Annotated in this window: 114 protein-coding genes, 1 other RNA gene, 1 pseudogene, 2 riboswitches and 1 other annotated feature (1 of these 119 running past the window's edge); of the genes and pseudogenes, 23 read left to right on the forward strand and 93 right to left on the reverse strand. The window is 62.6% G+C overall.

The window, feature by feature from the left end; translation table 11 throughout:
• Positions 1-94: 94 nt before the first annotated feature.
• The 6 genes and pseudogenes from fdhD to J3481_RS03465 all read right to left on the reverse strand — a co-directional run bounded on the left by fdhD (position 95) and on the right by J3481_RS03465 (position 8703).
• Positions 95-922, reverse strand: coding sequence for a formate dehydrogenase accessory sulfurtransferase FdhD (fdhD, locus tag J3481_RS03435; protein ID WP_206830843.1), 828 nt, complete (start codon positions 920-922; stop codon positions 95-97).
• Positions 919-1428: a DUF1641 domain-containing protein gene (locus J3481_RS03440; RefSeq protein WP_206830844.1), complete on the reverse strand. Its 510-nt coding sequence runs from the start codon at positions 1426-1428 to the stop codon at positions 919-921. Before J3481_RS03440 ends, fdhD begins: the two co-directional genes overlap by 4 nt.
• A 4-nt stretch (positions 1429-1432) precedes the next feature.
• Entirely contained in the window at positions 1433-4393 is a 2961-nt protein-coding gene (gene fdhF / locus J3481_RS03445; RefSeq protein ID WP_206830845.1) for a formate dehydrogenase subunit alpha, read from the reverse strand.
• A 67-nt stretch (positions 4394-4460) separates the two neighbouring features.
• A pseudogene (locus tag J3481_RS03450) lies at positions 4461-6749 on the reverse strand (thioredoxin domain-containing protein).
• Between the two features lie 77 nt (positions 6750-6826).
• Positions 6827-7768 (reverse strand): EamA family transporter, encoded by a 942-nt coding sequence (locus J3481_RS03460; protein WP_328702043.1) that lies wholly within the window; start codon positions 7766-7768, stop codon positions 6827-6829.
• A 137-nt stretch (positions 7769-7905) separates the two neighbouring features.
• Positions 7906-8703 carry a Nif3-like dinuclear metal center hexameric protein gene (locus J3481_RS03465; RefSeq protein ID WP_206830848.1) on the reverse strand — a complete coding sequence of 266 codons (798 nt, stop codon included), beginning with the start codon at positions 8701-8703 and terminating at the stop codon, positions 7906-7908.
• 72 nt (positions 8704-8775) lie between these two features.
• Positions 8776-8874, forward strand: a riboswitch (TPP riboswitch).
• A gap of 43 nt (positions 8875-8917) precedes the next feature.
• Here J3481_RS03465 and tenA point away from each other — a divergent pair.
• The 4 genes from tenA to thiE are packed head-to-tail and all read left to right on the forward strand — an operon-like array spanning position 8918 to position 11972.
• Positions 8918-9616 (forward strand): thiaminase II, encoded by a 699-nt coding sequence (gene tenA / locus J3481_RS03470; protein ID WP_206830849.1) that lies wholly within the window; start codon positions 8918-8920, stop codon positions 9614-9616.
• The gene (gene thiD / locus J3481_RS03475; RefSeq protein WP_206830850.1) at positions 9600-10493 is read left to right on the forward strand and encodes a bifunctional hydroxymethylpyrimidine kinase/phosphomethylpyrimidine kinase; all 894 of its coding nucleotides are present in this window, start codon (positions 9600-9602) and stop codon (positions 10491-10493) included. Before tenA ends, thiD begins: the two co-directional genes overlap by 17 nt.
• 38 nt (positions 10494-10531) lie before the next feature.
• Positions 10532-11335: a hydroxyethylthiazole kinase gene (gene thiM, locus J3481_RS03480; protein ID WP_062308681.1), complete on the forward strand. Its 804-nt coding sequence runs from the start codon at positions 10532-10534 to the stop codon at positions 11333-11335.
• A 7-nt stretch (positions 11336-11342) separates the two neighbouring features.
• Positions 11343-11972: a thiamine phosphate synthase gene (thiE, locus tag J3481_RS03485; RefSeq protein WP_062308683.1), complete on the forward strand. Its 630-nt coding sequence runs from the start codon at positions 11343-11345 to the stop codon at positions 11970-11972.
• Positions 11973-12013: 41 nt separating this feature from the next.
• Here thiE and J3481_RS03490 read toward each other — a convergent pair whose 3' ends face one another.
• The 10 genes from J3481_RS03490 to J3481_RS03535 all read right to left on the reverse strand — a co-directional run bounded on the left by J3481_RS03490 (position 12014) and on the right by J3481_RS03535 (position 25810).
• On the reverse strand, positions 12014-13120 hold the full coding sequence (locus J3481_RS03490; protein ID WP_083516037.1) for a GerAB/ArcD/ProY family transporter: 1107 nt from the start codon (positions 13118-13120) through the stop codon (positions 12014-12016).
• 185 nt (positions 13121-13305) lie between these two features.
• Positions 13306-14439, reverse strand: coding sequence for a Ger(x)C family spore germination protein (locus J3481_RS03495; protein WP_062308686.1), 1134 nt, complete (start codon positions 14437-14439; stop codon positions 13306-13308).
• Between the two features lie 9 nt (positions 14440-14448).
• Entirely contained in the window at positions 14449-15921 is a 1473-nt protein-coding gene (locus tag J3481_RS03500; RefSeq protein WP_062308688.1) for a spore germination protein, read from the reverse strand.
• A gap of 69 nt (positions 15922-15990) precedes the next feature.
• Positions 15991-17394, reverse strand: coding sequence for an FMN-binding glutamate synthase family protein (locus J3481_RS03505; RefSeq protein ID WP_236011099.1), 1404 nt, complete (start codon positions 17392-17394; stop codon positions 15991-15993).
• A 109-nt stretch (positions 17395-17503) separates the two neighbouring features.
• Positions 17504-19285: a thiol reductant ABC exporter subunit CydC gene (cydC, locus tag J3481_RS03510; protein ID WP_236011100.1), complete on the reverse strand. Its 1782-nt coding sequence runs from the start codon at positions 19283-19285 to the stop codon at positions 17504-17506.
• On the reverse strand, positions 19285-21033 hold the full coding sequence (gene cydD / locus J3481_RS03515; RefSeq protein ID WP_236011101.1) for a thiol reductant ABC exporter subunit CydD: 1749 nt from the start codon (positions 21031-21033) through the stop codon (positions 19285-19287). The genes cydC and cydD overlap by 1 nt, the downstream gene beginning before the upstream one ends.
• Positions 21034-21051: 18 nt before the next feature.
• Positions 21052-22065: a cytochrome d ubiquinol oxidase subunit II gene (cydB, locus tag J3481_RS03520; RefSeq protein WP_062308693.1), complete on the reverse strand. Its 1014-nt coding sequence runs from the start codon at positions 22063-22065 to the stop codon at positions 21052-21054.
• A 33-nt stretch (positions 22066-22098) separates the two neighbouring features.
• Positions 22099-23484 carry a cytochrome ubiquinol oxidase subunit I gene (locus J3481_RS03525; RefSeq protein ID WP_062308695.1) on the reverse strand — a complete coding sequence of 462 codons (1386 nt, stop codon included), beginning with the start codon at positions 23482-23484 and terminating at the stop codon, positions 22099-22101.
• A gap of 230 nt (positions 23485-23714) precedes the next feature.
• Complete coding sequence (locus J3481_RS03530; protein ID WP_206830851.1) at positions 23715-25334, reverse strand: MDR family MFS transporter; 1620 nt, start codon at positions 25332-25334, stop codon at positions 23715-23717.
• On the reverse strand, positions 25331-25810 hold the full coding sequence (locus tag J3481_RS03535; RefSeq protein ID WP_206830852.1) for a MarR family winged helix-turn-helix transcriptional regulator: 480 nt from the start codon (positions 25808-25810) through the stop codon (positions 25331-25333). The genes J3481_RS03530 and J3481_RS03535 overlap by 4 nt, the downstream gene beginning before the upstream one ends.
• Positions 25811-26019: 209 nt before the next feature.
• On the opposite strand from J3481_RS03535, the gene J3481_RS03540 reads away from it, so the two are divergent.
• Positions 26020-26697, forward strand: coding sequence for a TIGR00266 family protein (locus tag J3481_RS03540; protein WP_206830853.1), 678 nt, complete (start codon positions 26020-26022; stop codon positions 26695-26697).
• On the opposite strand, the gene J3481_RS03545 is transcribed toward J3481_RS03540, so the two are convergent.
• Genes J3481_RS03545 through J3481_RS03555 form a run of 3 tightly spaced genes read right to left on the reverse strand, consistent with a single transcriptional unit; the run spans position 26666 to position 29432 of the window.
• Positions 26666-27439 carry an ABC transporter ATP-binding protein gene (locus J3481_RS03545; protein WP_206830854.1) on the reverse strand — a complete coding sequence of 258 codons (774 nt, stop codon included), beginning with the start codon at positions 27437-27439 and terminating at the stop codon, positions 26666-26668. The two genes, J3481_RS03540 and J3481_RS03545, sit on opposite strands and share 32 nt — an antisense overlap.
• Positions 27436-28452: a FecCD family ABC transporter permease gene (locus tag J3481_RS03550; protein WP_206830855.1), complete on the reverse strand. Its 1017-nt coding sequence runs from the start codon at positions 28450-28452 to the stop codon at positions 27436-27438. The genes J3481_RS03545 and J3481_RS03550 overlap by 4 nt, the downstream gene beginning before the upstream one ends.
• Positions 28449-29432, reverse strand: coding sequence for an ABC transporter substrate-binding protein (locus J3481_RS03555; RefSeq protein ID WP_206830856.1), 984 nt, complete (start codon positions 29430-29432; stop codon positions 28449-28451). Before J3481_RS03555 ends, J3481_RS03550 begins: the two co-directional genes overlap by 4 nt.
• Before the next feature lie 93 nt (positions 29433-29525).
• A riboswitch (cobalamin riboswitch) is annotated at positions 29526-29728 on the reverse strand.
• A 104-nt stretch (positions 29729-29832) separates the two neighbouring features.
• Between J3481_RS03555 and J3481_RS03560 the strand changes: the two genes are divergently transcribed.
• Complete coding sequence (locus tag J3481_RS03560; RefSeq protein ID WP_206830857.1) at positions 29833-30354, forward strand: hypothetical protein; 522 nt, start codon at positions 29833-29835, stop codon at positions 30352-30354.
• A gap of 56 nt (positions 30355-30410) precedes the next feature.
• Here the strand turns inward: J3481_RS03560 and J3481_RS03565 are convergent, their stop codons facing one another.
• Both J3481_RS03565 and cobT read right to left on the reverse strand, forming a co-directional pair.
• Positions 30411-30992 (reverse strand): cob(I)yrinic acid a,c-diamide adenosyltransferase, encoded by a 582-nt coding sequence (locus J3481_RS03565; RefSeq protein ID WP_206830858.1) that lies wholly within the window; start codon positions 30990-30992, stop codon positions 30411-30413.
• On the reverse strand, positions 30989-32071 hold the full coding sequence (cobT, locus tag J3481_RS03570; RefSeq protein WP_206830859.1) for a nicotinate-nucleotide--dimethylbenzimidazole phosphoribosyltransferase: 1083 nt from the start codon (positions 32069-32071) through the stop codon (positions 30989-30991). The genes J3481_RS03565 and cobT overlap by 4 nt, the downstream gene beginning before the upstream one ends.
• A 129-nt stretch (positions 32072-32200) precedes the next feature.
• Here cobT and J3481_RS03575 point away from each other — a divergent pair, with 129 nt between their 5' ends.
• The 4 genes from J3481_RS03575 to J3481_RS03590 all read left to right on the forward strand — a co-directional run bounded on the left by J3481_RS03575 (position 32201) and on the right by J3481_RS03590 (position 34624).
• Positions 32201-32584: a winged helix-turn-helix transcriptional regulator gene (locus tag J3481_RS03575; protein ID WP_394295636.1), complete on the forward strand. Its 384-nt coding sequence runs from the start codon at positions 32201-32203 to the stop codon at positions 32582-32584.
• A 126-nt stretch (positions 32585-32710) separates the two neighbouring features.
• Positions 32711-33178 (forward strand): 6-carboxytetrahydropterin synthase QueD, encoded by a 468-nt coding sequence (gene queD, locus J3481_RS03580; protein WP_206830860.1) that lies wholly within the window; start codon positions 32711-32713, stop codon positions 33176-33178.
• Complete coding sequence (locus tag J3481_RS03585) at positions 33175-33939, forward strand: 7-carboxy-7-deazaguanine synthase QueE (protein ID WP_407929315.1); 765 nt, start codon at positions 33175-33177, stop codon at positions 33937-33939. Before queD ends, J3481_RS03585 begins: the two co-directional genes overlap by 4 nt.
• 16 nt (positions 33940-33955) lie before the next feature.
• Positions 33956-34624 (forward strand): haloacid dehalogenase type II, encoded by a 669-nt coding sequence (locus tag J3481_RS03590; RefSeq protein ID WP_206830862.1) that lies wholly within the window; start codon positions 33956-33958, stop codon positions 34622-34624.
• Between the two features lie 52 nt (positions 34625-34676).
• On the opposite strand, the gene J3481_RS03595 is transcribed toward J3481_RS03590, so the two are convergent.
• Positions 34677-34877, reverse strand: coding sequence for an alpha/beta-type small acid-soluble spore protein (locus J3481_RS03595; RefSeq protein WP_008337062.1), 201 nt, complete (start codon positions 34875-34877; stop codon positions 34677-34679).
• 178 nt (positions 34878-35055) lie between these two features.
• On the opposite strand from J3481_RS03595, the gene J3481_RS03600 reads away from it, so the two are divergent.
• Complete coding sequence (locus tag J3481_RS03600) at positions 35056-36528, forward strand: Ppx/GppA phosphatase family protein (RefSeq protein WP_206830863.1); 1473 nt, start codon at positions 35056-35058, stop codon at positions 36526-36528.
• Positions 36529-36576: 48 nt separating this feature from the next.
• On the opposite strand, the gene lgt is transcribed toward J3481_RS03600, so the two are convergent.
• The 3 genes from lgt to metA all read right to left on the reverse strand — a co-directional run bounded on the left by lgt (position 36577) and on the right by metA (position 38863).
• Positions 36577-37398, reverse strand: coding sequence for a prolipoprotein diacylglyceryl transferase (gene lgt, locus J3481_RS03605; protein ID WP_206830864.1), 822 nt, complete (start codon positions 37396-37398; stop codon positions 36577-36579).
• A gap of 90 nt (positions 37399-37488) precedes the next feature.
• A complete protein-coding gene (locus J3481_RS03610; protein ID WP_206830865.1) occupies positions 37489-37791 on the reverse strand; it encodes an aspartyl-phosphate phosphatase Spo0E family protein in 303 nt (100 codons plus the stop codon).
• Between the two features lie 142 nt (positions 37792-37933).
• Positions 37934-38863 (reverse strand): homoserine O-acetyltransferase MetA, encoded by a 930-nt coding sequence (gene metA, locus J3481_RS03615; protein ID WP_206830866.1) that lies wholly within the window; start codon positions 38861-38863, stop codon positions 37934-37936.
• A gap of 166 nt (positions 38864-39029) precedes the next feature.
• On the opposite strand from metA, the gene J3481_RS03620 reads away from it, so the two are divergent.
• Positions 39030-39437 carry a hypothetical protein gene (locus J3481_RS03620; protein ID WP_206830867.1) on the forward strand — a complete coding sequence of 136 codons (408 nt, stop codon included), beginning with the start codon at positions 39030-39032 and terminating at the stop codon, positions 39435-39437.
• Here the strand turns inward: J3481_RS03620 and J3481_RS03625 are convergent.
• The 4 genes from J3481_RS03625 to J3481_RS03640 all read right to left on the reverse strand — a co-directional run bounded on the left by J3481_RS03625 (position 39434) and on the right by J3481_RS03640 (position 42437).
• Positions 39434-40546: an inorganic phosphate transporter gene (locus J3481_RS03625; RefSeq protein WP_206830868.1), complete on the reverse strand. Its 1113-nt coding sequence runs from the start codon at positions 40544-40546 to the stop codon at positions 39434-39436. The two genes, J3481_RS03620 and J3481_RS03625, sit on opposite strands and share 4 nt — an antisense overlap.
• Before the next feature lie 135 nt (positions 40547-40681).
• Positions 40682-41080: an aspartate 1-decarboxylase gene (gene panD / locus J3481_RS03630; protein WP_206830869.1), complete on the reverse strand. Its 399-nt coding sequence runs from the start codon at positions 41078-41080 to the stop codon at positions 40682-40684.
• A 94-nt stretch (positions 41081-41174) separates the two neighbouring features.
• Entirely contained in the window at positions 41175-42140 is a 966-nt protein-coding gene (locus tag J3481_RS03635) for an SGNH/GDSL hydrolase family protein (RefSeq protein ID WP_206882431.1), read from the reverse strand.
• Positions 42141-42218: 78 nt separating this feature from the next.
• Positions 42219-42437: a heavy-metal-associated domain-containing protein gene (locus J3481_RS03640; RefSeq protein WP_206830871.1), complete on the reverse strand. Its 219-nt coding sequence runs from the start codon at positions 42435-42437 to the stop codon at positions 42219-42221.
• A 117-nt stretch (positions 42438-42554) separates the two neighbouring features.
• On the opposite strand from J3481_RS03640, the gene J3481_RS03645 reads away from it, so the two are divergent.
• From J3481_RS03645 to J3481_RS03660, 4 genes are all read left to right on the forward strand, one after another.
• On the forward strand, positions 42555-44222 hold the full coding sequence (locus J3481_RS03645) for a spore germination protein (protein ID WP_206830872.1): 1668 nt from the start codon (positions 42555-42557) through the stop codon (positions 44220-44222).
• A complete protein-coding gene (locus J3481_RS03650; RefSeq protein ID WP_206830873.1) occupies positions 44219-45370 on the forward strand; it encodes a Ger(x)C family spore germination protein in 1152 nt (383 codons plus the stop codon). The genes J3481_RS03645 and J3481_RS03650 overlap by 4 nt, the downstream gene beginning before the upstream one ends.
• A 21-nt stretch (positions 45371-45391) precedes the next feature.
• Positions 45392-46567 carry a GerAB/ArcD/ProY family transporter gene (locus J3481_RS03655; RefSeq protein ID WP_206830874.1) on the forward strand — a complete coding sequence of 392 codons (1176 nt, stop codon included), beginning with the start codon at positions 45392-45394 and terminating at the stop codon, positions 46565-46567.
• Positions 46568-46646: 79 nt separating this feature from the next.
• The gene (locus J3481_RS03660) at positions 46647-47072 is read left to right on the forward strand and encodes a DUF1284 domain-containing protein (RefSeq protein WP_206830875.1); all 426 of its coding nucleotides are present in this window, start codon (positions 46647-46649) and stop codon (positions 47070-47072) included.
• On the opposite strand, the gene J3481_RS03665 is transcribed toward J3481_RS03660, so the two are convergent.
• From J3481_RS03665 to J3481_RS03680, 4 genes are all read right to left on the reverse strand, one after another.
• Positions 47069-48556: a PAS domain-containing sensor histidine kinase gene (locus J3481_RS03665; protein WP_206830876.1), complete on the reverse strand. Its 1488-nt coding sequence runs from the start codon at positions 48554-48556 to the stop codon at positions 47069-47071. The two genes, J3481_RS03660 and J3481_RS03665, sit on opposite strands and share 4 nt — an antisense overlap.
• A 302-nt stretch (positions 48557-48858) precedes the next feature.
• Complete coding sequence (locus tag J3481_RS03670) at positions 48859-49881, reverse strand: NADH:flavin oxidoreductase/NADH oxidase (protein ID WP_206830877.1); 1023 nt, start codon at positions 49879-49881, stop codon at positions 48859-48861.
• A 57-nt stretch (positions 49882-49938) separates the two neighbouring features.
• On the reverse strand, positions 49939-51330 hold the full coding sequence (locus J3481_RS03675; RefSeq protein WP_206830878.1) for a sensor histidine kinase: 1392 nt from the start codon (positions 51328-51330) through the stop codon (positions 49939-49941).
• Complete coding sequence (locus tag J3481_RS03680) at positions 51331-52005, reverse strand: response regulator transcription factor (RefSeq protein ID WP_206830879.1); 675 nt, start codon at positions 52003-52005, stop codon at positions 51331-51333. It abuts the gene before it with no gap.
• Between the two features lie 153 nt (positions 52006-52158).
• Here J3481_RS03680 and J3481_RS03685 point away from each other — a divergent pair, with 153 nt between their 5' ends.
• Positions 52159-52608: a DUF2231 domain-containing protein gene (locus J3481_RS03685; RefSeq protein WP_236011102.1), complete on the forward strand. Its 450-nt coding sequence runs from the start codon at positions 52159-52161 to the stop codon at positions 52606-52608.
• 40 nt (positions 52609-52648) lie between these two features.
• Here J3481_RS03685 and J3481_RS03690 read toward each other — a convergent pair whose 3' ends face one another.
• The 7 genes from J3481_RS03690 to J3481_RS03720 form a co-directional block, all read right to left on the reverse strand.
• Positions 52649-54115: a sodium:solute symporter family protein gene (locus tag J3481_RS03690; protein ID WP_206830940.1), complete on the reverse strand. Its 1467-nt coding sequence runs from the start codon at positions 54113-54115 to the stop codon at positions 52649-52651.
• Positions 54116-54120: 5 nt separating this feature from the next.
• A complete protein-coding gene (locus J3481_RS03695) occupies positions 54121-54312 on the reverse strand; it encodes a DUF3311 domain-containing protein (RefSeq protein ID WP_328702045.1) in 192 nt (63 codons plus the stop codon).
• A 124-nt stretch (positions 54313-54436) separates the two neighbouring features.
• Complete coding sequence (locus tag J3481_RS03700) at positions 54437-55294, reverse strand: GNAT family N-acetyltransferase (protein WP_206830881.1); 858 nt, start codon at positions 55292-55294, stop codon at positions 54437-54439.
• A gap of 92 nt (positions 55295-55386) precedes the next feature.
• Positions 55387-55784, reverse strand: an RNA gene (gene rnpB, locus J3481_RS03705) — RNase P RNA component class A.
• A gap of 233 nt (positions 55785-56017) precedes the next feature.
• Positions 56018-56731: an AzlC family ABC transporter permease gene (locus tag J3481_RS03710; RefSeq protein ID WP_206830882.1), complete on the reverse strand. Its 714-nt coding sequence runs from the start codon at positions 56729-56731 to the stop codon at positions 56018-56020.
• Positions 56732-56748: 17 nt separating this feature from the next.
• Positions 56749-57123, reverse strand: a complete 375-nt coding sequence (locus tag J3481_RS03715; protein ID WP_328702046.1) for an AzlD domain-containing protein — start codon at positions 57121-57123, stop codon at positions 56749-56751.
• Positions 57086-59149 carry a helix-turn-helix domain-containing protein gene (locus J3481_RS03720; protein WP_206830883.1) on the reverse strand — a complete coding sequence of 688 codons (2064 nt, stop codon included), beginning with the start codon at positions 59147-59149 and terminating at the stop codon, positions 57086-57088. Before J3481_RS03720 ends, J3481_RS03715 begins: the two co-directional genes overlap by 38 nt.
• Positions 59150-59655: 506 nt before the next feature.
• Between J3481_RS03720 and J3481_RS03725 the strand changes: the two genes are divergently transcribed.
• A complete protein-coding gene (locus J3481_RS03725; RefSeq protein WP_206830884.1) occupies positions 59656-60429 on the forward strand; it encodes an arginase family protein in 774 nt (257 codons plus the stop codon).
• Between the two features lie 5 nt (positions 60430-60434).
• Here the strand turns inward: J3481_RS03725 and J3481_RS03730 are convergent, their stop codons facing one another.
• From J3481_RS03730 to rpsU, 16 genes are all read right to left on the reverse strand, one after another.
• Positions 60435-61544, reverse strand: coding sequence for a Nif3-like dinuclear metal center hexameric protein (locus tag J3481_RS03730; protein ID WP_206830885.1), 1110 nt, complete (start codon positions 61542-61544; stop codon positions 60435-60437).
• Entirely contained in the window at positions 61541-62305 is a 765-nt protein-coding gene (locus J3481_RS03735; protein WP_206830886.1) for a tRNA (adenine(22)-N(1))-methyltransferase, read from the reverse strand. Before J3481_RS03735 ends, J3481_RS03730 begins: the two co-directional genes overlap by 4 nt.
• 28 nt (positions 62306-62333) lie before the next feature.
• Complete coding sequence (locus J3481_RS03740; RefSeq protein ID WP_206830887.1) at positions 62334-62933, reverse strand: YdcF family protein; 600 nt, start codon at positions 62931-62933, stop codon at positions 62334-62336.
• Between the two features lie 163 nt (positions 62934-63096).
• The gene (rpoD, locus tag J3481_RS03745; RefSeq protein WP_206830888.1) at positions 63097-64203 is read right to left on the reverse strand and encodes an RNA polymerase sigma factor RpoD; all 1107 of its coding nucleotides are present in this window, start codon (positions 64201-64203) and stop codon (positions 63097-63099) included.
• A 36-nt stretch (positions 64204-64239) separates the two neighbouring features.
• On the reverse strand, positions 64240-66045 hold the full coding sequence (gene dnaG / locus J3481_RS03750) for a DNA primase (protein ID WP_206830889.1): 1806 nt from the start codon (positions 66043-66045) through the stop codon (positions 64240-64242).
• A gap of 262 nt (positions 66046-66307) precedes the next feature.
• The gene (gene recO, locus J3481_RS03755; RefSeq protein WP_206830890.1) at positions 66308-67120 is read right to left on the reverse strand and encodes a DNA repair protein RecO; all 813 of its coding nucleotides are present in this window, start codon (positions 67118-67120) and stop codon (positions 66308-66310) included.
• A 2-nt stretch (positions 67121-67122) separates the two neighbouring features.
• Complete coding sequence (locus J3481_RS03760) at positions 67123-67287, reverse strand: YqzL family protein (RefSeq protein ID WP_206830891.1); 165 nt, start codon at positions 67285-67287, stop codon at positions 67123-67125.
• Between the two features lie 93 nt (positions 67288-67380).
• Entirely contained in the window at positions 67381-68277 is an 897-nt protein-coding gene (gene era / locus J3481_RS03765) for a GTPase Era (protein ID WP_206830892.1), read from the reverse strand.
• Complete coding sequence (locus tag J3481_RS03770; RefSeq protein WP_206830893.1) at positions 68274-68813, reverse strand: diacylglycerol kinase; 540 nt, start codon at positions 68811-68813, stop codon at positions 68274-68276. Before J3481_RS03770 ends, era begins: the two co-directional genes overlap by 4 nt.
• Before the next feature lie 18 nt (positions 68814-68831).
• Positions 68832-69305: an rRNA maturation RNase YbeY gene (gene ybeY, locus J3481_RS03775; protein WP_206830894.1), complete on the reverse strand. Its 474-nt coding sequence runs from the start codon at positions 69303-69305 to the stop codon at positions 68832-68834.
• Positions 69302-71425: an HD family phosphohydrolase gene (locus tag J3481_RS03780; protein ID WP_206830895.1), complete on the reverse strand. Its 2124-nt coding sequence runs from the start codon at positions 71423-71425 to the stop codon at positions 69302-69304. The genes ybeY and J3481_RS03780 overlap by 4 nt, the downstream gene beginning before the upstream one ends.
• Positions 71426-71458: 33 nt before the next feature.
• A complete protein-coding gene (locus J3481_RS03785) occupies positions 71459-72430 on the reverse strand; it encodes a PhoH family protein (RefSeq protein WP_206830896.1) in 972 nt (323 codons plus the stop codon).
• A 19-nt stretch (positions 72431-72449) separates the two neighbouring features.
• Entirely contained in the window at positions 72450-73664 is a 1215-nt protein-coding gene (locus J3481_RS03790; RefSeq protein ID WP_206830897.1) for a sporulation protein YqfD, read from the reverse strand.
• Positions 73661-73945: a YabP/YqfC family sporulation protein gene (locus tag J3481_RS03795; RefSeq protein WP_206830898.1), complete on the reverse strand. Its 285-nt coding sequence runs from the start codon at positions 73943-73945 to the stop codon at positions 73661-73663. Before J3481_RS03795 ends, J3481_RS03790 begins: the two co-directional genes overlap by 4 nt.
• A 133-nt stretch (positions 73946-74078) precedes the next feature.
• Positions 74079-74522 (reverse strand): GatB/YqeY domain-containing protein, encoded by a 444-nt coding sequence (locus J3481_RS03800; RefSeq protein ID WP_206830899.1) that lies wholly within the window; start codon positions 74520-74522, stop codon positions 74079-74081.
• A 21-nt stretch (positions 74523-74543) separates the two neighbouring features.
• Positions 74544-74726: a 30S ribosomal protein S21 gene (gene rpsU / locus J3481_RS03805; protein ID WP_008337132.1), complete on the reverse strand. Its 183-nt coding sequence runs from the start codon at positions 74724-74726 to the stop codon at positions 74544-74546.
• Positions 74727-74846: 120 nt separating this feature from the next.
• On the opposite strand from rpsU, the gene J3481_RS03810 reads away from it, so the two are divergent.
• On the forward strand, positions 74847-75782 hold the full coding sequence (locus J3481_RS03810; protein WP_206830900.1) for a Na/Pi cotransporter family protein: 936 nt from the start codon (positions 74847-74849) through the stop codon (positions 75780-75782).
• A gap of 5 nt (positions 75783-75787) precedes the next feature.
• Here the strand turns inward: J3481_RS03810 and deoC are convergent, their stop codons facing one another.
• From deoC to J3481_RS03870, 12 genes are all read right to left on the reverse strand, one after another.
• On the reverse strand, positions 75788-77068 hold the full coding sequence (deoC, locus tag J3481_RS03815) for a deoxyribose-phosphate aldolase (protein WP_328702047.1): 1281 nt from the start codon (positions 77066-77068) through the stop codon (positions 75788-75790).
• Positions 77065-78474 carry a tRNA (N(6)-L-threonylcarbamoyladenosine(37)-C(2))-methylthiotransferase MtaB gene (gene mtaB / locus J3481_RS03820; RefSeq protein ID WP_206830902.1) on the reverse strand — a complete coding sequence of 470 codons (1410 nt, stop codon included), beginning with the start codon at positions 78472-78474 and terminating at the stop codon, positions 77065-77067. The genes deoC and mtaB overlap by 4 nt, the downstream gene beginning before the upstream one ends.
• Positions 78475-78478: 4 nt before the next feature.
• A complete protein-coding gene (locus tag J3481_RS03825) occupies positions 78479-79231 on the reverse strand; it encodes an RsmE family RNA methyltransferase (RefSeq protein ID WP_206830903.1) in 753 nt (250 codons plus the stop codon).
• Positions 79231-80181, reverse strand: coding sequence for a 50S ribosomal protein L11 methyltransferase (gene prmA / locus J3481_RS03830; RefSeq protein ID WP_206830904.1), 951 nt, complete (start codon positions 80179-80181; stop codon positions 79231-79233). The genes J3481_RS03825 and prmA overlap by 1 nt, the downstream gene beginning before the upstream one ends.
• A 43-nt stretch (positions 80182-80224) precedes the next feature.
• Positions 80225-81364 (reverse strand): molecular chaperone DnaJ, encoded by a 1140-nt coding sequence (gene dnaJ / locus J3481_RS03835; protein ID WP_206830905.1) that lies wholly within the window; start codon positions 81362-81364, stop codon positions 80225-80227.
• Between the two features lie 113 nt (positions 81365-81477).
• Positions 81478-83325, reverse strand: coding sequence for a molecular chaperone DnaK (gene dnaK, locus J3481_RS03840; protein WP_206830906.1), 1848 nt, complete (start codon positions 83323-83325; stop codon positions 81478-81480).
• Between the two features lie 64 nt (positions 83326-83389).
• Positions 83390-84025, reverse strand: a complete 636-nt coding sequence (gene grpE / locus J3481_RS03845) for a nucleotide exchange factor GrpE (RefSeq protein WP_206830907.1) — start codon at positions 84023-84025, stop codon at positions 83390-83392.
• Between the two features lie 15 nt (positions 84026-84040).
• Positions 84041-85075, reverse strand: a complete 1035-nt coding sequence (gene hrcA / locus J3481_RS03850; RefSeq protein ID WP_206830908.1) for a heat-inducible transcriptional repressor HrcA — start codon at positions 85073-85075, stop codon at positions 84041-84043.
• An 80-nt stretch (positions 85076-85155) separates the two neighbouring features.
• Positions 85156-86328 (reverse strand): radical SAM family heme chaperone HemW, encoded by a 1173-nt coding sequence (gene hemW / locus J3481_RS03855; protein WP_236011104.1) that lies wholly within the window; start codon positions 86326-86328, stop codon positions 85156-85158.
• Positions 86328-88142 (reverse strand): translation elongation factor 4, encoded by a 1815-nt coding sequence (gene lepA / locus J3481_RS03860; RefSeq protein WP_206830910.1) that lies wholly within the window; start codon positions 88140-88142, stop codon positions 86328-86330. Before lepA ends, hemW begins: the two co-directional genes overlap by 1 nt.
• Positions 88143-88312: 170 nt before the next feature.
• Positions 88313-88960 carry a cation transporter gene (locus J3481_RS03865; protein ID WP_206830911.1) on the reverse strand — a complete coding sequence of 216 codons (648 nt, stop codon included), beginning with the start codon at positions 88958-88960 and terminating at the stop codon, positions 88313-88315.
• Between the two features lie 12 nt (positions 88961-88972).
• A complete protein-coding gene (locus J3481_RS03870) occupies positions 88973-89404 on the reverse strand; it encodes a hypothetical protein (RefSeq protein WP_206830912.1) in 432 nt (143 codons plus the stop codon).
• Positions 89405-89594: 190 nt separating this feature from the next.
• On the opposite strand from J3481_RS03870, the gene J3481_RS03875 reads away from it, so the two are divergent.
• Entirely contained in the window at positions 89595-90248 is a 654-nt protein-coding gene (locus J3481_RS03875; RefSeq protein WP_206830913.1) for a lytic transglycosylase domain-containing protein, read from the forward strand.
• Between the two features lie 3 nt (positions 90249-90251).
• Here the strand turns inward: J3481_RS03875 and gpr are convergent, their stop codons facing one another.
• Complete coding sequence (gpr, locus tag J3481_RS03880; RefSeq protein WP_206830914.1) at positions 90252-91283, reverse strand: GPR endopeptidase; 1032 nt, start codon at positions 91281-91283, stop codon at positions 90252-90254.
• A 130-nt stretch (positions 91284-91413) separates the two neighbouring features.
• Here gpr and rpsT point away from each other — a divergent pair, with 130 nt between their 5' ends.
• On the forward strand, positions 91414-91701 hold the full coding sequence (rpsT, locus tag J3481_RS03885) for a 30S ribosomal protein S20 (RefSeq protein WP_008337166.1): 288 nt from the start codon (positions 91414-91416) through the stop codon (positions 91699-91701).
• Positions 91702-91717: 16 nt separating this feature from the next.
• Here the strand turns inward: rpsT and J3481_RS03890 are convergent, their stop codons facing one another.
• The 5 genes from J3481_RS03890 to J3481_RS03910 all read right to left on the reverse strand — a co-directional run bounded on the left by J3481_RS03890 (position 91718) and on the right by J3481_RS03910 (position 96872).
• Positions 91718-92020 (reverse strand): small, acid-soluble spore protein, alpha/beta type, encoded by a 303-nt coding sequence (locus J3481_RS03890; RefSeq protein WP_206830915.1) that lies wholly within the window; start codon positions 92018-92020, stop codon positions 91718-91720.
• 18 nt (positions 92021-92038) lie between these two features.
• Positions 92039-93058: a DNA polymerase III subunit delta gene (holA, locus tag J3481_RS03895; RefSeq protein ID WP_277093552.1), complete on the reverse strand. Its 1020-nt coding sequence runs from the start codon at positions 93056-93058 to the stop codon at positions 92039-92041.
• A 52-nt stretch (positions 93059-93110) separates the two neighbouring features.
• Entirely contained in the window at positions 93111-94292 is a 1182-nt protein-coding gene (locus J3481_RS03900; protein ID WP_236011105.1) for an NAD(P)/FAD-dependent oxidoreductase, read from the reverse strand.
• Positions 94293-94407: 115 nt separating this feature from the next.
• Positions 94408-95928 carry a ComEC/Rec2 family competence protein gene (locus J3481_RS14930; protein ID WP_206830916.1) on the reverse strand — a complete coding sequence of 507 codons (1521 nt, stop codon included), beginning with the start codon at positions 95926-95928 and terminating at the stop codon, positions 94408-94410.
• Positions 95925-96872 (reverse strand): ComEA family DNA-binding protein, encoded by a 948-nt coding sequence (locus J3481_RS03910; RefSeq protein WP_206830917.1) that lies wholly within the window; start codon positions 96870-96872, stop codon positions 95925-95927. The genes J3481_RS14930 and J3481_RS03910 overlap by 4 nt, the downstream gene beginning before the upstream one ends.
• 226 nt (positions 96873-97098) lie before the next feature.
• Here J3481_RS03910 and mntR point away from each other — a divergent pair, with 226 nt between their 5' ends.
• Positions 97099-97515, forward strand: coding sequence for a transcriptional regulator MntR (mntR, locus tag J3481_RS03915; RefSeq protein WP_206830943.1), 417 nt, complete (start codon positions 97099-97101; stop codon positions 97513-97515).
• A gap of 17 nt (positions 97516-97532) precedes the next feature.
• Here mntR and J3481_RS03920 read toward each other — a convergent pair whose 3' ends face one another.
• Genes J3481_RS03920 through J3481_RS03950 form a run of 7 tightly spaced genes read right to left on the reverse strand, consistent with a single transcriptional unit; the run spans position 97533 to position 102483 of the window.
• Positions 97533-98264, reverse strand: a complete 732-nt coding sequence (locus tag J3481_RS03920) for a class I SAM-dependent DNA methyltransferase (protein WP_236011106.1) — start codon at positions 98262-98264, stop codon at positions 97533-97535.
• 2 nt (positions 98265-98266) lie between these two features.
• Positions 98267-98620, reverse strand: a complete 354-nt coding sequence (rsfS, locus tag J3481_RS03925; RefSeq protein ID WP_206830918.1) for a ribosome silencing factor — start codon at positions 98618-98620, stop codon at positions 98267-98269.
• Positions 98621-98649: 29 nt separating this feature from the next.
• Complete coding sequence (gene yqeK / locus J3481_RS03930) at positions 98650-99237, reverse strand: bis(5'-nucleosyl)-tetraphosphatase (symmetrical) YqeK (RefSeq protein WP_206830919.1); 588 nt, start codon at positions 99235-99237, stop codon at positions 98650-98652.
• Entirely contained in the window at positions 99183-99902 is a 720-nt protein-coding gene (nadD, locus tag J3481_RS03935) for a nicotinate (nicotinamide) nucleotide adenylyltransferase (protein ID WP_206830920.1), read from the reverse strand. The genes yqeK and nadD overlap by 55 nt, the downstream gene beginning before the upstream one ends.
• The gene (gene aroE, locus J3481_RS03940; RefSeq protein WP_206830921.1) at positions 99895-100746 is read right to left on the reverse strand and encodes a shikimate dehydrogenase; all 852 of its coding nucleotides are present in this window, start codon (positions 100744-100746) and stop codon (positions 99895-99897) included. The genes nadD and aroE overlap by 8 nt, the downstream gene beginning before the upstream one ends.
• The gene (gene yqeH / locus J3481_RS03945; protein ID WP_206830922.1) at positions 100743-101933 is read right to left on the reverse strand and encodes a ribosome biogenesis GTPase YqeH; all 1191 of its coding nucleotides are present in this window, start codon (positions 101931-101933) and stop codon (positions 100743-100745) included. The genes aroE and yqeH overlap by 4 nt, the downstream gene beginning before the upstream one ends.
• Positions 101926-102483 carry a YqeG family HAD IIIA-type phosphatase gene (locus J3481_RS03950; protein WP_206830923.1) on the reverse strand — a complete coding sequence of 186 codons (558 nt, stop codon included), beginning with the start codon at positions 102481-102483 and terminating at the stop codon, positions 101926-101928. The genes yqeH and J3481_RS03950 overlap by 8 nt, the downstream gene beginning before the upstream one ends.
• A gap of 146 nt (positions 102484-102629) precedes the next feature.
• On the opposite strand from J3481_RS03950, the gene J3481_RS03955 reads away from it, so the two are divergent.
• Positions 102630-103124: a hypothetical protein gene (locus J3481_RS03955; RefSeq protein ID WP_206830924.1), complete on the forward strand. Its 495-nt coding sequence runs from the start codon at positions 102630-102632 to the stop codon at positions 103122-103124.
• Positions 103125-103151: 27 nt separating this feature from the next.
• On the opposite strand, the gene sigK is transcribed toward J3481_RS03955, so the two are convergent.
• The 12 genes from sigK to J3481_RS04015 all read right to left on the reverse strand — a co-directional run.
• Positions 103152-103871, reverse strand: coding sequence for an RNA polymerase sporulation sigma factor SigK (gene sigK, locus J3481_RS03960; RefSeq protein WP_206830925.1), 720 nt, complete (start codon positions 103869-103871; stop codon positions 103152-103154).
• Positions 103872-104059: 188 nt separating this feature from the next.
• Positions 104060-105049, reverse strand: coding sequence for a hypothetical protein (locus J3481_RS03965; RefSeq protein ID WP_206830926.1), 990 nt, complete (start codon positions 105047-105049; stop codon positions 104060-104062).
• Positions 105050-105130: 81 nt separating this feature from the next.
• Positions 105131-106216 carry an endolytic transglycosylase MltG gene (mltG, locus tag J3481_RS03970; RefSeq protein WP_206830927.1) on the reverse strand — a complete coding sequence of 362 codons (1086 nt, stop codon included), beginning with the start codon at positions 106214-106216 and terminating at the stop codon, positions 105131-105133.
• Positions 106217-106234: 18 nt separating this feature from the next.
• Complete coding sequence (gene ruvX / locus J3481_RS03975) at positions 106235-106672, reverse strand: Holliday junction resolvase RuvX (RefSeq protein ID WP_206830928.1); 438 nt, start codon at positions 106670-106672, stop codon at positions 106235-106237.
• The gene (locus tag J3481_RS03980; protein WP_407929316.1) at positions 106662-106937 is read right to left on the reverse strand and encodes an IreB family regulatory phosphoprotein; all 276 of its coding nucleotides are present in this window, start codon (positions 106935-106937) and stop codon (positions 106662-106664) included. Before J3481_RS03980 ends, ruvX begins: the two co-directional genes overlap by 11 nt.
• Positions 106938-106996: 59 nt before the next feature.
• On the reverse strand, positions 106997-109636 hold the full coding sequence (gene alaS, locus J3481_RS03985; protein ID WP_206830929.1) for an alanine--tRNA ligase: 2640 nt from the start codon (positions 109634-109636) through the stop codon (positions 106997-106999).
• Between the two features lie 69 nt (positions 109637-109705).
• Positions 109706-109915: a binding site (T-box leader), on the reverse strand.
• 36 nt (positions 109916-109951) lie between these two features.
• On the reverse strand, positions 109952-111016 hold the full coding sequence (locus J3481_RS03990; RefSeq protein ID WP_206830930.1) for an AI-2E family transporter: 1065 nt from the start codon (positions 111014-111016) through the stop codon (positions 109952-109954).
• Between the two features lie 255 nt (positions 111017-111271).
• Positions 111272-111463 carry a hypothetical protein gene (locus J3481_RS03995; RefSeq protein ID WP_008341386.1) on the reverse strand — a complete coding sequence of 64 codons (192 nt, stop codon included), beginning with the start codon at positions 111461-111463 and terminating at the stop codon, positions 111272-111274.
• A gap of 228 nt (positions 111464-111691) precedes the next feature.
• Entirely contained in the window at positions 111692-112837 is a 1146-nt protein-coding gene (locus J3481_RS04000; RefSeq protein ID WP_206830931.1) for a cysteine desulfurase family protein, read from the reverse strand.
• A 17-nt stretch (positions 112838-112854) separates the two neighbouring features.
• Positions 112855-113265 (reverse strand): cysteine metabolism transcriptional regulator CymR, encoded by a 411-nt coding sequence (cymR, locus tag J3481_RS04005; RefSeq protein WP_012811313.1) that lies wholly within the window; start codon positions 113263-113265, stop codon positions 112855-112857.
• Complete coding sequence (locus J3481_RS04010; RefSeq protein ID WP_206830932.1) at positions 113198-114541, reverse strand: replication-associated recombination protein A; 1344 nt, start codon at positions 114539-114541, stop codon at positions 113198-113200. The genes cymR and J3481_RS04010 overlap by 68 nt, the downstream gene beginning before the upstream one ends.
• Positions 114542-114649: 108 nt before the next feature.
• On the reverse strand, positions 114650-115343 hold the 3' portion of the coding sequence (locus J3481_RS04015) for a class I adenylate-forming enzyme family protein (protein WP_206830933.1). The gene runs 890 nt beyond the window's last position; 694 of the gene's 1584 nt are visible here — the last part of the coding sequence; the start codon falls outside the window, past its right edge — the gene reads right to left on this strand; the stop codon is at positions 114650-114652.

Consider the following 115343-nt stretch of genomic DNA (forward strand, 5'->3'; position numbering starts at 1 on the left):
TATGGAAGGACGAGTCCTTGAGCACCCATGCGGAGCCGGGCGGATGCTCAGCCCCACGCCTGACACATGAGTCAAGGTGTAGTTCGGTTGACGTTTACGCCTCTTCCACTGCCACGTCCGACATGCGCCAGGGATGGCTGTATACGTTGAAGGCGCGGCCACGCACGAAACCGATGGCCGTGATGTTCAACTCCTCCGCGAGATCGATGGCGAGCAGCGTCGGCGCTCCGCGGGCGATCACGACGCCCACGCCGATCTTGGCGACCTTGAGCAATACCTCGGACGAGATCCGCCCGCTAAACGCCACGGCGGTGCCGGACAAGCTCTCGCCCGCCCGAAGGCAGTGGCCGTAGATTTTGTCGAGCGCGTTGTGGCGGCCGATATCGGCCCTTGCCAGGACGAGTTCTCCTTCACGCACCAGCGCCGCCACGTGCACGCCGCCCGTCTCCTCGAACAGCCCGGACGACGCATCGAGGAGATCCATCGCCCGAAACACGTCGTGCGCGGAGAGGGACACCGGATCCTCGACAGGCCGCGCGGTCAGCGCGTCGCTCTGAAAGTAGAAGCTCTGCCGCCCCTTTCCGCAGCACGAGCCGATGTAGCGCTTGTTGTAGAGCGCAGAAGGGAGCACGGCGCCGGACTTCGTCCGGACGCGAGCCGTACCCGTCCACAGGCTCACCTGCATCGACTCGATCTCGTCCACGGCGCGGATGACGCCTTCCGAAGCGAGAAACCCGTACACCAGATCCTCGACATAGGTCGGGGTGCATACGAGCGTCGCGAACTCCTCGCCGTTGACGTACAACGTGAGCGCGAATTCCGTCGCGATCACGTCTTCCTCCTGGCGATACGCTCCAGACCGATATCGGAGCACAGGTCGCCTGCGCGTTTCCGCCCCTCCAAAGCGCGACACGCCATTCACACCTCAGGCCCCCTGTCCTTATGCGCCGATTCGCCCGGCTCGGCGAGCCCGCTGCCCATGCCCTTCAGGAACGCAAACAGCATGGCGAGCGAACGGCCGACATCCGGATCGCGCAGCGCTCTAAGGAGATCATACACCCCCAGCCGCGAATTTGCCTCGCTTTGTTCGGTTGCGCGCTCCAGGCCGCTCGCCACCGCGTGAAACACGCGCTCCATATCCTCCGGCGGCACGACGCTCAAAAACTGCACAATGCCAATCAGGTTCTTGAGCCCGTCCGTCACCCCTTTGCGCGAGATGGCGTGGACGACCACGCGGAGGACGTCGTCCCCCTGCTCGACCAGCGCCCGCACGATGGGAATGAGCCCCTTCTCCTCGCACGCCTGGAGCAATCTGAGCCCGTCCACGATGCCGTCCGCGCTCTGAATCACCGCCTCCTCCACGCGCGCTTGCGCCTCCCGCCGTTCGTCGCGCGGCTGGTGGACGATCTGTTGAATGGGTTGCGCCATGATCTCACCCCCTCGCCTTTTCCTTCGCCGCCTCGGTCACCGGCACATAACCTCGCCGCGACCACTTCCGTTCGACGCGCACACCGGGCTGCGGATTCGGCCTGTGCATGCGGAAGTTGAACCTCGTCATGGGGCTCTCGCCGCGCGGCCGAATCACTTCCATCCGCACCTGCAGCTCCTTGTAGGCCGGCGTGTGCGTCGTCTCGTCCGACTCGCTCGACGTCAGGATGTTGATGGCCTCTTCGTCGTTCGAGGTGTTCATCGGCAAATACATTTGTTTGCCCTTCACGCGATCCGTCACCACCACCGGCAGCTTCAGCTCGCCGTAGGGCGAAATGAGGCGAACCAGCGCCCCCGTCTCGATGCCCCGCTCCTTGGCGAGCTCCGGCGACACCTCGAGATACGTCGTCGGAACCTTCTCCTTGAGGCCGTGCACCCGGTAGGTCAGGTTTCCCTCGTGGAAGTGTTCCAGCATGCGGCCGTTGTTCAGGTGGAGATCGTACTCCGGCGCAAACGCGGTGGGTTCAATCCACTTTGCAGGAACCAGTCGAGCCTTTCCGTTCGGGAACGGGAAGCCATTCGTGTACAAAAGCGGCGTGTCCGTCCCATCGGGATGCACTGGCCACTGCAGGCTGCGGTAGCCCTCGAGCCGGTCCCAGCGCACCCCCTGCATCAGCGCCGCCAAGCTCGCCATTTCCTCGAGGATCTCGGACGGATGCGCGTACGTCCAGTTGGCGCCCAGGCGGTTGGCGAGATCGCGCAGAATGATCCAGTCTGGACGGGAGTCCCCGAGCGGTTCGAACACCTGGTACAGGCGCTGGATTCGGCGCTCCGTGTTCGTGAATGTGCCCTCCTTCTCGAGGCTCGGGCTCGCGGCCAGCACCACGTCCGCGTACTCGGCCGTCTTGCTGAAGAACACGTCGATCACGACGAGCAGGTCGAGCTTTGCGAACGCCTCTCGGACGTAGTGCGAGTTCGAATCCACGAGAGCCATCTCCTCGCCCTGAATGATGAGGGCCCGCAGTTTGCCCTCGTGGATGGCATCGACCATCTCGTGGTTGTCGAGCCCCTTGGTCGTCGGAAGTTTCACGCCCCAGGCGGTCTCGTATTTCGCGCGCACGGCCGGATCGTCGACGCGCTCATAACCCGGCATGTACACCGGGCTGCAGCCCATGTCGCCCGCGCCTTGGACGTTGTTGTGGCCTCGGAGCGGATAGGCCCCCGTGCCCGGCCGCCCGACGTTTCCTGTCACAAGCAGGAGGTTGCAAATGGCAGTGCTGGTCTCGCTGCCTCCCTTGTGCTGCGTGACACCCATGGCCCAACAGATGCAGGTCGACTTGGCCTCATGGATCATCCGGGCGATCTGGATCACGGTATCGCGAGGCACGCCCGTCACGCGCTCGGCGTACTGAAGCGTGTACGGTTCGAGGGATTGGACGAAATCTTCAAAACCGTCGACGGATTGGCGCACGAAGTCGGCGTCGTGCCAGCCCTGATCGATGATGTACTTCGTGACCGCCGAGATGAGCACCAGGTCGGTTCCAGGATTCGGCCGGACAAACAGATCGGCGCGGTGCGCCAAATCGTGCTCGCGCAGGTCGATCACGATGTGCTTCTGTCCGTACTTCTTCTTGGCCCGCCGCATGCGGGTCGAGAAGACGGGATGCGACTCCGCCGGGTTCGCGCCGACGATGATGAGCAGATCGGCGATGGCGAGATCGTGGAGCGATCCGGTGTCGCCGCCGTAGCCCATCGTCCGGCGAAGCCCCTCGGTCGCTGGGGATTGACAGTAGCGCGAGCAGTTGTCGACGTTGTTCGTGTGGAGGACGGCGCGGGCGAGCTTTTGCACCAGGTAGTTTTCTTCGTTGGTGCACTTCGAGGACGAGATCAGCGCAATGGCGTCGTCTCCGTACTGCCGGCGGATGTCGGTCAGGCGCTTCGCCACGAAGTCGAGCGCTTCGTCCCAAGACACCTCGTGGAACGCGTCTCCCTTGCGGAGCAGAGGTTTGGTCAGGCGGTCCGGGCTGTTCACGAACTCCCAGCCGAATTTCCCCTTGACGCACGTGGAGATCTGGTTGGTCGGAGCTTCCATCTGGGGTTCGACCTTCAGGATGTCCCGATCCTTGGTCCAGATGTCGAACGAGCAGCCCACGCCGCAGTACGTGCACACGGTCTTGGTGCGCTTGATGCGGGACTTGCGCATGTGGCTCTCGACTTCCGAAATGGCGAAGATGGCGCGATACCCTGGCTCCACGGCCTTGGTCACGTCGATCATCCGCTGCAGGGGTTCCGGCTCGATACCTGTGAGGAATCCGGCCTTTCCGAGCATCGACTTCTCCATGAGCGCGTTGCAGGGGCAGACGGTCACGCAGTGGCCGCACGAGACGCACGACGACTCGTTGATGGGCACGTCGTCGTCCCAAATGACGCGCGGGATCTCGCGATCCCAATCGATGGACAGCACCTCGCTGACCTGCAGGTTCTGGCAGGCTTCGACGCATCGACCGCAGAGAATGCACTGGCTCGGGTCGTACCGGTAGAATGGGTGCGACATGTCGACCTCGTACGGCTTCTCGCGGAACGGATACGACTGGTGATCAATGTCCATCGCCATGGTGGTGTTGTGCACCACGCAGTTGCCGTTGTTGTTGTCGCAGACCGTGCAGTAGAGGTCGTGGTTTTTCAGGATGCGATCCATCGCCTCCTTGCGCGCGTACCGCGCGGCCACGGATTTGGTCCGCACCGACATGCCTTCCCTGACCGGGGTCGCGCACGCTCGGACGAGATCGCCATCCACCTCCACCATGCACGTGTCGCAGGTCTGGATGGGGCCAAGCGCAGGATGATAACAGATGTGAGGAAAGTCTAGGCCAGCCGCCAACATCGCCTGCAGGATGGTCTCCCCCTCAGTCGCCGTCAAGGGCGATCCGTCCAGCGTGAAGGTTCGCTTCAAATCAACGCTCATCTCGATCCCTCCTGCACTCGGATGGTCACACGTCTTCCATTAGGATGCCCAATGGGTTGGAAACTGTTCAGTTCCAGGCGGGCGGCTGCCGCAGGCGTTCCACCACCACCTTCCAGTCCGTTTCCGGGCGATCGCAGCGAAAGCCCCGACACACATAGTACTGGGGCGCCCCATGCTGCGCCATCGGGTAGGTGTCCTCGTCGCCGCGCGCGTCGCTCGTGAGCCAGACCGCTTCCGGCAGGTCCATGCGGGCAAGTTCGCGCGCCCTCTGTGCCGCTTCTTCCCGAGGCGCCGCGAGGACAATCTCCGTCGATCCCACCTCGCTCATCATGGCCGCGGTCACGAGCCACAGGCAGTCCATGGGCGTCGACGCGATGTCCCCGCCGAACGCGCGCAAGAGCCCTTCCAGCCGATCCGCGTATTCCGAGTCGCCCGTCAAGGCATGCAGCGCCCACAGGTTGTGCGCCGACTGGCTGTTGGCGGACGGCATCGCGCCGTCATACACGGGCTTCGGGACCGCGATGAGCGACTCCGCATCCCGGCCGTAAAACGTGTACCCGCCCTGGGCCTTGTCCCAAAAGAGGGCATCCTGCACCGCCTGCCAGTGCCGGGCGCGATCCAGATGCGCGCGATCGAGCGTGGCGCGATACAGCTCCAGATACGCAGCGACGAGATAGGCGTGATCGTCCGCGTACGCGAAAATACCGGCCTCGCCATCCCGATAGCGCGCGAGGAGCCTTCCGTCGTCGGGGCGCACCAAGATGCGCTCGATGGCCGCCACCACCTCCCTGGCCCTCTCGACCCACGCGGGCTCTCCGCACGCGAGGCCAGCACGTGCAAGCCCATACGCCATGAGCGCATTCCATGCCGTAAGGCACTTGTCGTCGATGGCCGGGCGTTCGCGCGCATCCCGAACCGCGCGCAGCTTCTCGTTGAGAACATCGAGCTTCCGCCACAGCTCCTCTTCGGTCACGCCGCGAGAAGCCGCGAACGCCGCCGGATCCTGATGGATGTAGTTGGGGACGTTCGCCCCCTCGAAGTTGCCGGCTTCCGTGATGTCGTAGAAGGCGTTGTATAGCTCGCCGTCTTCAGGGCCGAGCGCCGCGATCACGTCCTCCGGCCGCCAGAGATAAAAGCGACCCTCGCCGCCGGCCGAGTCCGCATCCACCGCGCTGTAATACAGTCCTTCGGGCGATCGCATCTCGCGTTCGAAAAAATCGACGATGTGCCGCATGAAGCGCAGAAAGGCCGGATCGTTGTCGCGGGCGTAAGCGTCCGCGTACGCAGCGAGCGCCAGCGCATTGTCGTACAGCATCTTTTCGAAATGCGGCACGCACCAGAACGGGTCCGTGCTGTAGCGGGCCAGACCTCCGCCGACGTGATCGACAATGCCGCCGCGCTGAATGGAGCGAAGCGTCGCCTGCGCCATGGCGGCCGCGCGCTCGCTCGGGCGCAAACGGGCGTAGCGCAACAAAAACTGCACCCGGTGAAACGTCGGAAACTTCGGCGCCGGACCGAATCCGCCGTACTCCGGATCGAACATCCGTTCCAGCGCCTCGTACGCTTGATCCGCCGCTTCCCGGCCGCGCGCCTCGCCCGCTTGGCCCTCGAACAGCGGCTGCATGCGCTCCGCCATCGACCGACTCGCCCGCTCCAGCCGCGCGCGATCCGCCTTCCACAGCCTGGCGATTTCCTGCAGGATTTGAATCAACCCCGGCCGCCCGTAGCGCGGCATCTTGGGAAAGTAGGTTCCGGCGAAAAACGGGTGCCCGTCGGGCGTCATGATGATGGTGAGCGGCCACCCGCCCTCTCCCTGCAGCGCTTGGCAATACGTCATGTAGATGTGATCGATGTCCGGCCGCTCCTCGCGGTCGACCTTGATGGCGACATAGTGCTCATTAAGAATGGCGGCCACGGTCTCGTCCTCAAACGACTCGTGCGCCATCACGTGACACCAATGACAGGTCGAAGGAAACTCCTTGGGCCCCCGAAGGGGCTACGAATAGCCGATGGACAAAAAGACGGGCTTGGATTCGCGCTTGGCTCGTTGAAAGGCTTCTGGACACCAGGGGTACCAATCGACGGGCTGATGGGCGTGTTGGAGCAGGTACGGGGACTTCTCGTGGATCAACCGATTTGTGTGCCTCGCGGATCCTGAGTGAGCCACGCCGCGCACATCCTTTCTGGATTCGTTTTCCTTCATTGTACCGCAATCCAGAGCTGCAGGATACCCGAAGAGCGGGGAGTGGTGGAATGGAGTGAGGGAACAGGGTGATGCAAGGGGGAAATGAAAAGCCCTCCGCAGACCATGATCCAACGGAGCGCGCATCAGGGTGACCTGACAAAACCTGCGCATTCCCCTGCCGCCCGCGTGTGCGGGCGGCACGTTTTGGCCAACGACGGGCACGCCGAAACCGGTCCGCCGTACAAACGCTACGTTCTCATTCTGGCAAGCAAGGTGACCGTGCCAAGCACGCAGACGATTCCCAGCATGCCAGCCCACCCCAGCGGCTGATGCAACACCGACACCGCAAGCACCGTTGCCGCCAGCGGCTCGCCGCTCGCGACCATGCTCGCGTCCGCCGGCGTGATGTCGCGGAGGCTCGCCAAGTACAGGTAGAAGGGCACCAGCGTCCCGAACACCACCACGAAGGCCACCAGGTACCATGCCCCGAAGGTCAAGTGGGGCATCTCATGCCGGGGAAAGGTGAAGAGGTCCATCGCTGTCCCGCCCACGAGCATGCCCCAAGCCGTCACGGACATCGGGCCGAAACGGGCGATGAGGGGAATGGGAAAGATGCTGTACACAGCTACCGCCACAGCCGACAAGAGTCCCCAGACCACGCACCATCCGGATACGGCCAGCCGTCCCATATGGCCGTCCGTCACGAGCAGCCCACAGCCAGCCATGGCGAGGAAGAGGCACGACATCTGAGCCAAAGACGGAAATCTGCGGGCGCGCGCAGACGCGTACGCGACGATGACGATGGGAGCCATGTACTGAAGCACCGTGGCCGTCGCGGCATTTCCCGCATGAATGGCGGCAAAGTACGTGTACTGCACGCCAAGGAGACCGGCAAGGCCAAACACCATCATCCGCACCGCGGAATATCGCTCGCGCCAAGGTGCAAATGCCTTTGCAGCGCCTTCTTTCGCGCACGTCGCTCCAAGCAGCATGAGCCCCGCCAGGGTCATGCGGACCGCCACGAGCCAGGCGGGATCGACGTGATCCGCAAACAAAACTTGCGCTGCCGTGCCCGAGACGCCCCACAGAATGGAGCCGAGCAATGCGAGACCGATGCCGCGGAAGCGCCGAAATCGAGCTCCCTGCGCCATCGAACGAACCCAACGCACAATCGCGGCGGACTCCGTCACAACCGTCCACCTTTCCTTCCGCCCGAAATTGGGAGATTCGATAGGGCGCTATGGCCGCCCGGAAGGGACCGTTCGCCAGAACCTCGCTCGAAAACCCAGGGCGCAGACTCAACTGTGCCACCGAAACCGGGGTTCCTCTAAGGATACCACAGGAACGCCTCCGGTTGATCCATCCACACGACAGGGATGGAACACGCGGCAGCCAGGGCATCCGCGATGCGGCGCATGCCTGGCGACTCGCTCGCCTGATGGCCGATCCACGCCACGGCGCGGGAGAGCCCCATCGCCGAGGCATCCCGCGCGTACTCCATCGCCTCCCACTCTGGCCCCTCGCCGGCGAGGATCAGATCGACACCGGTCTCGCGAAACACGTGGGCGACGAGATCGCCCGTGCCTCGATAGCCAGGCAACAGCGCGACTCGGCGAATCACGTCAGCGCGGCCGGAGACGCGCACGCGCGCCAAGCCGAGCCGGGCGCACACGTGCTGCAGGAGGTCATCCAGGCGCCGGCCCTGCGGCCATGCGACGACGGGCACGTCGCACGGCGTCGCGAGCCGCAGACGCACGTCCGCCGCCCACCCGAGCGCCTCCGCGATCCCCTCGGCGATCCAGTCGGGCGCCGTGCGATGCGGGCGATCGTGCAGGCGATATACGGCGACGCCGAGATCGAGCAGCCGCCGCTTCTTCTGCCAAGCGACGGCATCCTTGGCCGGCGCGTCGCCTTGGTGGCAAAAGAAGGCGCCCTCGTGGCTGAGCAGAAGATCAATCCCTTTCGCCCGCGCCGCCTCCACGACGGACACGGATGCGACAAACGTCACGCCGATGGCGCGCACCGGCGCCTCCGCATCCCCGCACACGAGGCCGTCGACGGAGATGGCCCGGTCGTCGCAGGGCATCATCGATGCAAGCGCCGCGATCACGTCTCGCACGCGCATGGAAACGCCCCCAGCGCAGGCCGCCATGGCCAGCGGTTCTCTCAGATGCTATGATAGAATGCAAACGAGCTTGGATGCCACTAGGGGAGCGAAAGCTGAGACGGGGGACACCCCGAACCCTTTGAACCTGACCTGGGTAATGCCAGCGTAGGAAAGTGGCGCATGGGACCCTCCCGTGTTCCCCTTATGGCCTCCGGCAGAGGAGGCGCTTCTGATGTCCTTTTCCGCATCGCTGATTGCCATGTCCAACCCCATCCTCGACGCCATTCTGCGCCATCCCTTCGTGCGAGGAATTGCCGAAGGGAACCTCCCGAAAGCGGCGGCCATTCGCTACGTCAGCCAGGACCAGCCGTATCTGGAGACCTACCTGCGCGTCTTCGCGCACGCCGCGGCGCTTGCGCCAAGGCACGAAGACGTGGCCGACTTCCACGGGCGCATGTCGCTTCTCCTCGGCGGCGAAACCGAGGCGCACGACAACCTGCTGCGCTACGCGGGGGTGACGGCCAAGGACGTGGAGGACCAGCCGAAGCTGCCCACCTTGCACCACTACGAGAGCCACCTCCTGGCCTCGGCAGCGCGCGGCGACTTCGCGGAACTCGTGGCCGCCATCCTGCCGTGCCATCACGTGTACGTCGAGATCGGCCAGCGGCTCGAACCCATCCTCGAAGAGAAGCCGGATCACCCCTTCGCGGCCTGGATCCGCTTCTACGCCGATCCCGGCATGCAAGACGCCACACATCGCCTGTTCGCGATGATCGATCGCGAGGCCGCCCACTTCTCGCCCGAGCGGGCCCGCCGGGTCGAGGCGGCGTTTGTCGCGAGCTGCCACCTCGAGTACCGGTTCTTCGACATGGCGTACCGCGGCGAGTCGTGGCTTCCGAAGGAGGCGGTGAGCGATGTTTCGACGCCCTGACGGCCATGTGGCGCGCATGCTCACCATCGCCGGATCCGACTCGGGCGGCGGCGCCGGCATCCAGGCGGACCTGAAGACAGCCCACCAGTTCGGCGTGTACGGCATGAGCGTGCTCACCGCCGTCACGGCGCAGAACACCGTCGGCGTGCAGGCCGTGTATCCGCTGCCCGTGGACATCGTGCGGGCGCAGTTTGAGTCCGTGCGCGACGATTTGGGCTTTGACGCCATCAAGACGGGCATGCTCGGCGATCGCGCCGCCATCCACGCCGTCGCAGACGCTCTCACGGGCGTCGACTGCCCCATCGTCGTGGACCCGGTGATGATCGCGAAGGGCGGCGAGGCGCTGCTCCATCCGGACGATGTCGCGGCCGTGATCGAGCGCATGCTGCCCCTCGCCTACGTGGCGACGCCGAATGCGCCGGAGGCGGAGCGGCTGACCGGCATCCCCGTCCGCTCCCTGGCGGACGCAGCGCGGGCCGCCGAGGCGCTGGCGCGGCTTGGCGCGCGGTATGCCGTGGTCAAAGGCGGTCATCTGGACGGCGCGGGCGATCTCGCCATGGACGTGGTGTTTCACGGTGGCACGTGGACGGTGTTCGCCGCCCCCCGCGTCCCAAGCCGCAAGACCCACGGCACCGGCTGCACCTTTTCGTCCGCCATCGCCGCGGCCCTCGCGCGCGGAGCGCATCCGCTCGAGGCCATCGCCGCGGCGAAGTCGTTCATCTCGCGCGCCATCGCATCGGCCGCCGACTGGGACGTCGGGAGCGGGCACGGGCCGACGGATCACAGCCAATGCCCGGTCTTTCCGGATCACATCGAGGCCGGGCGGATGTACGTGTTTGATGGTCGTCAGTTTGCCGAGGCCGCCCTTCCACTGTGAGCCTCGGGTGTGAGCCTCGGGCGAAGGGAGAACCACTCATGCAAATCGGACACTGGCTTGAGCGCGTGCGCGCGGAGCGCCCGCTCGTCCACAACATCACGAATCTCGTCGTGACGAACATCGCGGCAAACACCCTGCTCGCCCTCGGCGCCTCGCCCGTGATGGCACACGCGCACGAGGAGGTCGCGGACATGGCTTCCATCGCGCGCGCCATCGCGCTCAACCTGGGCACGCTCGACCCGTACGTCGTGACGAGCATGGATCTGGCGAGCGAGGCCGCCAACCGCCGCGGCGTGCCGATTGTGCTCGATCCCGTCGGCGCCGGCGCCACACCGTACCGGACGGGCGCCGCCATGCGCCTGCTCGACACGCGGAGGGTCCAAGTCCTGCGCGGCAATCAGGGCGAGATCGGCGTCCTCACGGGCGCGGGCGGCGAGGTGGCGGGCGTCGACGCGAAGGGCGCGGGTGCGGGCCTGGTCGACGCGATGAGGCGGTTCGCGCGCGCTCGCGGCCTCATCGTCGCGGCGACGGGAGAACAGGATCTCGTGACCGACGGCGAAGTGGTGTACGAACTCGCAAACGGCCACCCGTGGGAGGCGAGCATCACAGGCTCCGGCTGCTCGCTCACGGCCGTGATCGGCGCGTTTGTCGGCGTCTCGGATGGGACAAAGGGCGGCCTCCTCGAGGCGACCGTGGCCGCCATCACGTGTTTCAACGTGGCAGCCGAGATGGCGGCGGAAGGCGCAGGGGGACCGGGGAGCTTTCAGGTGCGGCTGCTCGATGCGTTGCACGCTTTGACCGCGCGCGACGTCGACGCACGCGCGCGCATTCGGAGGGGATAGTGGGCAGATGACAGGACAGGATTTCGCGGACAAGCTTCGCGTGTATCTCGTGACGGACGACCGGCCGGACCACGACGAGGTGGTCGCCATCGTGGAACAGGCGCTCGCAGGCGGCGTGACGTGCGTGCAACTGCGGCGCAAACGGGAAGACGGCGGGCCGATGCTCAAGCTCGCCGTCCGCCTGCGGGAACTCGCGTCCGCTCACGGCGCGCTCTTCATCGTGAACGACCGCGTCGACATCGCGCTCTTGTCGGGCGCGGACGGAGTGCACGTGGGGCAGACGGACCTCCCGGCGCGCCTGGTCAAGGCTCGCTTCCCCGAGCTTCTGGTCGGCGTCTCGGCGCGATCCGTCGAGGAAGCGGTGCGAGCCGAACAAGACGGCGCGGATTACCTCGGGGTGGGCTCCGTGTATCCGACGGCGACGAAGGACGACGCCGTCCTGACGGGCCTCGAGACGCTCGCCGCCTGCAGGCGCGCTGTCCACGTCCCCATCGTCGGCATTGGCGGGATCACCGTCGAGCGAGCGGCAGACGTGCTGGCCGCGGGCGCGGACGGCGTAGCGGTGGTCTCCGCCATCATGTCAGCGCAAGATCCGAAGGCTGCGGCCGCAGCGTTGGCGCAGAGGGCGATCTCGTGAACCAGGAAGGGCAGAGCCTCGGTGTGTAAATGGTTGCGTCGTCAGCCCCCCTTCCTGGCTCTACGTTTCAGATGGAACCGGACGCGCTGCAATGTCAATCCCAACAACGGCACACCCACCACCGTAAACAAGAGGTAAGATGGTCCGACGTGTTCGATGAAATACGCCATCTGGGCGACATTGCGATAAAAATACAATCCGCCCACAAACATCGCCGTTCCGGTAGGTAACACCGCCCAGCGGTAGTCGCGCGTCTTACAAAGGTCTTGAATTCCCGTGCACATCGCCAAATGGATGACGGCCAACTTCGAGATGATAGTCATCAAAACGGCAATTCCATAGATTGTATCTAATCGTTCGATGAAACGCCCGATGCGTACAACGCGAATCAACTCCAACACTGGGTATTGCAGATAACGCACCGTATATCCGAACACGCCAACGGTCAGGAGGACCACGATGAGAATCAGCACTGTGGATATCGAGGCTGCGATCACGATGTCGTTGGGAAGCTTCTCGGGTGATCGCAAATTAGGAACCAATTGGATGGCAAGCGAAAATTCCAACCCATAGACGAACATCGAGACAATCGAAGCCTTCCATACCGGCAGCCAACCACTCGAAAAAACAGGATAAAACTGATGGACGTCGCACAGAGTTAAGGGTAAGAGAATCAGGAGCGGGAGTACCACAGCGGCGAGCGGAACGATAAATTCGTTCGCGCGTGCAAAGGACTCAATGCCTACATAGGCAATGTAGGCGACGCTGGCGCAGCCGATAACCGCCACAGCAGTTTCCGATGTATAGGGCAACGAGACCATGGTCACAAAGAGTGTAAACTCCCGCGCCACCACTGTCCCGACCACAAAAACCACTGAAACGTACCATATAATTAATACATTACCTATTGCAGACCCCGCCGTCGCAAGGAGCGCACCGGTTACCCGCAAGTTGGGAAATTTTTTAACATGCACACGAGCAATGCCCGCCGAGAGCAGTCCTCCAACAAACAATGAAGGAACGGCCATCCACGCATCCGTCACGGTGAACTCCGTGATCACAGAGGGAATGACAAGAACCCCGGTCCCCATGGTCAACCATATGAGAAGCAGGATCAGTTGATATCGAGATATCTGTTCTTTTCTCATGGCTCACAACCCAAATAACCATTCGGTGGCCGTCCCAAATACGAGTTCCAACGGGTAGAGGGGTTGAAGGTCTGGCCACCACTGGAACATCAGCGCCAAATACGCAATCACTACAAAGCATACGCTCAACAACCAAACGAGGATTGGCCCCCAAGTGGGTCTCTTGACCACGTAATCCCCCCTCTTCACCCCGGCGATCGAGTCGACAGTCCAGAGTGGACGATGTGAGGATGAATGACATAAGACACGTCGCATTTCTTCCACCAGGATGGATCCTTGCGCTCCAATATGCGAAACAACTGGGGTGCTGTTCGATACAGCGACATTCGCCACAGATTGACGTCAGCGGAGCGCATACGCATGATGCACTGATGTATATCGCGCTGAATGTCGCGTCCCGCCTGATCTTCAAGGACCTTAAAAGTCGTTCGATCAGCGACATGCCCCGGACTCATCGCCTCGATATAACCGTTGCCCCACCAATTTACAGTGACGTACAGCTTGTTTTTATGATACCTAAACCCAAACGTTGTATGCGTATGCCCCCACCTGATACAAATTTGACCTTCTTTACCTCTATACGGGTCTTGAAACACGATTTTTTGGACCAAATTGCGCGTATCTCCTAGCAGCCAAAGTGCTCCATTGTCTCGAGGAGGGCAGATAGACCACCACGCTATGCCTCCCCGGGGATCCACAAATACGAGACCTGCAACCCAATTGGCCGCCTGTGGATCAAGCCACGGTAAATGGGCAACTCCGTATGGAGCATTCCAGTCGCGCAGCATGCGGAATTGTTCCGCCCGAAAAGCGTCCGTGCATGCTTCCCAATTTTGAATCGCCTGCCGGATCGTGATGGCAAGCGGTGTTTCGCTTCGATTGGAAATGGTCCAAATTTGGTCGGCATCTCCTCGAACTACGACCACCATCTGATTCAAGCGTAATTCGCGGTTTCGTTCTAGTTCGTCCAGCATGGATGCAAACCTATCGGAGATCACCCTGTCGCTCAACACAACTAACGTGTTGTGCGACAGATAGATGCGCTTGTCAAGCTTTTTTTGGATGTTTTCCAGAGCGGAGGCCATGCTCAATCCTTCTCCAGTGACCAACATGTCCTGATTTTGATTCGCAGACGTGTTGTCTGAACCGGATTCGCTGGACCTCATGATGTCACATGTCACACGCAAGTGGTGATTAGAGGTCTCGTCCATCGACATTCCAACGACCACAGCAAGGTCTTCCACTTCGCTGTAGTCGCCGCAGCTCGTTACCACGCATGTAACCGCCATCACCAACACCACCAGCCAATAGCGTTTCAACGGCCGAATCTACCTCCGTCCGCGTGCTCGCTTTCGGTCCATAGGTTCATATTCCTGGGGACGACGGCCCATATCCCACCATGGCGCACGCACCAGAGCGTCTTTCCAATCCGTCAAAAGGGTTGGACCAACAGGTGCCAGATATGGAACGCCAAAAGAACGAATGGATGCAAGGTGAACAATCAACACTATCCCCAGAATCGCGACACCATAAAGCCCAAATACGCCTGCACACAGGACAAACACAAATTGTAACAAGCGTGTCGCCTGCACCATCCCTAAGGCAGGCGCGGTAAAGGAGGCGATCCCAGTGGCGGCGACAATGATGATCATGCCTGCGGACACGATCCCGGCGCGCACTGCAGCCTCTCCGATGACCAAGGTGCCCACAATGCTCACGGACTGCCCCACGGCTCTAGGCAGTCTCGTTCCCGCCTCCCTCAAGGCTTCAAATGCGAACATCATGAAGAGCGCTTCAAAAACCGTCGGAAAAGGGATCCCGGCGCGCTGCGAACTGATCTTTTGAACGAGAGGCGTAGGAATCAAATCTTGGTTATACGTCAACAACGAGACATACACGGCCGGAAGTAGTACCGATGACCAAAACATGATGTGACGCAGGAGACGAAGTGGCAAAGCGAGCGTGTAATGCATATAGTAGTCTTCCGGCGACGTGATGAATTGCGCGAATGTCGCGGGGAGCACCATGCACATGGGGGTGCCGTCCACGATAATCGCGATTCTTCCCTGCAGCAGACCCGACACCACGCGTTCGGGCCGTTCCGTTTCCTCAATGGTTGGAAAAATCGTCCTTGGCGCATCTGCAATCCATTCCCTGACCACATTCATGTCAACCACACCATCAATACACACCTTGGATAATCGCGAGCAGACCTCTTGAACCAGTCGGGGCTTCGTAATACCTTCGACATATACGAGGGAAACCGTCGTTCTGGTGCGCTCGCCAATAGTGAAATCGAGTATCCTGAGGTCTGGTGAACGTAATCTCTTTCGTACTAAGGCGATATTGAGTACGCGGTTCTCCACGAACGCCTCTTGCGGCCCCTGTAACGTCGGTTCGTTTTCCGCACGCTCAACCTGGCGACCTGGCCAGGACTCGACATCCCAGATGAAAGCTGTTCCGAGTCCGTCTTGAAAGAGAACCGCCTTCCCTCCCAGCACGGCTGTGACCACGTCGTCTAGTTTCTCCGTTGCGGTCATTGACATCCATAGTGCCTGCTGCCCCAAGTGCTTCAAGGATGATATAGATTTTTTTGACATTTCTTCCATACGCAAAATCGAGAGTCCTATTTGAATACGCTCTGCAGCCACAAGACCGTCGATCCACACAACGAGAGCGAGGGATCCGTTCCATTCAAATGGCATTCGCTTGAGGTCAGGCGCGGAGGCTAAACAAGCCTGGAGCATCAACCAGTTGTCTTCGACTCGCTTCGACAGCAGCCCATTTGCTCTGCCTGTCATCTTGCATCACCAGCGTATCTGGAATGCGATTCTCCCGTAGCTTTCACCAAACTCGATTTCCCTATGCATCTAGACGAGCGGGCACCCTGTAATCCTCGCAACCTCGGCATCCCAAGCAACAAGATCGCTCTGATCCAAGGCGTGAATCGAAGGCTTACCGAGCGCTCGTAGTCCGACGCCTATCTCGTCGGCACACGCCAAAAGAAATTTTGCCAACGACTCTGCTCCCGCGCGGACGTCAAACCTCGTTGGAATCTCCGCATTGGCCCACGCGATCTGGGTCGGAGGTTCGAACGGAAGTGTGCGTGTGAGTTGAGTGTGCACGACGGAAAATAGTGCAGCTGTTCCCATGTAAACCGCTGAGGCGCCCAAACAGAGCGCTTTCATAATGTCCCCCGGCGTTCGAATTCCTCCCGAGATGATGAGGTCGACCCGATCCTGGTACCCTCGCGCCCGCAGAAATCGAGCAGCGCGACAAAGGGCGGAGAGTGTGGGAATTCCAAAATCGTCAACGAGCACTGCGGGAGACGCATGAGTTCCACCCTGTGCCCCATCGACCACAATCACATCTGCGCCAGCTTTCACTGCCCACTCGATGTCTTGCTCGATGTAGTGACTCGCCGGAATCTTAACCGCAATGGGGGCTCCTCCACTTATTTTTCTTAATCTTCTGATTAGATTGCGGAAGGCGAGCATTCGCTCGACTTCGGGATGGCCGGCCGGTATATAAGCTACGTCCGACTCATCGGTCAGCCCCAAGTCTCTGCGGGCGGCTCGATCCAGACCTTTCGCGGACACAAAAGTTCCGGAACCGACATTCGCTCCTTGTCCGAAGCGAATTTCAATCATGTGTGCTCGCTGGAATACCGATTCGTCCCCCCGCCATGGCGCGCGATGGTACTGAACCACCCATTTGTCTGCCGAGTGCGTCCATTCCGCTACGACGGGTCCTTGCCCCACATTGCATGCCGTTCCGGCTTTGGCTGTGCCAAGCGCAATCGCTTGGACAATGGGCTTCCGTAAAGCAACACCGTATCCCATGGCACTGACGAGAATAGGCATCGACAGGTGCAGCGGTCGTTTACAGTGTCGGCCAATGGTGACCTGAAGATCCACTGGATCCGTCAACTCAAGAGGACGACGACGAAGAGGACCCGGAGTGATGAGCAGTCCGTCAAAATGCGGGAAGGGGCGTCCTGTCCCAATCGGCTTTTCTAACGCTCGTCCGCTTTGCGCGCGCAACTCATTTTCCAACATCCATTGTAGACCAAATTTTTTAAGCGCCGTGTAACCCTCTAGCAGATTGTTCGTATAAGGGTCTCGAAATACAACTTCTGTGAATCTACGCACCGCCAGTCTGAAGAAAGTCCGAAATAGCCATGGAGATAACAATAGCAGAAAGAGGAAAGTGACGCCCAACTCGACCCCAATGACGATGTATACACTTTGGAGAAACTCCACCCTGCTTCCCATACGTGCCTCCTGAACCAGATGGAACGCACCATCACGTGTGGTCTCCTGCGATATGCCGCCTCTCCTCTTAGTCTCGGCATCTAAACCTCTTCCTACACGTCATACCGGCTCAACGAACACTTCCGTTCTTGAAGGAACTAGATCCCATTTCTCGTTGAATCGTCCACAACGCGCTGTAGATGCCTCCTCGATGAACAAGCTCACGATGCGTACCGCGCTCGACGACGCGCCCTTCGTGTAATACGAAGATCTGATCCATGAATTCCATGCCCGTGAGCCGGTGGGTGACCCAGACGACGGTCTTGTCTCGCAGCGCTGTAAAAAACGCTTCCATGAACGAGCGTTCGGTTTCAACGTCAAGCGAAGAAGTCGGCTCGTCACAGAGCACGACCTCGGCCCCAGAAAGCACGGCCCGTGCAAGGGAAAGCCGTTGACGCTCACCTCCCGAGAGCGAGTACCCGCGATCCTGCAGCACCGTGTCGAGCCCCTTCGGCAGCCGCGAAACGAGATCCTCGAGCTGCGCGATGGAGAGGGCCATCATGAGTTCTTCGTCGGTAGCATCAGACCTCGCGAGCAAGAGATTCTGGCGAAGTGTCGTATGGAAAATGTACGTATCCTGTGGCACCGCTGTGACGAGACGTCGAAGCTCAGACTCCGACCAACCGACGAGTGGATGGCCGAACCATCGTACCTCGCCCTTATCGTAGGCGACGAGACCTAGCGCCACCTGGAGCAACGTCGATTTCCCGGCCCCGCTATCCCCAACGATAGCAACCCGATGACCACGGGGGACCTCGATGTCGACGTCCCTCAGCGCCCACACGTCTCCTCGGCGGCAGCAAAGACCATGCGTCGAGAATGCCGTATGGGTTGACGCGAGAGCGAGTGACAAGGTGGCCGACGTCCCTTCGCTCTCCGCTCGTGGACCGACCTCCTCGCTCGACACCGGCGCGAGATCGACCATCTGCGCAACCGACCGTCTCACCTCAAAAGCATCCGCGAATGCTGGTCCCGCAGTGGTCCAAGGCTCCATGGCCGCCATGACCATGAGGGTCACGGCTGCTATCATCGTGCCAGGCAAGTTCGACGTAAGATGCAGTTCGATGGCCTCGGCGAGAACAGCAGCCACAGTAGCCGTAGCGCCCACATACAACGTTCCATCGAGGATCGCGCGCACGGCGTCGAGGTGAGCAGTCAGCCGCTCCTCCTCCTCATCCCAACTGTCCAGGCGCGCGAGCATCTCGTCCATCTCGCCATGCGCGAGTAGCTCGTCGATCCCACGGACGAGATCGTCCATCCCGGCTTCGCGCCTCTGGCGAATGGCGAACCTCGAGCTATGCCAGCGATTCGAGATCCACAAGGCCAGTAACGGTGCCGCGATTCCTGCCACGAGAACGCCGAGCGCGAAAGTCACCGCGAGGCTCAGATCCACCCGCGCGAGCCATGCACCCACCAGCGCGCTCGAAGCAAGGCCGCTCCCGAGCGGCAAAAGAAGCCTCAGAAGCCCGTTCTGCACTCGTTCCATGTCCGTCAGGATGAGATCCAGGGTCGTCACGGTGCGACGGCCAATCAAGGTATCCGGATGGCGCTCTAAATGCGAAAATATGAGCGCGCGCAGGCGTGCCGTCAGACGAAGGACGGTATCGTGCGAAATCAGGCGCTCGAGATAACGAAACGCCGCCCGACTGGTGCCGAAAAACCGCACGCCCACAATGGGCACCCATAGCATCAGAATCGTCGACGGTTTGAGCGCCGCGGCGGAAATGAGGTAGCCCGCCGTCGCCATCATCGCCGCGGCGGCCACGAACGTGGCGGCGGAAAGCCCAGTACTACCCGCCACACGGCCGACGACTGGACGCACAAATCCCCACATCCAGCGCACGCGTCTCATCAGGAAAGCACCTCTTCGCCACGGTAACGGCTCACCATAGCGTGAAAATAGCCATACGCAAGCAGAAGTTCCTCCGGCCGTCCCTCCTCGACAAGCCGACCTCCGTCGAGCACCAACACGCGGTCCGCCGCGAGCGCAAGGCTCAGCCGATGCACAACGGCGATCGACGTGCGCTCCCGAAGCCACGGGACGACCCGCTCCTCCAGCGCCCGCTCGGTGGCGAGATCGAGCGATCGTGTCGGCTCATCGAGCAGCGCGACGGCCGGTCTCCGGAGGACCAGGCGCGCCAGGGCCAGCCGCTGCCGCTCGCCGCCCGAAAGCTGCACGCGCTCCCCGTCCAGTTCTGTATCGAGGCCTGCAGGCAGCCGCTCGACGACGTGGTCGAGCCCCGACATGACAAGCGCCTCCCGAACCTCCTCGTCGGATCTCGGCTCGTTCCACGTGACGTTGTCGCGCAAGGTCGCGTGGAACCACGTCGGCTCCTGCGCGACGAGGCCCAGATGACGGCGAAACGCGCCAAGATCAATCTCGTCGAGCGGCACGCCGCCGATGAGCACCTCGCCTGACTCCGGCCGGATGAAGCCAAGCAGCACGGCGAGGAGCGTGCTCTTCCCCGCGCCGCTCGGCCCGACGACGGCGACCAACTCGCGCGGCCCGATGCGGAACGAAACGTCCTCAAGCGCGGGCTTCTCGGCACCGGGATAGCGGACGGTGACGTGGCGGAACTCGATGGCGACGCCCTGCGGGCTCACGAACGGCGTCCGGCCGCCGTCGCGCTGCCGCACGGCGGGAATCGGCGTCTCGAGCACCTCCCGGTGCCGCTCGAGCATCGCCACGCCGTCCCGCGCCGCGTGATACTGGGCGCCCGCGTTGCGAATCGGCAGGTAATATTCCGGCGCGAGCAGGAGCAGCACAAACGCCGCGGCGAAGTCCATGCGGCCGTTCAACAGGCGGATGCCAAGTGAGACGGCCACGAGGCCGATGCTCACCATCGTAAAGAGTTCCGTCACGAGCGAGGACAGAAAGGCAAGCCGGAGCACCTTCATGGTCGTCCGCCGGTAATCGTCGGCCACGCGCTCGATGATTCCCACCTGCGCCCGGCTGCGCCCGAACACCTTCAGCGTCCAGAGCCCACGGACCACGTCGAGGAAGTGGCCCCCGAGGCGTTCGAGGGCCTCAAACCGCCGGTCGGTGGCTTTCTGCGCCGCCCGCCCCACGAGAACCAGCAGCAGCACCATGAAGGGCACCGTCCCCGCGAGAATGACGGCCGTCAAGCGATCCTCGACCGCGGCGAACGCGAGAATGGCGATGGGCACCGCCGCGGACGCCGCCGCTTGCGGAAGATAGCTCGCGAGATACGCGTCCATTCCGTCGATGCCGTCCGTGAGCCACGTCCGCCACGCGCCGGCCGGGTGGCGGCGTACCTCCACCGGCCCAAGCGCAGCCATCTGCTCGACCATCTCCCGCCGAATGCGCCGTTTGACATGCGAGGCGAAGCGCTGGGACAGCCACTTGGCGACTGCCATCAGCACCGCTCTGGCCGCAATCACGGCGAAAAACGCGGTGAGCGCGGCGAACCACGCATGTGCCCCGTCCGCACGCGGGAATACAGAACGCACGGCCCGCGACAAATACCACGCCTGCGGCAGGACCAAGAGCCCGGCGAGCGCGGAGGCGGCGGATGCGAGCAGGAACGTACGCCGTTCCTGAGGCGTCGAGATGGGCAGCTGTCGCGATATCGAGCGCATGAGCCTCACCTTCGTTCCTCAGTATTCGAGCGGGTGATCGCTCGACAGCCGCTTCCGAAACACCCAGTAGCTCCACCCCTGGTACAGGAGCACGAACGGCACCACCGTCAGCGCGACGATGGTCATGACCTTGAGCGAATACGGATTCGATGCCGTGTTGTAAATCGTCAGGCTCCACGCCGGGTTAAGCGAACTCACCATCACCCGCGGGAAAAGGTCCATGAACACCGTGATGGTCGAGAGTACGATGGTCAACCCCGTCATGAAGAACGCCCAACCGTCCCGCTTCGCGCGAATGAAGAACTGAACGGAGAACAGCGCCAAACCGGCCAGGACTGGCACGACGCCCGGGTCAATGCCCCGGCGCGTGAACATATCCGTCTCGAGGTAGCTCAGCACCACAAACAGGAAGGTGAGCGCCGTCGCCCACGCGCCAATGGCCGTGGCGGCCGCGCGAGCTCGCTCCTGCAGCACGCCGGACGTTCTGAGCGAGATGAAGAGCGCCCCGTGCAGGACGAAGAGGAGCGTCATGCTCACGCCGCCCATGACGGAGTACAAGCTGATGAGATCCCAGAACGATCCGACGTAATTCTTGTTCTGATCAATCGGGACGCCGTGCATCATGTTGGCGAGGGCAATGCCCCAGAGGAGCGGTGGCAACAGACTGCCGCCGAAGATGACCCAGTCCCAGAACGTCCGCCAGGCCTTGTTCTCCACCTTGCTGCGAAACTCGAAGGCGACACCTCGCCCGATGAGCGCCACCAGCAGCAGAAAGAGCGCCATGTAAAATCCGCTGAACAGCGTGGCATACCAGCCCGGGAAGGCGGCGAACATCGCGCCGCCAGCCGTGATGAACCACACCTCGTTCGCATCCCAGAAGGGCCCAATGGTGTTGATGAGCAGCCTTCGCTCTTCGTCCGTCTTGCCGAGAAACGGAACCAGAATGCCGACGCCGTAGTCGAAGCCTTCAAGGAAGAAAAACCCAATGAACAACACGGCGATGATGGCAAACCACAGGGATTCCAGTGTCATCTCGCGCACCTCCTCAGGCTCGTCGCCCTCATCTCACAGCGCCACGGGCGAAAGCGACTCGGGTTCATCGTCGTGATCGTCTGCCACTGGCCCCTGGCGCACAACTCGCGCGATGAGGAACAGGTCGACCGCGGCGAGGAGGCCGTAGAGCACGGTGAAGGCGATGAGGGTCGTGAGCACTTCTCCTGCAGACACCGTCGGCGACACGCCATCTCGCGTGAGCTGCAGGCCATACACCACCCACGGCTGCCGCCCCATTTCGGTCATGATCCAGCCCATGGTGTTCGCGATGAAGGGCAGGGGCGTCGCCCAAAGCATCCACTTCAGGTAGCGCCGGCTGGGAACCAAACGATTGCGAACCATTCGCCACACGCCCCACGCGGAGGCCAAGAACATCAGCGCACCGGCGAAGACCATGATGCGGAAGCTCCAGAAGACCATCACGACGTCAGGGATGTAATTTCCCGGACCATATTTCGCCGCCATTTGTTGTTGAAGCTCGAGAATGCCCGGCACGCTGCCGTACAGCCGGTTGTAAGACAAAATGCTGAGCAAATACGGGATCTGAATCATCCACGTGTTCTTGTGCGCGGACGCGTGGATGATGGCAAAGAGTGTCCACGGCGCTGGGCTTCCGCTTGTCTTCCAAAGCGCCTCCGAAGCTGCGAGTTTCATGGGCTGAGACACCAGGAGATATTGCGCCTGCTCATGCCCGACGACCATCACGAGAAAGCTCGCGGCCACGGCCACGACGGATGCAATCCCGAAGCTCGGCTGGAACACTTCGATGTGGCGCTTGCGCAACAGCTGATACGCGCTCACGCCCATCACGACGAACGCACCGGTGACGAGCGATCCCAGGAACACGTGCGGGAACTCGTACCAGAGCTGCGGATTAGTGATGAGGGCCCCAAAGCTCGACATCTCGGCATGACCGTCCCTCATCGTGTAACCCACAGGGTGCTGCATGAACGCGTTCGCCGTCAGGATCCAAAAGGCCGAAAGCGTGGTCCCGATGGCGACGAGCCATATCGACGCCACGTGCATGCGCTTCGAGAGCTTATCCCATCCGAACATCCAGACGCCTAAAAACGTCGACTCGAGGAAAAAGGCGAGCAGCGACTCGATGGCAAGCGGTGCACCGAACACGTCGCCCACAAAGCGAGAGTAATTGGCCCAGTTCATGCCAAACTGGAACTCCTGCAGAATGCCCGTCACCACACCCACCGCGAAGTTGATGAGAAAAATCTTGCCCCAGAACTGTGCCATCTGCTTGTAGCGATCGTCCTTCTTGACGACGTACAGGGTCTCCATGATGGCAATCAGGTACACCAGACCGATGGTCACCGGGACAAAGAAGAAGTGATACACCGTCGTGATGCCAAACTGCCACCGCGCCAACGCGACTTCACTGGGCATGCGCTCTCCCCCCTGACAGGTCTCAGCTCTCGTGATCACGAGTGAACATTTGGAGCGCTCTTTACACTTGGATCGTATCACCATATCCTTCGAAAAAAATGCGCTCAATGCGTAGGTTTTTGAACAAACCGCGGCACGAGCTTGAACAGTTTGTAACGGGTCTACTTGCCTATAAAAAAGCCGCTCGACGGGCCCCAGTGGAGCCCGTCGAGCGGCACGTCCTGCGCGGCTTAGCCCGCGTGTTCCTCCGCCTCTTCCGCGCGGAAATACTCGTCGCCCTTCAGTTTCACTTCCGGCAAGAAGAATGTGCCGACGAAGGTGAGCACAGAAAAGACCAACCCAACCAAGAACAGTTGCTGAATCCCGTACGTCAACGACAGCTTGACTGCCTGCATGAGCTCGTGGTAGAGCGCGTGCCCGGCTGATCCCAACCGGTCAAACTGGGCGGCAATCGCCTTCTGGGCCTGCGCTGTGAGGAGCGCCTGCGGGTTGACGGATCCCAGGTTCGACTTCATCGCCGACAGCGACGGCGGCAACAATTCGCGAAGCTTGCGCGAGAAGGCGTGGTTCAACACCGTGCCGAACACCGGCGAAGCAATGACACCGCCGAGCGAACTCACGAACTGCTGGCTCGCGTTCACCGTGCCCATCACGCGATAGGGAAACGCGTTCTGCACCGCCATGTTCATGAGCGGCATCAAGGCGCCGATGCCCACGCCGAGGACAATCATGTCCACCATGATGGTCGGCCACGACGTGTGAACGTTGACCCGATTCAACAGAACCGAGCCCACCACAATGACGGCGCCCGATAGCCACGCCACGTGACGGTACCGGCCTGTTCTCGACATCACCTGTCCAGACACCATGCTGCCGACCATAAAGCCGCCCATCATGGGCGTCATGACCCACCCGCTGTTCTGCGCGTTGAGCCCGATGACCCCCTGCACGAAGATGGGCAGGTACATGAGACTTCCGAACATCGCCATGCCCACGAACAATTGCAGCAAGAGCGACGTGGTGAACACCCGGTTGCGGAACAACCACGGCGCAACGAGCGGATCCGCCGCACGCGTCTCCCACAAGACGAACGCGACCAAAATCAGCGCGCCACCAGCCAAGAGGCCGACGATGTCAAGCGAGCCCCACGCGTACTTGCTCCCCGCCCAGCTGAGGGCGAGCAGGATGGGCACGAGGCCAATGGTGAGGAGCGCCGCGCCCTGCCAATCGACCTTGACCTGGTCCTTCGTCCGCACCCTCGGCAGCGCGAACACAACGCCGGCAATGGCGAGGACCACAAACGGAAGGTTGACGTAAAACACCCATCGCCACGACCAGTTGTCCGTGATGAAACCGCCGATGGCCGGACCCACGATGCTCGATAGGCCGAAGACCGCCATCATCACGCCCATCCATCGCGCGCGCTCCTTTGGCGAGAAGATATCACCCACGGTGGCGCGCGGCATGCTCATCATGGCGCCGGCACCGATGCCCTGCACCGCCCGGGCCCACACGAGTTCCATCATGCTGTGCGCTTGTCCCGAGACGGCGGATCCAATGCCGAACATGACAAGCCCGAACAAATAAAACGGCTTACGCCCAAACACGTCCGACAGCTTTCCGTAGATGGGCACCGTGATGGACGACGTGATCATGTACGCAGTGAACACCCACGTGTACAGGTTCAGCCCGTGCAAATCACTGATGACCGTCGGCATAGCCGTGGACACGACGGTCTGATCCAGCGACGAGAAGAACATGGTCACGAGCACGGTGGCAAACGCCCACCACTTGCGCGACCCGGTGATCTGATTCGTCCTCTGCACCTCATACGAAGCGCTCAAGTTCATACCTCCTGACGAGGAGTCTCTTCCCCGTACGATTCCATGCGCAGTTGTTTCGCCGCAGCGACCATCGTCTCGAGCGCCGAGACGCACTGCTCAAACGCCCCAGGTTCGATCCGCGACACCATCTGCCGCATCATTTCGAACCACGCCCGCTCCACCTCGGCGAGCTTGGCGCGCCCGGCCTCCGTCAGTTCAATCACGACCACCCGCCTGTCCTCCTCGTCCCGGACCCGCGAGACGTAGCCATGATGCTCGAGGCGGTCGATCATCACGGTGATGGCGCTCGGCGTCACCTCCAAGCGTTCCGCGAGCTGCGACACCTTGAGCCGCCCTTCGCGCCGGATCATCTGCATGGTGAAAAACTGACCCGCGGTGAGGCCCGTGTGCAGACGGTTCAGCAAATGCGGGCCGAACTCCTGCGCCAGCACCCCGAGCGACTGTGCAAACCGCTGGGTCAGCGCATCCATGTCCCCTCTCATCCGCGATCCTCCTGATGTTCAATCGTTCAAATCGCCAAATCTTTATAACGAGCTAATCTTTCTACCGTTTAACATTTACATTGTATAAATGTCTCGCGATCGCGTCAAGTCGACGCGATCGGACACGCGACGCGCCCCGCTTGTGATACGATCGCCCAAACGGAATCGCGCGACGTGCCCTTGCGCGCGAGGATGGGAGGATTGGGCCGATGGACTACCGCATTCACGGCACGACCATGCAGACCCTGGAGGTTCGGCTCGAACCGGGAGAAAGCGTGTTTTCGGAGGCGGGGTGCCTGCTTGCGATGACGCCGGGCACCTACATGGAGACGCGAGCGCCGGGCGGCCTCGCCGGGATGTTTCGGCGAGCGCTGAGCGGCAACAGCGTGTTCCTCACGTACTACCGCGCAGCGCGAGGCGAATCGGTGGTGCAGTTCACCACGCGCATGCCCGGGCACATCCTCGCGCTGCCGCTGCGCCAATACGGCCGCGTGATCGCAGAGCGGCACAGCTTTCTCTGCGCGGAATCGACAGTGGACTACGGCGTGGAGGTCACGCTCAACATCGGCCGGTTTCTCGGCGGCAACGGCCTGGCGCTGACCCACCTGGCCGGGGACGGGATGGCGTTTCTTTCGATCGACGGCGAGATCGTCGAGCGCGATCTCGCCCGGGGCGAGAGCCTCCTCGTTCATCCCGGCCACATCGCGGCGTTCACGGACGGGATCGACTACCGCGTCCAGCTCATGCAGGGCGTCGCCAACATGCTGTTTTCGGGAGACGGGCTGTTCCTGGTGCAACTGACGGGGCCCGGGCGCGTGTGGCTGCACTCGGTCACCGTGCACAACCTGGTTCACATCATTCAGGAGTACTGGGGATCGCCGCGCTGACGCTGAGGCGCAGGGCGCCCGTGTGCGGATCGCGAAACGGACGCGCATCGACGCGAAAGACGGCGCGCAGAAGCGCAGGCGTAAACACCTCGTCGGGCGATCCGTCGGCGACCAACCGGCCGCGGTGCAGGCAGAGCGTGCGGTGACAGTGAGAGAGGGCGAGTTCCAGGTGGTGAAGGGCGATGATGACCAGGCGGCCTTCCGCCGCGAGGGCGCGAAGCCTGGCCAGGATGTCGAGCTGATAATGGATGTCGAGGCTCGCGATGGGCTCGTCCAGGAGCAAAATCGGCGCCTCCTGAGCCAGACAGCGCGCGATGGCCGCTCGCTGGCGCTCGCCGCCGGAAATTTGGGCGAGCGACGCATCTTCAAGCGGCTGTAATCCCATCGCCTCCAGGGCCTCGTCGACCGCCCTGACATCGGACGGGGTGAGCGCGCCTCGCGGCGCGTGGCTGTAGCGCCCCATTTCGACAAATTCCCGCACGGTGAATGGGATGTCGTCCGGGAGAAACTGGGGAAGATAGGCGACGTGGCGCGCTCGCCAGCCGGGTTTTCGCGCATGAATGGGCTCACCCATCACCCGGACCCAGCCGCCCGTCGGACGAAGGAGGCCAGCCACGGCTCGCAACAGGGTGGTCTTTCCTGCGCCATTCGGGCCCACCAGGCCCACCAGTTCTCCTGGACCAAAATCCGCGCAGATGTCCCGCAAAATGGGGTAATAATCGAGGTGTTCCATCCGAATCATCGCCACGCACCCCTTCCCCGCCCCCGACGGAACAACAGGTAGAGAAAGAAGGGCACGCCGAGGCAGGACGTCACAATGCCGACGTTGAGTTCCGCCGGTTGAACCGCGGTTCGGCCGACGAAATCGGACAACGTGAGCAGAACGCCCCCGCCCATGGCGGACGCGGCCAGAAGCGGACGGTGATTTGCGCCCATCACGCGCCGCAGGATGTGCGGCACAATCAGCCCGACGAACGAAATCACGCCCGTGGTGCTCACCGCCACGCCGACGATGAGCGCCGCAAGACCGAGAGACACGCGCTTGACGCGTTCCACGTCCACGCCCACCGCCTCCGCGTGTTCCTCTCCGGTCGTGAGAATGTCGTACGCAAAACCGAACCGCAGGAACACGGGCAACACGACAGCGTTCACCGCCGCGAGGAGAAAAGCCTCACGCCAGTCGGAACCATCCAAGCTCCCAAACAGCCAGAACATCATCTGTTGCATTTCCTGGAGCGGCGACAGGTCGAGGATGGCCGTGATCACGGCGCTGCAGAGCGATCCCAGCGCGACACCAGCGAGGAGCAGGCGGTAGACGTCGGTCCGCCGGCCATGGGTGGCAAGGCGATAGACAATCACCGCCACGGCCAGGCCACAGCCGAAGGCGAGCGCCGGCGTGGCCGCCGACAGGCGGCTCGAAAGCCCGGTGGCAACGGCGATCACGGCTCCCAGCGCGCCGCCGCTCGACACGCCGATGACACCCGGATCCGCCATTGGATTGCGCAGGACGGCTTGCAGGACGCAGCCAGACAGCGCAAGCGACGATCCGGCCAACAGGGCGACGGCAAGCCGAGGCCAGCGAATCGCCCCCACGACCACATCGTCGAGGCCGCGATCGCCGACTAAATACCGAACCGTGTCCGTCGGGATCTGCCAAAAGGGCACGGAGACGGGGCCGATCCCGACTTCGAGCGCGGCCGAGATCAGGATGGCCAGCCCGAGCGCCGCAAACACCCAGGCGCGGCGCCCTCTCATGCCATCACCTTGGGCTCTTTCAGGTGGGCGGATGGGTGCAGGACCTTCGCGACGTCGTACACGGCGCGCACGACGTATTGGGATACGGAGGAGAGATCGGCGCTGTCAATGGCGTACAGGTGATGCTCGCGCACGGCGGCGACGGATTGAAGCGCCGGATCGGACGCGAGTTTCTTCAGGAACGCCGCATCGTCGGAGGAGTCGATGATCACGTCGGGGTTCCACTTCACGATCTGTTCATCCGTGATCTTTTGCCACCCATTCAAGGTGTGCGCCACGTTGACGCCGCCCGCATCGCGGATGATGTCGTCCACGGTGGTGCTGCGGCCCGCGGCAAACCCGTACGAGCCGTAATCCAACACGGTCGGCTTGCGCTGGCCCTGGACAGCGCTCTCGATCTGCGCAATGCCCTGCCTCATGCTGGCCACGAGCGCGTCCGCCTTGCCCGGCTCGCCCACAAGCCGGCCGACCGTCAGGATGTTCCGCTCGATGTCGAAGATGGAATTGAAGTCGTTCAGGCTGAACGTGTACATGGGAACGCCGGCCTGATGGAGCTGATCGACGACTTTCGGGCTCACGTAGCCCGCTTCCAGGACGAGATCGGGATGGACGGCGAGCGCCTGCTCGGGATCGTCGCCGCTCCACGCGGGAATCCCTTTGACCTGACGGACGACATTCGAGTACTCCGGATTGGAAGCCAGCGTCGTGACGAGCGCGATGCGGCTTTTGGGCACGAGCGAGACCAGAATCTCATCCGTGCCCTCGGATCCGGACACGATGCGCATCGGCTGGTGCTTCAGCGTGACCGTGTCGCCCATGTCGTCCTTGATGGTCATGGGATACGTAACCGGCGAAGCCGCCCCCGAGGCGGAGGTCACGCTGTTCTGCGCGGCGTGCGGCGCGCCACAGCCCGTGATGGGCGCAACCAGCGCAAAGGCCGCTGCCAGCGCCATTCCCTTGAACGTCTGATTCCTGATCATCTCGGACCCTCCAAATCGGCATATGGAGCGGTCCCCATCGAGAAATGGCGGGACGAGAAGCCCGCATGGCGTGCACGCGCCTTTCCTCGAAGGGCGCCCGCGTGTCGCTGGGCAGGTCTCCTGGCTCACAGGACATAAGCCGCACGCCTTCCCACCGGAGCGGCAGTGGCTGGGCGGCTCGGCTCGCGAGAGCCCGTGTTCCTGTTCACAGTGGCGGGACCGCGCCGGATTTCCACCGGCTTCCCTATTCTCCTCGGCGCGTTGCCGCGCGAGGCACCCAGCGACCTGGATCGACTCTGGATCGACTTTCATCGTAGATGGGGGCGGAAGGCTTGTCAAACGGCAAACCTGTAACACGACGCCCGCCACGTACGTCTTTACAACAAAGGAGGTCATGCGCATGTGGATGCGGATGGTATCCCTGGCGGTCTGTCTCGGCGCGACGTTCGCCGTGGCCGCAACAGACTCGGGCTCCTTGCGTGCGACCGTGAGCCCCTCCTCCGTCAAGCCGCCTGTTCCTGCGGCGGAGGACATGCGGGGCGTGTCCGTGACTGCAGGTCTTGCGGGAGTCGGGTATGAGCCCATCCATCCGGCTCAGATGGAGCGCCAAGTGGCCGAATGGTTGCGGCAAGCGAAACCCGTCAAGGTGAAGATCCCGGTGATTCCGGGCCCGCCCATCATCACGGCCGCGAATCCCGATCCGCCCGAGGTCTTCCTGCAACTCCGAAACGGCGCAACCGCCACACTCATGCCAACCACCTACTTTTCAGGCCGAGGCGAGCCGCTGTCCAAGTTCATTCAACACGTGCCGGACGTGTTGACGTTCACCGAAGGTCCGCACACATGGTACCTGAGGTCAGCACCGCTCTACGATTGGCTGATGGATGGAGGCTGGCAGCGCCAGTTTCAACGGGCACACTGACCATGCGTCAAGGGGCGCGCTGCGCCTCGCACTTGCCGCGAAGCGCGCAGCGCCCGTTACGCCTCATGGCCGTCGCGAAAGACGACGGGGCTATGTTCATAGGCGATCTCGTCCACACCAGCGCGCGCATTCGCCGCGCGAGCCATGACAAAGAGCAAATCCGACAGGCGATTCAAGAACCGAAGCGCCGCCGCGGGCACGGGTTCTTCAGCCGCCAGGCGCCACGCCTCGCGTTCCGCGCGCCGAACCACGGTACAAGCCAGATGAAGCGCCGCCGCGGCGGGACTGCCCTGCCGGAGCACAAACTGCGTCAGTGGAGGCCCCTCCTCCTGGTACCGATCGATCAGAGGTTCAAGCTCGTCCACGCACGCATCCTCAACTTTGGGGCTGTACTCGGTGGCCGAGGGCGGAGCCGCCAAATCCGCCCCGACGTCCCACAAACGCTGCTGAAGCCGAAAGGCGAGATCGCGCAAGTCCCTGAGGCGCTCGTCCTGCATGAGACTCGCGGCGAGCCCGAGCGCCGCACAAGCCTCATCCACCGATCCGTACGCCTCAACGCGCTGATTGCCCTTGTGCCTGCGTTCGCCGCCAATGAGGGCGGTGGTGCCGCGATCGCCCCCGCGCGTGTACAACCTCATTCGACATCCCTCCCCGAGCGCGCTCGTTCCGAAAATGTCGCCGTGCCCTCGAGCACCGCGAGCCCCGCCCGCAGAACGGGCCAAGCCATCAAAGCTCCGGATCCTTCGCCGACGCGGAGGCCGAGATCGAGCAGCGGTCGCTTGCGGAGCTCGCCGAGCAACAGCGCATGGGCAGGTTCGGGCGATAAATGGCCTGCAATCAGGTAGTCGCGGACGCCAGGCCGGACTCGCTCAGCCCAAAGGGCGCATGCGCCGACGAGCACGCCGTCCAGGAGAACCGGCAGCCCGAGCGCGGCGGACTCGAGGATGGCGCCGCAGATGGACGCCAGTTCCAGACCGCCCAAGTGCGCCAGCCCGGCCAACCAGCGCGCGTCTCCCGGCGGAAACGAAGGTTCTCTCTCCGACCACACCTGGATGGCGGTCCGCACCACCAGGCGCTTCTCGGCGAGCGCCTGCTCGTGAATGCCTGTGCCCGTGCCGACGACGAGATCGACTTCGACGCCGAGAATCCAAGCCGACAGCGCGCTCGCGGCCGTCGTGTTGCCAATGCCCATCTCGCCGAGCACCACGAGGTCCGCCCCTTCCTCGCGAGCATCCTGAACGGCTCGCATGCCAATCTGCACGGCTTGCGCGCATTCTTCCGCGGTCATGGCTGGCCCTCGCGTGAAGTCCCGCGTGCCCGGTGCGACCTTGCTCTGCCGGACGTCCGGATGACGGGGCGATGTGACCATGCCGACGTCATAGACGCGCCAAGGGACTCCGAACGATCTCGCCAACACGGTCGAAACACTGCGGCCGGAGGCGATGTGGTTCACCATCTCCTCGGTCACATGCTGGCCGTAGCGCGAGATGGGGCGGTCTCTGGCGACGCCGTGATCGGCCGCAAAGAGCAGGAAGAAGGGCCGGAGGATACGCGGGTGCTCCGTGGCCTGAATGGCCGCGATGTCACAGAGGACCGGCTCGAGAGAGCCGAGGCTGCCGACGGGTTTGGCAAGCGCGTCGAGGCGCGCTTGAAGCCGCGCCCGCCAGGACGGATCGACGGGACGCGGCCAAGGAAGATGCAGGGCCGTTTGCGCCAACCTTCCCACTCCTCACCTAGGTGTCTTCCTTCGGTGTACCAGATCGAGCCGAGGCGCGCAACGAGGCGCGCCGAACCGACAAGTTGGCATGTGAGTTTCGTTGGAGTTGTGGTAGAATACCTTAGGGAGATGATCGTCATGGGCAACCATGAACAGATTTGCCCCCGATTCGAATGGGCGTTTGCGTTGCTCGGCAAGCGCTGGACCGGGCTCATCATTCGCGTCTTGCTCGAGGGGCCCAAGCGCTTTAAAGATATCTCCGATATGATTCCCAACATGAGCGACCGCATGTTGGCCGAACGATTCAAGGAGCTGGAACGCGCTGGCCTTGTCGTTCGGCGCGTGTACGCAGAGACGCCCGTGCGGATTGTGTATGAGTTGACGCCAAAGGGCGAGGCGCTTCGCCCGGTCATGGAAGCCGTGCAGAAGTGGGGCGACGAGTGGGTCACCGACTCGGATTGCGACGAATACCAGCGCCGTTACAAGTGTTCGTCGCGAGATCGCGCACTGTAGAGGGATACAAGACGACGTTTTCGCGCAGGCTGTCGCCAGGGCAAGCGCCCGTGGGACAGCCTCTGTCGTGTGGGCGCGAAATCGGCCGTTGGAAAAAAGGCAGGAGTTCTGCGGGGAGTGAGACGCGTGAGCGCGTATGGAGTCCCGAGCCGCCTGCAGGTGCTCGGCGCCGACATTGAGAAATCGCAACTCAAGTACCACGACCGCCGGGTCGCCGTGACGAAGGAGTTCACCTTCGACGCGGCCCATCACCTTCACGCGTACGACGGAAAGTGCGCCAACCTTCACGGCCACACCTACAGGCTGGTCATCACCGTGAGCGGGCGCGTGAACGAGATCGGCATCGTGGTCGACTTCGGCGATCTGAAGCGGCTCTTCGAAGAGGTGATCAAGCGTCGGCTGGATCACCAGTACCTGAACGAGGTCCTGCCGCCGATGAACACGACGGCGGAGAACATGATCGTCTGGATGTGGGAGGAGCTCGAGCGGGCGCTTGAGACCTATGGACGAGATCGGGACGTGAGGCTCGAGCGGCTCGAGCTCTACGAGACGCCGACCAGCCGGGCGTCGCTGGAACGGGCGTGGATGTCGTGAGGACGGGCGCGGATTCGGCGCGCGCGCCCTGGCAGGACGCGTACGAGGAAGCGAAGGCGGGCGATCCCGGCCAGATCACGCTGCCCATGGTCGAGATCTTCGAGACGGTGGAGGGCGAGGGAACGCGCGCGGGCTACCCCACCACCTTCGTGCGCGTGTTTCACTGCAACCTGCGCTGCACGTGGTGCGATACGCCGTACAGCTATGCTCCCGAGCGCCCGGCGTTTCACGCGAGCCTTCGCGAGATTGCGCAACAGGTCGAGTCCTTCGGGTGGCCCAACGTGTGCCTCACGGGCGGCGAACCCCTCATCCATCGGCACAAGTCACAACTGCTGATTGAGGCCATCGCCGGGATCGAAGGGGTGAAGGATGTGCATATTGAGACGAACGGCGCCATCGACGTGCGGCCGTTCGTCAGCCTGCGCGACGCGTCGGACCACCTGCGCGAAGTGGTGCGGTTCATCGTCGACTACAAGCTGCCCGCGAGCGGAGAAGAACGCCGGATGATTCCCGATCACCTTGCTGCGTTGTCCGAACGCGACGAAGTGAAGTTCGTGATCGCCGACGAACGCGACTTCGAGCGAGCCGTCGAAGTGATGCGGACGTACCCCACCCGCGCCGCCATCCTGATGAGCCCCGTCTGGGAGACCATGCCGCCTCGCCATCTCGTATCGCTCATCCTAAAACACCGCCTGCGCAACGTGAAGGTGAGCCTGCAGTTGCACAAGATCATCTGGGAGCCGGACGCGCGCGGCGTGTAACGAAGGAGGCCGGATCGTGCTCATCCTATTTGACGCGTATGGAACGCTGTTGGACTGGCATCGCGGGATGACGGAGGCCCTGGAGGAAGAAGGCCTGGCCCGCGGCGACGCCGCGCGCCTCGCGAGCGAAATCCGCGATGTGCAGATCCGCCTGGCCTGGCATGCGGCCCTGACCGAAACGTATCGCGACTTCGATCGGCTTACCCGCGAGGCGGTGGCCCATGTCCTCGCGGGGCAACTCGGCGAAGAGGCCGTGGAGCGAGTTGCCCGCGCGCAGGACAGACTTCCCCTGTTCCCCGACGTGACGGAAAGCCTCGACGGGTTGCGAGGCGCCCGCCTCGCCCTCTTGTCCAACGGCACCCTGCGCTCGCTCCAGGCGGCGCTCTCGCGTCACGGCCTTCTGTTTACTTTCGATCACGTCGTGAGCGTCGACCCGGCGCGCACGTACAAGCCCGCGCGGCGCGCCTACCAGCACGCGCTCCAAGTCCTCAAGGTGGAAAAGCGCGATGTTCTGTATGTATCGGGCAATGATTGGGATGCCGCGGCGGCGGAACACTTCGGTTTTCGCGCCTGTCATCTCCGCCGGTCCGAAGGGCACCCCTTTCCCTACGTCCGCGCGCCTCGCCTGGCGGTGCGCTCCGCAGCCGACCTTCCGGCGCTCGTATCTTCCCTCCAGACGTCATGAAGCGAACTGCCAACGGCCTTGCCGTTGGCAGTTCGTCCGCATGCCGCTTCCGTTACGCGCGGCCCGCCAGGCTTTGCTCCGCATACGCCACAAGGCGCTTCGTGATCTCCCCGCCCACCGAACCGTTCTGTCGAGACGTGGTATCCGGGCCGAGATTGACCCCGAACTCCGTCGCGATCTCATACTTCATTTGATCCAGCGCCTTCGAAGCCTGAGGAACCAACGTGCGATTGCTACCCGAGTTGTTTGCCATCTTCCATTCCCTCCTTGTGTGGTGGTGATGACACCCGTAGTGTGGCCGGCCCCTGTCCCCGTATGCTCCGCGCAGCGCGCCAAATGTTGACTCGGCTGGCGTTGCGATCGGCTCGAAGAGGCTGTACATTGAATTGAAATGAAGTCAAATCGCCAAGCTGTGGATGTGAGTGGAATCGATGTCGAACCGCGTGGCCATCGTCGATCTCGGATCGAACTCGTGTCGGATGTCCATCTTCGAGATCGACGGGGAGTCGTATCGCCCCGTGTATGAAGTCAAACAGAACGTACGGCTCGCCGAAGGCATGATGGGGAATCGCCGCTTGACCGAGGCGAGCGTGGAGCGCGCCGTCGCTTGCCTGCGCCAATTTGTCCGCCAGGGAAGGTTGCACGCCGTCGACGATTGGCTGCCCGTGGCCACGGCGGCGCTTCGCCAGGCCGACAACGGCGATGAGGTCAGGCGAAACATCGAACAGGAGACGGGTCTTCGCTTCCGCATCCTCACCGGCGAAGAGGAAGCCCGATACGGATTCCTCGGCGTGGTGAACACCATGCCGATTCAGAACGCCGTGATCTTCGATATCGGCGGGGCCTCGAGCGAGATCGCCCTGATGCGGGATCGCGCGCTGATTCGAGCTGCGAGCCTGCCGTACGGCGCGCTCAATCTCCGCGAGATGTTCGGCCGGTTTGGCGAGCAGGCGTGCGTGCGCATGGCCGGGGACCGCGCGGCCGAAGCGCTGGCACGTCACGATTGGCTGCGAGAAGGGGAACTCCTGCCGCTCGTAGGACTCGGTGGAACGGCCCGCGCCCTTGCCAAGCTGTTTCTCGCGGAGACGCACCGCAAGACGCCGCGCCTTCACGGCTTTGAGCTGCCCGCCTCGTATGTGGAGACGAAGCTGAAGCAACTTCAGCAGATGAGCGTGAGCAAGCGGCGCAAGATGAAAGGCATCGCCAAACATAGAGCCGAGATCATCACGACGGGTCTGGCCGTGCTGGCCACGCTGGTTCGGGTCTTGAAGCCGCCTTCGCTCTTCATCAGCCGCTGCGGCATTCGAGAAGGACTGCTGTTCGAACGCCTGCTCGGAACTCGAGATCCGGTCGTGCCGTCGGTCCTCGAGTTCAGCGTGCGCAACTTCCAGCGGCACTTTCGCATCGACCGCGGCGCCGCCAGCGCCGTCGCCGACATGGCCATGCGGCTTGGAGCGGAGTTGTCTCAGCGCCTGAACCTCGACGCAAGCGACCGGCTCGTCCTGTGGACCGCCGCTCAGCTCGAGGGTGCTGGGGTCTTTGTTCACCCAGAGCGATGGCGCGATCACGCCGCGTACCTCGTGCTTCACTCCGATCTCTACGGGCTCAAACCCGCCGAATGGCAGTTGGTGGCCCAGGTGGTGCGCTTCGATCACCGCGATCCGCGCGCGAAGAAGCTATCGCTTTTGCTCCGCCTCGCGCGATGGCTCGCGCTGGAGCTCGGCGTTGAACCGCACGAGGTGGTGCGGGTAAAAGGCGGCGAGATTCTGATTGAGACGGGCCGGCGGATTCGGGAAATCGCGGAGGACACCGCGGACGCGAAGGTGGTTGACGAGATTCGCAAGGCTCTTCAGCTCACCTGCACGTTTCGCGAATCGAATTCCGCGGCTCTCTCGTCGCGCTAGGCGAAATCGTGAAAAAACGGAGCACCCGTCGTCCGGTGCTCCGCTTTTTCATTCGTTCCCCGTTCCTTTGTCTTGAACCCCGAGCGGCGTCTTTCGCTCCTCCCTGAGAAACACCCAAATGGCGAGCGCAAGTCCGATGGCAACCGATACGAGCGCCGTCCACTGTGCGGCATCCCAGCCGAACACGCCGCGGGGCGAGTCCCCGCGCAGCATCTCGAGAAAGAAGCGACACACATTGTAAGTCACAAGGTAATACGCGAACGGGAAGCCGAGCGGCCAGCCTTTCTTGCGCTGCAGGACCACAAACAACAGCGCGAACAAAGCGACGTCCACCATGCCCTCCCACGTCACGGCGGGCCACAACGGCTGGTTGCCATACGTCTCGTACGCGAGCGTACCCGGCGGATACACCTCGCCGAATCCCTTGTGCGTCGGGGCGCCGAACGCGCTGCCGTTCATAAAGTCGGCGTCCCGCCCGATGCTCTGACCGAGCAGAATGCCCGGAGTGGCGATGTCCGCGAAATGCAAAAAGCTCAGGCGATGCCGCCGGAGATACCAGATGGCAGCCGCCAGAGCGCCGGCGATCCCGCCCTGAATCGACAGGCCTCCGTTCCACACCTGGACGATCTGCCCCGGGTGCGCCGAATAGTAGCCCCAGTCGAAAAAGAAAACTTGCCAAAAGCGAGCGCCCACAATGCCGCCAATCAGCAGCCAGGGCGCGAGCCCCCACCAATGATCCGCATCCCCCGGATTGCCTCGGATCTTTGCAAGATACAGCGTGATCCCCAGACCGAGAAGGAAAGCCAGCGCGAAAATCGTGCTGTACGACCGAATCGGAAACGAGCCGATAAAAAACCAGTACGAGTGCACAGCCGCTCAACATCCTTTGCCACGAACATCTGTTGAATGTGACTCTTTACACAGCCTACCGGTTCATGGCCAGCGCGTCAACCGTGCACGTCATACCCAACCCGTCGTGTCGAGCGTCCGACCGATGACATGAAAGCGCCGCCGATGCAGGCGAAGGCGCACTGACTGCTCCCTATGACCTTCCCCTGCCGCGGGAGGCAAATCTCGCCCCGGTTGTTGCGATGCCATCTCACGCGTCGCGGAAGAGCGCATCAGCGCGACGAGATGGAGGTCCAGCTGCTGGCTGAGACGAATGACTTCGCTGTCCTGCAGACTGCAGGCCTCGGCGGCACGTTCCACCATCTTCTTGCGCAGATGTTCGACCAGATCCGTCGTCTGCCCTTGGTCTAACATACAATCCCCCTACCCCAAACGACAGCTCCAAACACCAACGCTCACCATTATACGACGTTTGTCCGCCGCCATCGCGGCTCAACGTGGACAAAATCGTGGCGGTTTTGTCGAATCGGGCAAGGTTGTGTCGAATCCGCTACGGCTAAACCTGGCGTTTGCGCACTCGACCGCTCAGGTCGTATGGCGTCACCTGATACACGCAGTAGTTCAACCAGTTCGCGAACAACAGGTTCGCGTGGGCCCTCCACCGGTTGAGGGGCTCCTGTGTGGGGTCGTCGTTCGGAAAGTAGTGCCTCGGCAACTGAATGTCGAGTCCACGCTGGACGTCCCGCTCGTACTCCTCGGCCAGCGTCGTGGCGTCGTACTCTGGGTGACCGGTGACGAAAATTTGGCTCGCGTCCGGGGTGGCGGCAAGATACAGACCGGCCTCCGGCGAGGTCGACAAAATCTGGAGTTCAGGAACGCGCGCCACATCCTCGATGGCCACGTCCGTGTGGCGCGAATGGGGAGCCAGGAACCGATCGTCAAACCCGCGGGTGAGATCGCACCGCAGATCGACCGTGTGCTCGAACACCCCGAAGCATTTTTCGGGGAGGGGGCGCTTCGGAATTCCGTAGTGCCTGTACAACCCCGCCTGTGCCGCCCAACAGATGTGAAGCGTGGAGGTGACGGCCGATCTCGTCCAGTCCAAGATCTCGCACAACTCATCCCAATACGTCACGTCTTCAAAGGGAAGATGCTCCACGGGAGCACCTGTGATGATCATGCCGTCAAACGCCTGCTCGGACACCTCATCGAACGTCTGATAGAACATCTCGAGGTGCTCGGCCGGCGTGTTCTTCGCCACGTGTGAACGCATGCGCAACAGCGTAACCTCCACCTGCAAGGGGGAATTGCCGAGCAGGCGAAGAAGTTGCGTCTCCGTGACTTCCTTCTTCGGCATCAGGTTGAGGATCAAGATTTTGAGGGGGCGAATGTCCTGCGTGAACGCCCGCTGATAGCCCATGACAAAGATCTGCTCGGCGGCAAGAATCTCCTTCGCCGGCAGGTCGTCCGGCACTTTGATGGGCATGCTGACCCCCACCTTTCTGCGTCTTCGCGCTGTCCTTGGCGTGCTGTGCGTGACATACCGTGAAAACGAGAACGCCCTCAGTGTAGCACAGCGCATGACGCGAGCAAAGTCGAAGGGTCTTCGCGTCCATCCCTCGTCATATCCATGATCCGGAGGGGGATGGCCGATGTTATTTGCGGTGGTGATGTGTGTCTTATTGATGGAGAGCTGGGCCGTGTTTCAGAGCGCGAGGCAGTTTCGGCGAGGCGCCATCGCCGGATGGGTCTTTTCCCCTGCTCACCTGATGCGCCTGACCTTCGCCGTGGAGCTGGCCGTGGAACTTGCGTGCCACAGCAAGGCGATTGGCGGCGTGGCGGCGGTTGTGGTCGGTTGCTTGGCTGGCGTGATCGCGCTTGAGCCCCGATCGCTCTTGGAAATGTCCGAGCTCATGATGGAAGTCTTCATGGGCATTTCCATGGGCATTTTCCTCATTGGCAACATGCCGGCCCACATCGCCTGGCTGCTTCTCCTGCCCATCGCCGCGTCGAGCGCCATGGCCTTCGCCGGCGGCTTACGCGCAGCACCCGTCCGTTAGATGACGTCCTGGCGATCCGCCGCACGGGTTTTGCGAACACACGCGGGTGCCCACGTCGCCTTCTCCGCGCGGACCGATCTGAGCGCTTGGGGCCGCATGCTCCAGTATAAAAGGGCCACCACGACAGACCCGACCGAGACGATGAGTGGGACGTACGACCCCATCACCACCGCTTCGATCACGAGGTAACTCGCCAACATGGCGACAAGCGGCGAGACCAGCCAGGTCTTCAGGATGGTTCGCACCACCTGTTGGCGCCAGACATCAAGCCCGATGTGCGATTGGCCGACGCCGAAGATGGCGAGCGTGGTCGCCTGGACCTGCGGCACGGGAATACCGCCGAGCGCGGCGGCCAAGACCAAGCTGGCGCTGGTGATGGACACCACGATCCCTTGGAGCACGGACAGGCTCGTAATGCGCTTTGCGTTCGTTTCCAGCACGCGGCCGCCAAGGGCAAACGCTCCCACAGCCACAAACAGTGCGCCCCAATAGAGTCCCGCATGCACGGTCAGCACGTGAGATGCGACGAGCGGGCCGACCGCATTCGCGACGTTATGCATGCCCGCGGAGAACGCCTCATAGCAGCCGGACGCGAGAAGGATTCCATGCAACACGGCGGCAGCGACGCGCCCCCGCTTGCCAATCCACGGTTCAAGTCTGCGGGCAACGAGCCCCAACAGGTACGCGAAGACCATGGACAAGAACGGAACGACCAGCCACATCGACACAATGAACGCGAGACGCCCCGTGTGCACGTGGCCTACGGCCAAACCAGCGCCCACCACGGCTCCCACCGTCACCTCGCTCGTCGACAAGGGCACACCCACGACATTGGAGACGAACAACGTCGCGCACGCGGCGGCCAGCACAATCAGGGTGATTTCGACGGTGACCAGCCGAGAGGGCACAATGCCGTTGGAAATCGTGGAAACGACTCTCCCGCCTCCTGTCGTCGCCCCGAGGAACGCGAAGATGGCCACGAGGAACAACGCGATCCACTTGCGCCGAACCGCACCCGCTCCGTAGGCCGCGCCCATGGAAGCCGCTGTGCCGCTCGCGCCAATGTTGGCTGCAAAAAACATGGCGACGAGCCATGCCGCTAAGACCATTCCGCATCCCTCTTTCCACAACCGCCGCGCGGCGCTTAAAAACATAGTAATCATTATTATTAAGTCGGAATTAGTGTATCAGAACGACTTTCCTTATGCAAGATGCGCGAGGGTCGATAGGACGATCTCGGCAAATCACGGGCCGAGATCGTCCTGCCAGTCCTCAGCAGGTCTGGTGGTCACCACGGATGTAATCTGATTCTCGTCGTCGACAAAGACCACGGAAGCTGTGAAACCTTCCCATTCCGCCTCGTCCACCCAGCCGAGCGAGAGGACTATGACGCGATCGCCCGGCTGGAAGTGCCGCGCCGGTGGTCCGTTGAGGCAGACGATGCCCGACCCTGGATCGCCGGGAATGGCGTAGGTCGACCACAGAACGCCATTTTCGACGTTGGTGATTTGCACCATCTCAAAAGGGCGAATGCGCGCGGCCCGCATCAGTACGGGATCGAGCGTGATGCTGCCCACATAGTTCAGATCCGCTTGCGTCACGCGAACGCGGTGGAGCTTGCCCTTGCACATTTGCCGGAACACGGAATCCCCTCCTTGCACGCCATCGCTTCAGCATACGCGCAGAGGGCAAATCCGCATGTCGGCACAGCCGCCGGGCCATTCGCCCACACGGACTTCAGGTTGCATTCCCGGTTGCATTCCCGGTTGCATTCCCGGTTGCATTCCCGGTCGCATTCCCGGTCGCATTCCCGGTCGCATTCCCGGTCGCATTTCCGGTCGCATTTCCGGTCGCATTTCCGGTCGCATTTCCGGTCGCATTTCCGGAATTCAGCGATCCCGTCGACTGCCAGGAGATGGGGCTCATACCGAACGTGGCTATCAGCTCATCGAACAAAAGTTTTCCGGCAAGGATATGCCCCGCCTCATTCGGGTGCCAAGCATCTCCGTAGTACATGTTCCACGTTTGGTGATGGGCCTGCATGTAGAGCGTCATGTCTCGATTCAAGTCGAGATAGTAGACGTTCGGATTGTCGAACGAGGCAACGACGGAGCTTTCCACCTGCATATACGCTTCGTCTTCCGCGTGGTTGTATGTCGCCGTGGCTTTGGTGACCGGCGAGGTGACCACAAGCACGACCGCGTGTTGCGCGAGCGCCTCCTCGATCTCGTCGGCAATGGCTTGCCGAAAGGCCGCGATCGGCGTCTTGTTGAAGATGTCGTTCAGGAGTCCCCACGACAGCACCACCACTTGGGGGCGGTCTTCTTCCAACCACTGCTGATACTTGCCATCTCGATCGAGCGTGACCGGAGAACCCCCGATCACCGTGCGGTCGTCATACACGTAATTGGTGTCCGTCGAGGCCGTCAAAGCGGCGAAGGCGCGGCGAAGGTAACTGTCGTCCTGCGGGTCCTTCCAGCCGTGGGCCATCGACCCCCCGACGACCATCACCTTCTCCTCCGTCAGCCGGGCGGACAAGGCCCCATGGCTGTCAGCCGCGAGGACGCTGGTATCGCGGTTCTGCAGCCATCCAACACACCATCCGCCCACTGCCAACAGTGCGCCGGAAGTGAGCCAACCCAGCCTCTTCGCCCATGGTCGATCGCGCCTGTTGGACAGCCGGATGGCCTGCCTTCGCCTCATGACCGCCTCATCCTCTCATCCTTGCATCCCCATTCCCTTTCGTGATACCACACGTTTTTTGAAATGCGTTTGAAAACGTCACATCACCGGCCCATGACCGTCACAATGCGCCCGACCGATGATCCGGCAGATGTGGTCGCGATCGACGACATCGTCGTCAAACGTCACCACCGCGATCTGATCCGCCAGGTCGACGTCGAAATGGCGAACCCCCTCCACCGCATGGAGCGCGACCGAGACCTTGTTCGCACACAGCGAACACGTGGCGTCGCGAAGCGTGAGCGTCGAAAGCGCCATGTCACCGCCTCCTTCCCCTTGTCGCCTTTAGCATGAATCGGCCGATCGCGCGTTATGCCTGCATGGAAAGGGTTGATTTGGAAAAGAATAGAACGCGAAGCCAGGGGAGGGAAGTCCATGCACTGGTTCAAGTCGTTCACCGAGCGGTTTGGATTTACGAACCCTGTGCGCGGGCGCTATCGGCCGCGGATTCCGAACCAGCGGGATATGCCGACCTACACTGGCAAGCTGCAAGAGGCGCTGAAGTACTTCCGCAGCACTGTGGGACAGAGTGACGATTTTGTGGTGCGCATCTTCGAGATCGGCAAAGTGTCCGGTGCGCTCCTGTTTTACACGAGCATCTGCGACAAACGAGCTGTTGAAGACACGCTTCGGGCGATTCACCGCCACCGGTTTCCGCACCGCGTCCCCCGCCCGCTCCCACAATACCTCGTGGAGCGGGTGCTGACGGGATCCGAAACCATGTTCATGGAAAACACTTTCGAGCTGAAGCAAGCCATCTCGGCAGGGAAGCTCATCCTGCTGCTCGACGGTCACACCCCCGCCGTTGTGATCAGCGCCAAGGCGGTCGAACACCGCGCCCCCGATCAGCCCAATCTGGAAACGTCGACGCGCGGATCGCAGGTCGCGTTCGTGGAGAACATCGATATCAACCTCGGGATGATCCGGCAGTACATGTCCACGGACACGCTCGTCATCAAGCGCTGGTCCATTGGCGTCCGATCGCACCGCGTCGTGGCGATGGTCTACGTGCGCGATATCGCGAATCCCATCCTCGTCGAAACGGTGTCCAGGAGACTCGAGGCCATCCACACCGACATCATCAGCGGATCCGCGACGGTGGAACAGCGCATCGTGGATCATCCGTGGTCGCTGTTCAGCCTGGTGCGCACGACATCCAGGGTGGACGGCACGTGCATGGAACTCAATCAGGGCAAGGTGGCCATCGTCGTGGACGGCGATCCGACGGTGCTCTTGGCGCCCGCCACGTTTCAGGATTTCTTCCAAACCGTCGAGGACTACATGCACAGCTGGTGGGAAGCGACGTTCATGCGCTTCCTCCGCGTGATCGCGTTCATTCTCGCCGTTTGGCTGCCAGCGCTGTACATCGCCTTCGTCGACTACAGCCCGGATTTGCTCCCGAAGACGATGGCGCTGCAAATTGCACAGTCGCGCCAGGGCGTGCCGTTTCCCGCCGTGATGGAAGTGATCATCATGCAAATCGTCGTGGAGATTCTGCGCGAGGCGACGCTGCGCATGCCGAGACAAATGGGCCAGGCCATCAGCATCGTCGGCGGCCTCGTCGTCGGAGAAGCGACGGTCCAGGCCGGCATCGTGTCCAATGTCTTGCTCATCGTGGTGGCCTTGTCCGCGGTCTCCGTGTTTGTCACGCCAAGCTACGAGTTCACGGTCATGACGCGCCTTGGGGGATGGATGATGATCATCGCGGCCACGCTGCTCGGGTTCTACGGCGTGGTGCTCGCGACCATCTGGACCCTGTTTGAAATCTGCAATCTGTATTCCTTCGGCATCCCGTACGTGGACCCGCTGGGGGGCGATCACGTCAAGGACACGTTCCTCGACGGTCTGGTGCGCCTGCCCATTACGGTACTTGACCGCAGGCCCGAGCATCTTCACCCCGTGGACACCACAGGCGACACCGACCTGATGGTGCCCATGCCCAACCCGCAGCTTGAAAAGTGGAAACCGGGCGGCAAAAGGCCACAAACCGACGCGCGCCGCCAGAAAGCGAATTGGCGGAAAAGGAAGCGATTGGACCTATGAGGATGCGGCGCGCGCGCTGGCTGGTCGCCGCGCAGACGGCGGCGCTTCTCTTCCTCGCGACCGGATGCGGCGACTATCAGAAGATCAACGACCGTTCCCAGATCATCGGGATCGGCGTCGATCCCGTGCCGGACAAGCCGGACATGCTGGCCTCTACGCTTCAGGTCCCAAACCTGGAAATCGCGACGCAACAGAGCCCGGGCCTTGGCACCGGCGGGCGCCAAGGCGGCGAAGCCGTGCCGTACAAGAACTTTTACGTCGAGGCGACGTCGGTGCAGTCCGCCATCTCCCGGGCCCAGACCATGTACGACAAATCGTTCTTCCTCGGCAACCTGGAGACCGTCGTGTTCCAGACGGGACTCAGCGAGCGGGACCTGACGCGCGTCACCGAACAACTGATGCGGGATGAGACCATCGACAAACTGGCATACGTCGTGGCGACCCGGGATTCCGCGCGATCCGTCCTGGAAGCGCGGACCAATGCGCCGCCGGCCACGACCATCGAGGCGATGTGGTACAACGATATGCCTCAGCGCGGCTATTCCGCGCCCGAAAAGCTCTGGCAGTTCTGGCGAGATGCCGAGCTCATCGGGCGGGAACCACACGTCCCTCTTGTGGAAGCCGCGGATGACAGCATCCGCGTCGGAGGCACCGAATTGTACTTCGGTTACCAACCTGTCGGCTGGCTCACGCAGGACGACACCGTGTTCTACAACCTCCTGATGGGCCAGGTGCGAGCCATTTCCATCTCCATCCCCGACGGCCAGCGCTCATTTGACATCCGCGTGGTCCGGTCGCGGGTGCACCTGCGCGAAATCCCAGGTCCTCACGGCATGGTGCTCGCTGACGAGATTCACGTGCGGGCGAATCTCAATTCGACCGAGACCATGGCCCAGCGGCCGCTGACCAATCGGGAGGTCGAGCGGTACGAGGACGTGGTAGAACGGTATCTGCAGGCCAACTGTCTGCGGGTTTTTCACGCGCTGCAGTCGGTTCAGGCGGATGCCATCGGCTTCGGCTACCGATACCTGATCCGGCACCCGGAGCGCATTGATGAAATCCGCGACCGCTGGGGAGATGAGTTCGGCCGCGCACACGTGCGTGTGACCGTCAAGTGCCGCATTTCGCGCGAAGGCAATCTCATCTGACGGAGCAGGAGGCGAATCCGTGTGAACCAGCAGAACGAGCGCCTGTACAACCTCTCGGCCTATCAGGCCATCGCGCTCTTCTCGTCAAGCTTTCTGCCCGTGATGTTCTGGATCTACCCGACGGTTGCCGTACACTACGCTCGGCTGGACGCCCAGTGGTCACTGCTGTTGACCGTGCTCATCGGCGTGTTGATCAGCTGGGTTCACGGCCGATTGAATGACAGGTTCCCGAATATGACCGGCCCCGATTTCGCGTGTCTGGTCTGGGGAAGGTGGATGGGGAAACTCCTCACGTCGTTGTACGTGCCGGTGTATTTGCTGTTTCTCGGCGTGAGCCTCTACTTCACCGTTTCCCTGATGAAGTATTTTTTCCCCTTCACGATGCGCATGTGGCTCGCCCTCGCGATGATCACCGTCGCGTGGCGAGGGGCCTGGTGCGGCGTGGAGGCCATGGGCCGCGCCTCCGCCGTCGTCCACCCGCTCACATTCGCAGGCATCCTGGCTTCCTTTGGCGCCATCCTGGCCAACGCCGATCAACCGCTCATCCCGTTTGCCTTCACCAGCGTCTCTCAGACCGTTTCCGGCACCTTCCATCTGCTCCCGCTCTACCTCGGCATGGACCTGATTCTCATCGTGAACCCCTATTACCGCCATCGCCGAGGCAAGAGCGAATGGTATCCCGTCATTGCCGCGGCCATCGGCGGCGTCGTCGTCATGTTGGTGTTCCTCGCAATTGTGGTCAATCTCGGCTTCACGCCGACCGAGCGAGTCGCCTACCCCGTCCAAGTCGTGATTCAGCTCATTCGCCTGCGGGGATTTCTGGTGGAGCGGCTCGGCATCGTGATCATCATCCTGTCGGTCGCCTACACCACGCTGTTTCTCGGCAATCACATCTGGGCGCTGTCCGCCACCATCGCGCGAATTGTCGGCGCGTCGGATCACAAGTTTCGGCCCTTTACCTTCTTCGTGGCACCCGCCATTTTTGCCATCAGTCAGATCATCGCCACGACCATGCAGGCCCGGGACATCGTCACGGTGATCCTCGCACCTGCCAGTTGGGTCGCGGTCGTCCTCATCCCCATGAGTACCCATCTCCTTGCGACCATTCGAGGGATCCGAACGGACACGCGCGAAGAGATTCAGCCCCAGGGCAGACAGCGGAGGCAAGCTGGCCGGCGCGCCCGGCGGGCACCATGACAAAGCCCTTGCGCTTTCCGTTCGCGTCTGTTGAAATAGACAAAAAGCGCACATCGCGGCTTGACTGGGGGGCGTCCGCTTGATTCGGCTGCGCGGCCATCACTTGCTCTGCCTGCTGGGCTACCGGGGCATGGGTTACTCCGACGCCTACGTTCGCAACATGACCGAAATTTACGAGCAGCTCCGCACCGATCCGCAGACACGCGTGTGCATCACCACGGGGCCCGACGATCTCTGCACGCACTTTCCAGACGACAAGCCCTATCATTGCCAAAGCGGGTCCGTCCATCGCCGGGACGCCCACGTGTTGGCCCGGCTCGGCCTCCGCGCAGGGCAGTGCGTGCCCTGGCGCGAGATTGAGCGCCGCGTGCGCGATCGCGTCCGCCCGGAGGACATCCGATCGCTGTGCCACACCTGCTCGTGGCGCTCGCTCGGTGTCTGCGAGGAAGGCGTGGATCTGGTGCGCAGGAAGTTGCCGCTTCCAGCCGCGCCTCCGCCTCCCTAGACCGTCGCATCGGCGGCTTGAACCGCGGGCAGGACGACGGTAACGGTCGTGCCGCGGCCGACCTCGCTCTCAATCCGGAGGTCGCCGCCGTGATCGGCCACCATGCGCTGAGAGACCATCACGCCAAGTCCCGTCCCCTGCTCCTTCGTGGTGAAAAACGGTTCACCCAACCGCGCCAGCGCTTCTGGCGGCATGCCGCTTCCCTGATCCACAATCTGAACGCGCGCTTGCCCGCCTTCCTCGAAGACCCGAACCCGCAGGACGCCGCCGCGTTCCATCGCCTCGATGCCGTTTCGCATGAGATTGATGAACACCTGCTTGAGCTGATTGGCGTCGCCCTGCACCATCACGCATGCAACGAGGGGCTCGTACTGGATTTCCACACTGTGAAGAAGCGCCTGAGCGCCCATGAAAGCTACGACTTCTTGCACGAGATCGACGAGATCGACCAGCTGAAACCGCGGGCGCTCCGGGCGAGCCAGCCGCAGCAACTCCGACACAATCGCTTCCATTCTCGACACTTCGCCGCGCATGATCTCGAGATACCGGCGATTGTGAGATCGCGCCCGTTGATACATCAGATCGATGAAGCCGCGCAACGCAGTCAGCGGGTTGCGAATTTCGTGCGCAATGCCTGCCGCGAGTTGACCCACCGCCGCGAGCTTGTCCGACTGCGCCAAGAGCTCGCGAGACGCCGCGAGCGCGAGTTCAGACTCCTTCTGCGCAGTGACGTCCTGCACGGAGCCAAACAGCACGCCGCGCCCGCCCCGGAGCTCGAGATAGCGCCCGACGGAGCGGACAAACCGAATCTGTCCTCGCGCTGTTCGAATCCGGTATTCCATCTCGTAGCTGTGCGTGCGCATGGCGCGAGAGACGGCCTGTTCCACGAGCGGACGGTCTTCCGGCAACACGGTCTCGAGAAACGCATCGTAGGTGGCTCCGAAGCGCTCCGGGTCGGTCTCCCAGATGTCGTAGACCTCCTGGGACCAAGTGAGTCGGCGCGTGGCCACGTCCAATTCCCAGTATCCTGACCTCGCCAAGCCGTACGCCAGCTGCAACTTGTGAATCGACACCTCGAGCGCCGCCTCGCGCTCCTTTTCCTCCGTCACGTCCCGGTGCCAGGCCATGACGCCGACGAGTTCGGCGCGGAAGTCGTCCGGCATCAGAACCGTTTCCATCCAAGGCCGCCCATCCGCACAGGCCGGCCGCCAGACGACTCGTTCCGCCGCTCGGCCCGTGATCACCGCGAGCCACGCGCGCATCCAGCTGTTCCGATCCTCCTCACACATGGGCCAGCTCGAGAACGGGCGCCCCACAAGATCCGTGTCGCCGACCCACCGGCGTGCGGAAGGCGTCACGTAAAGGCATTCGGCGTTCAAAGCGTGGTACGAGACCCAATCTGGGCCCTCGCGAAAAGCGCTGTCGAGCGCTTCACCTATCGCCCGCACGCGCGCGTCTATAGAGGGAAACCGGTTGTCTTCCATCGAATCCACCTTAGCTTCACTGCCTGAGTGCGAAAAAAGCCGAACGGGCTTTCCCCGTCGGCCACACCCAATCGCCGTTCAGACGCATTCCGCCCGCGGCGATATCTCACACGTTCGCTGGGTCATCAGGTTGTCGATCCATCGCGCTATCGAGCTGCCCGCATGGGCGCATCCGCGAAGATCATATCCGCAAATATCATAACGGATTCCATCCCTCACGACAATCCTCAACAATTCCCACACGCGTCGAGGCACGTCCGTACGGCGTGCCTCGACCGGTGGAAGCGCGTCTTCGCCATCGTTCAGAACGCGCGCTGATATTGGACTGGAACTTGCGGCTTCTCCCCCAGTTCCCGCGCGGCGTGAATGGGCCAATAGGGGTCGCGCAACAAGCCTCGCGCAATGGCGACCAAGTCCGCGTCGCCGTTCGCGATGACCGACTCGGCCAGTGGGGCGTGATCGAGCATTCCCACGGCAATCACCGGGATCTGCAGCGCCTCTTTGATGCGGCGCGCGTACGGCACCTGGAAACCCGGGTAGTTCCCGGGGCGGCGCTTGCCGGGAGGTCCTTCCCCGCCGCTCGAGACGTGGATGACATCCGCCCCGGCGTCTCGATACCGCCGGCAGATCTCGATGGCGTGATCGAGGTCATAACCTCCATCCGCGTATTCGACGGCGGAGACCCGGATGAAAAGCGGCATGCCCGATGGCATCTCCGCCTTCACGGCCTGAATGACCTCGACCCCAAACCGCGCCAAATCTTCACCATACGCGTCCCGGCGCCGGTTGGTCAGCGGCGAGTGGAATTGGTGAATCAGATAGCCGTGTGCGCCGTGCAGCTCGATCACGTCAAAACCGGCCTTCACCGCTCTCCGCGCGGCCGCAGCGAACTTCTCGACCATTTGCTTCACTTCGTCGGTCGAAAGTTCGCGCGGCGTTTTGTACTGGGGACCGTCAAAGCGGATCGGCGACGGCGCGACAGGAACGGGCGCGTCCTCCGCCTTGCGGCCCGCGTGCGCGATCTGAATGCCAATCTTCGCCCCGTGTGCATGGCAGGCATCGACGATGCGCTGAAACGGCGGGATGTGCTCGTCCGACCAGAGGCCGAGATCGTAATCGGTGATGCGGCCGTCCGGCTCGACGTCGGTCATCTCCACAATGATGAGCCCGACCCCGCCGACCGCGCGGCTGGTGTAGTGCGTGAAATGCCAATCGTTCGGTTTGCCGTCCTTGGCCGTGACGGAGTACTGGCACATGGGCGCCATGACGACGCGGTTTTTCAACTCGAGATTGCGAATGGTGTACGGCGTGAACAGGTGAGCCATGTGGCCTGAGCTCCCTTCGGCGACGCGGAAGGCGCAAACGCCTCCGCTTTCGGTTGGTTAAGAACTATTCTTTTTATAGCACATTCGAAACAGGGCGGCAAAACGCCAGCGGTTGCGCACCCGAGCCCGCGTCCGAGGCAGGCGCACCTCGACCTCTGTGCCCGCGCCGTGCGAGCCTGGGCTTGAGATGCGGATCTCGCCTCCATGCACTTCGGCGATCCACTTCGCAATGGACAGGCCGAGCCCCGCGCCGCGCGTGGCGCGGGACGGATCGGCCTGATAAAAGCGGTCGAACACGTGCGGCAGATGCTCCGGCGGAATGCCTCGCCCGGTGTCCCTCACGGTCAGCGCCGCATCCTCTCCGTCCGTATGGACGCCGATCTCCACCCAGCCGCCTCTCGGCGTGAACGCGATGGCGTTGTCCACCAGAATGCTGACGAGCTCGAGCATCCGATCCGGATCCGCCTCGAGGGCCGCCTCCGAAGCCCGCACGCGAAGTTCGACGCCCGCCTCATGCGCCATGGGTTCGAAGCGAAGGGCGGCCTCGCGCGCGATGCCAGCGAGATCGACCGGTCGAGGCCGGACTATCCCGTCTCCCTCGTCGGCCTTGGCGAGCGCAAGCAAGTCGTTCACAAGCTTTTGCAGGCGGTTCGTCTCGCGGTCAAGCGAAGCGACCACCTCGCTCATCTCGAGAATGGTATTCCCAGGATGGCGAAACATGCGGTCGACCTGCAACCGCATGACGGCGATCGGCGTCCGAAGCTCGTGCGACGCATTGGCGACAAAGCGGCGCTGTTCTTCAAAGCTCTTTCGAATGGGGTGAAGGGCCCGGCCAGCAAGCACAAGTCCGATGCCCGCGGACGCCGCGGCGAAGAGACCGGCCGCCGCGCTGAGAATGGTCAACAGCCCGCGCAGAAAGGCGACATCCGAAGCGCGATTGTACAGGATGACCGCCGCATCGGCCGGCGTATCTCCGATTCGCACGGGCCGAGGCAATTCCACCTTCATCGCGAGATAGGGAACGCCCGCGACACTCAGGGCGCGAGGGCTGGCGCCGAGATCCTCCCCGGCCACAACCGCGGCTTCGGACGCCGTCAAGCTGCCGGCGGGCGTCTGCGACACCACCCGCGTTCCAGAAAGCAAAAGGTACACGAGGTGCTGCTCGCGGGTCTCGTCCACTTCAGCCAGAAACCGATCCCCATCCGGCCCAGGATCCGACCGAGGGCCCCGATGAGGCACGGGTTGTTGGCCGTCGTCGCGATCGCCCGGCAGGATCTGCTCGTCGCGACAGGCGCGGAGGTTTGCCGCGGCCGTTTCCATCGTCGCGATCTCGTCCGAGCGGACGCGGTGTTCGGTGAAAGCGTAGACGACCGCGCTGAAGAGCAGCAGGATGCCGGCGAAGACGGCGGTGTAAAGAAGCACGAGGCGCAACGCGGTCTTGCGAAACATTCACGGGTCACTCCACATGTATCCGACGTTGCGGACGGTGCGAATGGCTGCGTCGAAGCCGAAGGGATGCAGCTTTTTCCGCAGGTAATGGATGTACAGATCCACGGTCGTGTCCATCACCTCGGAGTCAATCCCCCACACCCGGTTGAAAATTCGTTCGCGCGTGAGAATTTGTCCGCGGTGGCTGAGCAGGTATTCAAGCAGATCGAATTCCTTGTCACTCAGCTTCACGGGTTCATCCCCAAACGCCGCCCGGCGAGCGAGCGGATCCAGCGTCAGTGGACCGGCTCGGAGCGTCATATCCGTCCCGAGTTCCCGGTTGCGGCGCAACAGAGCCCGCAGGCGGGCCAGGAACTCTTCGGTGGCGAACGGTTTGGGCAGGTAATCGTCCCCGCCGGCGTTGAGCCCCTGCACGCGGTGATCCACATCTCCCAGGGCCGTGAGGAACAGAACGGGCACATGCAGCCGCTTGTCGCGCAAGGCGCGGACGAGATCGTACCCCGAAAGCCCGGGCAGCATGACATCGACCACGAGCGCGTCATACACCGCGGTTTCCGCGAGGTAGAGCCCTTCGTCGCCGTCGTGGGCCACGTCGACCTGGAACGACTCCTCTCGCAGGATTTGAGCCAGCGCGTCACATAAACCGTGATCGTCTTCAACGAGAAGAATCCGCATAGCTCCCTCCGACCGATCTGCTTGCTCGATTCAAACGTCCATTGAGGATATCAGCTGCAGCTTGAAATCCGCTTGGAAAACGGAGAGGTTCCAATCCGGTTTTGAAGTGGGTCGAGCATGATGGTGACTTGGACATGAAACGGAGGGGCTCTCATGTTGTCTGCGCTTGAACATCTCCTCCCGAGCACCATCCATCCGATGGTGGTGCATTTCACCATCGCCGTCGCCTACCTCGCCGGCATCACAGGACTGGTGGGCGCCGTGCGGCAGAACTCGTTTTGGTCCCGCGCCTTCCTGTATCTTCTCCTTCTCAGCGGTCTGGCCACCGCTGCGGCGGCCGTCGCGGGTGTCGTCAGCGAGTCGTATGTGTCGCACATCCCGCAACAAGTCGCACCGCTTCTGCATGCGCACAAGGAGGACGGGTTGTGGACGGGCATCTGTGAGATCATCGCCACCGGCCTTCAGCTGGCGCTTGGCATCCGGCGCGGCCGCGTGTCCTGGCTCGCGGCCGCTTCTGCCATCCTCGCCTGCGTCTTCGTCACCATGGCGGGCCACCTGGGCGGGACGATGGTGTACCAGTACGGGCTCGGGGTGAAGGCTTAAGACAGCCTTCTCCGAGCCCTCCGGACGCCCTTTGGCCTCATCAGTCGGATGGGTATGCAAACCCCGCAGCGGAAGCCCCGCTGCGGCGGGCCATGCGACGCGCCTCCCAGGAACGGGTGAGTGCCGAGACGACGAGCGTCACGGCAAAGTTCACAGCAAGCGCGATGAATCCGCTGTTCAGGCCTGCGACAATGGAATGATCCGTGAGCGCGAAATACGCGACGAAAAGCACACCCACCAGAATTCCGCAAATGGCGCCGGGCAACGTGACCCACGTTCGCCGCCAAAGGCACAGGAAGACGCTTGGGAAAAACTGTGTCACAAAGTTGTACCCCATGAGGAGTAGGGCCACGATGGCCGCGTTCGAGTGGATGGAAAAAAGGAAGGTGATGGCGGCCACGAGCCAAACCACCACGCGCGCCACCGCCTGAATCTCCCCGGAAGTCGCGCTTCGACGCAACGGCCGATAGAGATTTTCGGCGACGAGCGTGCCTGCGGTCATGAGCATGAGCGAGCCGGGGACCATGGCCGTCAAGACACCTGCGCCCCCAATGACGCCCACCGCCCAAGCCGGAAACACGCGCTGGACCGCGGCGAGAAGGGCGAGGTTGCTATTTTTAAGACCCGGCACAATGAGAATGGCAGCAAACCCGGCGAAGAACACGAACAAGAGGATCAACTGATACAGCGGAAGAAACGTGGCATTGCGCCGGAAGACGCGTTCACTCTTGGCCGTGTATACCGCGCCGAATGCGTGGGGCCACATGTAGAAGCCGAGACCCGTGAGTGCCACGGTGGAAATGAACCACGGCACGCCCATGCCCTTGGCGCCCAGTTGCAGAAATCCAGGCCTCTGATGCGCGATGGACGCAAACATGGCATGCAGGCCGCCCACGCGTGCAGGAAGAAGGATACCGACAACCACGACGACCGCAAGAATGGTCAGGTCCTTCAACACGGCGGTCCAGGCGGTGCCGTGCACACCACTCAGCGTGACGTAGAGCGCCAGGACAACCATGGCGATGGCGATAGCCCACGTCTCGGAAATTCGGCCATAGGAAGCCATCTGAACAATCAGTCCAAGCCCTGTCATCTGCGATTGTAGGTATGGCACCAGGGCGATCACGCCGACCCCCGCGACAAGCCCGCCGAGAAGTCGACTGTCAAATTGAGCTGTGAAAAAATCAGGCTGAGAGATGAGATTGCGCTGTTTGGCGTACCGCCAAATCGGAGGTAGAAGGAAGTAGGACAGGACGTAAGCCACAGCGCCGTAGGCTAAGATGTAAGCCGCCGGTCCGCCTGTGCCGTACGCCCATCCACTGCCCCCCAGAAAGGTGAAAGTTGTATAGATTTCACCCGCCAAGAGGAGGAAGACGAACAGAGCGCCAAACCCTCGCCCGGCGACCGCCCATTGCTCCAGATCCATGCGCTTGTTGGCACGAGACCACAAAGCAAGGATGAACGCGATTACAATGGTCAACGCAATGATCACGAGTGGTGCATTCATCACACTCATTCCTCCCTTCGATTGGCGGGATCGAGAGCATACACAACCGCCATCACCACGGATGTGAGCACGATGCAGACCACCATGTAGAAGAACAGGAACGGCATGCCGAGCACAATGGGGTACGCGCGGTTTGCGAAGGCCACGCCGACAAAGATGAACAGAATGGGAATCAGAGCAAGCGCGCGGACGGACACCCTTCTCACCTCCCATGAGCGCACGATTTGTCGAAATCGAGCGAGAATATCAACTATGGAAATCATCCTATTCGGCAGAGGTTTGTGAATTCCTTCGTCACCAGAATGGAAAAACGGCCCGCGCTCATCCGAGCGCAGGCCGCAGAAGGGCGTACAGGTGCTGTCGATGGCCAGGCAACCTGGCTGCACCGCGCAACATGATGACGGACGACGATCGATCTTCAAAACCCAGTTTGCGGAGCCGATGCACGAAAGAGGCCCGCTCTGCTGGGACGTCAATGGCGACAGGCCCCTCCGCTTCTTCCGCCAACAGGTGCATCAGATTGAGCGCCATGATATCGTTCTGCGCCACGATGGGCCCCACCCGCATTCCTCGCCCCGAAGGGAGCACTAGGCCGATGCCCTGGGCGGCCCCCGTCTCGTCGAGCACCGCGATGACCTTATCGGCTACGCGCATGACGCGCCGCAGGAGCGATGTGCGGTCGGCTCCGAACGCATGTCCATCGAGGCGACAGGCTACCTCCGCCACATCACCCGATTCGCCTGGCGTCAAAGGCTCTTGGGGCAGATAGGGAACCAACACGCGATCCGCTTCAAGCCGGACCAGCTCTCCCACCGAGCGAAAGCCAAAGCGAGCGTATAGCGGAGCGAGTTCCCTTCGGGCGACCAGCGCAACCCGCGCTTCCCCATCCTCTCCGTCCAGGGTGCGAAGGACGTGATCGATCAACTTCGTTCCAATGCCCTTCCTCTGCATCTCCGGAGCAACCGCCACGTTTCCCATCCACGCGAGCTGCTCTCCATATCGATATACTGCGGCCACAGCAGCGAGTTCTCCATCCAGCCAGGCGCCCCATACGTCGCCGGCCGCAAAGAAGAGGTCGATCTCGGCTGGATCAAAGCGCCAGCCCACAGATTCCACCATCTCGGTCCACTTGCCGCGCTCCGCTTCGCCAAGGCGAGAAACCACCCATTGCGTTGCCATGCATGCCTCCTGTGCGCCATTGAAGCGCCATCCGATGGTCATATGAAAACATCACCCGACCGGGTGATGTCCTCTTCCCGACGATATGTACGCGAAGAAGCAAGCCTGTAAGCCGAGTTCTGTCCTCCTGTGCTCCGAGCGGCTTGACGCCTCGCACGTATGGAGTGGCAATCATCTATCTAGGCCGACTGTTGCCAGCCGGCTCCAGCGACCAACCCGGGCGCGCGGCGGGCCACCGCATCTGCGCCCCTACTTGGTCTTGCTCCGGGTGGGGTTTACCTAGCCAGCCCGTCTCCGGGCTGCTGGTGCGCTCTTACCGCACCGTTGCACCCTTGCCTGTGCTCAGACGAGCCATCGGCGGTCTGCATTTCTGTGGCACTTTCCCTGAGATCGCTCTCGCCGGACGTTATCCGGCACCCTGCCCTGTGGAGCTCGGACTTTCCTCCCGTGCAGCCTCGCGGCTCGCACCGGCGATTGCCCGGCTTACTTCTTCGCATCAGCATGGAGAGTATACTCGGAATTGGCCTGCGGTGCAATGGAGGATTTCGGTGCGGCGCGTGTCAAGGTATCGTAGGAGACCTCATTGCGCCATGTGGCCGCGCAATGTCGTGCGAACCCGAAGGACACACTTACCGCAGTGTCGACGCATGGATAAATGGAGACCCCACCGATGTGCTTGCACCTATGAGACCCTAACCAATCTCACGAATGCTCGTTATCTCGTTATTCTGATTCTGAAGGTGAAGTTCTCCACTTCGAACACAGCGTCCCTACCGCTGAGCCGACCATGGCGCCGACGATGATCCCCAAACTCTTGAGTTCCAGATATTGAAAAAGAATAGCCAAAACAGCACCGCATGCGGCAGCAAGCAGAGATGACCATTTTCTATAATTCAGAAACAAGAGAGCGATGAAGAGCGCAGGAAGCGAAAACTGCAGGATACCAGAAACCGAATTAGGAATTGCACGGCCAGCCAAGCAACCAACTGTGGTTCCCGAAATCCACGCGATATAACAGGATAAGATAAGAGCAAATTGATAGGATGGGTTCGGACGGCGATCGAGCGCACGACTACAACTAACAGCAAATACTTCATCCGTTAACCCGAAGGCTGCCAACCATTTCAACCTTTCCGGCCACGACGAAAAGGCCGGCCCCAGCGTCGTCCCATATAGAAAATGGCGCAAATTGACCAGAAGCAGGGTTATGGCCATCGACAGAGGAGAAGCTCCTGCACTGACAAGGCTAATCAACATGAACTGAGACGCGCCGGCGTAAATGCACGCGGAAATGAGAATACACAAAGGCCATGGAATTCCGCCGCTGGCCGCCAACACGCCGAAGGTCATAGAGATCGGCAGATAGGCAACCACGATTGGGATGGCATCCCTAAGACCTTGTATCATGAACGAACGATTGGCTTCATGCGCACACAAATGCTCTGTCCTCCTTGTTACGAAAGCAAATATGAAAGCGCTGCAAAGCACAGGACTCCGACCATGACAGTAAGGAGCAAGTTGCGTGAATACCAGGCGACAATACCGGTAGGAATGGAAGCTAGAAATGTTTCATTGTGCCATAGAAAGATCCCATGTTGATTTGGAAGAAAGATTTCCGGGCCCAACAAAGCCCCCAAAACCGCAGGTGTGACGAATACGAACCATTGTCTGAGCCATGTGGGCCACGTCATTCTTCCGCCCAAACTCAATGATCCAGCGCGTATCAAGTACGTCCCTACACCGACAATCAGGGTAACACAGAGAACACCGAGCATTGCACCACCGCCATACTCACGGTTTCGTGAAAACAAAGACATGCGTCCCGGCATCCATGTCGCGATCACCTATCGTAGGGTATACGCGCTCGTGTTCGGATAGCTCAAAACCAGCAAGGCGAGCCAATTGAGTGAATCGTTCAGGAAACGTCTTTTGTTCCACCTCGTAGTCCAAACCCGCGACTAAGGCTTGCAACTCCAAGACCTGAAACCGATAAAACGCAACCATCCTGTTGGATATCAAAGTGCCGAGTTTCAACCCTTCTGTGAACTTGAGTAGGTCTCGACATCGTTGAATCGCTGAGTTGAGTCGGTTCTCGTATGCGTCCGCTACGATGAGGGGAACGTTGCGCTGGAATTCATCAACCAGGCGCTTTTCTTGTGGCCATAAGCGGTCTCGAATCGCTCCTGGAATGGGCACCATGGTCGCAAGCATGTACGCCGTATGGTGTAAGATCAAATTCCGCTGACGCTCCTCTATCGTGCAAAATGGTGCGATCATTTCATCAGCAATACATAGTTTCCCCTTCACATCGAGGCAATCCCATGCCTTTTTCAAAAAGCGGTACGTGTCGAGATGATGAGATGCACCCACCGATGTGATCAAAGGAACCCGTCTTTCGATTTCAAAATCCAAGAAGTCGGCGTGTACACACTTGATATTTTTCCTTTGTCCCAAATTCTTCTTTAGATAGTAAAAGGCCGCTGAACTCGGTTCCACGGCAAGAATCTCTAGGTTAGGAATCATCTCGAGAAGCATGATGAGCGGCGCACCTGTCCCCGAGCCCACATCCATACACGCAAGGACATGCCCGTCATCGCACGGAATGTGTTTGCGGATCATTCTGGCGAGCGATACACATTGACGGGCATAGGCGGGGTGAACCAGTTCGAACCAATTGTACGAGTCGACATCGATACGGTCTTCTTTAGTGAGTTCACAAGCGTCATGATCTTCCTCCACCCGTTGAATATCCTTTGGCACAGTTGGATATCCGTGCTGAGTGAATATCTCGGATACCAGTGTGCGAATAACTAAGGAAGAATCTGTACACAAATGGTGTAAGGCTTCGAATTCGTCAGGCTCTAGAGTTTTTCTTCCAAAATCAATAAGATATTCTGCCTTCTCTAGGACAGTCTTTCCTTCCAAATCATGAATCGATCCCCGGATTCCATCGTGGGTCGACGACGGTTGCGTGAAAGGATTCTTACGAAAAGACAACACACTTACGGTGCGTTCGCCTTCTGGAACGACAAAGCTTTGAATATTCCACCGATACATCTCAGAATCCTGAAGAGAGTTCACGATTTCTTCCAGCTCACGAACGACCGATTCGATATCGCTTGTCTCCGCTGAAAACCGGAGCCGCGTCATCGCTAAACCGTTCATGATTTCAGTCCACGAGCGCTCAATAAGCGTTCTTGCATAGCGTCCGAATTTTACTTTTGTTGTATTCGTCGAATCTGGATGAAATAAGGATCGAGGATATTGCATCCATACAACAGCCCGCGCTTCATGTTCGATCGCCGAGTACACATGTGGAAGGTCGCCACGAAACGAAATGTAGTCTCCCGTCTCCAACAGGACGGGTTCCTTATCGGGTCCAGCCTTTAACCGTCCTTGAACCACAAGCAGATGTTCCATGACACCTTCTGGATGTGGGTCTGCTATTCGTTGCTCGCCTGGAACAAGAACCATTTCGTAAATTTCAAGAGACCCCTCACAAGACAACCTATCAATAAGCCGCGTGTATCCGGCGGTTCCGGAAATTTTAGCACCTTCTTCTGAACGAACCACACTGCTCGCTTCAGATGATGACGCGGATATCAGCGCTCCAAACGAAACGTTGAGCGCCTTTGCCAGTGCCCACAGCGTCTCGATGGTAGGGTTTCCCTTCCCGGATTCCAAACTTGAAATTGTAGCTTTTCCGACGCCTGACCTCCTCTCCAATTCAGAGATGGAACTTTGTTGCTGCTCGCGAAGTTGCTTTAGATTTGCCGCTAAAACTCTGATGATATCCATGGTTTCATGATAGATCGATATACCGAACGAGGTCAATATACCGAACACTGGGTCCATGGGGCTGAAAGAGACCCCAACACTTTCGCTTCTTTCGCTCCCATTAACCTCAAAAAATATATTCAAAATCGATCTTTTTGCACTTGCTGCACCACGTAACGACCGTGAATCTCGCCGGAAACCGTGAGGAGACAGTGAGCAGATGAAAGACAATCTGCGTGCTGGGGGGCACCCACGCGTTCTCCGAGGCAATGGCAGAAGCGAGCTTAGGTGTAGGAAGCCATGAATCGAACCATAGGATCGGCCGATCATCTGCCCAAAACACGGACTTCTTCGATATTTTCCCCGGTATGCGCCGTCCATCCGCTTCCGAATTCGACGCCACCTGTGTCTTTCGACCCCAGGCGCGCGTCGGCTGTCGATCCGGACCGCACGCATACGTCCATGGACCGCCCTACTTTTATGCACGACGGCCCCATCTTTGCTATGGTAAAGAGGAGTCCAAGCTCTGCGCTCCGGATGAGACACCGTTTCAAGGTCAACGCGCTTGAAAGGAGTGGATCATCTTGTTGCGGCAAAGTTCTGGAGTCACCGTCCTTCACCTGGACGAAAGCTTGTCCGTTCAGTCTCTCCCACTTCCTCCCGAGCACGAGATCGTTCAGTTGGACGATATCCCCGGGACGCACGGCATGTGCGATCCGTTTGCCGCGCGTGCCATCGAGCGGCGCCTGCGCCAGCGGATGTATCGCGGCGTCACCCTGGTTGGCAGCGGCACGTATCACTACGTCACGTACTTCCTCCTGCGCGAGTGCCAAGAGCCGTTCTCTCTCGTCCTGTTTGACCATCACACCGACTGCGCGGCCGAACCGCCGCTTCTATCCTGTGGCAACTGGGTCAGGCGGGCGCTCTTTCGCGTGCCTCTGCTGCGCCGGGTCGTCATCGTCGGCGCCCGCGACGCAGGCGAGTTGGGCGATCTCGGCCGACGGGATCGCGACGTCACACTCATCGATGAGAACCAAGTCGCAGGGTTTTCCACGCCGCGCAGGCTCACCGCACGCATCCTGGAAGCGACAGGACCCTATCCGGTCTACATCAGCATCGACAAGGACGTGCTCCATCCGGCCGACGCGGCCACCGACTGGGATGGAGGCAGCATGCGCCTCGGGACGATGCTGTACGCACTCGTGGCGCTCCGGCGCCACCGGCGCATTCTGGGCGTCGACCTGTGCGGCGAATGGCCCGTCTCACCCATCGGCGCCATGAGCGCCCGATCCCTTCGCGAAATCCAAAAAAACGAGGCCGCCAATCGCGCTATTCTGCATGCCCTGCGATCCGGATGACGTTTTCAGACCCAGCGCCAGGGATCAACGCCGTCGATGTCGACGCGGACCTCCACTGCCGAACCGAGCGCGCCGCGCAATCGCCGCGCCACGTGTTCGCAGACCGGCGCTTCGAGCGCGGCATGCGGCACGTCGACGATGGCAAGCCCGTCGTGCACCGCATCCGCCGCCTGATGATGCGACACGTCCCCGGTCACGAGGACGTCGGCGCCGCGCGCGAGGGCATGCGGAATCCATCCACTTCCGGAGCCGCCGAGCACGGCCACCGTCTGGACGCGGGTTCGAGGATGACCCGCGTAGCGAAGATGCGGCAGATGAAATACGCGCCTGACGTGATCGACAAAGGCCTCGAGCTCCATGGCTTCGGGCAGCGTCCCGACGCGACCGATGCCGAAGGCACGGCCCGGCAGCGCGAGCGGATACACATCGTAGGCGACTTCCTCATACGGATGCACCTCGAGCATTCGCGCGACAATGCGGTCGAGATCGCGCTCGTAGGCGATGGTCTCGAGGCGCACCTCGTCCACCAGCTCGAGCTTGCCGTGCTCGCCGATGTAGGGCTCTGTGTCCGGCCCTGGTTTGAACGATCCCGTCCCGGGTGCGCCGAACGTGCAATGGGAATAGCCTCCGATGTGGCCCGCTCCGGCATCGCCGAGCGCCTCGCGCACCCCATCGACGTGCGACGCGGGCACGAACACGACGAGCTTGACCAGCTTGTCGCGCCCCGTGACTTCCAGCAAATCCACATTCGCGAGGCCGAGCTTCTCGGCGATCACGTCGTTCACGCCACCCGGGGCGCAGTCGAGATTGGTGTGCGCGGCGAAGAAGGCGATTTGGTGCGCGACGAGCTTCGCGATCATCGCTTGGCGCGGCTTGTCCCATCGAATCTCCGCTAACGGGCGAAAGAGGAGGGCGTGGTGCGCCACGACCATGTCTGCCCCCCACGCCACAGCGCGCTCGGCGACGGACGGCGTCACCTCGAGGGTCACCACCAGTTTCCCGACGGGACGGGCGGGATCGCCTATTTGAAGCCCAATGCGATCGCCCTCCATGGCCATCCGCGCGGGCGCGATCTCTTCCATGGCCCGCACGACATCCGCAACCGTGACGGTCATACGCGATCCTCCTCCCACATCTCCATCAATACACGCCAAAGCCTTCGGCGCCTGACCAAGGCCTCGAGCTGGGCCGCGTGCGCCTCTTTGTTTCCGGCCCGTTCAACGCGCGCGATGGCGCGATCGGCCCGCATCGCGGCGTCCTGAATCCGGCACACAAGACACGGGTTGCGCGTTTGGCACAGGATGGGTCCCACCAGCCAAAGCGCTTCCCATGCCTCGTCCGGTTCGAGGCCGCGACGGCGAAGTTCGGCGAGCGCCGGTTCGTACGCAGGATCCGGCCCGGATCTCGGTTCCGCAGCCATGATTTCGTACGGCTTGTCCCCCTCGCACACGGCCAATTCGCCGACGAGGTGAAAACCGAGCCGATACAGCGTCTGACGGAGCACGTGACCCGCGCCCATCGGCTGGAACACCAGCCTTCTGGCCGAGCGGGCCACGTCCTCGCTCCGCGCGACCATCTCCGACTGCGCATGCCCTCCCAAGCCTGCCGAGACGATCACGTCCGCCTCGCCGACCTGCAGCGGCTTCAGGCCGTCGCCGAGGCGCAGCGATACGCGCGACAGAAGACCTCGAGCCGCGACATGAGCGCGAGCCCGTGACAGCGGACCTTCGCGGACGTCCGTGGCGATGGCGCGATCGACCATGCCTGCCTCGAGCGCATAAAGCGGCAGATAGGCGTGGTCCGTGCCGATATCCGCAAGCGTCTCACATGGAAGCGCCAACTGTGCCACGGCTGTGAGGCGCGGCCCCAATTCCATTGCAAATCGTTCCTCTCCACAAGTGAACTCACAGCTTCCAAGACGGGGCCTGTCTCCCCTGCAACATATACTGAATGTGCGCGAACACCTCGCGCAAGGCCGCGCGAAACTCTCCCTTGGTGGACGCGGCCCCGCAGCCCGTCGCCTGGATGCCCATCATCCGCGCGACCGCGAGCGCTCGCGGCAAGTGGTAATCCGAGGTAATGATGATGGCGGTGCGATAGCCTCGCGCGCGCATGATGGCGCTGCTGTGGTGCAGATTTTCCCACGTATTCGTCGACATCCTCTCCTCGTGCACCGCGTCCGCCGGGATGCCGTTCATCACGAGGAACCGCTTCATGCTGCGCGCCTCGGACACCGACTCGTTCTCTCCCTGCCCGCCGCTGACAATGATGGCCTGGATGTAGCCCTGCCGATACAGCGCGATGGCCGTCCGCAGCCGGGCTGCGAGGGGCTGACTCGGTTCGAACCCGTCCGTGTACGCGCCGAGCACCACGCCCACATCGCTCTTCTCCGGCCGCTGCGACCGTCCCACGTACATCAATCGATGCGCAAACCGAAACAGAAAGCCGAGCGAGCCCAGAAGCGCCACCACGCACGCCAACAGGCACATCCATAGCCAGGCCAAGGCCGCCCCTCCCGCCTCTCCGCATTTCCTCTTCCACCATACGCGGAGGCAGACAGCGGTAGACCGGCGGCCCGCACGTCTCTCTCGGGCTGGACAACGAAATGAGGCCGCCACGCCCCATCATGAGGCGAGCAGCCTGAACGTCGGGCAGAGTGGATGAGCCTTACTCGAGAAAATCCTTCAGCCGCTTGCTGCGGCTCGGATGGCGCAACTTGCGCAGCGCCTTCGCCTCGATCTGGCGGATGCGCTCGCGCGTCACGCCAAACACCTTCCCGACCTCTTCGAGCGTGCGCGTGCGGCCATCGTCGAGTCCGAAGCGAAGCCGCAGCACGTTCTCTTCCCGCTCCGTCAGCGTGTCGAGCACGTCCTCCAATTGTTCCTTCAACAGTTCGTACGCCGCAGCGTCGGCCGGAGCAGGCGCCTCGTCGTCCGGAATGAAGTCGCCGAGGTGAGAATCGTCCTCCTCACCGATGGGCGTCTCGAGCGACACGGGCTCCTGCGCGATCTTCTGGATCTCGCGCACCTTCTCCGGCGTCAGGTCCATCTCCGCGGCGATTTCCTCCGGCGTCGGCTCGCGGCCCAGTTCCTGCAACAGCTGGCGGGAGACGCGGATCAGCTTGTTGATGGTCTCCACCATGTGCACGGGAATGCGGATGGTCCGCGCCTGATCCGCGATGGCGCGCGTGATGGCCTGCCGGATCCACCACGTGGCGTAGGTGCTGAATTTGTACCCCTTGCGGTAGTCGAACTTCTCCACGGCTTTGAGCAGGCCGAGATTGCCCTCCTGAATCAGGTCGAGAAACAGCATGCCGCGGCCGACGTACCGCTTCGCGATGCTGACCACAAGGCGCAGGTTCGCCTCCGCCAAGCGCTGCTTCGCCTCTTCATCGCCCTGCTCGATCCGCTTGGCGAGCTCAATCTCCTCCTGAGCGGACAAAAGCGGCACGCGCCCGATCTCCTTCAGGTACATGCGCACCGGATCGGAAATCTTGACGCCCGGCGGAACGGAGAGATCGTCGAGATCGTAATCTTCGTCTTCGCGTCCGCCTTCCTCGTCGCGTTCGTTCACGACGTCGATCCCGAGCTCCGCCAATTGTTCGAAGAAGTCATCCATCGCATCGGCGTCCATGTCGAACGAGCTGAGCCGATCCGAGATCTCCTCATATGTCAACGAGCCTTGCTTTTTGCCCAGTTCAATCAGTTGCTGTTTCGCTTCCTGAAGGGTGATACCCTGATCCTCATCGCGGATCTCGTCATTCGTCTTCGCCATGTTCCCCGCCTCCTTTACCCCATATGGCGCAACCCGTCATTCGGCGTGGAGCGCGCGGGGCTGCTTCATGGTTGCAATTTGGCTCTGAATCCACTCCACTTGCAGCTTGATCTCTCTACTTTTCTCTGCGTCGCCAGCCGCCTCGGCCTCCGTCCACGCGCGCACCTTGTCCTTCAGCTCCTGTTCCAGCCTGTTCAGCTCGAGCGCCCTCAGGTAGTCGTCGACCAGGCCAGAGGTGATTTCCGGCGGCTCGTCAAACAGGAGCGAGGACGCCAGGCGAACCAACTCCTCATCCTCGAGGCGATCCAAGAATGCTGACGGCGGCTGCCCTGGCTGCTCGAGCCTCCACGAGTACACGTGCGACAAGAGCGCCGTGTGCAGCGGATGCGCCAGCTCCGTCACGCCCTTTTCCATCAGGTACTCGGCGGCCTCTTGGCTGAACAGCGCGGCTTGCAGAATGCGAAGGCTCACCTGGTCCTTGCCCTTGGCCGCGCGCGGCGAATTCACCGACGGCGCGAATTCTTCTTTTGAAGGAGAACGACGCCTTATTGGTTTCGCGAAAGCGCGCATCTCCTCCTTCAACGTTTCGACAGAGAGGTTAAATTCCTGTGACAAATTTCGCAACTGATATTCCTGCTCCACGGGGCTTGCTCGCTCTGCAAGCAACCGCAGCGCCTGGCGCACAAATTCCGTGCGGCCGGCCGGGCTCACCCATTCCGCTCGGGCGCGCAGATCCTCGATCAAAAACTGCACCGCCGTCCAGGTGGAGTCCGACAGCATGCGCTCGAACGCCCTTGGCTCGTGGGCTCGGATGTATTCGTCCGGGTCCATGCCGTCCGGCAGGCGCAAGACCACCGGCGTGATCCCCGCCTGTTCCAAGACATCGATGGCGCGGACCGTCGCTTTGCGCCCCGCTTCGTCGCCGTCGTACGCGATCACGACCTTGTCGCAATCCGCCTTCAACAAATGGGCCTGATCTTCCGTCAGACTGGTGCCGAGCGTCGCAACCGCGCACTCGATGCCCGCCTGCGCAACGGCCAGGACATCCATGTAGCCCTCGAGCAAGATGGCCTTCCGCTCCCGGCGAATGGCCTTCCGGGCACGATGGTAATTGAACAGCATCCTGCCCTTGTGAAACAGTTCGTATTCCGGTGAATTCAAGTACTTGGGCTTGGCGTCGGCGTCCAGCGCGCGGGCGCCAAAGGCCACGACCTGTCCCCGCCGATCCGCGATGGGAATGATCACTCGGCCGCGGAACCGATCCACCAGCTCACCGCCGAGATCCACCGCAAGCCCGCACGCGATGAGCTCATCGGCGGAAAAACCCTTCTGCTGGAGAAACGACATCATGGCCCTGCCAGACGGCGGGGCGTAGCCCAACAAATAGTTGGCCATGGTCGTGCGTGAAATTCCGCGCGAAAGAAGATATTGAAGGGCTTGCACTCCAGCATCTGTATTCATTAGAATGTGGTTGAACGCTTTTGCTGCCAGCTCGTGCGCCTGCCGGAATCTGTCCAGCTTCGGCGAGCGGTGAGACGGCGCATGGAGCGAGTCCGGCAGGGGAATGCCGCATCGCTCGGCGAGCAAGGACACCGTTTCGGCAAACGTGATGCCTTCGATGTCCATGAGGAAGCGGAACACGGTCCCTCCGGCCCCACATCCGAAACAATGGTACACCTGGCGTTCGGGTGACACGGAGAACGAGGGTGTGCGCTCATTGTGGAAGGGGCACAGTCCTACGTACGAGCGGCCAGATCGGCGCAGAGGCACGTATTCACTGATGACTTCAACGATGTCGACCTTCTGGCGCAGCGTGTCTATGAACGTCTCTGGAACGTTCATCACTGCACCCCCTATCCGGCGCCGCCGATGAAGCCTGTGCACGGATGTTCGCCGGCGTCTATTCACCTATTCTACAAAGTAGGACACTTTCCTCCTATCCGCAAAAAGTTGTCTCTTTCTCGACACGGTTCGACCGGCAGGCTTCTCTCGAAGCTTGCGGCGTCCCCGGAAGCGAGCTTTGAGACATGCCTAGTATCGACGCTCCAAGTCAAATTTATCCTCTTCCCCATCCCCGAATCAGTTTATGGCTCCCGCGCTTGACTTATGTGTCGGGATCGCCGCGATCTTCCTCGGGAAGCTCGAGAAACGACGCCACGATATCGTCGAGCACTTGGCGCGATCGCCCTCCCACACCTGCAAATTCCCGCAGTTGATGTGCGAGAATACGCGACAGCGCCTCGCGCATGGCGCCAGACAGGTCGACCCGATGCAGTTTTGCGATGTCGGCGTGGGCCAAGAGGTGCAGCACGGCCGGAGCTTTGCGCGGCACGAGCCATCCGCCACCCGCTGCCGACGCCTGGCTCGCACACCTGGGACAGATGAGGCCGCCCTCGCGAGGATCGTATCTCGGAGATCCCTCCGTTTCGGCCAGCGGCCGTCCGCACCTGATGCACACGCGCCAATCGGGCCCCACCCCAAGCCACGAGCACACCTTCAGTTCGAATGCGCGCGCGAGCACGTCTGCAGGCACGCGTTCCGCTTCCAGCCCGTCCAACACCGCCACGAACTGGCGGTACGCCGCCGGGGGTGCGTCGGGCCGCTCCGGAACGGTGCGGGTGACGAGATCGCACAAATAGGCGGCGTAGGCCGCCTTGAGCACATCTTCGTGCAAAGCCCGGCGCTGGCGGGCCATCTCGGCCTGCCGCACATCGCCCATGCCTCTGCCTTGGTACAGCACGTACGTCCCCTGCGCACACAGGCGCGCGGCCGCCGACAGACGTCCGGCTGACCTCGCGCCGCCCCGCGCCATGGCTGTCACAAGCCCGGTTTCGGTCAAGAGCGTCAGGATGGCGTCCCGCTCGCCGTAGCGCACGACGCGCACCACGACGGCCTCCGTGGTCCAAATCACCGTCACGCTCAACCTTTCAACGAAGCCTGGAAATGCGAATCCTGTTGGAACTCGTCTTCCTTCGCCGGCTGTTCGTCGTCCGCGAGTTGTTCCGCCTGCTGGCAGGCGCGATACAGGAGGTACGCGTACACGTCCCCGGTGAGCTCGAATACCTTCCACGTGATATCACGCATCGGCATCGTCTCCCTTCCGCTCCGCGGACTGCACTTCCATGCTCCTAGTCTGCCGAGGCGGATGGCCTCTATACCCGGAATCCCTTGGATGCCTCAGCGGTCGCGATCGAAGCCGAATTGGTGCAGAAGCGCCGGCTTGTTGCGCCAGTCCCGTTTCACCTTGACCCACAGCTCGAGATAGATGCGGTTTCCGAACAGCGCCTCCAGCTCATGCCGCGCCATCTCCCCGACCCGCTTCAACATCTGCCCCTGCTTGCCGATCAGGATGGCCTTTTGGCTCTCTCGCTCCGTGTAAATCACCGCGCTCACGTACAGCGTGTCGGACGCGCGGCGCTCCATGTGCTCCACGGTCACCATGACGGAATGCGGCACTTCGTCGCGCGTCAGTAAGAGCACCTTTTCCCGTACGATCTCGCTGATGATGAACGATTCCGGCTGATCCGTGATCATCTCGTCCGGATAGTATTTGGGCCCTTCCGGCAGGCGCTGTTCAATCAACTCGGTCAGAAGTTCCACCTGTTCGCCTTTCAGGGCCGAGATGGGCACATATTCGTCAAACGGCCGCAGCGCCTGATACTCCTCGATTCGCTTGAGTACAAGGGCGCGATCGTCCAGGGCGTCCACCTTGTTCAGCGCGAGGATCACGGGCGTGCGCACGCGCTCAAGCTGTTTGGCAATCTCCTCTTCCGTAGGATGCACGGGCGAGGACGAGTCCACCACGAAGACGATCACGTCCACCTCGTTCAGGGTCTTCAGAGCAGTATCGACCATGTATTCGCCGAGGCGGTGCTTCGGCTTGTGAATGCCCGGCGTGTCGATGAAGATCATCTGCGACGTCTCCGTGGTTCGCACGCCGCGGATGCGATTGCGAGTGGTCTGCGGCCGGTTCGACATGATGGCCACCTTCTGGCCGACGAGCGCGTTCAGAAGCGTGGACTTGCCGACGTTCGGCCGCCCGATGAGCGCCACAAAACCAGATTTGTAGGTCATTTTGCCTCCCCCTCCCTTCGAGGCCGTTTAATTTCGATTTCCTCCCGGTAGGGCCAGAGCCTCACCGTCCACACGGCGGCCAGCCACGCCGTGACGAGCGCGGAGGCTCCCAAGTTGCGACGGCTCCAAAGCCAGAGATGCCAAGGCCAGTTCGACGCGAGAAGCCACGCGGCGACGGCGAGCGCCCCGAGCGCGACAAAGGTCACGGCGCCGCTCGCCACATCTTTGGCCATGCCGGCCACGGGGTGATCGCGCCACTCGGACGCCACATCGACCGCCAGCTCAATCGCCGTGTTGAACAACTCCGCGGCGAAGACGCACATGGAGACAAACACGGTGATGGCCGCCTGCGTCAGGCTGGGTCGCAGACACCATTCGACGGCAGCGAGGCAGGTGAACAGCCACACGTCCCGCTTGAGATTTTTCTCCGTGTGAAAGGCGTACACCACGCCGTTCAGGCCATAGGTCACCGCCCGAACAAACGGTTGGGACCTCGGATCGTTCCGCGCCGGCCCGCGCCGCCCCGCCTCTTTCATCCCTTCACCGCCTCGCCGTTACGAACGCGTGAGCCCTATCCCCTGCAAGATCTCCTCCTGCAGCCCGAACATCTCGCGCTCTCCAGCCTCGTCCTCGTGGTCGTAACCATTGAGGTGCAGGAATCCATGCACTAACAGGAACGCCAATTCCCGTTCCAGGGAATGGCCGTACGACTCCGCCTGTTCGCGCGCGCGATCGACACTTACCACGATGTCTCCCAGCATCGGTTCGGCTTCGTCGGGATCGGCCAATTCCTCGCCCTCGTTCATTGGAAAGGAGAGGACGTCCGTAGGCCTGTCCACTTGGCGGTAGGTTCGATTCAGCTCGTGAATGGCCTCGTCGTCCACGAACAACACGGACACTTCGCCGCGAACCTCAATCCGCTCGGCCGCCGCCTCGAGGACGCGCTGCACGAACGCGTGCGCATCCCCGTGCGGCGGAGCGAGCGGCCAATCCACCTCGCAGGTCACATCGATGGACAAACGACTCACTTCGCCACTTCCTTCTTCAGCTTGTCAATATCCGGATATTCAATGCGCGCATGGTAAATGCCCTTGAGCGTCTTCATGAACGCGCCGACCATCGCGTCGAGATCCTGCAGCGTCAGATCGCATTCGTCCAACTGGCCGTCCTGCAGGCGATCGCGGATGATCTTGCGGATCACGCCCTCGACGCGATTCGGCGTGGGCCGCGACATGCTGCGGACCGCGGCTTCCACGGCGTCGCAGATCATGATGATGGCGCACTCGCGCGTCTTCGGCTTCGGACCGGGATAGCGAAAGTCATCCACGCGCACAGTTCCGTTTTTATCCTGCTCCTTGGCCTTGTGATAAAAATACCACAGAATGGTCGTCCCGTGGTGCGTCGCGCAGATGTCCTGGATCGGCTTCGGAATCCCGGCCTTGCGCAGCATCTCAAGCCCGTCCGACACGTGCGACGTGATGATGAGGTGGCTCAGGCTCGGCGCGACCTTGTCGTGCGGGTTCTCTTTCGTCATCTGGTTCTCCACGAAGAACATGGGCCGCTTCGTCTTGCCCACGTCGTGGTAGTACGCACCCACGCGGCAGAGAAGGGGATCCGCCCCCACCAGCTCGGCCGCGGCCTCGGCGAGATTGCCGACAATCAGGCTGTGATGGTACGTCCCCGGCGCTTCGAGCAACACCTTGCGCAACAGCGGATGATTCGGGTTTGAGAGCTCGAGCAGGCGAATGGGCGTGAGCAGCCCAAACGCCGATTCGAAAAACGGAAGAATGCCCATCGTCAGAATGGCGGCGAAGATGCCGTTGAGCGCCGCCAGGCCGACGTGCAGCGACAGGGCGTGCAGATCCGCCCCGCGATTCGCCTCGAGCAGGTAGAGCGCGATGACCGTCCCCATGTTCACGGCCGACACGATGAAACCTGCGCGCATGAACGTGGCGCGGCTCGTGACGCGGGCCACACTGTAGGCGCCGACGAGCGAACCCACGAAGCCGTAGAACACGAAGTCGTAGTTCATGCCGAACGCCGCACCGAGCAGAAACGAGAAGAAAAAGGCCGCCACCACCGCAAGCGACGAGTCCATCATCACCGTGATGAGCATCGCGCCCAGCGAGATGGGCAAAAGATACGGAGTCGACGCGGGGCCCCCCGCCACCACAATCCACTTGGTCACCGCAATGAGGATGGCCATGAGCACAAACACGAGCCCCAGGATGCCGAGCATCAGGTTGTCAAGCCGCCGCCTCGGCGCCCTCCGCTCGACGTAAGCCGCGAGCATGGCGACAGAAATGGCGATGAACACGGCGAAGCCCACGCCAACTCTCACGCTCGGATACGCCGAATACAGCCCGACATCCTTCAATTTGCTGATCACGTCGCTCGTGACGACTTGGTTCTTCGCGACGATCACGTCGCCCTGGTGAATCAGGACCGGCTGCACACTTTCCGCCGCCTGCTCACGAGCTTCCTGCGTCGCCTGCGCCTGATACACCATGTTGGGCCTGAGCACGCTGACCGCCGTGTTCTGCACGATGAGGGCTTCATCGCGATCAAGCCCAAGATTCAGATTCACGATCTGCCGATCCACCAGGAGCATCGACTGCTGCATGGAGTCGGCGTAGAACGGTTGGCTCAAGATGGCCTGTACCACTTTCGCGCTGTCCTTCTCCAGCGCTGCAAGCCGAGCAGGGGGCTCGCGAAGAAGAAGCGAAAGCGTCGACGTCGAAAGCCCGTTGGGCGCCGCACGCTCCACCTCAGCCAGTCGCTCAGACGGCGTCAGATCCGGATTCTGCACGGCCGATCTCGCCGCGCCAAACAACGCCGCCAGCTCCTGCAGGGCCTGAGTCAACACCTGCGGAGACTGCGCGTACTGTTTCGGGACCTTGGCCTCGGCCGCCTTCCGCTTCGCCGCCGTGGCCGCCGTGTCCACAGCCGTCACCGGGGCCACGACGGTCGTCGGACTCACCTCACCGACCGTGAAGTGGTATCGCGGCGGCATCATGCTCGAGGCGAGAATGGCGAACAAGAGCACGCCAAGCCCCAAGTACAGGGACACGCGGATGCGCCGGCTGTGACGAAAGGCGTCGTCATCCAGCCAGCGGCGAATGGCGTTTCCCCATCCTGTCCACTTCATAGGAAAAATGCCCCTTGCGCTTGAGGCAGGGCCTTAGCCCTGCCTCGCCTGGTCTTGTGCGTATGCGTCAATGATCTTTTGAACCAGATGATGCCTGACGACGTCCGACGGACTGAACGTGTGAAACGCAATGCCCGGTATTCCGCGCAACACGCGCTGCGCATGCACCAGACCGGACAATTTGCCCGTCGGAAGGTCGATCTGCGTCACATCGCCCGTGATCACCATCTTCGAATGGAACCCAAGGCGAGTCAGGAACATTTTCATCTGTTCAATCGTCGTATTCTGCGCTTCGTCGAGGATGACGTAACTGTCTTCGAGCGTCCGCCCGCGCATGTAGGCGAGCGGCGCAATTTCGATGTTCCCGCGCTCGAGCGCGCGGATCACCTGCTCCTGCCCGTAAATGTCGTGCAGCGCGTCATAGAGCGGCCGCAAATACGGGTCCACCTTCTCCTGAAGATCGCCCGGAAGAAAGCCCAGCTTCTCACCCGCCTCGACGGCCGGACGAGTCAGCACGATGCGCTTGACCTCTCCGCGCTTCAACGCCATCACGGCCATGGCCACCGCGAGATACGTCTTCCCTGTTCCCGCGGGTCCGACGCCAAACACGATGTCGTTCCGCCGAATGGCGTCCACGTACCGCCTCTGCCCCAGCGTCTTCACGCGGATGGCCTTGCCCTTGTAGGTGGTGCCAATCTCCGTCGTGTACACATCGATCACGTCGTCGAGATCGCCCGCATGCGCCATTTCAATCATGTATCGGTAATCCGATTCGCCGAGCTGCATGCCGCGGCGAACCAAGGTGGTGACCACGCTCAACAGGTGCTGCAGGCGCGAGACCTCGTCCTCGTCGCCCACGAATTGAATCTCCGTTCCGCGGACAATCACCTTCGCGGAAAACGCCTGACTGAGCAGGTGCAAAAGCAAATCGTTCGGCCCGAGTGCCTGCACCGCTTCCTCGTTCGTCGGAAACACCCACTTCTTTGTCGCCGTCTGCTCAGCCAACGATGCACCATCCCCGTCCTTACGATTGCGCCGCGCCAGCGGACTTTGGCATGGCTTCCGTCTCCGGGATGGGGGCGGGAGCGCCGATGTCCTGTTGGACGCGCGTAAGTATGGTCGCGTATAGAGTACCACGCTCAAGACGTTCCTGTAAAACGGATTGCCCCAAAATGACCATGTCTCCGCCGGCGAGAGATCGAACGTCCGAAGCGGCCATGACGAGCGCCTCCGCCCGCGCCGCCGCGGCATCGACCTGCAATACGGCCGGTTTGACCTCATACAGCGTCGCGTGCACCCACTGCACCGGAAGGCGCCAAGACCCCACGCGCCAATCGGTGTCGCGATCGCGCTCGTAGGTCGCTGGCGGCGCCTCCTGAAACCCCCACACGCGCAGACGAGCCGTGCCAATTTGCAGGTAGTCGCGAGAGACAAACGCGCCGGTCAACCCTTGCTGCGAGATGCGAAGGGGGATGGACACGTCGGAGGTGTACCAGACCTCCGCGTAGACGTGGCCGCTTGCAGGCACGTTGGGTCCTCCATCCGTCAGGCGGCCGGAAATGAGCACCTGCCCTGGCTGCACCAGTTGGTTGGGCTTGACCAGCACGCGGCCGCGAGACGCCTGCACGTCGAGAATGACCCCCGGCCGCGTGGCGACGATATTGCACGGCTGGCGATTCGCCTCAGGCACGCCAGGGATCTTGGGAATCCCACGCACCACGGCCACGGATCCCTTCAACTCCACGCCCACCCAGACGTAGTTCTGGGCCCGAGCCACGATGCGCTCCGCGAGCTCGGCAGGCGGCGCGAGCCGGGATTTCCATTGCCCGACTTCCAGCCCTGCTTCAACCGCGGCCTGGCGCAATTCCGCCTCCTGGTCCTCTCCCTCCGCGCCCTGAATGTCGATCCGCCACACGATCGACGAGAGCGCATAGAGAATGGCGACAAACGCAAAAGCGCCGACCGCGAACGCCTTCCGCCTCCACAGCCGCCTCCCGAGAAAAGGAGCCCCGTGCCGCTCCACGATGCGGAACTTCACATTCAGCGCGCGGCGCGAGCTGATCAAGCTCCGAAGTCCCGCGACGCTCACGCGGAGCATCACGCCATCCGCCACAAAGCGCACATCTCGTACGACGATGCCCTGCCGCTGCAGCCGGGCGACGCACTGCCGGGCGCCCGGCCCAGAGACCACCAACGTCGCAGACCCCCGCCAAAACCACTCGAATCGCGAGTCGCTCACCGGGGCCCACCTCCGAACGACAGGTGGCGAACGCGCCCCACCGCGTGAATCTCGCGTTCCGTCACGAGTTTGATGACAAAGGATTCCCCCTCGATCTCGACGACGCGATCGCCCAAGTCGCAGGAAATCCGGTCGGGGGCCACCTCCATCAGCGCCTTGGCGCCTTCGATGATCAACTCGTCGCCCACGACGGTCACTCGAGCCACTGGTTCGACGGCATCCGGCGGAAGATGCAACAGTTCCCCCGCGCGCCGCTTGAATGAAGACGTCCATCCCGGCATGGCCCATTCCTCCCCCTGGATGACTATGCGAGACAGGCTCGCCATAACACCAGGCGGGAACGGGCCGGAGAAGAAACGTGAGGAGCCGCCCGAAGGAACGGCTCCTCACCCGTGTTCCATATTCATCCGCGATTCACGCGAGCAGGCTCTCGACAATCTGCTGGACACGGCGGCCATCTGCGCGCCCGCGCACCGCCGGCATCAGTTCGCGCATGACCTTGCCCATGTCGGCCTTCCCCGAAGCGCCGACCCGAGTCATCACGTCTTTGGCCAACTCCGCGATCTCGTCGTCACCGAGTTGCGCCGGCAGATACGACTCGAGCACGGCAATCTCCCGCTCGGCCTGCTCGATGAGATCCGTCCGATTTGCATCGCGAAACGCCTGGAGGGAATCTCGGCGCTGCTTGATCTCCTTCTGAATGACGGCCACGACGTCATCGTCCGTCAGCGCCCGGCCCAATTCGATTTCTCGATTCTTGGCCGCCGATTTCACCATCCGGATGACGGAGAGCCGGATCTTGTCCTTGTCTCTCATCGCCTGTTTGAGGTCGTCATTCAGTTGATCAAGGAATGCCATGATGGTTCCTCCCGATAGACCTCAGTAGCTGCGGCGGCGCTTGCGCTGAGCTGCCTGGGCCTTCTTCTTGCGCGCGACGCTCGGCTTCTCGTAGTGCTCGCGCTTGCGAACCTCCGCCAACACGCCGTCGCGGGCCATCTGCTTCTTGAACCGCCTCAGCGCGCTGTCGATGGACTCATTCTTGCGCAGACGGACTTCCGACATGAGATCCCCTCCCCCCGGACACATCAGTTGTGGCCATTATAGTACAGCAGGAAATGCTCGTCAAACACGCATGCTTCCGCGGTTGGTCGCATAGGTTGTCCTAGAACGGGAGGGAGGCGCATGATCACCCACATCGTCGCGACGTGCCTGTCCCTCGTCGCCTTCCTCGGCGGCCTTCGCCTGATGCGATCCGGCTTCGAGCGAATGGCGGAAGGGCGCCTCGCGCGCCTGATCCGGACGGCTGCGTCGACGCCCACGCGCGGTATCGTCACGGGGGCTTTGAGCACGGCGCTCTTGCAATCGTCCGGAGCGGTCACCGCCATCACCGTCGGACTGGTCGCCGCGGGCAGCCTGGACTTCGCGAGCGGCCTCGGGCTTGTGCTCGGCGCCAACGTGGGCACCACCGTCACGCCGCAACTGCTCCACCTGAACCTGTGGGGCATCGCGCTTCCCGCCCTTGGCATCGGCATGATTCTCTCGCTGTCGCCGAGGCGCGGCCAAAGGCCGCTCGGCGAAGGCCTGGTTGGCTTCGCCTGCCTCTTCATTGCGCTTCAGGCGCTCGCCGCCGCCCTTCGCCCGCTGGCGTCGGCGCCCTTCTTTCGCCACATCCTCGCCGCGTCCGGGCACCAGATCCTTTGGGCGGCGCTCGCCGGCTGTGTCCTGAGCGCCCTCGTGCAGTCGTCCACCGCCACCACGCTGATCGCGATGGCCCTCGCAGACGGGCACATGATTCCGCTGGCGGGCGGGATCGCCATCGCGCTCGGCGCCAACGTCGGAACCTGCCTGACGTCGATCCTTGCGGCCATCGGCACGCCGCGCCCCGCCCAGCGCATTGCGCTCGCCCACGTGCTGCTGAACGCGCTCGGCGTCGCACTGGCCCTTCCCATTTTGCATCCGTTGACCACTGCGATCGCGGCCGTATCCCCGTCACCCGGCCAAGCCGTCGCCAACGCCAACACCGCGTTCAACGCTCTCTGCACGCTGGCCGCCTGGCCGTTCACGCGGTCGTTCGCGCAGCTGCTCACGCGGATGCTGCCCGACGCGCCGGCCGCGTGAGCCGGTCACGCTTCGTCCAACAGCTTGAGCGCGGATGACGTGCCAAGCCGGTCGGCGCCAAACCGCAGGAGATGCCGCGCCGCCCCAGGCGTGCGAATGCCTCCGCTGGCCTTCACGCCCGCCATCCCTCCGACCGCAAGCGCCATCAGCGCCACGTCCGCCGGGCGGGCACCCGCCGCGTGATAGCCTGTCGACGTCTTGACGAAGTCCGCGCCCGCCGCCGCGGACACCAGGGCGCCCTTGACCACGGCATCCGGTGTCAGCGCGCTCGTCTCCAGGATGACCTTCACGGGAACGGCCGGCGATTTCAGCGACGCAGCCTCGACCACCGCGCGCACCGCCTGCGCATACGTCCACACGTCTCCCTCAGCCAGCGCGCCGATGGGCCCCACCATGTCGATCTCGTCCGCACCTGCCGCCACCGCCTCGATCGCCTCCTGGCGCATGGCGTTGACCGTCTGCGTCCCATGCGGAAAGCCGATCACCGTGCACACCCGCACGCCGCTTTGCGCGAGAACGCGCTTCGCGAGCGGCACATGGCGCGGTGAGACGCACACCATCGGCAGCCCGTGATTCACGGCCTCCAGGCACAGGTTGGCCACGTCGATCTCGCTCGCCTCCGGCTTCAGAAGCGTCGATTCGATGGCCTTCCTGACCGCGTCGTCTTCGACCTCACGCGGCAAGGACACATGCCCGGGATCCGGCAGACGTAGCTCTGGGAACGTCACGGCCAACTCGTCCCGGCACGCCTGCAACAGCCGTCGGGCCACAGGCTCGGCGACTTGCCAAGCCGCGACGAGATCGTCCCAAGGCGCATCCGGGCCGAGCGCCCGCCAAGCCTCCTCCAGGCGGCCATCCCGCCAAGCGAGAAGCGATTCCGCCTTGTCCAAGGCAAAGCGCCAGTTGGCGTAGCCCTGCCCGTCGTGGCGCCGCTTCGCCTCGTCCCAAGGCAGGAAATAGGCTCCGTTCACTTCCTCCGCCTGATGCACCGGCTCCGAACCGTCTTCCGCGATCATCAGGAACAGCCGCACCTGCTTGCGCACGGGCTCGCCGCCTCGCTCGATGCGGTACTCCACCCGCCCGACATCGCCTGCGATGCGCGCGATCACGCCCGTCTCCTCCTGCACCTCGCGCAGCGCCGCCTGCTCCCACGATTCCCCCGGCTCGAGATGCCCCTTGGGAAACGACACTTTGCCGTACTGATCGTCGATGAGCAGGACCTCGCGCGCCCCGTTGCGCTGGCGCACCACGACACCGCCCGCCGCCCGTTCGATTCGAACCGTCACGACGTCATCCGCCCCCATTCCACATCTTCTTCAGGGAACGTCACCTGCTCGAGAAAGGCCGCCCGGTGCACGCCCGGCCCCAGATCCGTCATCCGCACGCGAATGACCTCGCCGACCATCGACTCGAGCGGCGTGCCCGCAGGCGCTTCGAAGGCGACCCGGAGATAGTGGCCGTCGTAGCCCACGAGCATGCGCGATGCTTCGGGCAGATGGCCATACGCGCGGCGCACCTCCTCGTCCGCCGAGGTGAGCGGCGACTCGGCGATGACCTCGAGCTCCCTGCCGACGAACGAGGACGCGTACGCGCGGCGCAACTCTTCCCCGAGCGCGATCATCCGCGCCACGCGCTCGCGCTTCACATCCTCCGGCACCTGATCCTTAAATTTGTACGCGGCCGTGCCCCGGCGCGGCGAATACGGGAACACGTGCAGCTGCGCGTAGCCCTGCTCCCGCACGAACGCGTACGTCTCCTCGAACTGTTCGTCCGTCTCGCCGGGAAAGCCGACGATCACGTCCGTCGTCACGGCGAGATCCGGCAGGCGGCGCCGAAGCTCCTTCAACTTGTCCGCGTATTCCGCCGTGGTGTAGTGCCGGTGCATGCGCTGAAGCACGGGATCTGAGCCCGCCTGCAGAGGAATGTGCAGGTGCGGCACCACCTTGTTCGACGACGCGAGCACGTCCATCAGGCGATCGTCGATCTCGCTGGCCTCAATTGAGCTGATGCGAATGCGAAACGGCAGGTCGATGCGCTCGAGATCCAACAGGAGATCGGCGAGGCGGTAATTCTCGAAGTCCTCGCCGTATCCGCCCGTGTGAATCCCCGTGAGCACAATCTCTCGATAGCCCGCACGCGCAAGCTTGGTCGCCTGCAGCACCACGTTCTCCGGCTTGCGGCTGCGGATGAGGCCCCGCGCGCGCGGGATGATGCAGAACGTGCAGAAGTTGTTGCACCCGTCCTGGATCTTCAGGTTCGCGCGTGAGCGCTCTTCAAAGTAGGGCACGTCGAGTTCGTCAAACTCGGCGGCCTTCATGATATTGCCCACCGCCAGGTACGGCCTCCGCTCCGCCAGGACCGACTCGACGTGATCGACAATCTTCGACTTCTGGTCGTTCCCCACGACCAGATCCACGCCCTGAATGCGCGCGATCTCGTCCGGCGCGATCTGAGCGTAGCAGCCCGTGACCACCACGACCGCGTCGGGATTGGTTCGGACCGCGCGGCGGATCATCTGCCGGCTCTTGCGATCGCCCGTGTGGGTGACCGTACAGGTGTTCACCACGTACACGTCCGCCTTGCTGTCAAACGGCACCTGCGTGTACCCGCGCCGCTTGAACGTCTGCCATATCCCCTCGGTGTCATAGAAGTTCACCTTGCAACCCAAGGTGTGAAACGCCACCGTCGGCACCTTCTCAACCTCCCATGTCCCCCGATTCAGCCAGTGCAATGGCGAGCGCGGCCGCGCCCGCGGTCTCCGTGCGCAAAATGCGCGGGCCGAGCGTGACGCAGAGACAGCGCGCGTCGCGCTCCGCCACCCGCCTTTCCCCCTCTCCGAGACCGCCCTCGGGCCCTACCACGACAGCCGCCGGGCTGGCCGCATCCCGCGCCCGCAGAGCCGACACGATGCCTTTCGCCCGCTCTTCCTCGTCGAGCACGAGCACGCGCTCGACGCCGCGCTCTCTAAGAGCGCCAAGCGCCGCGCCGAAATCCCGCGCCCATACCACAAACGGCACAACATCGCGTTGCGACTGCATCGCCGCTTCGCGCACGACCTTGCGCCAGCGCGCCAGCTTCTGCTCCACCTTTCCTTCGCCGGAGAGACGCACGATGGATCGCTCCGCTTCAAACACCACGAAGCCCGCGGCTCCTATCTCCGTGCACTTTTGCAGAATGATGTCCATCTTCTCTCCTTTGGCCAGACCTTGAGCCAGAACGAAGTTTTGCTTCGGCTCGCTGGAAGGCGCGCGCTCGCGCAAGTGCACGCAAACCTGCCCAGGTCGCACATCGGCGATCTCGGCCCAGAACGGCCCGTTGGCGGCGGCAGCCACCAGCGTCTCGCCCGGCTTCGCCCGCAAAACGCGCGAAAAATGATGGCCGTCCTCGCCGCCGATCCACACCCGCGCCCCTTCCTCGCCATCCACGTCCAGGAACACGCGCGGAAGCATCAGCGCCTCACCGCCAAAAGACTGACCCAGTCGTCCTTCTGCGCCCGGCGAACGATCGAAAATTCGTGCGCTCGCAGCGCCTGCTCGACCTGCTCGCGCTGGGATTCAATATACCCCGACGTCAAAAACCATCCTCCCGGCGCCAGTCGAGCGCGGACCTGCGGCACGAGCGCGATCACGACGTCGCGCAGGATGTTGGCGACCGCCAGATCGAACGTCTCGTCCGGGCGGAGCGCGGCCAACAGGTCGCCCTGGCGGACGTCCACGCGGGCTTCGAGCCCATTCTGGCGCACGTTCTCGGTTGCGGCGGACACGGCGACGGGATCGAGATCGATGGCCACAACGCGCTCGGCGCCGACGAGCGCCGCCGCGATCGCCAATACGCCCGTGCCCGTCCCGACATCCACCACACGCATGCCGGGTCGAACGACCTCCGTCAAGAGCTCGGCGCACATCTGGGTCGTCTGGTGATGGCCCGTGCCGAAGGCCATGCCGGGCTCAATGGCGATGACGCGCCGATCCCTGTACCGTTCAAGTTCCTCCGGCTCCGCCCAGATGGGCACAATCACCAATGAATCTCCCACCGGGATGGGGTGATACTGTTCCTTCCAGGCGTCCTTCCAGGACGATTCATCCACCAGTTCCACGCGAACATCCGACGCCTGCGGCCCGGGATCCAGTCCGGCAAGCCGCACGCGGCTTACGGCGTTCCGCATCCGCTGCTCGATCTCGCCGCGATCATGCGTCTCCGGAAAGTAAACCGAGACCTCGACGTCCGGCGTGGGCGTCAACTGCTCGTCGAACCATTCGCCGAACCGCGGCGGCCTCACCTCCGCCGGAGAGATGCCTTCCATCTGCACGCCCTGCACGTCCGGATAACCTTCCAGGACGGCGGACAGCGCATCTGCCGCTTCGTGCGCCACGCGCACGCGCACGTGCCACCAACGCAAAGCCAAGCCTCCTCGTCAACCCCACCATGATCTTGTTCAGCCATCAGCCGAGAAACGCATCCTTGACGCGTTCCATGAACGTCCTCTGCTGTTCGTGCGTTTCTTCGCCAAGCTCTTTCGCAAGCTGGCGGAACAACTCCTTTTGGCGTTCCGTCAGATTCGTCGGTGTGACGACGTGGACGCGAATGTGCTCGTCCCCGCGCACGAGCGGCGATCCCAATTTGGGGATGCCTTTGCCGCGCAGCCGGAACGTCGTGCCTGTCTGCGTCCCCTCCGGAATGCGAAGCTTCACCTTGCCCTCGAGCGTCGGCACTTCGATCTCATCGCCCAGGGCGGCCTGCACAAACGAGATCGGCACGTCGACGTAGATATTCGTGCCTTCGCGCTCGAACACTTCGTGCGGCTTCACGTGGATGACGACAAACAGGTCGCCGGGCGGACCGCCGTTGGGGCTCGGCTCGCCATAGCCCGCCATTCGCAGCCGCGTCCCCGTGTCCACGCCCGGCGGAACCTTGACGTCCACGCTGCGCCGTACGCGCCGCTTGCCCTGACCGCGGCAATCCGGGCATGGGTGTTCGATCACCTGCCCCCGCCCGTGACACACGGGACACGGCCTGCGGTTGATCATGCGGCCAAATGGCGTGCTGGTGACGGTCTGCTGCTCGCCGGTCCCGTTGCAAGCCTGGCAGACCCGCGGCTTGGTCCCCGGCTTTGCGCCGGAACCGCCGCACGTCGAACACGTCTCGGTCCGCGGCACTTGAATTTCGCGGTTGGTGCCGAACGCAGCCTCTTCAAACGAGATTTCCATTTCGTATTCCAGATCGTGGCCGCGGACCGGACCGCGCCGCGTGCCCCCGCCGAAGAACATGTCAAAGATGTCGCCAAAGCCGCCCAGGTCGAAATCGCCAAATCCAGCGCCCGGGCCCCCAGCCTGGCCTTGAAAGCCGCCAAACCCCTGCGCGGGGTCTTCGTGGCCAAACTGATCATAGCGCGCTCGCTTCTCCGGATCCGACAGGACGGCATACGCCTCCGCAATCTCGGCGAATTTCTGCTGAGCATTCGGGTCGTTCTTGTTGACATCCGGGTGATACTGACGCGCGAGCTTCCGATACGCTTTTTTGATTTCGTCCTGGGTGGCGGACCGGCTGACACCGAGAACCTCGTAATAATCTCGCTTGCTCACCGGTATCCCTCCAAACGACCACCGTCACTCCACACCATCTTACAACGAGGGCAGGGCGACGTCACGCGCATCACCCTGCCTGATCCATAGCTATCGCATCGTATGCGGCTTGATCACTTCTTGTCCGGGTCCACCTCGCGGAAATCCGCGTCCACCACCGTATCGGAAGCCTGGCCCGTCGTGCCTGTGGCGCCCGCCGCCCCGGCCTGCTGGGCGGTCGCCGATTGCGCCGCCTGCTCGTACAGCTTCGTCGACAGCTTGTGCAAGGTCTCCTGCAGCGCCTGCGACTTCGCCTTGATGGCCTCGATGTCCGATCCGGCCATCGCATCGCGCAGGTCCTTCTGCTTGGATTCCGCCTCGCTCTTGAGAGAAGCGTCGACTTTGTCGCCGAGATCGCGAAGCAACTTGTCGGTCTGATACAGGAGTTGGTCCGCCTGGTTGCGCGCCTCCACCTGCTCGCGCCGCTTCTTGTCCTCCTCGGCGTACATCTGCGCTTCCTTCATCATCCGCTCGACCTCTTCCTTGGAAAGGCCGCTCGACGCGGTGATGGTGATGCGCTGAGACTTGCCCGTCGCGAGGTCCTTGGCGGACACGTGCACGATGCCGTTCGCATCGATGTCGAAGGTGACCTCGATCTGCGGCACCCCCCGCGGGGCGGGCGGAATGTCGTTCAGGGTAAACCGGCCGAGGGTCTTGTTGTCCGCGGCCATTTCACGCTCGCCCTGCAACACGTGAATTTCGACGGACGTCTGGTTGTCGGCCGCCGTGGTGAAGATCTGGCTCTTCGAGGTCGGAATGGTCGTGTTACGAGGGATGATCCGCGTGAACACGCCACCCATCGTCTCGATACCGAGGGACAGCGGTGTGACGTCGAGCAACACGACGTCTTTGACTTCTCCCGTGAGCACGCCAGCCTGGATCGCCGCACCCACGGCGACCACTTCGTCCGGGTTGACGCCCTTCGAGGGCTCCTTGCCAATCAGCCGCTTCACGGCCTCTTGCACGGCGGGAATGCGCGTCGAACCCCCCACCAGTATGACCTTGTCGATGTCGGCCGGCGTGAGTCCAGCGTCCTGAAGAGCCTGGCGCGTGGGGCCCATCGTCGCCTCGACGAGGTCGGCTGTCAATTCCTCGAATTTGGCGCGCGTCAGGTTCACCTCGAGATGCTTCGGACCCGTGGCGTCCGCCGAGATGAACGGCAGCGAGATGGTCGTCGTCAAGGTGGACGAGAGCTCCTTCTTCGCCTTTTCCGCCGCGTCCTTCAGCCGCTGCATGGCCATCCGGTCGTTGGAGAGGTCGATGCCCGTGTCCTTCTTGAAGATGTCGATCAGGTATTGAATGATGCGGTTGTCGAAGTCGTCGCCGCCGAGATGGTTGTTCCCGCTCGTCGCCTTGACCTCGAACACGCCGTCGCCCAATTCCAGAATGGATACGTCAAACGTGCCGCCGCCGAGGTCGAAGACCAGAATGGTCTGGTCTTCCTCCTTGTCCAGCCCGTACGCGAGCGCCGCGGCGGTCGGCTCGTTGATGATGCGCAACACCTCGAGCCCCGCGATCCGTCCGGCGTCGCGCGTCGCCTGGCGCTGGCTGTCGCTGAAGTACGCAGGGACGGTGATCACGGCCTGCGTCACAGGCTCACCGAGGAAAGCCTCCGCGTCGGCTTTCAGTTTCTGCAGAATCATCGCGGAGATCTCAGGCGGCGTGTACGACTTCCCGTCGATGGTCACCTTGTAATCGGTACCCATGTGCCGCTTGATAGAAATGATGGTGCGGTCCGGGTTGGTGATGGCCTGGCGTTTCGCGACGTCGCCGACGAGGCGTTCCCCGTCCTTGGTGAACGCCACCACGGACGGCGTCGTCCGGTTGCCTTCGGCGTTCGGGATGACGACGGGTTCGCCGCCCTCCAACACCGCGACACAAGAGTTGGTGGTACCGAGGTCAATGCCGATAACTTTCCCCACTTCGCGTCCCTCCCCACATGATGGACGGTATTCGCAACATGGTCATGCCATGAGGCTTGGCGGCTCAGACGCTGACTTTCACCATGGCTGGCCGCAGCACCTTGCCGTGCAACAGATATCCTTTTTGGAGCACCTCCAGCACGCGACCGGGCTCCTGACCCTCGACCTGCTCCTGCATGACCGCCTCGTGCAGCGCTGGATCGAACGGCGCACCCACGGCTTCCATCTCGGTGATCCCGTACTGGTAAAGGACTTGCACCAACTGGCGGTGCACCATCTCGATACCCTGCTTGATCTGCGGTTCATTCGCGCCCTCAAGCGCCTGGATCGCGCGATCAAAGTTGTCGAGGACGGGAAGCAAGTCGGCGAGCAGCTTTTTGGTCGCGAATTGAACGAGTTCCTCGCGCTCCTGTCGCGTGCGCCGGCGGAAGTTGTCAAAATCCGCCCGCGTGCGCAGCAGCTGTTGCGTCAACTCCTCGATCTGCGCATCACGCGGATCCGGCTCCTGCGCGGCGGCTGCATCCCCGTCCGCTTCCTCCTCCGGGGCGTCACCCGATTGGTAGGAGACGTCCTCCGCCGCGATCTCGGCCGGATCGACTTCCGATGGACGCTCGTCCGCTTCCTCGTTCGCCTCTGCCGACTTGGCCTCCGCCTCTTCCTCGTTCGGATCTTTCACGACATCCTCCGCCACGAGCAACATCCTTTCTCCGCCCGATCACCCGCTTGACGCGAACCGGGTCAAAAAGTCCGTCAACGCCTGCGAGGTGAACGAGAGAATTTGCATGACGCGATTGTAGTCCATGCGCGTTGGGCCCAGCACTCCAATATGGCCCACCGGCACGCCGCCCAAACGGTACGTGGTGGTAATCACCGTGCAGTCCTGCAACTCGACCACCGCGTTCTCCGCGCCGATGCGCACCTCGATGCCGTCCTCAGCTTTCGGAAACCAGTGCGAAATGGAGTCGTTCTGCTCCAACAGGCTGAGAATCGGCTGCGCTTTGCCGACATCGTGAAACTCCGGTTGCGCCAGCATATTGGAAGCGCCACCGATGTAGACGGCCTCTTCGCGCTCCGGCACGTGGCAGACCTCGTTCAGGACGGCAATCGCATCCTCAAACCGCTCCACGGTGCGCCGCAATTCCGCGGACAGCTCGGAGTACAGCGTGCGCCGGAGCTCCGAGATGGGCACGCCGACCACCTTGTCATTCAGCACGCGGACGAGCGTCTCCACATCGTCCGCCTCCATCTCCGAAGAAAACCGAACGTGCACCGTTTCGACGTGCCCAGAGTTGGTCACCAGAATGGCGATGGCTCGGCCGCCGCCGAGCGGAATGAGCTCGATCTTGCGCAATTTTTCGGTGTCCGTCTTCGGCCCGAGCACAATCGCCGTCTGCTTCGTGAGCATCGAGAGCACGTTGGCCACCTCGCGGGCGACCTGCTCGACCTCGTCCATGCGCTTGGTGAACACCGATTTCAAAAACTCGCCCGTCTCGCGGTCCATCTGCCCCAGGCGCAACAGGTTGTCGACATAGAACCGGTAGCCCTTCTGCGATGGAACGCGCCCGGCCGAGGCGTGTGGCTGCGTCAGATAGCCCATTTCCTCCAAATCCGCCATTTCATTTCGGATGGTGGCTGGGCTGAATTGAATCTCTTCGTGTTTGGCGAGCGCCCGCGAACCGATGGGTTCCGCCATCCGGACGTAGTCCTCGATGATCGCGGACAAAATCAGTTGTTGTCGGGGCGTCAACATGGTCTCGCCTCCTTGTTAGCACTCCAGGCGCTCGAGTGCTAAACCGCTCTCCTTGACAATATCAATCTGGTTGCGCCTTGTCAATGGATGTCGGCCGCCCCAATCCACTGCTCAAAGATGGCATTTGCCACCGGCCAGTACCGGTCCGGGATGCGATACACATGTCCGCGCTGTTCGAGCAAGCCCTCGGCCAATTGCCGCTCGATCACGCCCGGGAACACGTCCCGGAGCGGCCGGCCAAACCGCGCTTCGAAGCGGCGCGCGTCCACACCCTCCGCCAGACGCAGTCCGAGGATCACCTGATCCTCGGCGCGCTCCGGCACGGACACGCGCTCGCGAGACGCGACCGGCCTTCGCCCCTCCCGCACGGCTTGGAGATATGTGGAAAACCTGCGCTCCATGGCATATCGTTCGCCGCGGACATACCCATGCGCGCCGATTCCGCTCGCGAGATACGGCTCGTTGCGCCAGTACACCAGGTTATGCCGGGCCTCGCCGCCCGGCTTGGCAAAGTTCGAGATTTCGTAGTGGTCAAACCCCGCCGCGCGAAGGCGAGCGCGCACGAGATCGTACATCTCGGCTTCCACGTCTTCACCCGGCAATTGCAACAGACCCATCTCCCGCCATTTCGCAAACGGGGTACCCGGTTCAATCTTGAGCCAATACGCGGAGACGTGATCGACAGGGAGGCGCAGGACCGCGTCGATACTTTCGTCCACGTCGTCCAGCGTCTGATCCGGCAATCCGAACATGAGATCGACGTTCAGGTGGCGAAAGCCGAGATCACAGGCTGACCACACCGCCTCCTCAATGGCATCGCGCAGATGCGCCCGCCCGATGGCCTGCAGCAGGTGATCTTGAAACGCCTGGGCGCCAAACGAGACGCGGTTGACGCCGTGATCGCGAAGCACGCGCAACTTTTCCCGGGTGATGGAGTCCGGATTCGATTCGAACGTGATCTCGGCGTCCTCGCTGAGGTCGAAGCGCCTGCGCAAGGCGGACAGCACGCGATCCAAGAGCGGCGCGCTGAGCAAAGTCGGCGTCCCTCCGCCGAAGTAGACGGTCACAAGCGGCGCCTCCTGAGGCTCCATCAGATCCCATTCCGCGATGAGGGCGTCCACATACGCCTCCATGGCGGCAGGGGACTTCACGAACGTCGTGAAGTCGCAGTAGAAGCAGCGGCTCTTGCAAAACGGGATGTGCACGTACAGGGACTGCGGCGCGCGTCGCTCCTCCCGATCCTCCACAGGCATCACTCCATCTTCAGCACGGCCATGAACGCCTCCTGCGGCACCTCGACGCGCCCGACCTGCTTCATCCGCTTCTTGCCTTCCTTTTGTTTCTCCAACAGCTTCCGCTTGCGCGTGATGTCGCCACCGTAACACTTGGCGAGCACGTTCTTGCGCATCGCCCGAATCGTCTCCCGCGCGATGACCCGGCTGCCGATGGCCGCCTGAATGGGCACCTCAAACAACTGCCGCGGAATGATCTCCTTGAGTTTTTCGCAGACGATCCGGCCGCGCTCGTACGCCTTATCCTTGTGCACGATGAACGAGAGCGCGTCCACGACTTCGCCGTTCAACAGGATGTCGAGTTTCACCAAGTTGGACGGCCGGTAGCCGATGAATTCGTAATCGAGCGACGCGTATCCCTTCGTGGACGACTTCAGCCGATCGAAGAAGTCGTACACGATCTCGGCGAGCGGCAGATCGTACACGATGGTTGTGCGCGTGTCGTCGAGGTACTGCATGTCCCGAAACTGGCCGCGCTTTTCTTGGCACAGTTCCATGATGTTGCCCACGTATTCCTTGGGCGCGAAGATGGTGGCGCGCACGAATGGCTCCTCGATCCGCTCGATTTTGTCCGGCGTCGGCATCTTGCTCGGGTTGTCGATTTCCTCCATCGTCCCGTCCGTCCGATACACGTGATACACGACGCTCGGCGCCGTGGTGATGAGCGTCAACCCATATTCGCGCTCCAAGCGCTCCTGCACAATCTCCATGTGCAGCATGCCAAGAAATCCGCAGCGAAATCCGAAACCGAGCGCGCTCGACGTCTCCGGTTCATAGGTCAACGCCGCGTCGTTCAGCTCCAATTTTTCGAGCGCCTCGCGCAGATCCTCGTAGTCCGCGGAGTCGACGGGATACAACCCACAGAACACCATCGGATTGATCTTGCGATACCCCGGCAGCGGCTCGGCGGCCGGGCGCAACGCGTCCGTCACCGTGTCGCCGACGCGCGTGTCGCGCACGTTCTTGATGCTGGCCGCGAAATACCCCACTTCGCCAGCCTCCAGGCGATCCACCGGCGTCATTTTCGGCCGGAACACGCCCACCTCGTCGACCTCGAACTCCTTGTCGGTCGACATCATCTTGATCCGCATGCCCTTCTCGATGGCGCCGTCAAACACGCGGATGTACACGATCACGCCCCGGTACGAGTCGTAGTGGGAGTCAAAGATCAGCGCCTTCAGGGGCGCGTCGGGATCGCCCGATGGAGCCGGGACCCGCGTGACGACTCGCTCGAGCACTTCCTCGATTCCGATGCCCGCCTTCGCCGACACAAGCACAGCATCCGACGCGTCCAGGCCGATCACGTCCTCGATCTGTTGCTTCACCCGTTCCGGCTCGGCGCTCGGCAAATCGATCTTGTTGATGACCGGGATGATCTCGAGATTGTTGTCGATGGCCAGATACACGTTCGCGAGCGTCTGCGCCTCCACGCCCTGAGACGCGTCCACCACGAGCAAGGCACCTTCACAAGCCGCGAGCGATCTCGACACCTCATACGTGAAGTCGACGTGGCCCGGTGTGTCGATGAGGTTGAGCACGTACTCCTGGCCGTCCTTCGCCCGGTAGTTCAGCCTCACCGCCTGCAGCTTGATGGTGATGCCTCGCTCCCGCTCGAGATCCAGCTGATCCAACAGCTGATCCTGCATCTCGCGCTGGCTGACTGCGCCTGTGAACTCCAGAATGCGGTCTGCGAGCGTGGATTTGCCGTGATCGATATGTGCGATGATCGAAAAGTTTCTGATGTGCTCCTGACGTTCGCCCCTTGCCACGTTCATCCTCCTCGGTGCACCGCGCGCGCCCGTCCTACACGAAGCAGGCCGCCAGCACAAAAGAAACCGCGCCCGGTGCGCGGCCTGCCGATTTCATATGAAAGAGTATAGCACGGGCGGCGGTTCCTCGCCACGGACCCGCGGCATCACGGATGCAGACGGCGATGCGACAAAAATCAGTGAAGGTGGGAATGGGTGTGCTCGCCTCCCGACGCAAACGCGCTGAACGACTCCCACCCCTCTTTCACGACGAAGTACAGGATGCCGCAGGCGGCCAGCGGATCGACCCACCACCAGTGAAAGAGATCGTTCATGGCGACGCCTGCGAGCAGCGTCCATGACATATAGCCGCAAGTGAAGGAACACATGGCGTCTCCGCAGAGCGCAGGACTGTCGAGGAGCTGTCCGTAGCGCAACTTCTCCACGGCGAGCCAGGGCGTGATCGCGCTCGAGGCCAGCGCCACGGCAAGCCCTAGCCACGTGACCGACGGGCCTTCCTGAACGCGAATGGCCTGACCGGATTTGACCGCCACATACGCGGCCAGTGCAAACAGGCACACGGCGACGAATCCGCTTGTCCACCGCTCGACGGGATGGCGTCGATCCATGCTCGCGCCCGTGTGAATCTCCACGTACAGCCGAACCACGAGGAGCATAGCGCTCACCAGTTCGATGGCGCTGTCCACGCTGAACGCCGACAGAGCGAGACTGCCCGCCCGGTAAGCCGCGACGGCCGAGAACACCGCTTCACACGTGATCCAGCCCACCGACAACAGTTCCAACTCCAGCGCGCCGCGCAGGCGCTTCTCGCGCAGGGATTGCATCGCGACCTCCGGTCAATTCGTATTGAGGAAGAGCGCATTCAGCACGCTCTTGAGCACGGATCCGAACACGTGACTGACCTTTTCGCCGACGTAGACGCCGCCGGTGTCCATGGCGGCTGCAAGGGCGCTGTTGGCGGCGTCCTCGGGATCAGGCGAAGGGCCGTTCCCCGACGCGGTCCAGGTCGGCGCGGGATTCGAGTATTCCACGGCAGGCGCCTGAGCGGCATTGCCGCTGGGCCAGATGACGACGCCTGGCTCCGAGCCGGAGACGCTCGTCGTCGAGCCGACGGCTGTCTCCGGCGGGGCGCTTGCGCCGAGATGGCTCATGAACGAGGACACGACGCTAAATACGGTGCCACTCGCGCCCAGAAGTAGGGCGAGGAAGATGGCGACGGCGAGCCCCTGCTTCAACCGCCGCCGCGCGTGCTGCCACGAGGTCTTCATGTGCGCTTCCTTCCTTCGCGTAGAATTGTAGAACTCGCGTTTGAATCGCTGTCCTCTACAGCCTACGCGCATTTGTCCAAACTTATGCCTGAGGTAGAGACGTGAGAGTTGCAGGAGCTCGAGCTGTGGATGACGAATGGTTGGAACGGCGGAATCCAAGATGGGGAGAGATCCGGAAGGGAGGCTTCCGATGTTCAACGGGGATTTGGTGGTCTGGCCCGTGTCCTCGACGGGCGTGTCGTATGCGTCCGCCCCGAGCCCTGAGTCAGGAAGCGCACCCGACGCCCGTCAATCGTTCGCGGACGCGCTCGCCCTCTACGCCGAGGCGCTCGCGGCAACGCCTTCCTCTGCGCTTTCTGCTCAACCTCAGGAATCGGTGGCCGCCGGCGGCGCGCCCGATGCGGCGCTCTGGCCCGCCTGGATCGCCTGGGACAGCGCCGACCCGTCGGAAGGAACGGAAGGCCAGACATTCCGTCTCGACGAGATCGTCCGCCAGGCGGCGGCCAAATACGGGGTGCCCGAAGGGCTGCTTGAGGCCGTGATCCAGCAAGAGTCGGGGGGCAACCCGAACGCCACGTCCCCGGCGGGCGCCATCGGCCTGATGCAGCTCATGCCCGCCACGGCGGCGGCGTACGGCGCCAGGCAGCCGTACGATCCGGCCGAGAACGTGGACGCGGGAGCTCACTATCTCGCCGACCTCCTGGCGCGGTATCAGGGCAACGTCGCGCTTGCACTCGCCGCGTACAACGCGGGACCGGAGGCGGTGGACGCCTACGGCGGCGTGCCTCCGTATCCCGAGACGCAAGCGTACGTGCGCGCCGTTTTGGACAAGGCCGGCCTGTGATGGTCAGTGCGTCACCAGGTCGGCGTCCTCGAAGGTCATGGCCGGATGGAGGGCCACATTCATGCTCTTGGCGATCACGTACGCGACGTTCTCCATGAACTCGTCCACTTCCTTGGGCGCCACGACGAGATTCTGCTCGACGGGCTCGAGAACCTCGCGCACCAACTGCCACTTCTCCGGGCCCGTGAGCTTGTCGAAGAGCCGATTGGCGGCGTTGCCCGGCGCTTGGCGCCCCAGTTCTCGAAACACGAGTTCGATGGCGTCGCTCGCGATGGTGGCTGCATCGACGACGGTCGGTACGCCGATGGCGATGACGGGTACGCCGAGCGTCTCGCGATCGATAGCTTTGCGGTGATTGCCCACCCCCGCGCCGGGCTGGATCCCGGCGTCCGACAGTTGAATGGTCCGGTGCAGGCGCTCGAGCGATCGCGCCGCCAAGGCGTCAACCGCGATCACGACATCGGGCTTGATTCGCTCTACGACGCCCATGACCACTTCGCTCGTCTCGATGCCCGTGAGGCCGAGCACCCCGGGAGCGAGCGCCGCGATCGAGCGGTAGCCTTCGCCGTCGCCCAACACCTCGGGCATGTAGGTGAACAGGTGGCGCGTCACGAACAGGCGATTCACCACCATGGGCCCGAGCGCGTCTGCCGTCACGTGTTCGTTCCCAAGGCCGACGACGAGCGCCGTGCCGGCTCTCGCGGGCAGAAGGCGCTTCAACTCCTCGGCGAGAATCCTCGTAAGCCTGTCCTCCAAATCAAAATCGCGGCGGCGCATCCCGGGCGCCTCGATGGTGACATACGTGCCTTTGCGCTTCCCAAGGCGCCGCGCGGCGAGTTCGGTGCGCACGCGAACTCGCGTGACCACAACACCTTCATGCTCCTCCCGATCCTCTTCCACGCCTCGAATCTGGCCTTCCTTCAGGGCGAGCTCTCTCGCCTCCACCGCGAGATCCGTGCGCGGGGACGACTTCGATATGGGCAAGTGGCGCGGTTTGAGGCGCACCTTGCGAGCAGAGTCCCACGAAATGAGCATCCATCCCCCTCCTCTTCGTCTGTTGCGGTACTCCCCGAGGATGTGTTACACTCTCTGTCGTCTGTAGATTGCCGCCCGGCCCGGTTTCCATGCCGATGCGTCGGCGAGTTGTGAGAAGCGAGGTGACATCATGGCCAACATCAAATCCGCGAAGAAGCGGGTGTTGATCACGAAGCGCAACACGCTGCGCAACCGTTCCATCAAGTCGGCTCTGCGCACGCATATCCGCAAGTTTGAAGCGGCGTTCGCGGCTCAGGACGTGGAGGAAGCGCAGGCTCGTCTCCGCACGGCGCTCCGCGCTTTGGACAAGGCAGTGACCAAGGGCGTGATCCACCGCAACACGGCCGCGCGCAAGAAATCCCGCCTCGCGAAGCGCTTCAACGCGCTGTTGAACGAAAAGCAGGCTCAGCAGGCTTGATGATGTGTCGATTTCCTCAAAGGCGACTCTCGGGAGTCGCTTTTTGTTTTTGAATCAGCTGTTCCACGTGGCCATGGGCGAGATCGCGCTTGGCCAACGCCACGAGCTTGGCGACCATGGGGCCGCCCAAGTGACCGCCGATTTCGCCGGCCTGCTTGGACGTGAGCTGGCCATTCTCCTCCCCCTCGGCGTAGCCCACGCCCAATCGATCCGCCACAAGTTTGGCGGCGGAGGGCTTTTCGGGCACTGTCCACGGCACCTGACGGATCTTGCCGTCCGGGCCGATGACGTTGACCTTCGGCACACCGCTTTCCTCCATGTACATCGCCTCCTTCCGCTACTGTGCCCGCTTGGCCGGCGACGTACTCACCGCGTTCGCAAGCTCCATGAGGACGAGATCGAGCGCCACATCCGGCGCGAGCCTCCCGCGCTTCACGTCCCACTCCGCATCCGCGAGCACGCGCACAAGCTTCGCCAGCTGTTTGTCGGAAACGCGAGCGGACTGTTTCGCGGCCGTCCGAAGCGCATACGGATGTACGCCGAGCTCCTTGGCCCGCTGATCCAGGTTGATGGCTCCCTTCGCCAAGGCCATCAAGCGAACCTGACGGGCCAAAAGGGCGATGAGCGAAAACGTGTCGTAGCCCTGGCGCAGAAGACCCTCCAAAGCATCGAAGACGCGCGCGACCTGACCCTGAACCGCCCAATCGATCCAGCTGAACACGCTGTCCTCCGCCACCGCGGGGACCAATTCGACGACGTGATCGCGCACAATCGGCGATCCGCCCGCGAAGGTGCGTAGCTTCACGAATTCGTTCATGGCGAGCGTCAACGACTGCGTGCGGCGCCAAAGTTCCTCCAGCGCCTCGCGGTCGATAGCCACGCCTTTCGATTGTGCCAGGCGCTCAAGTCGGGCGAGCGCGTCGCGCTCACGGCTGGGCGTCGAGCACGACACCACCGTGTGGCGCTTCGCGAGTTTCGTCACCCGGCGGCGATCGTCCAGCTTGTCGGCGGGAACGGAGAGCACCAGCGTGCGGTCGGTCACCGGATGCTCCAAATAGGCGGCCAGCCGATCCGCGTCGGAGCCCGACTTGCCGTCGGCCGTGAACGCCGTCGCGTTGCGCACGTGCACGAGCGGCCTGTCCCCGAACAGAGAGTACGAACACAGCTCGATCTCGGCCGGTTCAAACCCATCCTCCTGATAATCAAAGCGGAGAATCGAAGAAAAAGGATGATTCCGCATCAACTCGTCGCAAAACCACTCAAAGAGCCCCGATTCGCTCCCATACAGGAGGTAAACCGGAGCCGGATCCTTGTGGATCCCACGATCGATGGCCTCGAAGATATCCAAACGCAACACGCCTCCCGGATCGAGTATACCCGATCCGGGAGGCGTGACTGGATGCGGAAACTCAGATGCGCACGACTTCCTTCGCGTGATTGCCGGTCAGTCGCAGGCCGCCCAGCTCCCAGAGGTACTTCGCCTTGCTTCCTTCCTTCGCCAAAGCTCCCATCACGCCCTTGATGGGCACGCCAAGGAAGCTTCCGACGCCGACCTCCGAACCCAAAGAGCAGAGGGTGCCCCAATCGCGAGGCTTGAACGGAAGCATCTCGCGGCGCCGCTCCCGCAGCAAAATGTTCTTCGCCGCAAGCGGCCCCATCTGCTCGGCATTCTGTGCCGTCGGCGGATAAGGCCTTCCGTTTTCGTCCTCCGCCCACGCACTGTCGCCGGCGATGAAGATCTGTTCGTCGTCGACCGACTGCAGGTATGCGTTCACCTTGGCGCGCCCGCGCCGATCCACGGTGAAGCCGGCCTCGCTCAGGATGGGATTGGCGCGCACACCGCCGGTCCACACAATGGTGCCCGCCTCGACCTTCTCGCCGCCGTCGAGGTGAATGACACCCTCCGTCACCTCGTTGATCTTGGCGTTCGTGCGGAGTTTCCCGCCGCGCCGGGTGATGGTCTCGACGACATATGGGCGCAGGTGCTCCGCCACCATGGGCAGGATGGTCGGCATGGCCTCAATGCACTGGACGTCGACCTTCTCCCAAGGGATGTCCAGTTCCCTGCACAACTTGGGCAGATATTCGAGGAGTTCTCCCATCAGCTCGATGCCCGTGAGACCCGCTCCCCCGAGCGCGATGCGCAGGTGGCGCTCGTCGCCGTCCTGCTTGTACAGCCTGAACTGTTCATCGATATGACGGCGAATTTGCACCGCGGAGTCCAGATTCGTGATGCTCAGGCTGTACTCCTGCAGCCCCTTGATCCCGAAGTACTCCGACACCCAACCGAGCGCGTAGATGAGGTAATCATACGCAATCTCTCCTTCGGAGGTCTTCAGGACGCGCCGCTCCCGATCGATGCCGGTGACGGTCGCCACCACGAGCTCAGACGAATCGTTTCTCAGGACTTCCTTGATGGGGATTTTGTACTTGTCGCCGACATCCCGGCCGCCCGCCACCTCGTGCAACAAAATCGTGAGGTAATGGTAATCGTGGTTGTTGACGAGCGTGAACGGGATCCCCTGCCTGTCCAGATAGGCCGCCGCCATCATGCCTGCGTAGCCCGCGCCAGCAATCACAATTTTGCTCATGTGCGTCCTCTCCAGTTCCCAGTTTGCTTCGTCTTTCTTTGTCATGTCCGATCGCGCCATGCCGGACCGAACACTTCCATCGCACAATCATAGCACAACGGTGGTCGAAATCCACTCATCGGCGACGGGATGGAACGCGTGCGTGGGCGATCAACACGAGCCCTGACACCATCGCGCAAGCGCCTTCGAGAGACAAAGGAGCCAGCGACTGCAGGCTGCCCCGCCAAGAAGCGACACGGTGGACAAACCACAACACCGCGGACATGGCTCCGCACCCAACATCGCTCATCCCATGCGCACACCAGATGAGGAAAGCTACGGGCCATGCGCGCGCCATCGCCGCCGAAACGCTCCACAGGACCAAAACAGGCAGGAGCATCTCCACGGAGGGCTCGAGGATGGCCGTGGAAATGGCGGCGTACGGCGTCCATTGGCGGAACATCCACCACAGCACCGGCACCATGTAGGCATCCACCACCGCAGTGGTGACCAACCCGCGCACGAGCGGCATCCCGGCCCGGACCAGCCATGAACGAGAAGACGACTCCCTTCCTTCGTCCATGCGCTTCGGATGCATTCGCCGCCACAGCGCCTCCGCTTCACAGACCGCGAAGGCGGCGTAAAACGACAAGAGCATGCTCGGCGTCAGCAAATCCCCCGGGTCCAACACACCCGCCATGCCGGCCGACGCCCAGAGCACCGTGTAGCCGTGCACCCGTCGGCCGCACATGCTCGCCGCGATGGCATACGAGGCGCCACAAGCCGCGCGCAAAACGGCAAGTTGAAGTCCGCAGAGAAGCGCGAATCCCCAGACCACGCAAAGCGCATACACCCCGTAGGCCGCGCGCCGACCGCGTTTCCATGCGCGCCCCAACAGGGCCCCCCACGGGATGGCCGCCATGTCGAGCGCAAATCCGACGTTGGAACCGCTGGCCACCAACAGGTGCGTCACCCCAGCGGCCAAAAAGTCGGACGAGACGCTGGAGGGCAGGTCGCCCTGCGTGTCGCCGAACACCATCGACAGCGCAAGATGAATCAGCTCCCCGCCGCGAGCGTCAGACATGCGCTCCATGCTTGAATCCATCCAGGACGTGATGCGCTCGCCGACATCGGGGGGGACGTCGAGCGCGCGCACACGGCCTTCAAACCGTTGGAGCGGCGACAGCACGTCGAGCGCGGAAGGCGCGCGATCCGCCACCACGAACGTGCCGCTTGCCTCCAACCATTGTCCGGCTTCGACGTGGGAGCTCCCTTCCACAAACACCATCGCCTCGTAGTGGCACGGATGGCCGTCCCGGCCGTCGCGGCGCACGGCAAGCATGATCTCGGTTCTCCCGCGCACCGATTTCACACTCTGCACTTTGCCGGCGATCACGGCCCGCACGCCAGGCGGCGCGGACGGATGTGCCGGCTGAAACATCGCCCACAGGGTCCCGGTGGCGAGACCACAGCCGAGGCTGGCCGCCGTGACGGACAACAGCCGGCTGTCACGACGAAAGAGAAAAGACCCCGCTGCTGCCGCAAGTATGGCCATCGCCGCCGCCAGGCACGCCGCTCGCCACCCCCAGACGTATCGCGGCCACTCGGCGACGAGGAACGCCGCAATCGCGCACGCGTGAAGGCGCGGACGTGTCACGGCTCGCGATGTCCCGCATCGGAAGCCTGGCCGACTCCGCCGAAGGTGATGAGATCTCGCCACTTGGCCAAGGTCTTCGCGCCAATCCCCTTCACGTGCCGGAGGCTCTCCAGATCAGGGAAGGGACCGTGCGCTTGCCGATACGCGACGATGGCCGCCGCTCGTTTGGGACCGACACCGGGCAGCGTCTCGAGCGTCTCTACATCTGCCGTATTGATGTCGATTTTTTGCCCCGAACTGACGGCAGATTTGCGCGTGCGAACCTCCCGGCTCGCGCTCGAAGTCAAGGCAGCCTGGCTTTCCGCTTCCGCGTCCCTCGCCGGCGCCGCCAGCGGCTCCGTTCCCTGCGCATCTGCCTGCTGCGAAGCGGAAGATGGCGTCGTGGCCGCGGGAATATCAATTTCTTCGCCATCCCACACGAGAGCGGCCTGATTCACGTCCTCCGCATCGGCGGCATGCACGAATCCGCCCGCGGCACGCACCGCGTCCCGCACGCGCGCCCCTTCTTGCAACGTGACGAGCCCAGGCCGCCGGACATCCCCGTGGACATCCACCTGCAACGTGGCTGCCGCGCCCGAATCGGCGTTCGTCCCTGCGAGTTCGCCATGCAGCCCTGAAGACGCAGGCACCGAGGAGACCGATTCATTGGCGGATGCACCCGTCGTCACCTGACGCGATCCAAACCAGGCGGCCCCAACGGCGGCCCCGATCAGGAGCACCACGCGGGCATAACGCGACCAGGCGCGCAGTCTGGCGACAATGGGCAACCGCTTCTGCCCGCGCCAAGACTCGGCCGCCGATTGCGCGCCTGTCCATCCCGGAGAAGCAGCGCCGCACGCCTCCCATCCACTCTGAAACACTTCCTCCCAAGTGTCTCCGCGCCAGTCTCCCTCCGCATGAGCGGCGCGGTGCGGGCACCCGGTCTCACGAATCTCGTTCTCCATCTGGATCCCTCCCCATCGACGTCCATGTCCCACGGATTCGATGGCCACTTGACGAACACCTGTTTGCAACGCGATCAGTTCGTGACGACTTAGGAGAGGGATGTAGAATGGCCGCAGCGACGTGAATATGTTGCCTGAGAGGAGAGAGGCGTTGCCGAGCCTTTCCGGGGTCGTGTACAATCGAGGCAACGGTATGGGGAGGTCGAACGCGGTGTTGACGCCCAGCATGGAAGACTACCTGGAGAAGATCTACGAGCTCATCCACGAAAAGGGGTATGCGCGCGTCTCGGACATCGCCAACTCCCTGGCCGTACAGCCGAGCTCCGTGACCAAGATGCTGCAAAAGCTCGACGAAAACGAGTACGTGAGCTATGAGAAATACCGCGGCATTGTGCTCACGGCAAGAGGGCACAAAATGGGCCGCCTCATGAAAGAGCGCCACGCCATGTTGGCGGATTTTCTGCGCATGCTCGGCGTTCAGGAGGATACGCTGCAAAAAGACGTCGAGGGCATCGAACATCACGTCAGTCCGGCCACGCTGGAGGCGCTGCAGTCGCTCGTGATGTTCCTGCAATCGCACCCCGACGTGCTGTCTTCCTTTCTCGCCTTTCGCGAGCAAGCGAACGAACGGCCGACGCCTTGATCCCTCGGGACAGGTCGTCACCGCCGTTCGAGCATCCACACCAGGCGATCGGCCTGCTCCACGGGACACTCGCCGAAATCGCCGCTCACCTGCAAGACGTTCCAACCCGTTCGGTGGAACTCGCCGGTGAGAAAATCGGCATCCCAATAGCGTTGCACGTGCTCCTCTTCGAAGCGGCGATACAAGGGCTCGTCTCCTTCGCCCATCGCGACAAACCCACACACGTGATGACGAATGGTTTCGTTTTCAACCTCGGTCTCGTGCAGAAGGACGAGGTCATCGCGCACGTCATGCCAAGCGCCGTGGCGCAAGGTCTTAAGCCGTCGGGGTCCCAACGTGTCGAGCGCCCAGCGGCCACCCGGGCGCACACACGCTCGTACGTTGAGGAGCACCCGTTCCAAGGCATCGCGCGTCAAGATGTAATTCAGCACGTCGGTCGACGCGAGGGCGAAATCGGCGGCCTCAGGCAAGGCGAGATCGCACAGATCCGATTCGAGAAAGCGCACGTTGTCCAGATGCCCCCAAGCATCGAAGGCAACGGCGAGCATTTCCGGGGAGCGATCCACGGCATACACGCGCTCCGCGCGCTCCGCCAGCCAAGCCGCCATCCTCCCGGTGCCGCAGCCGAGATCGACGGCGACGCGGACGGAGGAAAGGCGAGGGGCGAGCGCCCGCTGCCAATCTTCGTACAGCGCATCGCCCATCAGTTCGTCGTAGAATTCGGCGAGACACTCGTACGCCATCGTCATCCTCAATTCGCCTCGATGGGAATCCACTCGGCGTCGCCCCAGAGGCGCTCGAGATGGTAAAACTCCCGCTCCTCAGGGCGAAACACATGCACCACCACATCGCCAAAGTCGAGCAACACCCAGCGCCCCTCGTCCAGCCCTTCCACGCCGCGGCAGTTGACCCCAAGCTCCGCGAGATCGTCGCGGACCGCCTTGGCCACGGCTTCGACCTGCGGTCGAGAGCTCGCGGAACAGATGACAAAGTAATCCGCCACGGGTGTAAGCTCCTGGACGTTCATGACCACGACGTCGGTGGCCTTCTTGTCCAAGCAGGCCGTCGCAGCTCGGCGAGCGATTTGCTCGACGTTTGGATTCATGCACATGCCTCCCTCGAGTTCAGCAAAGGTCACGATTCTCTGCGCGTGCGCATCAACAGCTCGTTGCGGGCATTCACGGTCGTGAGATCGATGACAAAGCCGCGGTCAAGCGCGTACCTGAGCGTCGATTCCAGGCTCGCAAGCGCAGCGGCGGTCAGATCCGTCTCGGCGAGCGCGCGTATCCGATCGACGCCGGGATAGTCGCGCGACGGTTCGACGGCGTCAGCGACAAACAGCACCATCTCGAGCTTCCCCATACGGGGCTTGCCCGTGGTATGGTAGTACACCGCATCCAGCACGGCGGCGTCTTCCACACCGTATTCTACGCGAGCGACGTCGGCCGCAACCGGACCGTGCAACAGGATGGGCGCCTCGAGCCATTCTGCCGGCACGTCGAGATGGCGATCGCGCGCGTAGGCAAGGAGCCTCTCGTCCGGCCACTCCCTGGCGAGATCGTGCAGCCATGCGGCCAGCTCGGCATCCAGCACCGGCGCGCCGAAGCGTTCGGCGAGTTGCACGGCCGTCTGGACGACTCCGAGCACGTGCCGATAGCGCGTGGGCGTCAACGACTGGGCGAGGCGCTGCCGAAGATCATGGATGATGTTCCCCCGGTCCATCCCCGTCCGATGCCCCCTTTCGGGCCTTGGCGCCAGATCGCAAGCACGGGATCGGGCACAAGGCCGCACACGTCGAGGTGGCGATCCAGCCGGTCTCTCACCCAAGTCGACGACACGTCGAGCATGGGCATCTCGATCACGTCCATGCGAATGCGAGGAAGCCTGGCGCGAGCCGTCGCGGCGGCCGTGTCGAAGTCGTAGCCGGGCCTACGAGCGACGACAAAGCGCACCATCTCGCAGAGTTCCTCCGCGCCGTGCCAGTCCGGCAAGTGTTGCAGGCTGTCCGCACCCAGCAGAAACAGAAATTCGAGCGCCGGATACCACGCGATGAGCGCGCGCAGGGTATCGACCGTATACGACGGCTTCGGCAAGCGATTTTCCACATCCGTGACGCGCATGTGTCTCCTGTCGCCGATGAGCGCCTCCACCATGCGAAACCGCCACGCAAACGTGTCCTCGTCGATCTCGGCCTTGTGCGGCGGCCTCGCCGCCGGCATCCACCACACCTCGTCGGCGCCCACCTGCTCGTACGCGATCTGAGCCATGGTCAGGTGGCCGACATGGGGCGGGTCGAACGTGCCCCCGAACAGCAGGATGCACTTGCGCGCCGCGCCGGATGTCCGTTCATCGTTTGCATCAGTATACCACACGGCCTCTTCATTCACGGCGATCCGCCTCTTCCCTCTCGAGCGCCCCGTACACCGCGCGCCGCATCACGTCGACCGGCGCCTCGCGGTCGAGCCACCACTCGTACGCCTTCACGCCCTGCCAGATGAGCATCGAGGCTCCGTCCACGACCTTCGCCCCTCGCGCCTCCGCCTGGCGGAGGAACGCGGTGCGAAGCGGTCGGTAGACAATGTCCTGCACGACCTGTTGGGCATGAAAGCAGTCAGGCGAATCGACGGGCGACTCCTCCCCGTTCGGCCACATGCCGATGGGCGTGCACTGCACGACGAGATCGGCCCGAGCGATGGTCTCGTGCCGATCCGGCCACGGCACGTGCCGAATGGACAGCCAGTCCGCATATCGCGCCGCGAGTTGCTCGGCCTGCTCATGCCGCCGGCAACACACGCAAACCTGGCTGCCCGGCCGCTCCTTGGCGAGCGCCGTCAGGATGGCCTGCACACTGCCGCCCGCGCCGAGGACGGCCACCCTGAGCGCCCCCTCGCCCAAAAACGGCGCAACGGACGCCCACCAGCCCCCGACATCCGTGTTGTGCCCCACGCCGCCCGTCGGCGTGAAGCGCACGACGTTCACCGCCCGGGCCATCTCGGCCTCCTCCGTGCGCGCCTCCACCCAATCGTAGACGCCGAGCTTGTGCGGAATGGTCACGTTGATGCCCACCGCGCCAATCGCGCGAAGTCCGCGCAGCGCGTCGACGAGATCGCCCGGTTCGACTTGAAACGGCAGATACACCGCTTCCACGCCCTGCGCGCGAAACGCGGCGTTCATCATCGCCGGCGACAGGGAGTGCATGACCGGTTTGCCGATCACGCCAAACAGCTTCACGGCGCATCCCCCCCGCCCTGAGGTTTTTGCACGCGATGCGCGAGCACGCCGACGAGCCTGGGCCTCATGGAAAGAGGGAGCCACACAGGCGCCTCAATGCGCGCGAGCGTCCTTCGGCCCGTCCACGCGATCCAACCGAGCCCCGGCAGGACGATGTCCGCGCCGCGTTTCCCCAGGGAGAAATCCGCGTCGCGCCGTGGCGGCGCCGCCACGAGCCACGAGCGCCGATCGGCGAACGCGTCCGCGCACGCCTCACACGGGACCTTCAGGATGTCGAATCGGTGATCCGCAAAGAACGAATCCGCCCGTTCCAGCTTGGTCCGGTGAATCGGGAGCTCGTTTGAGACGTAGAGGACAATGCCCTGGCGCTCGCCGCCCAAGGTCTCGAGGCGCACCAAGCCGCCGAGAAACAGCGCCTGCCCCGGGTTCAATTGGTAGACGCGCGGACGCAGGCGGGATCGCGGCACCACCCATTTCAAGCAGTCGCCGCACAGCCGCTCGATGACGCGGGACGTGTACATGAGTCCCGGCGTGTCAAACAGTTCCACACGCCCGTAGGGGCCTTCGATCTCGAGGCGCGACATGGCCAGTGTCGTGCCCGGTCTCCGCGACACCGTGAAGGGCTGCTTCCGCTCCGACAGCCGCTCGACCATCGCGTTGAGAAGCGTCGACTTGCCCACATTGGCCATGCCGATCACGTACACCGGCCGCGCCGTCTCCCGCGCGACGCGATCGACCAACCTGTCAACCCCGCGCCGCCTCTCCGCGCTGATGAACGCGACGTCCACCGGTTCCACGCCCGTGGCCTGCACCTCCCCGCGGATCCAGTCCGCGAGCGCCTCGTAGCCCACATCCTGCGGAAGAAGATCCACCTTGTTAACCACGACGATCACGTCGCTCGACCCGACGAAGCGCCTGGCGCTCGGGATGAGGCTTCCGGCGAGATCGAACACGTCGACCACGTACAACACGAGCCCCGGGCGGTCAAAGATGGCCGCCACCTGTCGCTGGTAGGTGTCTTCGTCGACGGCGATGGGCGCAAAATCGCCGTAGTGGCGGATGCGAAAACAGCGCCGGCAGAGCACATCTTCCCGCTCCAAATGGCTCTCCGGTACAAAGCCAGGCATCCGCTCGTCCGTCGATTGAAGCGGTGCCCCGCAGCCGATACACACTCGGGTCTCAGTCATTCAACTGCCTCCTGTCCGCGGCAGGTTTGGGCCGCTTAAGTCCCCGCGCCTCCAGTCGCCGCAACACCATCCGCTCAGCCATGCGCGAGATCTTGGTGCCCCACCACTCCACCGGATTTTGCGGGAGCACCAGGATGGCATACAGCCCAAGCCGCTTCGCGCCCTGGATATCCGTGAAAAGCTGATCGCCGACCATTGCCGCGGCCTCCGGCGGAACCTGAAATCGCCGGAGCGCCTCCAAAAACCCGCGCGACTTGGGCTTGCCCGCCGCCGAGACCGCCGGAACGCCACACAGCTTGGCGAACGACCTGACGCGATCCTCGCCATTGTTTGAGATGATGCACACGTGAAAGCCCCGCGCATGCACGCCGCGTAACCATGCGGTGAGTTCGGACGGCACATCGGGGTGGTTCCACGGCACCAGCGTGTTGTCGAGGTCCGTCAGGATGAGGCGAATCCCCCGCCGCCACAGGGCGTCGAGATCGATCTCGTAGATGGACGCCACGTACTCGTCCGGCATGAGCCGCGAGAGCCAGGCCAAGCTTCTCACCCAATTTCGTCGTTCGTTGTCCGCGCGCTTCGATAACAGTTGGATATGATACCATACGCGTAGATACCGACGCCAGGGATGCGCTCCCGCGCGGTGCGATGTTCTATGGCGGCGGCTTGTCCGCTTCACTCGCGGAGGTGGAGAAGATGTCCACGTGGACCGTGACCTATGCGTTTCCCGCCAACCTCAATTTCATCCTGTACGTATGGCGGCTCCGCGCAGATTCCCAGATTCCTGGATCTCAAGACGCGCGCGATGTCCATTCGGACGCGCTAGAGCGCTTTGCGCGCGTTTGGCAACAGGAGTTAGAGCAAATTGACCGGCTGGGCGTGGCCAAGGTGGATAGCCGCTGTCTCGCGGGATTGGAAGATCCGCTGCGCCTTCTGTTCACCGACTCGCCGATGGGACATGAAGCCTTTGCATCCGCGTGGACTCTGTTCGCAGAGTGGTGGCAACCGGCGCACATGGCGTACGAAGAAGCCATCCAGCCGTATCTCGGCCAACTGACCGAAGCATTCCGTGCGGATGACGAGCATCGCCGGGTGCTCCTCATCTACGCGCCGTCCCCGAGTGAATGGGCGTCGCAACACCGTTCGGTCTTCGTCCTCCCGTTTGAGCACATCCTCGCGGCACATAGGTGAAGCCCGCCGAAGTCTGGCGGGCCTAGCCTACGCGTCTGCACCAGAACCGGCCCGTTTTCGCTGGCGCATGTTTTCGTACAGTTTCACGATGGCCTTTTGCTCAATGCGCGAAACATAGCTGCGCGAAATGCCCAGTTCTTTCGCGATCTCCCGCTGGGTCCGCTCCTCGCCGTCGGGCAGTCCAAACCGCTTGCACAGCACCTCCCGCTCGCGCGGCGCGAGAAGCGGCAGGCACTCGAACATCTTCTGCTTCTCCCACGACATATCCACGGCGTCGATCACGTCGTCCGGATCGGAGCCCAGAAGATCCGCGAGCGTCATCTCGTTGCCGTCCTTGTCGGTGCCGACGGGATCGGACAGGAAAGCGTCACGGCGATGTTTCTTGTTGCTGCGCAGGTACATGAGGATTTCGTTTTCGATGCAGCGTGCGGCGTAGGTCGCGAGTTTCGTGCCCTTGTCGGGTCGATAGCTCTCGACCGCCTTGATGAGCCCGATGGTGCCGATGGAGATGAGATCGTCCATCTCTTCGCCGGACGACTCGTATTTCTTGGCCAAATGGGCCACCAGGCGCAGGTTGTGCTCGATGAGCCGATTGCGAGCGCCGGCATCGCCCGCGAGGTAGTCGCGAATCGCGCGCTCCTCCTCCTCAGGGCTCAGCGGGTGAGGAAAAGCGCCCTGCTTGACGTACGAGACAAAAAGAGAGACGTCCTTGAACACGAGCGCCAACAGCGTGAGCAAGCCGGGCACGTGGTCCACCTCCACCCTGGATGCATTGCATCTAAGCTTTATGCGGAGGGGACAGGAAAACTGTCACGTGCGGGAAAGGGGGACATTGCGCAGGGACCGAATGCGATACAGAACCGTTCTGGACGGATCGACCGTACGGCGGGCGAAGCTCAAGAAATTCGAGAGATCGTAAACGGGAGCGACGCCTTTCACGATTTGGTCACTTCCATGTCCCCAAAAGGCTCACGCGCGGGTATCCGAACCACCGCGCGAAGCGCGGCATCCTCTTCTTCAAAGCTCAGGTTTCCATTCCACACCGTCAACCAATCGAATCTCTCGAGCATGCGTTCGCGCGCTGGACCCGCACGGTCATACACAAGGTGGAATTCAAATTCGCCGTCCAAGCCTCTGATCTCCACGCGATCCGGCATTCGGCCGGACATCGCCGCGGCCAGGCACACAAAGCGGAGCATGGCGATCATCCATGCCCGTTCCTCGGCGGAAAACGCGCGCTCTTCGCGCACATCGCACGGAACGCCTGGCATGAGCCGCTCGGTCTCTCGAGGCAGAGCATCCTCTTGTCCAGCACAGTCTCCGCCGTCAGCCCGCCCAAGCACCTGCTCGATCTCGTCTCGCAACTGGCGCCAACCGAGCGACGCGAACTGCTTCCACGCGTGTTCGCGCCGCCGCGCTTCGGCGAGCAATCGTCCTGCGCGGACGCCGAAATACAGCATCACAATGGCAAAACCCGCGATGGCGGCTTCCACGGGCGTGAGACGGGTGGTGAGCACCAACGACAGCCCGAGGATCACGTACAGCACGGTGTTGGCCACGTCGTGCGGACGCAGCACGGCGGCGACGTACCCCAAGATGGGCCATAAAAGGTCCATCGCGTGGTTTGGCGGCGTGTCGCCGACAAATAGGAGACCAAGGCACGCCAGCATCGCGGCGATACTCACATAGGGCGCGAGACGGTGGCCCGCGCGCCCGCTGAGAACGAGCACCACGGCAGCTTCCGCCAGTACCATGGCCTCATAATACAGGCGAATGACAAGAGGGCCGTGCGCGAGCGGCAGAAAGACGACCAAAATCGCCAGAGCCGCAACACTGCGCGGAACCCAGTGCGTCCAGTCCGTCCACGTCCTTCGAAGGTCCGCCCGCACTTGACGAGAGATGTCCAGAAGTTTCTTCCTCTTCATGCGACCATGATAACAGAGGCGAGTTCTCTACACCACACAGCGCGGCGCTCGATTGGCAAGCGACGGGCGATGTCTGCCCTATCACTTCGTTTGCCCAGCCCTCCGCTTCAGGTTCTCCTCTCGCAGCGCCTCGTTGTGCAACTGCTGGCTGTACGTCTCCGCGAAGTAATGTTCCCCGGTTCCGTTGCCTTTGGCCACATAGTAGAGATACTTCGTGTGCGCCGGATGAAGCACCGCCTCAATACTGGCGAGACTCGGGCTGCAGATGGGGCCCGGCGGCAACCCGCCGTACAAATACGTGTTGTACCGATTCCGCGCGTCGAGGATGTCGGCATCCGTGACGACCGTCAGGTGATGCCCTATCGCGTAATCCACCGTGGCATCGATCTGCAATGGCATGCCGAGCTTCAACCGGTTCTCGATCACGCTCGCGATCAACGGCCGTTCCGATGCCACCTCGGCCTCGTTTTCCACAAGAGAGGCTTCCGTGACGACCTCGTTCAGCGTGAGCTTGTCGGCCCGCATGGCCGCTTCATTCGCCGGTGTGAGCACGCGGGCGGCAAAGTCGTTCAACATCTCGTTGACCACGTCGACGGGATTTTCGTTGCGGTAAAACTGATACGTGTCCGGGAACAGGTATCCCTCGAGGCGATAGCGGACATCGCGCCGCCCCGCAAGCTGCTTTAAAAAGGCTTGATGATAGTCGTCCGCCTGCGCGGCCTTCAGAAACGCCGCTTGGCCGCAGACCCCATCCTGTGCGAGCCGCGCCGCGATGTCCACCATGTCATAGCCCGGCGGAATGGTCACGTTGACCACGTTGGGAACCGTCTCGCCCGAGGTCATCTGTCGATAGATCTCGGGCGTCGACTCACTTGCCGACAGCTCATACGTGCCGGCCAAAATCGCCTTGTCCCCGCGCAAGCGCGCATACCACATGAACGCCGCGCTGCTCCGAATCAGCCCCATCGCCTTCAGCCGCTCGGCCACGGCAGCCACCGAGTCGCCGGCCTTGACCTCGAACCGCTTCTCCGACGCCCCGAGCCCCACGGGGCGCAGCGCCTCACGAAACCACACGCCGACACTCGCCACGACCACGACCACAAGCGCGACGGCGGCAAGGCCGATCCATGCGGCGCGACGCCTCGCGCTTGATGGCTGGTTCGACATACGGTCACCTTCCAACGTTCAGCCTTCAGACTCGTCGTCCTGACGGCGATCCGCCCTTCGGCGGGATCGCAGGTAATCCTCGAGCAACACCTGTGCGGCGGCGGCGTCCACGGCCGCGCGGCGCTGCTTGCGCCTCATGTTCTGCTCCATGAGGATACGCTCCGCACTCACCGTGGTCAGCCGCTCGTCGTACAGATCGACCGGCAGCCCCGTGCGCGCCGCCAGCATGCGCGCAAACTTCTCCGCGCGCAAGGTCATCTCGGACGGCTGCCCCGACATGTGGAGCGGCCGCCCGACGACGATTCTCCCCACCTCTTCCCGCAAAGCGATGGCCGCGACGTCGTCTGCCGCCTGCCGGTCCGATTGGCGCTCCACGAAACCGTAGGGCTGCGCGATGAGCCCCGTCGGATCCGACAAGGCGACGCCAATGCGCCGCTCGCCGAAGTCAACGGCCATCGTCCGCATCGCCGTACAGTGCGGCGTACGCCCGCACAAGCTCCTCGATGAGGTCGTCCCGCTCGATGCGCCGGATGGTGTTGCGCGCGTCCATGTGGCTCGTGATGTAGGCCGGATCGCCCGAAATCAAGTAGCCCGCAATCTGGTACACGGGATTGTAGCCCTTTTCCTTCAGGGCGCGGTACGCAATCTGAAACGCGCGCCGAACCTCGGGATTGCCTGACTTCGACGCAAATCGCATCGTGCTGTCAAACTCTTGTCCCAATGCCCGCACCTCGCTCGGGCGTCTGCCGACGCCAAAAGTCGATCGACCTTACTTTCGAGTCAGTGCGCCCGATTTCCTGCGGCCTGCTCGAGAATTTCCTCCACCTTCTTGATGGCCTCCGCCAGCTTGCTCGCGTCGCGGCCACCGGCCTGCGCCATATCCGGGCGCCCGCCGCCGCCGCCACCCGTGACCGCGGCCACCTGTTTGACGATCTCGCCCGCGTGGAATCCGCGCGCCTGCCAGTCCTTCGACACATAGGCGACAAATTGCACCTTGCCGCGGTGAGCGGACCCCAGCACCACGACGGCGGAATCGACCCGCGCCTTGATCTCATCCACCAGCTGGCGCAGTCCGTCCATGTCGAGATCGGACAGCGCGGCGCGAATGACGGGCACACCCGCCACCGACTCGACGTTTGCGACGAGCTCGTCCACGCGCGCGTGGGCGAGGCGCGCCTTGGCCGACTCGAGTTCGCGCTCGAGTTCCCGCATCTCCTGCACCATGCGCTGTGCGCGCTCCACCACGGTGCCGACGTTCGTCTTCAGCGCATCCGCCACCTGGCGCAGGCGCTCTTCTCGCTCGCGCGCCAGCCGATACGCGTGGCGGCCGGTGACCGCCTCAATGCGCCGCGTGCCGCTCGCGATGCCCGTCTCGGAGGTGATGAGAAATTGCCCAATGACGCCCGTCCGCGGCACGTGACAGCCGCCACAGAGCTCGATGCTCTCTCCCGCCTGCACAACGCGCACCCGCTGGCCGTACTTCTCGCCAAACAGCGCCATGGCGCCCATCGCCTTGGCCTCGTCCAGATCCATCTCGCGGATGTGGACGGCGTGATCGCGCCAGATCTCGTCGTTCACGCGCCGCTCCACCTCCGCCAATTCCTCGTCCGTGAGCGGGCCGAAGTGAGAGAAGTCAAACCGCAGGCGCTCCGGCTCGACGAGCGATCCGGCCTGCGCCACGTGCGTCCCGAGGACGTCGCGCAGCGCCTTGTGCAACAGGTGCGTCGCGGTGTGGTTCTTGACGATGTCGCGCCGGAAGTCCTCGTTCACGTGCGCGCGAACGCTGTCGCCCTGGAAGAGCGACCCGTCGACCACGCGCACCCGCATGACGTGCTGGCCGTGCGGCGCCTTCTGGACGTCGAGCACCTCCGCCTTCCCGTTGGCACCGACGATTTCGCCGCGATCGCCCACCTGCCCGCCGCTCTCCGCGTAGAAAGGCGTCACATCCAGGATGACCTGGCCCTCGTCGCCAATGGCGAGCCCGTCGACGCGATCGCCGTCCTGGAACAGCCCGATGATGGTCGCGTCCACCGTGAGTTCGTCGTAACCGACAAATCGAGACGGCTCCGTGAAATGCTCCAGGGCGCCGCGCTGGCTCTGCATGCCTTCCGCCACCTGGCGGGCTTCGCGCGCACGCGCCCGCTGCTCCTCAAGCTCTCGCTCGAATCCCTCCCGGTCCACCGAGATGCCTGACTCGCGCGCGATCTCGACGGTGAGATCGATGGGGAAGCCGTAGGTGTCGTAGAGCCGGAACGCCGCCTCGCCCGACAACACGGTCTCGCCGCGCGCCTTCATCTCCTCGATGGTGCGGTTCAGAAGCTCCTCGCCGGCGGCCAGCGTCTGCAGGAACCGCTCCTCCTCGGTTTTGACCACGCGCTCGATGAGCGCCCGCTTCTCGCGCACCTCGGGATAATCGTCGCCCATAATCTGATCGACCACGGCGACAAGCTCGTGCAGGAACGGGCGCTCCACGCCCAGTTTTCGACCGCTCCGGACCGCGCGGCGCAGGAGCCGGCGGATGACGTACCCGCGTCCTTCGTTGGACGGCAGCACCCCATCGCCAATGGCGAACGTCACCGTGCGGACGTGATCGGCGATGATCTTGAGGTGGACGTCGTCCTCAGCCGATTGACCGTACGGGCGCCCGGCGATTTGCGCGGCGCGGTCGATGATCGGCTTGAACAAATCCGTCTCGAAGTTGTTCGGCACGTCCTGGAGAATGCTCGCGAGCCGCTCGAGCCCCGAGCCGGTGTCGATGTTCTTCTTCGGCAGCGGTGAGTACGATCCGTCCGCGTTCTTGTTGAACTGTGTGAACACGAGGTTCCAAATCTCCAGGAACCGATCGCAGTCACAGCCCGGCTTGCAATCCGGCGAGCCACAGCCGAACGCCTCGCCGCGATCGTAGAAGATCTCGGAACATGGGCCGCACGGGCCTTCGCCGATCTCCCAGAAATTGTCCTCCTTGCCGCGGTAGATGCGCGAAGCGGGCAATCCCACCCTGTGGTGCCACACCTCGAACGCCTCGTCGTCTTCCTCGTGGATGGTGACCGAGATGCGGTCCGGATCGAGTTCGAGAACCTGGGTGAGGAACTCCCATGCCCAGGTGATGGCCTCGAGCTTAAAGTAGTCGCCGAACGAGAAGTTGCCGAGCATTTCAAAGAACGTCTGGTGGCGCGCCGTGTGGCCGACTTCCTCGATGTCGTTCGTGCGAATGCACTTCTGGGCGTCCACGATGCGCGGCACCTCGGGGATCTCCCGTCCGTCGAAATACGGCTTCAGGGGCGCCATGCCCGCGTTGATCCAAAGCAGGGTCGGATCATCCTTCGGCACGAGCGGGAAGCTCGGCAGCACCATGTGGCCGCGCTCGGCGAAAAACTGCTTGAAGGCGCGGCGAATTTCTTGTCCCGTGAGCGATTTCATGCGCAACATCCTCCTCCGACGCATCGCACTTCGGCTGTGTCCTCCTGCACGAAAAACCCCCGCCCCACAATCAGGGACGGGAGTTTCCCGCGGTACCACCCTGCTTACAGGCTCGTCCGAGCCTGTCGCCTCTGGCGCTGTAACGGGCACACCCGGCGTGCTTTGCCACACGCGCTTGGAAGTGGCTTCGAACCGGTTGCCTTGAGGCAGCTCGCAGCCGAAGGCCGCCCTCTCTGAGCAAGGCGCCCCGATTCTACTTGGCTTCCGCATCGCTTTGTCGTCGATTCTTGATTGTATCGGGCGCGACAGGCCCTGTCAATGCGCGGCATGGGAGCGCGCTTCGCGCCACTGGGTCCACACCACCTTGCAGACCGCAAGTGCCGGCACCGCCAACACCAGCCCCACGATGCCGCCCGCTTCCCCTCCCACAATGAGGGCCGCCACAATCGCCATCGGGTGGAGGTGCAGCGTCCGGCCCATGATCTGCGGGGACAAGATATTTCCCTCAATCTGCTGCACCGCGATGTTGACGATCACGACCTTGATGAGCATCGGCCATCCGGCAGTCGTGAGCGCGATGATCACCGCCGGCGCAATTCCAATGATGGGCCCGAGATAGGGAATGATGTCCGCAAACCCGAGAAACGCTCCCAGGAGCAGTGCGTAAGGAAGCCGGATGATGAGATAACCGATGAACGACAGGAGCCCGACCGCGAGCATGATGAGGAACTGGCCGCGCACGTAACCGCCGAGCGTGTCGTCGATGGCCCTCAGGACCAAACGGACCCGGCGCTTGTGCTTGGCGGGCGCCATGTGCACGATGCCCCGTCCGATGGCCTTTGCGTCTTTCAACATATAAAAGACGAGAAAGGGCACCACGAAGGCCATGAAGATGGCGTTGATGGTGCTCGTCACGACGGAGAACAGTCCCGTCGGTGCGACCTCGACGCGATGCTCCAGTTGGTTGAGCGCGTTCTCGATGCCGGTCCGGACCGCGTTCGGGAGATAGGTCTTCCTGCTGTTGATCATGTCGATCCAGCGGCTGATCTCCGCGGTGATGGCCGGCAGGCTGCTCGACAGTTGCGCGATTTGCCGGGAAATGACGGGAATCAGGTTCAGCACAACCACGGCCAGAATCGCGGCGATGACCGCGTAGATGATGAGGATGGCCGCGGATCGCGGGACGCGGCGCCGGTGCAGGACATCCACCGCTGGCTGCAGGATGTACGTGATGATGAGCGACGCGAGAAAGGTGTAGAACAGGCTCGACAACACGCCCCAGATATCGAGAAACAGGCTGCGCAAGAGCCCGACCAGATAGATGCATGTGAGCGTGAGCGCGATGGACATCATGGTGCGGGCGTAACGTCCCGTTGGCAAAGCGGTCTCCTCCCTCTGCGGCAACGCCGGACAAGGGTCTACCGCAGAGTATATGCAAAATCGCGTTCCATTATTTTCATGCCGAAGACCCGAACGGCGCTGAGGACTGGCTTGGCCATGGATGCCTAATAAAAAAGAAGCGGCTCTTTGCCGCTCCTTGCCCAATCATCAACCGTCCTCGTCGATGTCGATCTCTCGTCTTATGGATGTCTCTGAAAACCGTTCTATCGAAGGTGCCGTTGACCCGCCGAAGCCTCAGGCCCCTGTGCCAAACTCGACGTCCGCATGATTCGTCTGATCCACGACGATGAGCGATCCGTCCTCAGCCACTTCGTAAATGCGCACCTCATCGCCGGACACGTTGAACTCGGCGAAGCAATTCCAGCAGTAGTATTGGTTGGCACCAATTTTACCGACGTCTCGGCTTGTGCAACTCGGACACCGCATGACGTAGGTCCTCCCTTCTCGCCCTTGGAAGGCGCACTGCGGCACGCCCCATCTCTCTGGATGAAATTTCGAAACCTGCCAACAGTCTAACCACGGACAATAAAGCCAAAACCAAATTTCAGGTTTCGAAATATCCATCCACCGAGATTCCGTGACTCATGCTACGCCTATCCACAGCGCATTGCAATGCAAAAACAGGAAAAGAACCTCCGCACGGACGGTCAAATGTCACGAATTTGTGAAACGTGATCGCAATGAGCCGACGACCTTCGACAAAACACCCGCCGCCTCATCAATTTCTTCCATGGTGTTTTGCCAGGCGAAACTCAGGCGGATGGATTCGCGCGCTTCCCGCTCGCGGCCCATGGCGCGAAGCACATGGCTCGGTTCCAGGCTCCCCGCGCTGCACGCCGCACCTGCGCTCGCCGCCACCCCCTCCAAATCCAGCCGCATGAGGAGAATGTCGTTGCGAATCCCGCGGAAGCCGACGTTGAGAATCGAGGGCACAGCATCGGCCGGGCTGTTGCGGTACGACCCGTTCAGCGATGCGACGGCGCTCCACAGCGCATCGCGAAGCGCCGCGAGGTGCGCCCTGTGCGCGTCCCATTGGCTTGCGATCTCGGCCATCGCCGCGTGAAAGCCCGCGATGCCCGCGACCGATTCGGTCCCCGCCCGAAGCCTGTGCTCCTGGTTCCCGCCGGCAGCCAGTGCCACAAAGGGCGTGCCGGATCGCACATAAAGGAGGCCGACGCCCTTCGGACCATGCACCTTGTGCGCGGAGAAGGAGGCGAGATCGACTCCGATGTCCTCGAGCCCCACGCGCAGGACGGGCAGCGCCTGCACCATGTCGCTGTGCACGACAACGGCCGGATCCGCCGCCTTCACAAGCCGGGCGATCTCGGCGACCGGCTCCACGGTGCCGACCTCGTTGTTGACGAACATCACGCTCACGATCGCCGTGTCCGGGCGGAGCGCGCGGAGAACGTCATCCGGATGGACGCGGCCTTCCGAATCCACCGGGACGAGCGTCACGTCGGCACCGAAAAGCCGCAGCCGATCCACGGCCTCAAGGACGGCGTGGTGTTCGACGGCGGTGGTCACCACGTGCCTCCGGCGAGGCTGTTGCGCGAGATACGCGCCATAGAGGGCGAGATTGTTGGATTCGGTGCCGCCGCTTGTGAAGGCGAGATCGCGCGGAGAGACGCCGAGCCAATCGGCAAAGAAACGACGCGCCGCCTCGACGGCTTGCCGGGCGTCGCGCCCCAACCGGTGCAAGCTCGACGGATTGCCGTACGCGTCGCCGAGGTAGCGCTCCATGGCCGCGCGGGCCGCGGGCAGAAGGGGAGTCGTTGCGGCGTTGTCCAGGTAAATCATCCGGTCCACCCCGCGGCTCAGATGTAGTACATGTAGCCCTGCGAAGACCCCTGCCGCAGTTCGACCAAATCCTGAAGCGTCATGGAGGAAAGCACGTCGTGGATGGCTTCCCTCAGCCTGTCCCACAACACCTGCAACCCGTCGTCGATCTCCTCGTCGACAATGGTGATGGGCCCTTCGAGCGCGAGCAGCACGTCTTCGATGACGATCTCGCGCGGATGCCTCGCGAGCACGTAGCCGCCGTAGGCGCCGCGGATGCTGCGGACGAAGCCGCCGTTGCGCAGGGGCGCGATCAACTGTTCGAGGTAGTGCTCGGACAGGTTGTTGCGCTCGGCGATCGACTTGAGGGAGATGGGTTGGTCACTCTGCTGTTCGGCGAGATCGACCAGAAGCATCAGGCCGTAGCGGCCCTTTGTCGAGATCTTCACGGTCATCGTCTCCTTCCCGGTAGTACACGCGCGGCTCGACGCCGATGGGCCAATAGTTCTGCTCGACATGATGGCCCGGATAGTCGTGCGGATACAGGTATCCTTCCCCATGTCCAAGGGCCTTCGCGCCCTTGTACGCGGTGCTCCGCAGATGGAGAGGCACCTCGAGCGGCAGGCCGGACCGAACATCTTCGAGGGCCCGGTTGATGGCCACGTACGCGTGATTCGATTTCGGCGCTTTGGCGAGATACGCGGTCACCTCCGCGAGCACAATGCGCGCCTCCGGCATGCCGATGGCCATCGCAGCCTGCCAGCCGCTCACCGCGACGGTGAGCGCGCTTGGGTCCGCCATGCCCACATCTTCCGCGGCGAGGATCATCAGCCTGCGCGCAATAAACGCGGGATCTTCGCCGCCCTCGAGCATCTTGGCGAGCCAGAGCATCGCCGCGTTCACGTCCGACCCGCGCACCGATTTGATGAACGCCGAAATGGTGTCGTAGTGGTCGTCGCCTGCGCGATCGTAGCGAGGGCCGCCTGAGGCCTCAAGCGCCGCCTCGACTTCCGCGACTCCGATCTCCGTTTCTCCATCGGGCCCCACTCTTGCCGCAAACGCCGCGAGCTCGAGCAGATTCAGGGCGCGGCGGGCATCTCCTCGCGCCTGCAGGGTGAGCACCCGCCGGGCATCTGGATGGAGCCGCACGCGCATCCGGCCGAGCCCGCGCTCCTCGTCCGCGATGGCCATGTCCACGAGCCGCCCGATGTCCTCCGCCGAAAGCGGCTCAAGGCGAAACACGTGCGATCGCGACAACAGCGCCGCGTTCACGTCGAAATACGGGTTTTCCGTCGTGGCGCCGACGAGCGAAATGAGCCCCGCCTCGACGTGCGGCAACAGCGCGTCCTGCTGGCTCTTGTTGAACCGATGAATCTCGTCCAAAAAAACCACGGTGCGTCGGCTGTACAAATCCCGCTCTTCGCGCGCCGTCTCGACGGCCTTTCGCACGTCGGCAATCCCCGACGTCACCGCATTCAGCGGAATGAATCGCGCCTTGGTCTGGCGCGCGATGACTTCCGCAATGGTGGTCTTGCCGGTGCCGGGCGGTCCGTACAAAATGATGGACATCAGGCGATCTCGCTCGATCATCTTGCGCAAAATCCCGTCGCGGCCGACGAGTTTCTCGTGGCCCACCATCTCGTCGAGCGATCTCGGCCTCATCCGATAAGCGAGCGGCGCTTCCCGCTCGGCTTCATGCTCCGAGGCAAGGGTAAACAGATCCATGCGGTGTCGCCTCACAAAGGCTGCACAATTCCTAGTCGTCCACTCAACTTTTAACGATTATACATGGTTTGTGCGCGGAGGGGAAGGAGGAAGAGGTCGATCCCGCGTTCATCTGCGCTTCGCAGCCTCCTCCTCTGCAAGCGCCCTGCGCAAGATCTTGCCGGTCCCCGTAGCCGGCAAGGTCTCGCGAAACTCGATCTGACGTGGGCACTTGTAATGCGCTATCTTTTCGCGACTCCACGCGATGATGTCCGCCTCCGTCACTCTGCCGACATACGACGGTTCCAGAACCACAAATGCCTTGACCACCTCGCCCTTCTGCGGGTCTGGCACCCCGATGACCGCCACCTGGCGGATGGCCTCATGCCGGGACAGCCAATGCTCGACCTCCTCGGGAAACACGCTGTAGCCCGAACATTTGATCATCTCCTTCTTGCGCCCCCGGAACACGAGATATCCGTCTTCGTCCACGAGGCCGATGTCTCCCGTGCGAAGCCACCCGCCCTGAAGCGCTTCCCGCGTGGCCTCCTCTCGGCGGAGATATCCCTTCATGACGCCCGGACTCCGAATCCAGATTTCGCCCTCTTCGCCCGGCCCCACTTCGCCCATGGGGTCGTCGAGTGGCGCGATGCGAATCTGCGTCCCCGGAATCGGTTTGCCATGCGTCCCGTAACGGATGTCCTCGAGCGGCATCTGCGTGTCCGCGGTGTGGGTCTCCGTGAGCCCGTAGGCGGCCTCGTACAGCGGCGCTCCCGTAAGCGCTTTCCAATCGGCCGCCACGCGCTCGGTCACAGGCACGCCA

The sequence above is a fragment of the Alicyclobacillus fructus genome, assembly GCF_017329605.1.
GTDB classification, from domain to species: domain Bacteria; phylum Bacillota; class Bacilli; order Alicyclobacillales; family Alicyclobacillaceae; genus Alicyclobacillus; species Alicyclobacillus fructus.

Coding starts and splice junctions, on each gene's coding strand:
- J3481_RS03525 (WP_062308695.1), bottom strand. CDS start 23,484: ATGCCCAGTGAAGTCGCGTTGGCGCGGTGGCAGTTTGGCATCACGACG.
- cydB (WP_062308693.1), bottom strand. CDS start 22,065: ATGACACTGGAATCCCTGTGGTTTGCCATCATCGCCGTGTTGTTCATT.
- era (WP_206830892.1), bottom strand. CDS start 68,277: ATGACCTACAAATCTGGTTTTGTGGCGCTCATCGGGCGGCCGAACGTC.
- J3481_RS03890 (WP_206830915.1), bottom strand. CDS start 92,020: ATGGAGGAAAGCGGTGTGCCGAAGGTCAACGTCATCGGCCCGGACGGC.
- mntR (WP_206830943.1), top strand. CDS start 97,099: ATGGAAGACTACCTGGAGAAGATCTACGAGCTCATCCACGAAAAGGGG.
- J3481_RS03620 (WP_206830867.1), top strand. CDS start 39,030: ATGTTATTTGCGGTGGTGATGTGTGTCTTATTGATGGAGAGCTGGGCC.
- rsfS (WP_206830918.1), bottom strand. CDS start 98,620: ATGAATCCAAACGTCGAGCAAATCGCTCGCCGAGCTGCGACGGCCTGC.
- dnaG (WP_206830889.1), bottom strand. CDS start 66,045: ATGAACGTTCCAGAGACGTTCATAGACACGCTGCGCCAGAAGGTCGAC.
- J3481_RS03650 (WP_206830873.1), top strand. CDS start 44,219: ATGAGGATGCGGCGCGCGCGCTGGCTGGTCGCCGCGCAGACGGCGGCG.
- J3481_RS03865 (WP_206830911.1), bottom strand. CDS start 88,960: ATGCAATCCCTGCGCGAGAAGCGCCTGCGCGGCGCGCTGGAGTTGGAA.
- thiD (WP_206830850.1), top strand. CDS start 9,600: ATGTTTCGACGCCCTGACGGCCATGTGGCGCGCATGCTCACCATCGCC.
- hrcA (WP_206830908.1), bottom strand. CDS start 85,075: ATGTTGACGCCCCGACAACAACTGATTTTGTCCGCGATCATCGAGGAC.
- J3481_RS03760 (WP_206830891.1), bottom strand. CDS start 67,287: ATGCGTGATATCACGTGGAAGGTATTCGAGCTCACCGGGGACGTGTAC.
- J3481_RS03545 (WP_206830854.1), bottom strand. CDS start 27,439: ATGATTCGGATGGAACACCTCGATTATTACCCCATTTTGCGGGACATC.
- J3481_RS03595 (WP_008337062.1), bottom strand. CDS start 34,877: ATGGCAAACAACTCGGGTAGCAATCGCACGTTGGTTCCTCAGGCTTCG.
- J3481_RS03795 (WP_206830898.1), bottom strand. CDS start 73,945: ATGCCGGGATGGACGTCTTCATTCAAGCGGCGCGCGGGGGAACTGTTG.
- J3481_RS03825 (WP_206830903.1), bottom strand. CDS start 79,231: ATGCTTCCGCGCGTGTTCCTGGACGTGGATGGCGAGGAAGGGGCGCGG.
- J3481_RS03735 (WP_206830886.1), bottom strand. CDS start 62,305: ATGGAATTGGGGCCGCGCCTCACAGCCGTGGCACAGTTGGCGCTTCCA.
- J3481_RS03690 (WP_206830940.1), bottom strand. CDS start 54,115: ATGAATGCACCACTCGTGATCATTGCGTTGACCATTGTAATCGCGTTC.
- J3481_RS03675 (WP_206830878.1), bottom strand. CDS start 51,330: ATGTTTCGCAAGACCGCGTTGCGCCTCGTGCTTCTTTACACCGCCGTC.
- thiE (WP_062308683.1), top strand. CDS start 11,343: ATGACAGGACAGGATTTCGCGGACAAGCTTCGCGTGTATCTCGTGACG.
- J3481_RS03575 (WP_394295636.1), top strand. CDS start 32,201: ATGATCGTCATGGGCAACCATGAACAGATTTGCCCCCGATTCGAATGG.
- J3481_RS03730 (WP_206830885.1), bottom strand. CDS start 61,544: ATGACCGTCACGGTTGCGGATGTCGTGCGGGCCATGGAAGAGATCGCG.
- mltG (WP_206830927.1), bottom strand. CDS start 106,216: ATGTCGAACCAGCCATCAAGCGCGAGGCGTCGCGCCGCATGGATCGGC.
- fdhF (WP_206830845.1), bottom strand. CDS start 4,393: ATGAGCGTTGATTTGAAGCGAACCTTCACGCTGGACGGATCGCCCTTG.
- J3481_RS03665 (WP_206830876.1), bottom strand. CDS start 48,556: ATGGAAGACAACCGGTTTCCCTCTATAGACGCGCGCGTGCGGGCGATA.
- J3481_RS03565 (WP_206830858.1), bottom strand. CDS start 30,992: ATGAGGTTGTACACGCGCGGGGGCGATCGCGGCACCACCGCCCTCATT.
- J3481_RS03555 (WP_206830856.1), bottom strand. CDS start 29,432: ATGATCAGGAATCAGACGTTCAAGGGAATGGCGCTGGCAGCGGCCTTT.
- J3481_RS03505 (WP_236011099.1), bottom strand. CDS start 17,394: ATGGGAAGCAGGGTGGAGTTTCTCCAAAGTGTATACATCGTCATTGGG.
- J3481_RS03600 (WP_206830863.1), top strand. CDS start 35,056: ATGTCGAACCGCGTGGCCATCGTCGATCTCGGATCGAACTCGTGTCGG.
- J3481_RS03875 (WP_206830913.1), top strand. CDS start 89,595: ATGTTCAACGGGGATTTGGTGGTCTGGCCCGTGTCCTCGACGGGCGTG.
- J3481_RS04010 (WP_206830932.1), bottom strand. CDS start 114,541: ATGGATCTGTTTACCCTTGCCTCGGAGCATGAAGCCGAGCGGGAAGCG.
- thiM (WP_062308681.1), top strand. CDS start 10,532: ATGCAAATCGGACACTGGCTTGAGCGCGTGCGCGCGGAGCGCCCGCTC.
- J3481_RS03530 (WP_206830851.1), bottom strand. CDS start 25,334: ATGAACTTGAGCGCTTCGTATGAGGTGCAGAGGACGAATCAGATCACC.
- tenA (WP_206830849.1), top strand. CDS start 8,918: ATGTCCTTTTCCGCATCGCTGATTGCCATGTCCAACCCCATCCTCGAC.
- J3481_RS03550 (WP_206830855.1), bottom strand. CDS start 28,452: ATGAGAGGGCGCCGCGCCTGGGTGTTTGCGGCGCTCGGGCTGGCCATC.
- yqeK (WP_206830919.1), bottom strand. CDS start 99,237: ATGGACCGGGGGAACATCATCCATGATCTTCGGCAGCGCCTCGCCCAG.
- J3481_RS03720 (WP_206830883.1), bottom strand. CDS start 59,149: ATGGACCCAGTGTTCGGTATATTGACCTCGTTCGGTATATCGATCTAT.
- J3481_RS03810 (WP_206830900.1), top strand. CDS start 74,847: ATGATCACCCACATCGTCGCGACGTGCCTGTCCCTCGTCGCCTTCCTC.
- J3481_RS03910 (WP_206830917.1), bottom strand. CDS start 96,872: ATGGAGAACGAGATTCGTGAGACCGGGTGCCCGCACCGCGCCGCTCAT.
- J3481_RS03500 (WP_062308688.1), bottom strand. CDS start 15,921: ATGACAGGCAGAGCAAATGGGCTGCTGTCGAAGCGAGTCGAAGACAAC.
- rpoD (WP_206830888.1), bottom strand. CDS start 64,203: ATGGCGAAGACGAATGACGAGATCCGCGATGAGGATCAGGGTATCACC.
- J3481_RS03635 (WP_206882431.1), bottom strand. CDS start 42,140: ATGAGGCGAAGGCAGGCCATCCGGCTGTCCAACAGGCGCGATCGACCA.
- J3481_RS03490 (WP_083516037.1), bottom strand. CDS start 13,120: ATGAGAAAAGAACAGATATCTCGATATCAACTGATCCTGCTTCTCATA.
- gpr (WP_206830914.1), bottom strand. CDS start 91,283: ATGCTCATTTCGTGGGACTCTGCTCGCAAGGTGCGCCTCAAACCGCGC.
- J3481_RS03535 (WP_206830852.1), bottom strand. CDS start 25,810: ATGAGAGGGGACATGGATGCGCTGACCCAGCGGTTTGCACAGTCGCTC.
- J3481_RS03870 (WP_206830912.1), bottom strand. CDS start 89,404: ATGAAGACCTCGTGGCAGCACGCGCGGCGGCGGTTGAAGCAGGGGCTC.
- J3481_RS03965 (WP_206830926.1), bottom strand. CDS start 105,049: ATGAAGAGGAAGAAACTTCTGGACATCTCTCGTCAAGTGCGGGCGGAC.
- hemW (WP_236011104.1), bottom strand. CDS start 86,328: ATGCCTGTGGAGGATCGGGAGGAGCGACGCGCGCCGCAGTCCCTGTAC.
- J3481_RS03645 (WP_206830872.1), top strand. CDS start 42,555: ATGCACTGGTTCAAGTCGTTCACCGAGCGGTTTGGATTTACGAACCCT.
- rpsT (WP_008337166.1), top strand. CDS start 91,414: ATGGCCAACATCAAATCCGCGAAGAAGCGGGTGTTGATCACGAAGCGC.
- cydD (WP_236011101.1), bottom strand. CDS start 21,033: ATGCGCTCGATATCGCGACAGCTGCCCATCTCGACGCCTCAGGAACGG.
- J3481_RS03670 (WP_206830877.1), bottom strand. CDS start 49,881: ATGGCTCACCTGTTCACGCCGTACACCATTCGCAATCTCGAGTTGAAA.
- J3481_RS03680 (WP_206830879.1), bottom strand. CDS start 52,005: ATGCGGATTCTTCTCGTTGAAGACGATCACGGTTTATGTGACGCGCTG.
- J3481_RS03685 (WP_236011102.1), top strand. CDS start 52,159: ATGTTGTCTGCGCTTGAACATCTCCTCCCGAGCACCATCCATCCGATG.
- rpsU (WP_008337132.1), bottom strand. CDS start 74,726: ATGTCGGAAGTCCGTCTGCGCAAGAATGAGTCCATCGACAGCGCGCTG.
- cydC (WP_236011100.1), bottom strand. CDS start 19,285: ATGAGACGCGTGCGCTGGATGTGGGGATTTGTGCGTCCAGTCGTCGGC.
- J3481_RS03640 (WP_206830871.1), bottom strand. CDS start 42,437: ATGGCGCTTTCGACGCTCACGCTTCGCGACGCCACGTGTTCGCTGTGT.
- grpE (WP_206830907.1), bottom strand. CDS start 84,025: ATGTTGCTCGTGGCGGAGGATGTCGTGAAAGATCCGAACGAGGAAGAG.
- J3481_RS03440 (WP_206830844.1), bottom strand. CDS start 1,428: ATGGCGCAACCCATTCAACAGATCGTCCACCAGCCGCGCGACGAACGG.
- yqeH (WP_206830922.1), bottom strand. CDS start 101,933: ATGACTGAGACCCGAGTGTGTATCGGCTGCGGGGCACCGCTTCAATCG.
- ruvX (WP_206830928.1), bottom strand. CDS start 106,672: ATGGCCGTTGACTTCGGCGAGCGGCGCATTGGCGTCGCCTTGTCGGAT.
- metA (WP_206830866.1), bottom strand. CDS start 38,863: ATGCCCATCAAAGTGCCGGACGACCTGCCGGCGAAGGAGATTCTTGCC.
- J3481_RS03560 (WP_206830857.1), top strand. CDS start 29,833: ATGTGGATGCGGATGGTATCCCTGGCGGTCTGTCTCGGCGCGACGTTC.
- J3481_RS03610 (WP_206830865.1), bottom strand. CDS start 37,791: ATGTTAGACCAAGGGCAGACGACGGATCTGGTCGAACATCTGCGCAAG.
- J3481_RS03995 (WP_008341386.1), bottom strand. CDS start 111,463: ATGCGGTGTCCGAGTTGCACAAGCCGAGACGTCGGTAAAATTGGTGCC.
- J3481_RS03465 (WP_206830848.1), bottom strand. CDS start 8,703: ATGCGCGTGCGAGACGTGATCGCGGCGCTTGCATCGATGATGCCCTGC.
- J3481_RS03715 (WP_328702046.1), bottom strand. CDS start 57,123: ATGCCGGGACGCATGTCTTTGTTTTCACGAAACCGTGAGTATGGCGGT.
- J3481_RS03800 (WP_206830899.1), bottom strand. CDS start 74,522: ATGGCATTCCTTGATCAACTGAATGACGACCTCAAACAGGCGATGAGA.
- alaS (WP_206830929.1), bottom strand. CDS start 109,636: ATGAAATCGCTCACGGGACAAGAAATTCGCCGCGCCTTCAAGCAGTTT.
- J3481_RS03900 (WP_236011105.1), bottom strand. CDS start 94,292: ATGAGCAAAATTGTGATTGCTGGCGCGGGCTACGCAGGCATGATGGCG.
- J3481_RS03770 (WP_206830893.1), bottom strand. CDS start 68,813: ATGAAAGAGGCGGGGCGGCGCGGGCCGGCGCGGAACGATCCGAGGTCC.
- J3481_RS03700 (WP_206830881.1), bottom strand. CDS start 55,294: ATGGCAACGCAATGGGTGGTTTCTCGCCTTGGCGAAGCGGAGCGCGGC.
- J3481_RS03540 (WP_206830853.1), top strand. CDS start 26,020: ATGGACTACCGCATTCACGGCACGACCATGCAGACCCTGGAGGTTCGG.
- J3481_RS03955 (WP_206830924.1), top strand. CDS start 102,630: ATGTCCACGTGGACCGTGACCTATGCGTTTCCCGCCAACCTCAATTTC.
- J3481_RS03920 (WP_236011106.1), bottom strand. CDS start 98,264: ATGACGATGGCGTACGAGTGTCTCGCCGAATTCTACGACGAACTGATG.
- J3481_RS04000 (WP_206830931.1), bottom strand. CDS start 112,837: ATGATTTACCTGGACAACGCCGCAACGACTCCCCTTCTGCCCGCGGCC.
- J3481_RS03625 (WP_206830868.1), bottom strand. CDS start 40,546: ATGGTCTTAGCGGCATGGCTCGTCGCCATGTTTTTTGCAGCCAACATT.
- lepA (WP_206830910.1), bottom strand. CDS start 88,142: ATGAACGTGGCAAGGGGCGAACGTCAGGAGCACATCAGAAACTTTTCG.
- J3481_RS03780 (WP_206830895.1), bottom strand. CDS start 71,425: ATGAAGTGGACAGGATGGGGAAACGCCATTCGCCGCTGGCTGGATGAC.